Origin of the sequence: Streptomyces griseoruber (assembly GCF_001514205.1) — a bacterium.
In the GTDB taxonomy this organism is placed as follows: domain Bacteria; phylum Actinomycetota; class Actinomycetes; order Streptomycetales; family Streptomycetaceae; genus Streptomyces; species Streptomyces griseoruber.
In genome coordinates, this window is record NZ_KQ948768.1 from 111,482 (window position 1) to 213,603 (window position 102,122).

Here is a 102,122-nt window from a genome sequence, read left to right on the forward strand (position 1 = left end):
GTGGGGTGGCGGGCGAGGGGTGCGGTACGGCCTGCCCGGGATGATCCCCGGGGGCGGTTTCCTCCGGCGGTGGACGTGACGGAACAGCAGGTCCGGCGAGCACGGCGCCTGCGACCGCGGCTACGACGGGACGTCCACCGCCGACTCCGGGCACCTGTCCGGGAACCGGGGGCAGCGGTGGACCGGTCGGCAGCGCACGCAGTCGGTCGGCGTCGACGCGGCCCCGGTCGAGCCCGTCGTACATCGCGCCGAGCCGCCGTCGGTGCTCGGACAGTGGGGGACTCGCCCGAGGGCCTTCGTCGTGCCCACAGGCACCTTGGCCGAAGCACGGTGCGCACCCGGCGCGCCGCCACGATATGCCGTGGGCGGTGCTCATGCTGACGCACACCGAGGTGGCCCGTCGGCAAACGATCACCCTGCACGGACAGCCCGTCGCGGTCGTGATGGCGACCACGCCGGAGACCGCACAGCACGCCGCGAGCCTGGTCGGCGTCTCCTACGACGCCGAGCCTCCCTCGACCGACATGAGCGTGGCCGACCCCGCCGGCGACGGGCAGACCTATGCCCGAGGTGATGCCGAGGGGGCCCTGGGCTCTTCCGCCGTCCGGCTGGAGATGACGTACCAGACGGCCCGCATCATCACAAGCCGATCGAACCGGCCGGCATCGTCGCCCGCTGGGACGGCGACCGGCTGACCGTCTGGGAGAAGACCCCGTGGGTGCAGGGCGCCGTGTCCACCCTGGCCGGCGAACTCGGCATCCCGCCGGACCACATCCGCGTCTTCTCGCCGTTCGTCGGCGGCTCCTTCGGCAGCCTCGGCCGCACCTGGGTGCACTCCGTCATCGCGGCCATGGCCGCCCGGATGGTCGAACGCCCCGTGGAACTCGTCGTCACCCGCAGGCAGTTGTACTTCGGCGTGGGATGCCGGCCCGCGTACGAGTACGGACTGCGGCTGGGCAGCGACCGGCGGGGCCGCCTGACAGCGTCGGCGCACGAGGTCCGAGCCGAGACCTCCCGCTACGAGACGTACACCGAAGCACACACCAACTGGGAAGGCTGAACTCCCCGATCGGCTTGGACCTCGGCGCCCGCACCCCCCAGGAATCGGCGGTGTCCATTACGGCGGAGATCATCGCCCGGGCCAGCCACCACACCGGGCCGCCCCTGTCACAAGGCACCGGCCCCATCCACCGCACGGCCTACGCCGACGGCCGCCGGATCGGCTCGGAGGCCGTTGGAGACTGATTGATTGAGGCTTCCTCAGAAGCCGCGTCTCACGGCCACGGGATGCCGGTTCGACAGGTCCTTCGAAGCCGTCATGACTCCACCGGCCCTCCAGGCCGTATGGCCGAACCTGCCACCCAAACCTGCAGCAGACCCCTGTGGACCCGCGCGGCGAACTCCTGGATCGCACCAGTTTCCCAGCCATGACTCATCGCTCCTCAGTGAGCGTTCCACGTCCGCCGCTCCTGGATGGTGCACATCGGAGCCACCGATATGGGTGTCTTGTTCGTCCAATGAACATGTCCATTGAGCGTGACGGGAGTCACTTCCTACCTTGTCGCTGCTCGCCGGTCGGTGACCGTGTCGAGCGTTCTGAATCAGGTTTGGTTGAAGAGCCACGCGGAGGAACTCCGCGAAGGCCCATGGGGCGGTTCGGCAGCAGTGTTGCCGGAATGGCCGCGACAGAAGCACCCACATCCGGGGCCGGCAGCGGACGTCGGTTCCGACAGCACTTCGTGCGCAAGGAGTCGTCCATGGTTCCGACCGATTCACCCATTGAGGCAAAAGGAGAGGGTGGCAGACCCACCCTGAGCTCAGGCACTCCGGCCGCAGCGGTTGTCGCTGTCCGCCTTGCGCAGACAGCCCTTTCCGTCCCCGGCGGCGTCGAGGAGACCGACCCCGCACGGCGGGGGCGGTAGCCATGGCCGATGAATCCGCCACCCCGCCGGTCCCGCGACTCGAGGTCCGCAATCTCACCAAGACGTTCGCCGGCGTGGCGGTCCTCGAGAACGCCAGCCTGACGATCGCCCCGGGAGAGGTGCACGCCCTCGTCGGGCAGAACGGCTCCGGCAAGTCGACACTCATCAAGCTGATCTCCGGCGTCTACTCGGCGGATCCGGACGGCGAGATCCTCCTCGACGGCGAGCACATCGGTCCGCCGATCAAGGCCAAGGCGCTGCACGGACAGGGTCTCTCGTTCGTGCACCAGGATCTCGGTCTCGTGCCCGACCTCTCGGTGCGCGACAACGTGCGGGTCGGCCGGCACGCGGTCAACCCGATCACCCGTCGGATCCGAACCTCCGAGGACGCCGTCGCCGTCAGCGAGACGCTGGAATACCTCCGCACCGACATCGACCCGTCGGCCAAGGTCCTGAGCCTGCTGCCCAGCGAGCGGGTCGCGGTCGCGGTCGCACGCGCCCTCCAGGACCGGACGCCCGGCACGGGCGTCGTGGTCTTCGACGAGTCCTCGCGCGCCATCCCCCATGAGGCGCTGCCGGCGTTCTACGACATGATCCGCCTGCTCACGAGCCAGGGCACGGCCGTGCTGTTCGTCAGCCACAACCTCAAGGAGGTGCTCGAGATCGCCGACCGGGCGACCGTCCTGCGCAACGGCCGCGTCGTGGAGACGGGCATTCCGACGGCAGGGCTGGACGAGGCCAAGCTGACCAGCCTCGTCCTCGGGCGCGCCGCAGAGCTCGGCGACATCATGGAGAGCCTGCCGCCCGCGCCCCGGCCCGAGACGGTCGAGTTCGTCGACGTCTGCGGCGGACGGGTCGAGGGCGTGAGTGCCGCCATCCGTCGCGGCGAGGTCGTCGGCTTCACGGGGACGGTCGACTCCGGCCTGTCGGACCTCGGGCCGCTTCTCGGCGGCGACCGGCGAGGCGCCGGCAAGGTCAAGCTCGGCGGACGCGTCGTCGACCTGGCCCGGGCCAGGGTCGTCGACCTCCTCGACGCCGGGATCGCCTTCATCCCCGCCGACCGGCACGACAAGGGTGTCGCCCTCGATCTGACGGTCGAGGAGAACGCGACCCTCCCCCACCTGCGCAGCCGGGGAAAGCCCTGGTGGACCGGGTTCAAGTGGCAGCGCGCCGAGACCGAGGGCATCATCGAGCGGTTCGACATCCGGCCGCCGAACCCCACGATGCCCGTCGCCGCGATGTCCGGCGGCAACCAGCAGAAGGTGCTGCTCGGCAAGTGGCTCCTCGGGACGCCCGACCTGCTCGTGCTCGACGACCCCACCCAGGCGGTCGACGTCGGCGCGCGTCACGCGATCCTCACGGCGAGCCGGCAGGCCGCCGCCGACGGATCCGCGGTCATGGTCTGCTCCGCCGAGGTCGAGGACCTCGCGGCGATCTGCGACCGGGTCCTCATCCTCCAGGACGGCCGGATCGTCCGCGAGATGACGCGACCGTTCGACGCGGACGCCGTTCTCTCCGCGGTCTTCGCCGTCGACGACGCGGCGCACGCTCTCCCCTCCGCACCGACTCCTGCAAACGAGGCCTGATGGCAACCACACGGTCACAACCCACGATCGCCGCGGGCGTCACACGTCAGAAGACGGGCATCCCGCTCACCCGGGCGGCCACCTACCTGCTCCAGCGCTACAGCCTCGTGCTGCTCTGGATCATCATGGTGGTGCTCTTCCTGGTGCTGCTCCCGAACAGCGTCGACCTCGGAAACGCCTCGCGCGCGGTCCTGGGCCAGCAGACACCGGTGGTCTTCCTGGGCCTCGCGGTCATCACCACGATCGCCGTCGGCGAGTTCGACCTGTCGTTCGCGTTCATCTACGGCCTGGCGGGAACCACGTTCCCGGCCCTCGTCGTCCTGCACGGCTGGCCGGTCCCGCTGGCGATCCTCGTAGCCCTCGCCGCGGCGGTGCTCGTCGGCCTCATCAACGCGGTACTCGTGGTCATCGTCGGGATCAGCTCGATCGTCGTCACCCTCGGCACGGGGAGCGTCGCGCTGGGGATCGCGCTGTTGATGTCGGACCAGTCGAACGTGAGCGGCCTCGACCCGGCGCTCGCGCAGGTCGCGCTCGGCAGCTTCCTCGGCCTCCCGGCGGTGTTCTGGTACGGCGTCGTGCTCGTCATCGTCACCGCGTACGTCATGACCGCGACCCCGCTCGGCCGGTCGATGCTGTTCGTCGGTTCGAACCCGAACGTCGCGAGGCTCGCCGGCATCCCCGTCCGCCGCATCCGTTTCGGGGGCTACCTGGTGGCCGCCCTGCTCAGCGGCGTCATCGGCATCATCCTCGCGTGCGGCGTCGGCGGGTTCAGCACCGCGACGGCTCAGGTGCAGATGATGCCGGCCCTCGCCGCCGTGTTCCTCGGAACGATCGCGGTGGTCCCCGGGCGCTTCAACGCGATCGGCATGTTCATCGCCGCCTACTTCCTGCTGACGGGCATGTTCGGGCTGCAGTTGCTCGGGCTGTCCGGATGGGTGACGAACGTCTTCTACGGTGCGGCACTGATCATCGCCATCACCGTGTCGCTTCTTCTCCGCCGCCGCGCACGTGCCTGAACGGGCTCCTGCACGGCACCTCCCTCCCGCCAGGAAACGGAGCACAACACGGTGGGTGAAGTCACGCGGCCCGTTACGGACAGGCCGCCCCGCGGCCGTCCTCTTGACCGCCGCCCGCGGCACAGGAGTCCTCGGGCGGCCGGCGGGCTCCTTGTCGGCTTCGAGATCGTCCTGACTGAACTCGCGGCTCTGCTCGACGACGCGGTGCGGTTCGGGACGCGCGATACGCGTCTGCCCGGACGGTAGCGAGGCCGCGAACGCCAACACGCCGCTGTGTTCCGTCTTCCCCGTCGCGTTGTCACGACACACCCGGGCCGGGCCTCTCATGCTCCTCGCCCGCGGACGGCACAGCGCTCTGCTCTCGAAGAGAGGGCCAAGTGATTACGTACTCAAAGAAGAGAGGCAATCTCATGCTGAACGGGCGCAATCGGTCACGCGAACTTCTCGCGGCCTGCACGGTGTTGGCACTCACCCTCGTCGGCTGCGGCAGCACCAAGACGAACTCGGGCTCGTCGGGAGACGCGAAGGGCGCCGTTGCGGCCAGCGTCGCGGAGGCGGTCAAGTCGGCGAGACAGCCGATCGACACGTTCGTCGCGCCGGGTCCGGCCCTCGACACGTCGAAGATCACCGGCGGCAAGGTCTACGTCATCGTGCCGGCGCTCGAGGTGCAGGACTTCTCGGTCGTCGCGAACGAGATCAAGAGCGTGTTCTCGCGCTTCGGCGTCGACGTGGAGGCGTGCGGCACGACCGGCGGCTCGCCGGACGGCGTCGCCAACTGCCTCCAGCAGGCCATCAACGCGAAGGCCATCGGCATCGTCACCGTCGGCATCACGCAGAACACCGCCCCGAGTGCGATCGCCGCGGTCGCGAAGGCCGGTATCCCACTGGTGAACGGCATGACGACGTCCTCCGGCCCCGGCGACCCGAAGCTCGTCAGCTACGTGGCCCCCGACTTCGTGAAGCTCCACTCCTGGCTGACCGATCAGTTCATCGTCGACTCCAAGGGCTCGGCCCATGTGCTCGCGATGCGCACGACCTCGAACGACATCACGCCGGCCTGGGCCAACGACGGTGTCGTCAAGGTGCTGAAGGACGACTGCAGCGGCTGCTCGTCGAAAGTGATCGACGTGAACACGGTCAACCAGGACAAGATCCCCACCGAGGTGTCGACGTCGCTGGTGGCGGACTCCAGCATGAAGTACATCGTGGCCGGTACGAACAACTACGTCCCCGATGTCGTCTCGGGAGCGCAGGCCGCCAGCCGTAGCGCCACGGACACCCAGGTCGGCACCGTCGGCGGCTCCCTGGCCGTGATGCAGCAGCTCGGCAAGTCCCAGTGGACCGCCGCGGTCGCCGCGTTCAGCCTTCCGGCACTCTCCTGGTACCTGTCCGACTCGCTGCTGCGGCTCATGGTCGGTCAGCCGCGCGCGGGCGCGCTGGACTTCCCGTTCCAGCGTCTGTTCACGTCCGCCAACGTCGCCGGCCTCGACCTCACCCAGAAGGGGTGGTCGAGCGGCTCGTGGTACGGCAAGGCCGACTACGTGGACGGGTTCCTCAAGCTCTGGGGCAAGAAGTAGATGACAGGCGACGAAAGCATCGAGCGCAACAAACAGGTTGTCGAGGCGTTCGTCAACGACGTGGCGATCGCCAAGCGACTCGACCGTCTGGACGACCTCGTCGCGGTCGACTACCTCCAGCACAATCCACACGCCGGGCAGGGGCGCGAGGGCGTCCGTGAGTACTTCGCCGGATTCCATCGCGCACGCGAGAAGGACCTCGATCCTTCCGGGACCGTCGAGGTCCACCTGATCGGCGAGGGGGATCTCGTGGTGCGTCACGAGATCCGCGTCAACGGGCTCCACATCGACATCTGGCGGGTTCGGGGCGGCATGCTCCAGGAGCACTGGGACGCGTGGCGTTCGGCGCCGGGCTACGACCCGCCGGCGGGTTCGTGACGGCGGGGGTCGGAGCCGGTGAGGCGGCGGCATCGGAACCCGAGCGGCTCGAACGCAACAAGCGGCTCGTCGAGGACTTCCTGGCGGTCGCCCACGGCGATCTCGCGGGTCTGGACCGGCTCGGCGAGTTCGCGGCGGCCGACTACATCCAGCACAACCCGAACATCGGGCAGGGCCTCGAGGGGCTGCGCACGTTCTTCACCCACATCCTCTCGCTCCCTCCCTCCGAGCGCCTTGACCCCTCCAAGGAGCTCGAGGTGCACCTCATCGCGGAGGGCGACTTCGTCGTCCGGCACGAGATCCGCGAGGACGGGTTGCTCATCAACGTGTTCCGTCTCGAGGACGGCCTCGTCAAGGAGCACTGGGACGCATTCCGCCCGCCACCGGGCGGCACGATCATCCACGGTCTCGAATGAGACATCGACATCCGGAAGGCAGTTCAAGAACCTGGACCGTCTCGACGGTCGCGCGGGCGCCCGCGAGTTCCTCGCGTTCTTTCACAGGGGTGCGCGACGGCGTGCTCCATCAGCGGTGGGACTCCTGGCACCTGCGCCAGGGCACGAGCTTCTTCCGGGATTCTGATCCAGCGAAGGGAATGGGAATGGCTGACGAGACCCACGATCTCGAGCGCAACAAGCAGATCGTCGCCGAGTTCTTCGAGATCGCCCACGGCACTGTGGCGGGACTGGAGCACCTCGACCGGTACGTGGCCGAGGACTACATCCAGCACAACCCGAATATCGAGCAGGGCCGCGAGGGGCTCCGGAAGTTCTTCACCTACATCCTCTCGCTGCCCCCGGAGGAGCGGCTCGACCCGGCGAAGGAGATCGAGGTGAACGTCATCGCCGACGGCGAGTTCATCGCCCGTCAGGCAATCCGCGAGGACGGGATGCTGATCGACGTCTTCCGCGTACGCGAGGGGCTGCTCGTCGAGCACTGGGATGCCTTCCGTCCGCCGCCCGGCGGCAAGGTCATCCACGGACTCGAGTGACCCCACCCGACTTGAGCACCGGCGCCGTCCGGCCCCTGCTGGAACCGGATGGCGCCGGCATCTCCGCGCCGACGACGCGGATCGGCCGTGAGCGTTCCCAGGGCATGGGCAGCACGGGCTTCACCACTCGGCCGGGCACATGGAGCCGGGAACACTTCGGTATCGCTCTTACCCCCGCGGGCGTAAGAGGCAGTGGGACCAGGAGGAGACAGACCATGGGCGATCGAGCGACGGAGATCCGCGAGCTTGCTCCCGATCTCTTCATGATCCGGACGGGCTTCCCGCAGGTCTACCTCTGGCGCGACGGGTCAGAGGTCACGATGATCGACGCAGGGTTTCCCGGGGACGAGCCCGCGCTCGCCGCCGCCTTCGCCGAGCTGGGATTCCGTACCACGGCCCTCCGGCGGCTCGTGCTCACGCATCACCATGAGGACCACACGGGCGCGGCCGCGGACGTGGCGAGCTGGGGCGATGTCGAGGTGGTCGCGCATCGCGCGGACGCTCCGATCATCCGCGGCGAGCGTCAGCCCCCGCGCCGGACGCTCACCGAGGAGGAGCGCGCGGTGTTCGAGCGGCTGTCCGCCGGCATCCCGCCGGCCCCTCCGTGTCGCGTCGACTCCGAGGTGGAGGCGGGAGACGTCGTCGCGATCGGGGGCGGGGCGGCGGTGATCAACGGAGCAGGGCACACGGAGGGCAGCATCGGCCTCCTGGTCAGGGAGTCCCGTGTCCTGTTCACCGGCGACCTCATCGTCACCCTGTCGGGAGGGCCCACGCTGGGCTATTTCAACGACGACGCGGCATCGGCCCGCCGCTCCGCCGCGGCGATGGCCGCCCACGACGTCCTGCTGCTGTGCCCTGGACACGGCGATCCGGTGGCGGACCCGCGGGTGCTGAGCGGGTGGGGAGCGGCGCTGGAGTCCTCCGCACCCGGCAACCTGTAGCGTCTCGCGCAGACGCGGCACCCGGAGACACGGTCTGCGCCGTGATCGTCAGGGGGCCGTCTCGGCTCGCGGGACGCCCGCCGTGTTACGGCTTCGCGGATCCGCTCGGCGGCCCGGCGGGCCCGGTACGCCTTCTGTCGGCAGGCGGCCGGTCGTAGACGGCGTCCCGGCGGTGACCGTGGCCCAGGGCGAACCGGTCCGGCTTCTCGTCGTAGGTCAGGTTCCCGCTCATCGGGGTGAGCGCCCGACGGCGAGCCGACCCGGTGCGTGGGCGCGGGGCCGGCCCCTGGTATCGGGGCCGGCTCCTGGTATCAGTGCGGCGTGACCTTGCCCGCTGGCTGATCACTTCGCCTGGGAGAGCGAGACCGCGTCGGGGCCGGCGGGGAATCGCAGCTGGCCGGTCGTGTCGTGCACGGCTCGCCACACTGTCTCGGCGACGTCGCTCTCCTTGGTGAACAGGTCCTGGCCCGTGAAGTCGCCCATGGCCTTCTTCGCCCATGGTGCGTAGGGCGCCGGGACCAGCTCGTCCAGCGCGGCGCCCTTCGTCGCGTTGGCCGCGAAGTTCGTCGTCAGGCAGGCGCCCGGCTCGACCGTCTTCGCCCGCACACCGAACGGCGCGAGCTCGAGCGCGAGGGATGCGGTGAACCCCTCGATGGCCATCTTGCTCGCCTTGTAGACGGCCGAGAGCGGCATGTGCCCCAGCACCACGCTCGAGGTCACGTTGACCACCACGCCGGAGCCACGCTCGCGGAACTGGGGCAGCACCGCCTGCGTCATCGCCATCACGCCGAACGTGTTGGTCTCGAAGACCTCCCGCACTCGGGCCATGGGGGTGCCCTCGAACACGCTGATCGAGGGCACGCCCGCGTTGTTGACCAGGACATCGATGGGGCCCTCGGCCTCGAACGCGGCGGTGATGCTCTCGGGCCTGGTCACGTCGAGCTCGATGACGCGGAGCCGGTCCGACTCAGGAAGGACGCCTGGACGCGGCGTCCGCATCGTGGCGATGACGTTCCACCCCTGCGAGTGGAAGTAGAGGGCGGTCTCCCGCCCGTACCCGGATGAGGTACCAGTGATCAGAACTGTCTTCATGTTGTGCCCCTTTGCGATGTGGTGGGATCCATACGGGTGGGCAGGCATTTTCCTGCTCCACGGGAGAACCGGTGATCCCATTGAATCGTTCTGACCTGCGGAGATAGTAGAACTATCCTCGCTGCTCCTTGCACGATCCTCCAGTAGGGCCCACCCAGCTCAGGGCAGGAGACCTGCCGGCGCACGCACGGCCTGCCGCAGACGGGCGGCGTCCTGGCTGGGGGGCGCGCCGAACTGGCGGCGGTACTCCCGGCTGAACTGCGACGGGTTGTCGTAGCCGACGCGGTGGCCGACTCCGGTGACGTCTCCGGGGTGGGTGGCGAGCAGCAGCCGGGCCTCCTGGAGCCGGATCTGCTTCTGGAACTGGATGGGGCTCATCGCGGTCACCGCTTGGAAGTTGCGGTAGAAGGCGGAGACGCCCATGCCGGACTGCCGCGCCACGTCCTCGACCCGGAAGGGCTGCGCGTAGTGCTCGCGGATCCAGCGCACGGCCCGCGAGATGTGGCTGAGGCTGCTGTCGGCCAGGCCGAGCTGGCGAACCGTCGCACCCTGCTCGCCGGTGATCAGACGCCACAGGATCTCGCGCTTGACCAGCGGGGCCAGTACGGCCCGGTCGCGGGGCTCGTCGAGCAGGCGCAGCAGCCGGACCACCGCGTCCAGCAGCGCGGACGGAGCGTCACTGACGGCGATCCCCGACGGCGCGCCCCCGCTGCTCCGGGGGCCGTCTCCGGGCCCGGCCTCAAGGAGCAGCTCGGCAACGGCGGACGGTTCCAGGACGAGACCGAACCCCAGCGCCGGCTGCTTGGGGTCGGCCTGGGTGAACTGCCCTGTGACAGGCAGATCGACGGATGCAACCAGGTACTGCCCGGGTCCGTACTCGAACACCCTCTCACCCAGGGCGAGGCGTTTGGCGCCCTGCGCGATGACCGCCAGGAGCGTGCCGGACATCGAAGGCGCCGGCGGATCAGGGCGGTCGACCTTCGAGATGAGGACGCCGTCGACGGCGGTGGTCCAGTCGGGCCGCGCATGGCGGGCCAGCAGGGTGCGGAGTTCTTCGAGGTGCATGCGTCCATTGCAGCACCATTCCGCGCCGAGGTTCCCAAAGCCGCGAGGATCGTGCAAGTACAAACGAGTATCGGTCTAACGTTTTCGCAGTTCAACCCGCTTGAATGGAATCACCGCACTCCATCACCGAAGAGGAAGAGAAAAAATCCATGATTGCCCACTACGGCTTCAGCGCGACCCTGACCGCCAGGCCCGGTATGGGCGACCAGCTCGTCGACCTGCTGCTGACCGGACTGAACGAGGGCAGCCCCGGCGCGAGCGAATACTGCCTCGTCTACCTCGTCTCCCGCTCCGCGTCCGACCCCGACGTCGTCCACGTCGCCGAAGGCTGGACCAGCGAGGAGGACCACCACCGCGTCTTCGCCGGCAGGACCGCCCAGGCCATCGTTGCGCAGATCGACCCGCTGCTCGCCAAGGACTCCGAGTACACCGACTACGTTCCGGTCCGCGGCAGATCCGCCCTCTGACCCGCCGAACACCCCACACCCCAGCCTCTGCCGCCTCGGTGCCCACCGAGGTGGCCCCCGTCCTCGCCCGACCGTCCCGCCACCACCCACGAGAGGCAACGACCATGACCACAGCCCGCCCCTCCCTCGACCCCGAACTGCATGAACTCCTGGCCGACATGCCGCTGATGTCCCAGCTCAGCCCGGAAGTGCTGGCGCAGGTACGCCCCTTCTCCTCGATGCCCGTCGAACTCCTCCTCGAAGGTCGCGCTATCGACCGGCGCGAGGTCACCGTTGCGAGTTCGGACGGCACCCCGATCCCCTTGTCCGTCTTCAGCCCCGCGAACAGCGATCGCACCGCTGCCGCACCCTGCGTCTACTGGATGCACGGCGGCGGGATGGTCATGGGCGACCGCTTCTCACAGATCGACATCCCGCTGGAGTGGCTCGACGAGTTCGGCGCCGTCGTGGTCTCCGTCGACTACCGGCTCGCGCCCGAGTCCACCGGCACCATCCCGGTCGACGACTGCTACCAGGGACTGCTCTGGATCGCCGACCACGCCGCCGAACTGGGCATCGACCCCGCCCGGATCATCGTCGCAGGCGCCAGCGCGGGCGGCGGCCTCGCCGCCGGCGTCACCCTGCTGGCCCGCGACCGCGGCACCCCGCCGATCGCCGCCCAAGTCCTGATCGGCCCCATGCTCGACCACCGCAACACCACCACTTCCAGCCTCCAGTACTCGAACGGGCCCGGCGTCTGGACCCGCGAGATGAACGGATTCGGATGGCGCTGCCTCCTCGGCGACCTCACCGACGACGAGGTACCCGCATACGTCTCACCCGCCCTGGCCGACGACCTCGCGGGCCTGCCGACCACCTACATCGACACCGGCTCCGCCGAAGTCTTCCGCGACGAGGACACCGACTACGCCACCCGCATCTGGGCGGCCGGCGGCCAGGCCGAACTCCACGTCTGGGCAGGCGGCTTCCACGGATTCGACGCCCTGTACCCGCAGGCACACATCTCGGCCACAGCCCGCCGAACCCGCACCGACTGGCTCGCCCGGCTCCTGCCCACGAACCCCGCCGCATAGGTGAAGTCGACGAGTTTCGGTCATACGCTTCAGCCTTGGATAAGACCTCAGCGTCTGCTGTCTCCGGGCGCGAGCAGGCTGGTGACCTCGGCGATCGCCTCCGCCGAGGGGTGGAAGTAGCGCCGTACGTTCTCCTGCTGCTTGTGCCGGGACTTCGCCATCAGCATGGGCAGGCTGGCCCCGGCCTCGCCGAGGTCGGTGAGACCGGAATGGCGGTAGTTCGTGCAGGTCCCAGCCTGTGCCCGGCACCCCGCCGACTGCGGTGTGGGCGTCGAGCAGGGCGCGGGCCTGGCCGTACGACAGCCGGACCAGCCCGGTGTCCGGGCACACGTCACGCGGCGCGAGGAGCTTGCCGGGACCCGGCTTGCGGTGGGTGACGAACACCGGCCCGCGCGGGCGGCCCTTGATCAGCCGGGGCAGCAGGCGGGCGGTGCCGGCGTCCCAGTACACGGGCTCCAAGACGTAGTCCTCGCGCGGGGCACCGCGGCGGCGGGTACGCGGCTTCGAGCCCTTGGCCTTCACCGGGGCCCTGCGGGCGGCAGGGTCCAGCTCCTCGATGTTGACGCCGAGGATCTCCTCCGCCCGCGCGACGGTCACGTACAGCATCCGCCACAGCGTCTTCTCCCGCAGGTGGACCTCGCGCCGGGCGATCAGCCGGTCCACGGCCGTCTTCGAGCGGGCCGGGGTCTCCGAGTCCGGCGGGGGCATCCGCTTCACCCAGGCCGGGACAGCCGGGCCGTCGTATCCGCGCTCGACACACCAGCCCAGCCACGACAGCACCGCCGCCCGCCGGGCGTTCCACGTGTTGACCGCGGCCTCGCCCCACAGTTGTTCGAGGGCGCCGCCGATCTAGTCGTCCGCGACGGTGGCGAGCGGGCGGGCATCACCGAGGTGCTCGGCGGTCTTACCGACGCCAATTCCGTACGACCGGAGCGTGTTCGCGTTGTCGAGCGAGTCGAGGAACACGTCGGCCGCCGCGCGGACGGTCCACGCCTTCCCGACGGGCAGTCGTACGACGGCGGGCACCGCTTCCCCCCTTGCCGCAGATAACGGGGCCGCTTCGTGCACAGCCCAGAGAACGTCGCCGCAGGTCGTGATCAGCGATGCCGCAGATAATAGGGCGTTATCTGTGGGAAGACTTCAGACCGGCCCCGCGACCGATGCTCCGTCAGTCGCCCACCAGGTCTGACGAATCCTCAGCGCACGATCTGACATGGATGTTCCTCAACCCCCTTACCGCCGCGAGGCCATGCTCGTCGCGTTCGGCGGCCGACGCGTCGACGGCTCGTCGCCGCTGAGCCGGCGCGGAGAGCGGACCGGCGGTATGTTCCTCGGGCAGTCCTCGCTCGCCACCTCTGCGGTCGCCCCGGTTCGGAGCGCGGTTGAAGGTCCCGGACGACGTGCCGCTCGCCGAGGACAAGACCTCCAACGTCACGATGCCCACTCCTCATTGGTGGCTGGGAGTGTCGCGCTGGCTGACTGCCGCGCCAGGCGGCACTCCTTCTCGGGCAGGCCGGCTGTGCTCGGCGGTCCGGTCCTCAAGGCATACACCGAGCTGAAGGTCCGTGATCGACACCGGCTGTGCGGTGCGCAGGGATTCGTTGGCGGCGATACCGACGGCCACGGCGCGCACTCCGTCGAGGTAGCCGGCGGCGCGGCCGAGCGGATCGGTGTGCAGGCGCAGGTCGCGACGGAAAATGTCCTTGAGAAGGATGGCGTCGCCACCGCCGTGCCCGCCGATCCCGTCGGGGATGGCAACATCTTCTGCCCGGTTCCAGTGCTTCTGCACGACGAGGCGGTCTTCGACGGGCCGAACCTGATCAACAGCTGAAGCACCCGGTAGTGCGGACGGATCCAGGTCAACGCCGCCGTCATCATCGAGCTGGATGTGTCCCCGCTCGACGACGGACAGTTCCGCACGTCCCTGCGTGCCGTTGACCGAGACCCGATAGCCCTCCCAGGGACTGTGGGCATTCAGGGAGTACGTGAGTGTGGCCCCGCGGCGGTAGTCGACCAGGACGGACATGTTGTCCTCGATGGTGATGCCTGGCGCGAACGGGTCCTGGTCGCGGCGGTATCCGTCGTGGTGCTCGGCTTGCAGGTACAGCGCTTCGAGCCGCGGATCATCACGGAGGTCGAGCGCGAAGGGATCCGCTCCGGCGCCGGTGCCGCGCTCGGGGCGGGGTCCCATTCCGCGGGCCGCTGCGTTCGCGTCACCGTAGAAGCGCAGCCCTGCGGAGGCGTAGACGCGTTCGGGTATGTCGTCGAGCCACCAGTTGACAAGGTCGAAATGGTGGCTCGCCTTGTGGACGAGCAGTCCTCCGGAGTTGTGCTTCTCGCGGTGCCAGCGGCGGAAGTAGTCGGCCCCGTGCATCGTGTCCAGGACCCACTCGAAATGGACGCTGGTGATCTCACCGATGACGCCACTGGCGATGACCTGACGCAGCGTCGAATTGCGGGGCGCATAGCGGTAGTTGAAGGTCATGATGAGGTCGTTGCCGGTATCGGCGACTGCCCGGACGATACGTCGGCACCCTTCGGCGTCAGTGGTGAGCGGTTTCTCGACGACGACGTCCGCCCCCGCGCGCAGGCTGCGGTCGACCATGTCCGCGTGCGTCCGGTCGACGCTGGTGACGATGACGGTCTCGACGCGCTGCTCTGCGATCATCCGCTCGAGCCTGTCGGGGGTATAGCGGGGCAGGCGGGCGGGAGCATCGCCACCACCGGCACGCCCGGCTTCGTTGTCGTAGTAGTCGATGCGGGCCGGGTTGGGGTCAAGCCACGCGACGATCTCTCCGACATCGGCGTGCTCGCCTGTCAGGGCGGCAACGTACATGCCGGCACGATGCCCGGTGCCGGCGACCGCGTAGCGGCGCCGGGGCTGGTCCGCGGGAGGTGGGGCGAACTCCCCCACCACTTGGGGATTCACCGTGGTGCTGGTGCTCGATGCCGGTAGGGGTGCGGTCGGGTTCTGGTCCACGAGGCGGTACTCGGTCATGATTCCCTTAGCTTTCAGCGCCTCTTTGCGCATGGCCGGGTCAGTATGGGTGGTCGCATGGTGAGGACAGGAGGCTGGATCGTTCAGAGCGCCCGAAGTGGGCGACCACGCTGGTCAGGGCCCTGCTGGTCCTGACGAACCGTGAAGTCGCCCGCAGGCCGATGATCTACGCCGGAGTCGTCCGCCCGCGACCAGCCCGAGCACACCGGAACCCGCGGCACACCAGATCCGTGACCTGCGACTTCACCCTGGACCAAGGTGATCACCAGTGCACTCGCCCGGCTCGATGCCCTCCTGAACCCGGCGAACGGCCCTGCCTGCTCGCAGGGTGCCCGACGGCGGTACCGGGACCTGGTGGACGGACGCCCCGAGGCCGGAGTCGGCTTCATGCGGCCGCCGGGCGGCCCTGTCCCGGGCTACCAGGAGGCCAGTGAGCCGTCCGTGTTGCGCCAGACCGGGTTGCGCCAGCGGTGGCCGCGTTCGGCGGCGGCCCGGACCGCGTCCTCGTCGATGGTGATGCCGAGGCCGGGGGCGGTGGGTCGGTCGATGTAGCCGTCGCGGAAGGTGAAGGGCGTGGTGTCGGCGAGGTAGTCCAGCAAGCCGCTGCTGTCGCCGTAGCCGATGCCCAGTGCCTGTTCCTGGATGAGGAAGTTGGGGATCGCGAAGTCGAGTTGCAGGCTGGCCGCGAGGGCGATCGGGCCGAGCGGGCAGTGCGGGGCCACCAGGACGTCGTAGGTCTCGGCCATCGCGGCGATCCGGCGGGTCTCGGAGATGCCGCCGGCGTGGCTGATGTCGGGCTGGGCCACGGCGATGCCGTCGGAGAGCACCGAGCGGAAGTCCCAGCGGGAGTAGAGCCGTTCGCCGGTGGCGATCGGGATGGAGGTGGAGCGCACGACGGCGCCGAGGTCCTGGGAGAACTCCGGCAGTACCGGCTCCTCCACGAACAGCGGCAACAGCGGCTCCAAGAACGGCAGTACGCGGCGGGACATCGCCCCGCTGAAGCGGCCGTGGAAGTCGAGTGCCAGGTCGCGGTCCGGGCCGATGGCCTCGCGGACCGTGGTAACGCCGTCCACGATGGCGTTGATCGCGGCGGGCGTGGCGAGGGGCTCCAGCTGGCCGCAGGGGTTGAACTTGACCGCCGTCATACCCTTGGCGACCTGCGCGGCCGCCGACTCGGCCAGTTCCTCCAGAGTCTCGCCGCCGACCCAGCCGTAGACGCGCACCCGGTCGCGGACGTGGCCACCGAGGAGCTGGTGGACCGGAACGCCGTGGGTCTTGCCCGCGATGTCCCACAGGGCCTGGTCGATGCCGGCCAGGGCGCTGTTGAGGACGACACCGCCGCGGTAGAAGCCGCTCTTGGCGAGCACCTGCCAGTGCTCTTCGATGCGGGCGGGGTCCTGGCCGACCAGGTAGTCGAACATCTCCTCGACGCAGCGGGCGACGGTCTGGGCCTTGCCCTCGACGATGGGTTCGCCCCAGCCGGAAATGCCCTCGTCGGTGTCGACGCGCAGGAAGAGCCAGCGCGGTTCGACGAGGAAGAGCTCATGTCCAGTGATCTTCATGGGGTGGACCTCCGGTCCTGTGCTGTGTACCACCGGGCGGGTGAGCCAGTGTGGTGAGGGCGGGCGAGAGGAACTGCCCGCCCCGGGGGAGACAGGCGAGATGTGAGGAAGGGGCTGCTGTGCGGGACACCCGCGGGCGGAGCCCATCGGGATGCGCAGGCCGGGTCGTTCCTTGAGCGATAGGGGTCCCGCCCGGAACGGGCGAGGGCGGCCTACTCCTGGGAGCTGATGCTGCGGCCACCGTCCACGAGCAGGTTCTGGCCGGTGACGAAGGAGGCGTCCTCGGAGGCGAGGAAGGCGACGGCGGCGGCGATGTCCTCGGGGGCGCCGAGCCGGCCGACGGGGGTGCGTGAGGCGACGAGGGCCTTGTACTCGTCGGGCACCTCGGTCCACAGGGCGGTGGCCACGGCTCCGGGCAGGACGGCGTTGAACCTGATCTGCCCGCCGTACTCGACGGCGAGCTGGCGTACGAGGGCGTCGATCCCCCCCTTGGCCGCCGCGTAGGCAGGGAAGCCCTTGAAGCCGACGACCGCGTGTACGGACGAGGTGATCACCACGGCGCCCCTGGCCGTCCTGAGCAGGGGCACGGCGGCGCGGACACCGTAGAAGACGGCGTCGAGGCAGAGCCGCAGCTGGTGGTGCCAGGTGGCGTCGTCCAGTTCGTGTGCCGCTCCGTGTACGTTCTGGCCGGCGTTGAGGTGGAGCACGTCGAGGCGCCCGGTCCAGGACTCGGCCGCGGTGACGGCCGCGGTCCACTGACTCGGTGCGGTGACGTCGAGGCACTGGTCCTGCGCCCGTCCTCCTGCGGCGCGGATCTCCTCGGCGACGCGATGGGCGCCCTCGGCGTCCACGTCGGTCACGAGGACCGACGCTCCCTCCGCCGCCAGTCGGCGGGCGGTCGCCGCTCCGATGCCGGAAGCGGCCGCGGTCAGCAGGGCCGTGCGGCCGGTGAAACGCGCCGGCGCGGCGACAGTCATGGCGTCCCTCCTGGTTCTGCCGGTCCAGCCGTGGAACTGCGCAGCACCAGCCGCGGCTCGGTGGGTACGACGACGTCTCTGAGCGGCGCGCCCTCGATGGCGGCCACCAGGGCGTCCACGGCCGCGGTTCCCAGCTCGTACAGGGGCATGGCCACGGTGGTCAGCGGGGGGTGGAGGTGTGCGGCGACGGGCAGGTCGTCATTGCCGATCACCGAGACGTCCTCGGGGACGCGCAATCCGAGACTGCGGATCGCGGCCATCGCACCCATCGCCTGCGCAAGGGAGCTGGTGTAGAGCGCGGTGACCGGCGGATGGCCGTCAGCGTCCACGGGGCGGAGCAGTTCCAGTGCCGCGGACCCACCGCCGTCCTCGGTGAAGTCGCCGGACGCCACCGGCGCGGCGGACAGCCCCAGCTCCCCGGCGTGCCGCAGGAACGCTTCCTTTCGGGTGTCGCTGGGAGTGATGCCCGGCGGGCCCGCGATGTGGCCGACCGCGCGGTGACCGAGGCTGTGCAGGTGGTCGAGGGCGGTGACACTGGAACGGGCCACGTCCATGGTGACGTTTCGCTCGGACCCCTCGACCGACCGGTTGACGAAGACGTGCGGGACCGGGCTGGCGCGGAGTGCTTTGAGCAGGGGGTGACCGGGGCGGGCGGAGGCGATGAGCAGCCCGTCGACCCTGCCCTCCTGCACCAGGTCGTTGAAGGACTCGTCGGCTTCCTGCCCGTCGAAGTCCTCGGCCAGCAGGGAGAGATAGCCCAGTTCACGGGATCGCTGGTAGGCGCCGCGGGCGATGGTGACGTACGTGGGGTTGTCCAGGGCGGGGACCAGCAGGGCCAGTGCGTGCGTGCTGGCGCCGGCCAGCGCCCGGGCCCCGGAATGGGGCCGGTAGCCGAGCGCCTCGGCGGCCTCGTGGACGCGTCGGCGTGTCTCCGGCCGCACGTTCAAGTCCTGTCTGCCGTTCAGCACCTTGGACACGGTGGCCTTGGAGACTCCGGCCCGCTCCGCCACGTCCACGAGCCTCGCCCTGACGGGCTGTTCCGACACGCGGGTCCTCCTTCCGGGTGGGCGCCATGGGCCGCTCGGCATCTGCGGCGGTGGCATGTTCTGATCTGTTAACAAGCTCTTGACATCTTCTGACGCTGCAACTTAACGTTCGCCGAAGTTCAAGTCAACCGGTTTCCTCAGACGGAAATACCCGATAAGTCTGGGCAGAGCCCTAGAAACCGGTCCAGGCTAACGCAGCAGTGTCAATGCCGGATACCGGCCATGGGCAGGGTGCGCTACCAGGCGCCCGGGAGTGTCACCGCGCAGGCGACCACCGTCGCCGTCGCGTTCGGACCAAGAGGTGGCGACACACGTGCCGGACAGCCGTGTGCGCCCGGTCCGGGACATCCCGAACCAGGGCCGAGAGAGCACGGTGCCTCCCGCCCGAGCCGTCCCCCACTCCCCTACCTCGTGCCTCTTTCCTCGCCGCTCCTCCCTGCGGCAACTCCGCCTTCCCCATACGTTCCGCACGAAAGGCTGTCCAGCTATGTCCGTCCCGACCACAGAGTCCCTCGACAGACGTCGTTTCCTCACTCTCTCCGGTGCCGCGCTCGGCGCGGCCGCGTTGTCCGGCTGTGCCGCTTCCGTCGACGACGGCTCCGGCGGCAGCTCGAAGGGCGCCAAAACGACGCTCACGGTCATGTGCGAAAAGGACGACATCGACATCAAGGCCGCCCAGCAGGCGCTGGGCATGGAGATCAGGTTCCTCCAGAAGGACCCCACGAAGCTGAACGCCATGCTGGCCGCCAAGACCCCGCCGGACGTGGTGCGCGGGTTCGGAGCCACGGAAGCCCCGTACTTCGCGGCGCGCAAGCTGATGACCGACCTGGACCCGTACTTCGCCAAGAGCACGGTGCTCAAGCCCGCCGACCTCGACCCGGTCAACGACCTGTGGCGTTACGACGGCAGCAAGCAGGGCGCGGGCCCCCGCTACGGCATGGCCAAGGACTACTCGCAGGACCAGATGTTCTGGTACCGCACCGACCTGTTCGAGGCCGCGAAGCTGGACCTGCCCAGCGACACCGAGCCGCTCTCCAGCGAGGAGTGGCTGGACCTCGGCAAGCGCCTGGTCAAGCGCCGGCTGGGCAAGGTGAAGGTATACGGCATGAACATCACGGGACTCGGCTCCTTCTCCCCGCTGATGGCCATGACCGCGTCGGCCGGCGGCAGCCTGTTCACCGAGGACCTGACCTCGGTGGACTTCTCCTCCCCCGAGGCGCTCAAGGCGCTGCAGTGGTACCTGGACTACACGAAGGCCGACATCGGCCCGAGCGTCGTCAACCCGAACCCGGACGGCTGGGACTGGCCGACCTACCAGGCGGGCCGGATGGCGATGGCCGGCGACGGCTACTGGTTCGGCGGGGCCATCGGCGGCGACCCCAAGGTCGCCGAGGTCTCGCGCCTGGCCCCCGCACCCCAGATGGGCAACAGCCGGGTCAGCACCTGCTTCAGCGCCACCGGCTTCTGGATTCCCACGGAGGCCAAGAACAAGGACGCGGCCTGGAAGTTCTTCGAGTGGTACTTCGGCGAGGAGCCCGCCCAGGGCAGGGCCGCCGCCGGCTGGGGCATTCCCACCCTGAAGTCGCTGCGCCCGAAGATGCCGCAGGGCAAGCCCTACCAGAAGCAGGCCTTCAAGGTGCAGGAGGAAGAACTGGCCCACTTCTCCGTCCTGCCGTTCACCCCGTACGCCCAGTTGACGTCCCTGGACGGGGTGATCAGCAAGGTCGTGCCGGGCGCGGTCAAGTCCGGTACCTCCGCGGGCAAGGTCGCGGACGAGCTGAACAAGCAGATGAACGACCTGCTCGCCACGGGCAAGGACGTGCTCGGGTGAGCACTGGACAGCTCACCGAATCCGCTGCCGGGCCTGCTGCGCAGAGCCCGGCCGGGGCGGCGGCCACCCGGCCGCCGCGCCGGCGGCGCTCGCTGGCGAGGCGCCGGGCCTGGTCCTTCTACGTCTTCGCCGGTCCCTGGGTGCTGGGGTTCGCGGCACTGACGGCCTTTCCCCTCGGGTACGCCCTGTGGCTGAGCTTCACCAACTCCGACGGGCTGTCGCAGAACTCCCGCTTCGTGGGGCTGGACAACTACAAGGAGGTGTTCTCCGACTCGGAGACGCTGGCCTCCCTGGCCCGCACGGGAGTGTTCACCGCGACGACCGTGCCGCTGACGATCGTGGCGGGACTGTTCCTGGCCGTGCTGGTGAACCAGCCGATCCGGGGCCGCGGCCTGTTCCGCACGCTGCTGTACCTGCCCGCCGTGGTGCCGCCGGTCGGTGCCGCCCTGACCTTCAGGATGATCTTCGACCGGGACTCCGGGGCGGCCAACGGCCTTCTGGACCTCTTCAACATCAACGGCCTCGCGTGGCTGGCGGACCCCTACGCCCGCTGGGTACTGATCGTCCTGACCATGTGGGGCGTGGGCAACGTCATGATCATCTCGCTGGCGGGACTGCAGGACATCCCCAAGGAACTCGGCGAGGCTGCCCGGGTCGACGGCGCCAGTCCCTGGCAGTCCTTCACCCGGATCACCCTGCCGCTGCTCTCCCCCGTCCTCTTCTTCCAGGTCGTCACCGGGATCATCGCCTCGCTGCAGACCCTCGCACCGCTGCTCATCTCGCTCGACCCCACCCCGAAGGGCATCGGATCGATCCCTGAGAGCAACTCCCTCTTCATGATCCAGGTCCTCGACCAGTACCTCGTCGGCGGCCGTTACGGCTACGCCTCCGCCCTGCTGTGGGTGCTCTTCCTGATCATCGTCGGCGTGACCCTCGTCATCTTCAGACTCAGCAAGGGCGCGGTCTTCTACTCCGTGGAGCCGGAGCGCGCGAGAACCAGGACCCGTACCATCGGAGGCGCCCGATGACACTCTCCCGGCGCAGTGTCGTCTACATGCTCCTGGTGAGCGTCCTCGTCCTCATGCTCAGCCCGTTCGGCTGGCTCGTGATCACCGCGTTCAAGGACTCGTCGGAGCTGAGCGCCGTTCCCATCCACTGGTGGCCGCACCATCCGAGCCCGGGCAACTTCCTGAAGGCGCTGAACGCCTGGGACTACTTCGGCTACGCCCGCAACTCCCTGACGATCGCCACCATCTACTCGGTCCTCGCGACCCTCGCCTCGGCCTGGGCCGGTTACGGCTTCGCCCGGCTCGAAGCACCGGGGAAACGAGTGATCTTCGGCGTGCTGATGGCGACGATGATGCTGCCGCAGATCTTCACCCTTATCCCGACCTACCTGATGTTCGCCAAGGCCGGCCTCCTCAACACGTATATGCCCTGGGTGCTGTGGGGCCTGTGCGGCGCCCCGTATCTGATCTTCCTGTTCCGGCAGTTCTTCAGCAACATGCCGAAGGAACTGGAGGAGGCGGCGATCGTCGACGGCTGCGGGCAGATCCGCATCTTCTGGCGGATCTTCCTGCCCCAGTCATGGCCGGTCATCGCCACCAGCCTGATCCTGTCGTTCTCCTGGACCTGGGGTGACTGGATCGCGCCCGCGCTGCTCCTGGACACCGACCGCACCACCCTCGCCGTCCAGCTCGCCAGCGGCTACCGGAACGCGCACGGCGGTCAGCTCAACAACCTCGTCGCGGCGGGCACCCTGGTGTACGTCGTGCCCGTCCTGGTGCTCTTCCTCATCCTGCAGCGCGGCTTCGTCGCCGGAGTCTCCACCTCCGGACTCAAGTAACGCTGTTTACCAACGCACCACGCTGCAAAGGAACTTCGCATGACCACCACCCAGCGCTTCGGCACGTCGTCCGTGGCGGTCAGGTCGTGACCGGGCGTCCCCCACTCACCCCGCAGCTGGGCCGGACCCGGGTCATGGCCATCCTCCGATCGGCCGACGCAACGGGACTGCCCACCGTGGCCCGGGCCCTCGCGGACGGCGGCATCACCTGCCTGGAGGTCACCCTCACCACACGGGGCGCCCTCGACGCGCTGGCCGCCATCCGCGACGAGCTCGGGCCCGGGGTGTCGGTCGGCGCCGGCACGGTGATCACCACCGGGCAGGCCCGGGATGCGCTCGCGGCCGGGGCAGAGTTCCTGGTCGCCCCCACCGTGGACACCGACGTGATCCGCTGCTCGACCGAAAGGAGCGTCCCCTTCTACCCGGGCGCCTGGACTCCCACCGAGGTGTCCACCGCCTGGCGCGCGGGCGCCGCCGCCGTCAAGCTCTTCCCCGCGGGCACCGGCGGCCCCGCCCACCTGCGGCAGCTTCGGGCCCCGCTGCCGGACATCCCGCTCGTCGCCGTCGGCGGAGTCGGCGTCGACCAGGCGCGCGACTACCTCGACGCGGGCGCCCTCGCCGTCGGCATCGGCTCCCCGCTGCTGCGCGGAGCGGACCTGAACCCGGCGACGAAGACCCTGGAGGCCCTCACGGCGAGGACCCGCACACTGCTCGACGCGATCCGGGACACGTCCGGCCACCAGGAGGTGGGACCGTGAACGACCCTTCCCAGCAACGCTACTTGGTGACCGTCGGCGAGGTCCTCGCGGCCCTGGCCGCGTCGGACACCGGCCCGCTGGCTCTCGGCTCCGACCTGCGTCTCGGACTCGCCGGAGCCGAGTCGAACGTCGCCGTGGGCGTCAGCCGGCTCGGCGGGTCCGCCACCTGGATCGGCCGCGTCAGCGACGACGCACTCGGCGACCTCATCCTTCGCGAGCTGCGCGCGGAAGGCGTCACCACCGTCGCCGCACGCGATCCCGCCCCCACCTCCTTGCTGCTGCGGGAACGCCGTACGACCACCCACAGCCGCACCCGCTACTACCGCACCAACACGGCCGGTTCCCGGCTCTCTCCGGAGGACATCCCGCAGGCCCTCGTCGCCGGAGCGGCAGCTCTGCACATCACGGGCATCACCCCGGCGCTGGGCGAGGGGCCGTCCCGTGCCGTCACCCGGGCGGTGGACATCGCCGTCGCCTCCGGAGTACCGGTCTCCCTGGACATCAACTACCGCTCCCTGCTGTGGAACGAGGCCGAGGCCAGGCACACGCTGCTGCCCCTGCTGCGCAGAAGCGACCTGGTCTTCGCGGGACCGCACGAAGGCAGGCTCATGGCTCCCGACGCCGAGGGGCCGGAGGAGCTCGCCAAGGCCATATGCGACCTCGGCCCCGCCGGGGCCGTGATCAAGCTCGGCGCCGAGGGCGCGTACGCCGTCCTCGACGGACGGTCGTACCGGCAGCCCGCCGTGCCTGTCACCGTGCTCGACTCGGTGGGAGCGGGAGACGCGTTCGCCGCCGGGTATCTCGCCGAACTGCTCGCCGGTGAGCCCCCGGAGCGGCGGCTGCGCACGGCAGCTCTGCTCGGCGCCTTCGCGGTGAGCACCACCGGAGACTGGGAGGGCCTGCCCCGGCGCTCCGAACTGGGGCTGCTGGAGCACTACGACGACATCGTCCGCTGAGCACACCAGCACCGCATCCGCTCAAGCGCCCGCCTGCTCAAGGAACTTCGGGGAACACACCCATGCCCACACATTCCTCCACCGATGAGGTCACTGTCCTCACCGGCTCCTACACACCCGACTCCGGCGGAAACGGCGCCGGGATCGCCGCCCTGGGACTCGCCCCGGGCACCGGCCGCCTGGCGCACGACACCGGAGTGCCGCCCGTGCCCGTCAACGGGGCGTCCTTCCTGGCGGCCCATCCCTCGCTCGACGTCGTCTACAGCACGAACGAGTCCGATCCGGGCACCGTCAGCGCCCTGGTCCGGCACCGTGACGGCCGGCTGTCCCCGTTGGGCGCCCCGTTGAGCAGCGGCGGCGCCAACCCGTGCCACCTCACCGTCCACCCGGGAGGGGGCTGGCTGCTGACCGCGAACTACGGCAGCGACACGTCGCCCGGCAGCGTGGCCGCGCACCGCCTCGACGCGGACGGACGCCTCGTGGAACTGACCGACGTCGCCGTTCACGAAGGGTCGGGCCCGGTCGCCGGACGGCAGGAGGGCAGCCACGCCCACCAGGTGCTCGTCGACCCGGCGGGCCGTTTCGTGCTCGCCACCGACCTGGGCGCGGACGCGGTCTTCACCTACCGGCTCGACACCCCGGGCGGCACCCTGGAGCGGGTCGCGGTGAACCGGCTGCGCCCCGGCTCCGGTCCTCGCCACCTCGCCTTCGCTCCCGGTGGTGGGCTGGTGTTCAGCGCGGACGAACTGTCCTCGACAGTCACCTGCCACTGGTACGACGCCGGTACAGGCACCCTTACGGGCGTCTCCTCGGTGCCCGCCACGGCCGTCCAGGACGCAACCAACCAGCCGGGCGGCATCGTCGCCTCTCCGTGCGGCCGTTTCGTGTGGGTGACCAATCGGGGCGCGGACACGGTGGCCGCGTTCCATGTCACCGGCACGGCACTGGAACCGATCGGCGAGACGTCCGCCGGCGGTACCTGGCCGCGCGGCCTGACCTACGCGGACGGTCATCTGCTGGTCGCCAACCAGCACAGCGGGACGCTCGTCGCGCTGCGTGTCCTGGGCGAGGGGGCGCTGCGGCAGGCGGGGCCTGCGCTGCCCGTTCCGTCGGTGGTCTGCGCGCTAGTCCTCTGACCCGGCCGCTTCGGTCCCTTTTCCGCCCCCACCCCCCTCCCGCCCCCTGACCGACCTCGTCCGCAGAACACCGGCCTGAAACAGCCAACGAAAGGCAGTCATGTCCCACCGCACCACCCCCGCACGCTTCACCCTCGACTCGGCGTTCGGCATCGGCGCCGTAAACCCCCGGCTGTACGGATCGTTCGTCGAACACCTGGGCCGCTGCGTCTACACCGGCATCTACGAACCCGGCCACCCGCAGGCCGACGCCGACGGCCTGCGCCAGGACGTCCTGGACCTGGTCCGGGAACTGGGCGTCACCACCGTGCGCTACCCGGGCGGCAACTTCGTCTCCGGCTACCGCTGGGAGGACAGCGTGGGACCGCGCGAGGAGCGCCCGGTCCGGCTGGACCTCGCCTGGAAGACCACAGAGACCAACGAGTTCGGCCTCGGCGAATTCATGGACTTCTGCACGAAGACCGGCATGGAGCCCATGATGGCCGTCAACCTCGGCACCCGCGGGGTCGAGGACGCCCTGCGACTGCTGGAGTACAGCAACCACCCGGGCGGCACCGAACTGTCCGACCGCCGCGCCGACCACGGAGCCAAGGAGCCCTACGGCATCAAGATGTGGTGCCTCGGCAACGAGATGGACGGAACCTGGCAGATCGGCCACAAGACGGCCGAGGAGTACGGGCGGCTCGCCGCCGAGACCGCCCGCGCCATGAAGATGATCGACCCCGATCTGGAGCTGGTGGCCTGCGGCAGCTCGGGCACCGGCATCAAGACGTTCGCCGCCTGGGAGGCCACCGTCCTGGAGGCCACCTACGACAACGTCGAGCACGTCTCCCTGCACGCCTACTACGAGGAGACCGACGGCGACCGAGACTCCTTCCTGGCGTCCGCCGTCGACATGGAGCACTACATCGAGTCGGTGGTCGCCACCTGCGACCACGTCCGCGCCCGGCTGAAGGCGACCAAGCGCATCAACCTCTCCTTCGACGAGTGGAACGTCTGGTACCAGAAGCGGACCAACCCGCACGCCGTGGAGGACTGGCAGCAGGCCCCGCGCCTGCTGGAGGACGTCTACACCGTCACCGACGCCGTGGTGTTCGGCTCGATGCTCATCGCGCTGCTGCGGCACGCCGACCGGGTGACCGCCGCCTCCCTGGCCCAGCTCGTCAACGTCATCGCGCCGATCATGACCGAGCCGGACGGCCCGGCCTGGCGGCAGACCACGTTCTTCCCCTTCGCCCAGGCCTCGACGTACGGGCGCGGCCGGGTGCTGCGCGTCGACGTGGACAGCCCGACGTACACCACGGCGAAGTTCGGCGAGGTGCCGCTGCTGCACGCCACCGCCGTCATCGACGACGAGACCGGCGACGTCACCGTCTTCGCGGTCAACCGCAGCCAGACGGAGGCCCTGCCGCTGAACATCGACCTGCGCGGCGTCGGCGCCCACACCCTGGTGGAGCACCTGGTCCTGGCCGACGGCGACCCGGAGGCCGTCAACACCGCGGACCGGCCCGACCGGGTCACCCCGCACCCCGCCACCGGCACCACCGTCACCGACGGCGTCCTGCACGCCGAACTCGAACCGCTCTCCTGGAACATGATCCGGCTGACCGGCCGGCAGGACTGACCACTGCGGCATACCGACTGCCCATGGGACGTTGCCACCGCCCCCGTCCACATCGCGGACACCGGCCCATGGGCTTTCACACGGCACCCTCACACTCACGCCCGGGAAGAACCGATGACAACCGTTGCCCGACCCCTGTTCCGAGACCCCATGCACGACGGCGCGACCGACCCCACTGTCATCTGGAACCGGCACGCCGGCGAGTGGTGGATGTTCTACACGAGCCGGCGCGCCGACGCCCCGCCGATGGACGACGCGAGCTGGATCCACGGCACCGACATCGGGATCGCGTCCTCCGCGGACGGCGGAGCCACCTGGCTGTACCGGGGAATCGCCGAAGGGCTGAACATCGAGCCCGGCCGACACACCTACTGGGCCCCCGAGATCGTCGACGACGGAACCGAGTACCACATGTACGTCAGCGTGATCCGCGGTGTTCCGACCCAGTGGCCGGGCCACGCGCGCGTGATCCGCCACTACACGAGCCACGACCTCTTCTCGTGGACCTACCGTTCCACGTTGTCGCTCTCGTCCGACAGAGTGATCGACGCCTGCGTCCTGCGGCTCCCCACGGGCGGCTACCGCATGTGGTACAAGGACGAGGCCGACAACGCGCACACCTACGCGGCGGACAGCGACGACCTGGCCCACTGGACCGTCCGGGGGCCCGTCGTCGAGATCTCGAAGCACGAGGGCCCGAACGTCTTCGAGCTGGACGGCAGTTACTGGATGATCATCGACGAGTGGCACGGCCAGCGGGTCCTCCACTCGACGGACCTGGAGACCTGGGAACCGCGAGGACTCGTCCTCGACCGTCCCGGGCAGGGCCCGGACGACGGGGGGTACGGCTACCACGCCGATGTCGTCACCAGCGAACTCGGCGCGTTCATCTTCTATTTCTCGCACCCCAAGCGACCCGACGACCACCCCGGACCCCACACCAGCCACGAGGACCGCCGGAGTTCGGTCCACGCCGCCCGTCTGCGGGTGAGCGGAGACACCCTCGTGTGCGACCGCGACGAGGTCCTCGAGGCCCCCATCCTCCCGCTCGAAGGGCCTTCGAACGGAGGAGACGAGCACTGATGCAGCCACTGCCCCGCAGCGCGGTACGCCTTCTTCCCGGCCCGTTCCTGGACGCGCAGGCCACCGCCCTCGACTACCTGCTGTCCCTCGACACCGACCGGCTCCTCGCGCCCCTGCGGCGCGAGGCCGGCCTGCCACCGATCGCCGAGTCCTACGGCAACTGGGAGAGCTCCGGCCTCGACGGCCACACCGTCGGGCACGCGTTGTCGGGCGCCGCGCTCATGTGCGCGGCGACGGACGATCCCCGGCCGAGAGCCATGGTCGAACGTCTGGTCAAGGGCATCGTCGAGTGCCAGGACGCCCTGGGCACCGGCTACGTCGGAGGCATCCCCGACGGCGTACGACTGTGGCAGCGGGTGGCCGCGGGGCAGGTGGAGCGGGACTCGTTCGAGCTCGGTGGTGCCTGGGTCCCGTGGTACAACCTGCACAAGCTCTTCGCAGGACTGCTCGACGCCCACCGGCACGCCGGTTCGGACCTGGCGCTGACCGCCGTCCGACGCCTGGCCGACTGGTGGGACCAGGCCGCGGCGGGGATGGACGACGACCCCCACGAAGCCATGCTCCGCACGGAGTTCGGGGGGATGTGCGAGGTTCTGGCAGACCTCGCCGACGTCACCGGCACGGACCGGTACGCCGCCCTGGCCCGGCGGTTCCTCGACCAGTCCCTGCTCCGCCCGCTGCGCGAACACCGCGACGTCCTCGACGGCATGCACGCCAACACACAGATCGCGAAGGTCGTCGGTTACCAAAGGCTCGGCGAGGTTGCCCGCGACCCCGGCCTGCGGGACGCCGCCCGGTTCTTCTGGCAGACCATGACCCGGCACCGGACGCTCTCCTTCGGCGGCAACTCCGTACGCGAGCACCTGCACCCCCGCGACGACTTCAGCGCCGCGCTCCAGTCGCCGGAAGGCCCCGAGACCTGCAACACCTACAACATGCTCAAGTTGAGCCGCGCACTGTTCCTCGAACAGCCGGACGCCGAGGTGCTCGACCACTACGAGCGTGCGACGGTCAACCACATCCTCTCGTCCCTGCACCCGAAGGGCGGGCTGGTGTACTTCACCCCGGTCCGGCCGGACCACTACCGCGTGGTGTCGACGCCCCAGAACTGCTTCTGGTGCTGCGTCGGCACCGGGCTGGAGAACCACGCGAAGTACGCCGAGCTGGTGTACACGACCGAGGGCGACGACCTGTTCGTCAATCTCTTCATCGCCTCCCGGCTCAGCCGGCCCGAACACGACCTGGTGCTGGAACAGACCGGTACGGCCCCCTACGACGACGAGGTGCGACTCGTCGTGCGCGACGCTCCCGCCACCCCTGTGGCGATCCACATCCGCGTGCCCGGCTGGCACGAGGGGACACCGCAGGTCCGCTTCAACGGCGCGCCGCCCGAGGAGGGACCGGCCCCGCTCACGACGCGCCACGGGACAGGCGGACAGCCCCTGACATACGTGCGTCTGGAGCGGCAGTGGCGCGAAGGGGACACGGTCACCATGTGCCTTCGCCCACGCATCAGCGCCGAGCTGCTCCCCGACGGCTCGCCGTGGGTGTCGTTCCGCTACGGTCCCAGTGTCCTCGCGGCCGAAGGCGACCGGAACGACCTGGTCGGCCTCTTCGCCGACGACTCCAGGATGGGGCATGTCGCCAGGGGCCCCTTGCGTCCTCTGGAAAACCTGCCCGTCGTGCTCACCCGGAGCACCTCCGATGCGCCGGCCAACGTGCGTCGGCTCGCCCCGGACCGGTTGGCGTTCGCCCTGGATCACGTGGACGCGCGACCGGGTCGGCCTGTCGTCCTCGTCCCGTTCGCCGGCATCCACGAATCCCGCTACGTCCTCTACTTCCCACTGGCGGAACCGGAGCGGCTCCAGGAGCGGCGGGAGGAGCTTCGCGCGGCCGACGAGGCGGCACTCTCGCTGCACGACCGAACCGTCGACTCCGTCTCCGCCGGCGAGCAACAGCCCGAAAGCGACCACTGGTTCGAGGGGCACGACACATGGTCGGGCCTCACCGACGGGCTGAGGTGGCGGGCCGCGGCCGGATGGTGGTCCTACCGCCTGACAGACCGGGACGGTGCCGCCACCGGCCTGCAGGTGACCCACCTCTCGGACGCAAGCGCCGGGCCGACCCACGTGCTGGTCGACGGACAGGCGCTGGGCACGATCGCGCCCTCGCCGGATCGCGAGGGCAGGGAAATCTCCCAGGTGTTCCCCCTCGACACGGACCGTCCCGCCGGACCCGTCAAGGTGCGGTTCGAAGCGGCCGGCGCGGCAACCGCCACCATCCGGCTGCGCGAAGTGCGCCTGGTGCGCTGACGTGACTACGACCCAGAAGGCCGGGCCGAAGGCACGCCGGCCGCACGCGCACCACCCTCGCCGCCCGCCCGGGACGGCACCAGCCGTTTCGATCCACTCCTTCACCGTCCTCCACACCCGCACAGGAAACGATCCATCATGACCCGATACCCCCGTCCGATCCCCGACCGGCACCTGCGTCCGCCGATGGGCTGGAACAGCTGGGACTGCTACGGCACGACCGTCACCGAGGACGAGGTCCTCGCCAACGCGATGTTCATGCACGAGCACCTGCTGGCCCACGGCTGGGACACCGTCGTCGTCGACATCCAGTGGTACGAGCCCACAGCCCGCGCCCACGGTTACAACCCGGACGCCCCGCTGGTCCTCGACGGCCACGGCCGCCAACTGCCCGCCGTGAACCGGTTCCCCTCGGCAGCGGACGGCGCGGGATTCGCGCCGCTGGCCGACCGCGTGCACCAGCTCGGCCTGCGTTTCGGCCTGCACATCATGCGCGGCATCCCGCGCCGTGCCGTGGCAGCCCGACTGCCCGTAATGGGCACCGACTTCACAGCCGACGAGATCGCCGACACCGACTCCGTCTGCCCCTGGAACTCCGACAACTACGGCCTCAACCACGACCACCCGGGTGCCCAGGCCTACTACGACACACAGGTCGCCCAATTCGCCATGTGGGGCGTCGACTTCATCAAGGCCGACGACATGCTCTTCCCGTACCACGAGCGGGAGATCGCCGCCTACGCCCGGGCCATCGCCCGCAGCGGCCGGCCCATCGAGCTCAGCCTGTCCCCCGGCACCGACGTGTCTGTCGCCCACCTCGACCACTTGCGGGAGAACGCCACCATGTGGCGCGTCTGCGACGACCTGTGGGACCGGTGGGAGGACGTGGAGGCCCAGTTCGCCCGCATGGCCCGGTGGGCTCCGTGGCAGGGCGCCGCTGCGACGGGCGGCTCCGCCGCGGTCGGCTGGGCGGACGCCGACATGCTGCCCCTCGGCCGCATCGGCATCCGGGCCGAGAGGGGTGACGACCGCCTCTGCTCCCTCACCCGCCCCGAGCAGATCAGCCTGCTCACGCTGTGGCTGATCTCCCGCTCCCCGCTGATGATGGGCGGCGACCTGCCCACCAGCCCGCCGGAGACGATCGAACTGCTCACCAACGACGAAGCTCTCACCCTCCTGTGGCACAGCACCGACAACCGTGAGGTTCTCCGCGAGAAGGACCTCATCCTGTGGACCGCCCAGGACACCGACGGACGCACCCGCTACGCCGCCGTGTTCTCCCTCGCCGACGCCCCTCGGCGCGTCACTGTCCCGCTCGGCTCCCTCGGCGCCCGTCCCCATGACCAGGTCCGCGAGCTGTGGACCCGCACCGACACTCCGCACGACGGTCGCAGCCTGGTCACCGACCTGCCCGCCCATGGCGCGGTACTCCTCCGTCTCGGCCAGGACGTGAGGTAGGGGGCTCGTGCCGCGACCGCGACCGGTCCGTGCATCACGACCTCCTCGTGACGCAGTACGACCGGGATCTCCTTGGCGATCGGATCGGCCAGTTCCCTCTCGCGGTCCGACGCGATCAGCATCACCTTGGAACCGCCGAGTGCCTCGGCCTCCGCGGCCACGGCGGCGGGCGACTCCCCGGCCGCGAACACCATCCGCTGGGATGCCCTGGACGATGTAGCTGTCGGTGGGGAAGTGTGGCGGTCGGTGACGATCTCGTCGCGCCCGGGGCGCAGGGCGAGAGCGCCTCGGAGCAGCTTGTAGAGGCAGACGCTGGTGGAGTCGGGGACGACCACCTGGCTGGGAGCCGCGCCCAGGGCGGCTTCGCCGAGGGCGTCGCCGACTCGCTCGGGCAGTTCCATCCAGCCTTCGGACCAGGAGCGGATGAGCCGGGTGCCCCACTCCCGGGTGAGCAGTGAGTTCAGGCGCTCCTGGGTGGTCTTCGGCGGGCGGCCCAGGAATGCTTCGATGGAAACGCACGATCTCCACTCACTTCTTCGTCCCGACGGCCGCGGAGGCCGGTCACGATGTGGAAAGACCCGATCCCGCGCAAGGGACCTGGCATGACGGACCGTCGGTGTTGGTCGACGTGCCGTGCCCTGGTCACGAATCCGGTACCGACCACCCTCGTCGCAGCCGGCCGCCACGGCCAAGGAATCACGCCGAAGACGGCGGAAAGAGGAGGAGACGGCGGATCCGCGCATGCGCCAGGCCGCCGCCGCGGTCACCCACTCATGGACGACGCGCTGCGGGACTGCCGCCGGAGTTCCGCCGGGGGGACGCCGAAACCCCTGGCGAACTTCTGGGAGAAGTGGGACGGGGAGGCGAATCCGCACCGATGAGCCACCTCGGCCACCGTGAGGGTCGCGCCCTCCGGGGAGGTGATCAGGCGACGGGCCCGCTCGAGCCGCAGCCCGAGGATGTACTGCGGCACGCCGGTCTCCCGGGCCGCGAAGACGCGGGAGAGCCGGCGCTCGCTGATCCCGATCCGCGCCGCAATGTATCCGGCCCCAAGCGCAGGGTCGGCCAGGTGGCGTTCGATGACGCCGCAGGCCGCTTCGTAGTGGCTGCGGCCGGTGGACCGGGAATCCCCGCCGGAGGACAAGGCGCCGAGGAGTTCGAGGACGGCGAGCTCGTCAGGTTTCGGCGACGATTGGGAACGGGTGGCCTTCTCCAGCAGGCGGCCCAGAGCGGCGACGTACGGGCCGAGCACGCCGTCGGCGCCGATCACCCGCGGTTTCGCGGGGATCGGACCCACCGCTTCCTCGTACAGGGCCCGTGGCAGGGCGACCGACACCTCGAGCGTACCCATGGTGGAGCCGGCCAGCGAGGGCTGGCCGGCTGGCGTGAACGCGGAACGGCCCTCGCCCAGGCGTGACGCCCTCTGTCTGACTGCGCGAGCCTCGCCATCGGTGTTTCCCGCCCCCTGACCAGGCTGTGCTGGATGCTGCGCGCGGGCGGTCGAGATGGTCCAATCTTCTTGTTCATCTGAGAGCCGTCAGGCCGAGTTACGTGGACGGGCACAGTATCGTCGCAGGACGGCCGGGACGGGAGGCGGGGTTGGGCGAGCACGTCGGGGTATGGGTGAGGCGGTTGCGCCCGGCCGCAGACCCTGGAGAGGCCACCTGCACGCGCGAAACAGTACGCCGTGCGACCGACCAGGTCGGTGACCTTCCGGTCGCGTGGGCGGTCGGGGTGGCGGCCGACATCGTCCAGGGCAACGCATTCCCGGATCTGACCCGCGTCGGTCTGAAAGGCCCGCAGGTCCTGCGCTCCGCCATCGAGGCGATCGTCATCTCGACGCTCCTCGCCATCGAGGCCGACGGACACCCACCGGCCCAGCTCCCGCCCGAGGCGGAGGCGCAGATCGTGGACCTGGTCCACCGCCGGGTTCCTCTGGACCCCCTTCTCACCCATCAGCGCAGGATCCACTCGCAGTTGGCCGATCACTTCATGGGCGGCTGCCGCTCCCTGGTACCGCTCCCCGATCTCGCGGCGTCACTTGAGCACGTGTCTCATGTGCTCTTCGAGTTCGCCGACACATTCGCCACCATGACCGCCGAGTCGTACGCCGCCGAGAACGAGCGGTTCCTGAGGAGCACCGCGGCTGCCAGGTACGAGACGGTTCTGGCGCTGCTGGCGGGAGAGGGTTCCGTCGACGCGATGTCCCGACAGCTGGCCTACCCGCTGGCGAACGCGTACCACATCGGTCTGGTGCTGCATCCCGCGACCTCGCCGAGCCACACCGGGGATCATTTGCACCAGGTGGCCCGGTCCCTCCTGCGCGGCCTCGGCGCGGACGCTCACCTGGTGGTGCCGGTGGACCGGACCGAGGCATGGGCGTGGGGAGCGTTCCGGGCGCGGCCACCGCGTGAGAAGCCGTTGCTGCCCGCCGGGTCCGACGTGATGGTGGGCATGGCGTCACCTCACCGAGGCGTCCAGGGGTTCCGGCGCGCCCACGAGGAGGCCCTCGACGCGGCGCGGGTGGGGGCTTTGGGCATGCCCTCGACGGCGGACGCGAGTGTCGTCCGGTACGACGAGGTCCGGTTGCTCTCGGTGCTGATCGCGGACCCCGACAAGGCCGCTCGCTTCGTGCGGGACGAGCTCGGCGCACTGGGATCGAGCGCGGGTTCCACACGGGTTCTCCGCCGGACGGTGCGGGCCTACCTCGACTGCCACGGCAGTCCGCAGGAGGCCGCCAGAGAGCTGCAGGTCGCGAAGAACACGGTCATCTACCGGGTCAAGCGGGCCGAGGAACTCCTGGGCCGCTCCGTCAGGGACTCCCAGCTCGAGCTGCACGCGGCACTCCGCCTCGCGGAGCTGTTCCCCGATCTCGACGACACCGGTCACTGACGGGCATACGTCACACATCCCGCACGCCGCCATGATCGTCTGACTCTTCGCCGCGCCACCGTTTTGGACCCTGGGTCCAACCGGCGTCGAAACCTTGGCCGGTCAGGCATAGGGGCCTGCGTCACGCCCGGACTTCAATCAACAGCAGGACGACAGCACCGGCCACCGCTTCGGCAGGTGAGCCGCCGAGGCAAGGAGGCCTCATGACGACTCTCGATGACGTCACGACGTCGGGACCGCAGGGACAGGGCGAGGTTCGCGAACGTCTCCTGCAGACCGCTCGCGGCCTGCGGCCGCTCCTGCGTGAGCACGCCGACGAGTCCGAGCGCAACCGCCGTCTGGCCGAGAAGACGGAGCGGGCCCTGCGCGAGTCCGGGTTGTTCCAGGCCACGGCGCCCCGTCGGTCGGGCGGGGCCGGCGGAGACGTCCGGACCCTCATCGAGCTGTCGGCCGAGCTCTCTCGGGGGGACTCGTCCGCGGGCTGGGTCGCCTTCATCGCCAACACGACCGCGTTCGGCATGGGCCTCTTCCCCGACGACGTGCGCGAACTCGTGTACGGCCCGGACCCCCGCAGTGTCGCGATCAGCCAGTTCGCACCCAACGGGACCGCCGAGAAGGTCGACGGTGGTTACCGCATCAACGGCAAGTGGGGTTTCGCCTCGGGTTGCTACCAGGCCCAGTGGACGCTGAACGCGTTCCTGGTCCTCGACACGGAGGGGCAGCCCGCTGAGGTGCGCTGGGCGCTGATGCCGCTGGCCGACATGCGGATCGAGGACACGTGGTACGTCGTCGGCATGGCGGGGACCGGCAGCAACACCCTCGTGGCCGAGGACCTCTTCGTCGAGGACCGGTGCACCCTGGACCTCGAGACGTTCATGGGCACGGCTGTCTTCCCGATCTGGCACGAGGACGAGAGCAGCTACCGGGCGTCACTGAACAGTCTCGCGTGTCTCGGCCTGTGCGGTCCGCTGCTGGGCATGGCGGAGGCCGCCTGGGACTTCACGACGGAGAACCTCGGCAAGGGCCGCCCCATCAGCTACTGGACCTACTCGGACCGTCGGGACGCCCCCAGCTACCGCCTCGCCCTTGCCGACGCGCGGGTCGCGATCGACGCGGGCAGGATGCACCTGCTCCGGTCCGCCGACGAGATGGACGACGCCGCCCGCGAGGGCCGGGTGCTCGACACGGCGGCCCGGGCGCGGATCCGCGGCGACTCCGAGATCGCGACGCGCAACTTCCGCCACGCCGTCACGCTCATGCTCGACATCGTCGGCACGAGCAGCTTCGCCCAGTCCAACCCGCTGCAGCGCGTCTGGCGTGACCTGACCGTCGCCAGCGGTCACGGCCTGAACAACCCCCTGCTGAACCGGGAGATCTACGGCCAGAGCCTCGTCGGTCGCGACACCGCGGAGATCGGTTCGCTGTGAGGTCGTCACGGCCGGGCCCTCGTGGCCCGGCCCTCGGGCCTCCACGGCGCGACCCGACACGTCGAAAGGAACTTCCGCCATGACGACATGCGCCATGCCTTCGCCCGCTCACCCCCCGATCCACCTGACCGCGGCGGAACGGGCGGAGTCACTGCCGGCCGAGACCTTCAGGTCGGCGTTCCGGATGCACCCCTCCGGCGTCGCCGTCGTCACCGCCGACCTGGGCGGGCGACCGGTCGCGATCACGGTCAGCTCGCTGGCCTCCGTCAGCGCCGAACCGCCGCTGATCGTCTTCTCCGTCTCCTCGAAGGCCTCCAGCAGCTCGGTCCTGCGGCAAGCCGACAGCGTCGTCATCCACATGGTGGGCAGCGACCAGCTCTGGCTCGCGCGGCTGGGGGCCACCAGCGGCGTCGACCGCTTCGCCGATACGAGTGCCTGGACGCGGCTGGCCACGGGCGAACCGGTCTTCACAGCGGCCCCGGCGTGGGTGCGGGGGAAGGTGGTCTCCCGTATCGAGGCGGGAGAGGCCTCGATCTTCGTCGTCCACGCGGTGTCGGCGGCCGTACCCGAGGGCGCCGCCGAGCCCGCGTCGGCTCCGCTCGTCTACCACTCCCGGACCTGGCACCGGCTCGACGAACGCTCGAAGCTGGCGTGACCCGGGCTGCGGTTCCCGTGCCAGATCCGACGGACCCACTCGGTCCCGCCTCGGCGGTTCACGGCGTGCCGGTGAGGCTGCGCATCACCTCGTGCACCTGCAGCGGGGCGGCCCGGGAGCGACCGGGCGGGCTTCGATGCGCAGGCCGTCGAGGGTCAGGCCGTCACCCCGGCGCCAGGCCTCGTGGGCCGCGTCCGTGAAGGCTCGGGCCGGCAAGCCATTGGCGCGAGGGGAAGCATCCCGGAGTACCGGGCGGCCATTCTCCACAAACACCGAGGGCACACACTCCATCCACCACACCCGGTCCTCCCGGACCGCCCAACCTTCCTAAGGAACTTACATGTCCAAGGTGATCGCCGTTTTCGGTGCCGGTACCGGCCTGGGCCTGTCCGTCGCCCGCCGCTTCGGCCGGGAAGGCTTCCGCGTCGCCCTGGTGGCCCGCCGCAAGGAGCGGCTCGACGCCCTCGTGGCACGGCTCGCCGACGAGGGCGTCGAGGCCGCCGCCTTCCCGGCCGATCTGTCCGACCCCGCGCGGGTTCCCGCCCTGGTGGACGCCATCCGCGACCACTTCGGCCGGATCGATGTCGTCGAGTACGGGCCGATCGGCGCCGACCAGGCCTTCACCCCGGCCACCCGGCTGGACGCGGCCACTCTGGAAAGGATCTCCCGGGTGCTCCTCCTGACCCCGGTGGAGGTGTTCCGCGCCGTACTGCCGGAGATGACCGAACGCGGCGACGGCGCCCTCCTGATGACCACCGGCTACTCGGCCGTGCAGGGCGTGCCTCACCTCAGCGGCCCGGGTCCGGTGATGTCCGCCGCCCGCAACTACGTGTACTCACTCAACGGCGAACTCGCCGGTACGGGCATCTACGCCGGCACGCTCACCATCGCCGCCCTGATCACCGGCAGCGAGTCGGCCGAGGCAGCCACCACGGATGAGTTCGAGATGCCGGACACCGGCGTGGAGTTCCCGGTCGTCCACCCGGACGAACTCGCTGGGCACTACTGGGACATGTACACCCGGCGTGACCGCGTCGAGCAGGCCCACCCGGTGGAGTTGACCCCGTAGGCCGGTGCCCCCGGGTTCACCCGGCAGCGCCGCTGAGGGTGATCCATGCCTCGCGCAGCATCAGGGCGGCGGAGTCCAGGTCGCCCACGGTGCGCATACGCTGCTCGGCGGCCAGGTGCGCGGGGGCGCGGGCCAGGTCGGACATCAGCATGGCGAAGACCTCGATCGCCTCGTCCGCGGAGCGGGTGCGCATCGCGGCGGCGAACGCCACCAGGGTGGCCATCCGCCGCGGCTCGGCGAGGTCGGCGACCGCCTTGGCACGCACCGAGGAGGCGTAGCGCGACAGCGCGTGCAGGCGGTCGGCGGGAATGGCGGACAGGTCCCAGGCGCTCGCGCCGAGTTTGTTGAGCTCGATGGAACCTGTCGATGGCCTTGCCCGCGCCGGGGCCGGTGATGTCACGCGGGGAGCGGCGCAGCCGGTCCCACTTGGAGGTACGGCGGCTGTCCTCGACCGGCAGCTGCGCGGCCAGGGCGGCGCGCTGCCAGGCGGTGGTCTTGACAGGCGGTGGTCTTGACAGCCAGAGTCCGCCAGGTCTTGCGGTTGGTGTGCTCACGGATGGAGGTGACCATGCCGTTCGAGGACGGTGGCGCCGGGCACCAGCACCTTGTTCTCGGCCAGGTGCAGGGTGGCGAGGTCGATCAGGGCGATGGGGCGCTCGTTGCCCGACCAGCCGCGGTCCCACAGCCAGCGGGCCGGCTTCCACCACGCGTCGCCCTTGAGATCCCGGCAGTCGTAGGCGTCCTCGCGGCCGGAGCCGCTCGACGTCAGGACTCCGACACCATCGGAGCTTGAGTTCGACTGCCCAGCGCAAGGTCCGGCGCGAGTACGCGAACCGCGTCAGCACCCTCGCGGGCGACACCATGGAGCGAGCCGTCCGGGTTCCAAGGTCAACAACTGGCGGCTTCTGGCCTCGGCGACACCCCGTCCTCAGCCGATCCCCCACGGACCGCAGGTCTGAGCCGCGTGGAGCGGCACGGCCAGGGTCAGCACAACGGTGGCGGCAACCGTGGCGAGCCATACTGCGTACAGCGTTACGGGCCGCGCCCGGCGACGCGAGATCACCCAAGCGATCCACCCGGCCAGCGATCCGGCGGCCGGCGCCGCCACGAGGCACAGGGCCACCGCATTCCACGAGACCGGATCCACGGGTGCATTCCCCGTGCAGTAGTCGGCGTCGTTCGTCAGCGAGGTTTCCAGCATCACCCAGAAGATCGCGAGCGCCGACATCGTCCAGGCTACGGCGGCCAGCACCCGGTACGGCCACCTGGGCCAGGACCGCAGGGCGCCCGCCAGCACGGCGCACATCAGCAGGAGCGGCACCGCCATCCACCCAAACGGCGCCACCATCGCCCGCGCCAGCCCGCCCAGGCCCTCGCGGTACTGGCTGACCTGGGGGTCGTCAGACCAGTAGAAGCCTTTGAACGCCGCACACACCGAGGTGACGACCACCAGTGCGGCCAGCGCATGCGCATGGACCCGGGCCCGGGGCGCGTCCGGGAAGGACGCGGGCCAGACGATGTCCTGGAACCGGCCTGCCACCCCTGGGCCAACGGCGGTTCTGCGGCGATCTGCGAGCACCGGTCTCACGTCCCACTCCCCCTTCTCCCCCTTGGTGCGCTGTCTGCTCACCACGGGCACACATCGCGAGGGCCGGAAGCGTTCCTCCGGGGCCAGAGGACTCGTTCGAAGCCGGCGGTCCCGAGGATCGCCGCGACCACCGGACCGCCCGACCTCAGCACGTCCGCCACGAAACGTCCTCGCCCGACCCCGAGCCTGCGCAGTGCCCGCCCGTGGTCGGCGGCTACGACCAGAACCGCGCCGAGGAGCATCACCCGCCAGCCCGCCAGCAGCGGCCGCCGGGCTGCGCGCGGCAGCTCCGCGACCGACGCGCGCAGCCGCGCGCAGTGGAACGGGACGTGCCGCTCCTCGTCTGCCAGGATGCGGCCGGCGACCTCCGACGTCAGCGGATCGTCGGTGCCGTCACGCAGCGCCCGGTAGTAGCGCAGGGCCACCACCTCCGCGACCATCAGGAGCAGCAGCTCCGTCCGTAGCCCCGGCACGCGACGCAGTCGCGCGAATGCCGTGTCGCTCCAGTGCCCGGCCTGCGTCGTCGCCCCGCCCGCCTTGAGCAGCAGAGCGAGGAGCCTCGCGTGGTTCTTCTCCTCGGCGACGAACAACCGCAGCGCTGCCGAGTAGTCCGGATCGCCCGCCGCGTCCGCCTTGGCGAACAGGGCCGAGCTGTCGCCGTCCTCCCCGGCCTGGAATCGCTGGACGCTCGCCCGCACCGCCGGGGGCAGTGAGGCACCCGACTCCCAGAGTGGGTCGGGCCGGGCTGCGCGGCGGTCCCGTTCGGTCTCGAAGTGACGGGCCCATTCGGCGAATCCCGATGCACTCATGCCGCTCTCTCCCATCCCCCGCCCCGCCTGGACGGGGCGGGGTCTCCTCGGTCGTGGGGACGCGGCGGGGGCTGGCGCAGTTCCCGTCCCGAACCCGTCACCCGAGGTGGCGGGCGGAGATCCCGGTGGTCGTCCTACCTGCGGGACCGGCAGCGCGGGGGCCACCGGCGCCCCTGCCCGCTCCCCGGTGCGCCTCCGGCGGGTCGGGTCGCCCGCTCCCCGCCCGCTCCCCGCCCGCACTCCGGTTTCGAGAGGACATTCGGCCCATCGCGACCCGCGGGAACGCGGTCGCCCCGGCCTGTCGCGGGACTCCCGCATCCGCGTTCATGTGCGAGAGGCGACGGCCCGGCCCACCGGACCGAGAGCCGGCAGCTCGGCGCGGCCGGTTTCGTCGAGCCGGACTCCGAACGCGGCAACGCGCGAGAGCGCGGGTGGCGTTCGGTGCGCCGGACGGCCCGGTTCCATCGCACTGCCTTGTGACCGGGAGTGGCGGCGGGGTCCCGGAGAGGCCGAACTCACCTACAGTGCACACGAGTTCAACCACAGCTCCCCAGCACCGCTTCTCCTATCGCGGACGACGGCGCGGACGGCGCGCGGCGGCCTCGGCACCCTCCACCCAGTGGAGGTACCAGCGTGCGAATCCGACCGGCGTCGGTGGCTCGCCGAGGGGGCGGAACTCACCGCCCCCCGGGCGGTCGTCCGCCCACATACGGCCACTCTCCGGGCCGGTCAGGACGAGCCAGTCGCAGTAACCGCAGCCCTCGTGACTGAGCTTCAACGCACCGCACGTGACCCAGTCGGAGAGTTCGTCACCCGCTGTCATCCAGGCGCTGTATGCCGCGAAGTACGCCTCTTCGTCGTCGAAGCCGGACAGAAGCGGCTGCCTGTCATCGTGCTCGGCCAGAACGCGCCATCGTTCCTCCCCCGTCGGGAACGGAAGCCGCAGGTAGTCGTGGCGCAGGCAGCGGTCCACATTGCTCCACAGCCATCCCGCGTCCGTCCGGCGCAGGATGCTGAGCCCGTAGCCCGGCCCCGCACCGCCGGCCCCGACCTCGAGAAGGAAACCCCGGTACTCCGCCGGCAACGAGACACCCCACTGCGCCTCCGCCTCGGCGACCTCCGGCTCCGACAGCGGATCCGCGAACCGGAAGTGATGACCCGATCCCCCGGCCAGGTCCCAGGCCCCGAAAACCTGCTGTGCCTCGTCCACCTGGGCCAGCGCCTCCACCCGCTCGCGGACCCCACTCCACATCGTCTCCCCCATGAACCGAACTGTAAGACAGGGGAACGGCGTTCTCACCCGTTGAAGTTGCCCCGGTTGCGCTGCCGTTCCTCGGCGGCCTCGTACCGTTCGCGTTCGTCGGTGCCTTCGTCGACCGCGGCGGAGAAACCGGGCGTGTGTGCGGCGAGTACCGAACTGTGCCAGTGACGGATCGGCCTTCCTTCCGGATCGGTGGACAACGCGGCGCGGCCGACCGCTCCGACCTCCACCCGGCTCCCGCGAACTCGCGCGGACCGGGGAAGGGTTCCCGATCGGTCGCTGTCGACCGGGTCGAGAACGACCGGCGGACGCATTCGAGGGTCCCCCCGGTTCCGAGCCTCTGCGTGACCATCGCCGGCAGTGGCCCGCGGGCCTTCCGTGCCCCCGCAGACGTACACCACGATCGACGTCGACAGGTACGCGTTCCCCGTCGCCGCGAGAGCGACGAAGGCGGGGATCGACGCCGGTCCGGGACACGCGGCGCCTTCCTCACCTCCGACTGCGAGACAAGTTGACCCACAGATCTCTGAGACAACTTGACTCACAACTCCATTTCGATACATACCGTCTCACAGATGCAGCGCAAGAGTCCCAAGGAGGCAGCACATGTCCATGAACGAGAACGCAGTCGCCCTTCGCTTCGCCGACCGCGCCACCGCCTACCAGGCCCTCAGCGACCTCAGGCACCTCCACTCGGCCACCGTCGAGGTCCGCGGCGCCGTCTTGATCGAGCGCCTGGAGGACGGCACGGTCCGTGTCCCCGAGGGCCTGGAGACCGCAGCCGGACGCCACACCGCCGTCGGCGGGCTGGTCGGTTCGCTGGTCGGCATCCTCGGCGGCCCCCTCGGCGTACTGACGGGCTGGGGCATCGGAGCGGTGATCGGCAGCGGCTACGACTACAAGCGGGCCGAGGAGGCCACCGGCACCGTCACCCTCTTCACCCAGCACATGCCGCCCGGCGGCACCGCCATCCTGGCCGAGGTCCGCGAGTCGGATCCCCAGCCACTGGACCTGCTGGCCATGCGCTACGACGCCGTCCTGGAGCGTCGCCCGTCCGACTCGGTACGCGCCGAACTCAAGGCCATGGAGGAAGCCGCCGACGCCATCCGCAAAGAGGAGACGAAGGAGCGGCGCGACCGCAAGCGCACCGAGACCGAGCAGAAGATCAAGGACGGGGTCGCGCAGTTGAAGCAGAAGATCGCCGGTTAGCGGTCTCCACGAGCGCGGGGTGACACCCCCCTGCCCCGCATGGCGGGGGCGGGCCCATCCGGACCGCCCCCGCCGCCGCCAACGCCCGGTTCCGGAACAGTCGATATGCCGGAACCCGTCGGCCTCACTGTCGCCATGGCCGTCGGAGACTCTCTTCCCCCCGTATACGCCGGCTCCGTATCGAGGGCGAGGCGCTCGCCGGGCTGACGGTGGCGGCCTGGGTGAGCGGCGTCTGCCCGGAGGACTTCAGCACCACGGTGTTGCCCCATACAGCGGCCACACCACGGCGCGCACGCCGAGGATCAGCGGCGCGTTCCACGGTGCGATGCCGACGACGACGCCGACCGGCTGACGCACGCCGAGGGCGGTGAGGCCGGGCACGTCCGACGCGATGACCTCGCCGACGGCCGCGTAGGCCTGGGCCGCCGCCTCGACGAGCATGCCCTTCGCGACATGCACGTTGAAGCCGCACCAGGGCAGGGTGGCACCCATCTCGCGGCTCATCGTGGCGACGATGTCACCGGTGCGCTCGCCGAGCAGGACAGCCGCGCGCTCCAGCACCGCCCGCCGTACAGCCGGCGGCGGGCTCGACCACTCCGCGAGGGCGGCCGCCGCCGCGTCCACCGCGAGGTTCACGTCGTCGGCGGAGGCTGCGGCAACCCGTGCGATCGGTTCGCCGGTCAGGGCCTCGGTCGTCGCGTAGTAGCGGCCGTCCTTGGCCGCGACGTGCTCGCCCGCGATGAGGAGGTCGCTGGTCCGGACCGCGCCGGACATGGGTGCCTCGGTCTCAGTGGCTGACATGGTGTTGCCTCACCTCCACAGCGGCGGCGATCGTCATGCGGTCGGCCCTTCCCAGGCGCCAGGCCGGCGGCATGCGCTTGGCCTCGCACAGGTGCGCCTGGCGCCTGGCCACCGTCGTCTCCGCCCGGACCGGGGTCACCGCCTCCTGGACCGGACGGCTGGAGGTGCTCGTCGAAGACGCTGTGCATCTCCTCGAGGCACGTGGAGATCGCGGTGTTGCCGTGCACCTGTCGTTGCAACAAGCCCCGCCACTCGGCTCGTTGTACCGTGCCCGCTCCACGGCCCAGGGTCGCGCGGATAATTTCGACGTGTCCGGGACGAACGGCAAACACCTCAACACTCCCGGGATACGCGCCCCTCGCCGGGAGCGGAGCCAGCGGTCCTTCGACCTCGACGGGGTCGATCTGTACCCGTGTCGAAAACCGCGGCCGCGGGCGAGGAGCACCTCGCCGAGCATGTACTCGGAGACGGACAGGGTTGTCGTACACGAAGGACAACCTGAAGCCGATCGGCCTCGGTGCGCTCGGCGTCAGCAGGGCGAAGAGCAGCAGCCCCGCGGACACCACGAGGCCGGCGCCGAGCCGGGCCCGCGCTCTCCGTCGTCCCCGCAGGCCGGTGGCCCCGCTCAGGGCGGCGAAGGTAAGGGTCCCGGAGACGATCGAACGCGGCGACGGCGCCCTCCGGATGGCCTCTGGCCGACCGACCGGCCCAGCCACGGAGTGGGTGCCGCCGTCGTCCCGGCCGGCGTGCGGCGATCGGCGTCGTCGCGAACGCGTTCTCCACCACCGCCCCGGAGCCGGCCGAACGGGCCTTGCCCTGGCGATCGCACGCCGGGAGGCGCACACCTGATCCACCGGTCGGCCTTGCCCGGTCGGGGCTCGGTCAATGGATGTGGGATCCGCCGTTGACGTCGTACGTCACGCCGGTGAGGTAGCCGGAGGCGGGCCGGGCCAGGAAGGCGATGACGTCGGCCACGTCCTCGACCGCGCCGATGCGGCCTACCGGAACATCCGCGATCATGGCTGCCCTACGGTGCTCGTCCAGCTTGCCCTGGGTGATGTCGGTGTCGATCAGGCCCGGGGCGACGGAGTTGACGGTGACTCCGGACGGACCGAGTTCGCGGGCGAGAGCGCGGGCGAAGCCCAGCAGGGCGGCCTTGGCCGCCGAGTAGGCCACGCCCCCGAACACCCCGCCCCCGCGCTCGGCCGAGACGGACGACAGGAAGACGATGCGGCCGAACCCGCGCTCGGCCATCCCGGCAGCCACGCGGTGGGTGACCAGGAAGCTGCCGCGGACGTTGACATCGAGGATCCGGTCCCACTCGGTGGGCGTGACGTCGAGGAAGCGGGTCGGTGACGTGATCCCCGCGTTGTTGACCAGGGCACCGACGGGCGGGAGCGCCGCTTCGACCGCCCCGATGGCGGCGTCGACGGCGTCGGCGTCGGTTACGTCCGCCGGAAGGCCCAGGGTTTCCACGCCGTACCGGGCCGCGACTTCCCGGGCGGTGTCCTCGGCGGCCTCCTTGTCCAGGTCGAGGACGGCGATGTGATAGCCGGCGGCGGCCAGGGCGTGCGCGGTCGCGCGGCCGATGCCGCGGCGGGAGCCGGCGCCGGTGATGACGGCGGTGCGAGGGGTGGGGTCGGTGGCCATGCGGTGCTCCTGAGAAGGGGGAAGAGGAGTGGACGGGATCAGAGTGCGCGGCGGACGCGCTCCTTGATCGCCGCGACGGAGAGGCCGTAGCGGTCGTGGAGCGTGGGCAGCGCACCCGCGGCGAGGAACTCGTCCGGGAGCCCGATCGGGACGATGTGAGCCGTTTGCCGGGCGAAGGCAAGGCAGGAAGCCACGGACTCGGCGAGGCCTCCGACGACGCTGTGGTTCTCCAGCGTCACCACGAGGCGTCCCTTCGCCGCCTCCCGCAGCACCGCCTCGCGGTCGAACGGCTTGATCGTCGGTACGTGGAGGACGGCGACATCGACGTGGTCGTGGGCGAGTTCCTGGGCCGCGGTCAGGGCGCGTACCGTCATCAGACCGGTGGAGATGAACAACACGTCCCGACCGTCGCGTAGTTGCGCGGCTTTGCCGAGTTCGAACCGGTAGTCGTACTCGTCCAGGACGGTGGGGACGGCTCCGCGCAGCAGCCGCATGTAGGTGGGGCCGGGGTGGGCGGCCAGGGCCGGGACGGCCTGTTCGATGTCGACGGAGTCCGCGGGGTCCACGATCGTCAGGCCGGGCATGCCGCGCAGGATGGCCAGGTCCTCGGTGGCCTGATGGCTGGGTCCGTAGCCGGTGGTCAGGCCGGGCAGGGCGCCGACGACGTTGACGTTCAGCCGCGGCTCGGCGATGTCGAGGCACAGGAAGTCGTAGGCCCGGCGGGTGGCGAAGACGGAATAGGTGGAGGCGAACGGCGTCAGGCCCACCTCGGCCAGCCCCGCGGCCGCGCCCAGCATCACCTGTTCCGCCATGCCCATCTGGAAGAAGCGGTCGGGGTGGGCGTCCCGGAAGACGTGCATGTCGGTGTACTTGGCGAGGTCCGCGGAGAGTCCGACGATGTCGGGGCGTTCCTCGGCGAGCCGGGCCAGCGCGTGCCCGAAGGGCGCCTTGGTGGTGCGCTGCCCCTCCTCGGCGATGGAGGCGATCATCGCGGAGGTGGTGAGTTTGCGCTGCGGCGCCTGGGTCGGCGCGGAGGTGCTCATCGGGCGGTTCCCTCTTCCTGGACGGCGATCTGGTGACGCTCCGTCAACTGGTCGCGGGCGAGCTGCCATTCGGGCTCCTCGACCCGCATGAAATGGGCCTTCTCACGCGTCTCCAGCATCGGTACGCCGCATCCGATCCGGGTGTCGCAGATGACCACGGCCGGCGAACCGCGGTGCTCGCGCAGGCTGTCGAAGGCCTCGACGAGTGCCTCGATGTCGTTGCCGTCCACGCGGATGGCGTGCCAGCCGAAGGCCTCCCACTTGGCCGTGACCGGCTCGGTGCGCAGTACGCCCTTGGTGGGGCCGTCGGCCTGCAGGGCGTTGACGTCGACGATGGCGGTGACGTTGTCCAGGCCGTGGTGGGCGCAGGCAAGTGCCGCCTCCCAGGTGGAGCCCTCGTCGAGTTCGCCGTCGGAGAGCAGGTTGTAGACGCGTGCGTCGCTGCCCTGGTGGCGCAGGCCAAGGGCCATGCCGGTGGCGACGCCGAGGCCGTGGCCCAGGGAGCCGCCGGAGATCTCCATGCCGGGCGTGTAGGAGGCCATGCCCGACATGGGCAGACGCGAGTCGTCACTGCCGTAGGTGGCGAGTTCGGCGACGTCGAGCACACCGGCCTCGGCGAGCGCCGCGTACAGCGCGATGGCGTAGTGGCCGATCGAGAGCAGGAACCGGTCGCGCTGCGGCCAGTCCGGTTCGGCCGGGCGGTGGTTGAGAACATCCTGGTAGACGACGGCCAGGATGTCGGCCACGCCCAGTGCCTGTCCGATGTAGCCCTGGCCCTGGGTCTCCCCCATGTCCAGCGCGTGCATACGGATGCGGTACGCGGACTCCTTCAGGGCGCTGATGCGCGGGGTCGCCGACACCACTGTCCTGGGTGCCTGAGTGGACATCACGTTGATCCTCGTCTCTGTCAGGGGGCGGCGGGGAGCGCGGCTTCGACGGATGGGTTCACGGCACGGTCGGCTGCCCGGCGCTCGTCGGCACCCCACGTCTCGCGCGTCACCAGCGTCGCGACGAGGCCCAGCAGTCCGTAACCGCTGAAGAGAATCGCCGGTCCGGTCCAACCGGTGGCGGAGTAGAGCGCGGTGGCGATCAACGGCGTGAACCCGGAGACCACAGCGGACAGTTGGTAGGCCAGGGAGGTTCCTGCGGTACGGGTCCTGGTCGCGAACAGCTCGCAGAACCAGGCTCCTTGGACGCCCGCGAGGGAGTTCTGGCAGACGGCGTAGCTGATCAGGAAGGCGATCAGGACGAGTGCCGCGGCTTCGGTGTTGACGGACAGGAAGAGCGGGAAGCCCCAGGCGACGCTCACCGCGCAGCCCAGCAGATAGACCGGGCGGCGGCCGATCCGGTCCGACAGGCGGCCCCAGAGCGTGGTGGCCGCGATGCCGACGGCGGCGGCGGTCACCAGGGCGGTGAGGGTGGTGGTGCTCGAGACGTCGGGGGCGTCGCCGTCGTCCAGGTAGGACAGCACGAAGGTGACCGAGACGGCGTACCCGGCGGTCTCCGTGATCCGCAGGCAGAAGGCCCTCAGGACGTTGCGCCAGTCCTCCCGGATGACCTCCAGCAGCGGGTTCTTGACGACCTCGCCGGACTCCTTGAGCGCCTCGAACTGGGGCGACTCGTCGATCTTGAGCCGGATGAAGATACCGACAGCGATCAGGACGGCGCTGAGCAGGAACGGCACGCGCCAGGCCCAGGTGTCGTTGAGGGTGTGCCGGCTGAACAGGAAGGCGAGGTTGGCGAGCAGCAGGCCGACCGGGAAGCCTGCCTGGGTGATGCCCGTGTACAGGCCGCGCCGCCGCCAGGGTGCGTGCTCGAAGGTCATCAGGATGGCGCCGCCCCATTCCGCGCCGAAGGCGAGCCCCTGGATCACACGGACGACCACCAGCAGGATCGGCGCCCATACCCCGACCATCTGGTACGTGGGCAGGCAGCCGATCAGTACGGTCGCGATGCCCATCAGCAGCAGGGATCCGACCAACACGGGTTTGCGGCCGACGCGGTCGCCGAGGTGTCCGGCGATCACGCCGCCGAGCGGCCGTGCGGCGAAGCCGATCCCGAGCGTCGCGAAGGACAGCAGGGTGGCCGAGAGCGGATCGGAGTCCGGGAAGAACACATCACCGAAATAGAGGGCTGCGGCCGTCCCGAAGCCGATGAAGTCGTACGTCTCGATGGTCGCGCCGACCCCGCACCCGACGGCGACTCTCAGACGTTCGGGCGACCCGTGCACCGCCAGCTGCGGCGCCGTGGACTCAGCCATGCCGATCCTCCTTGATCGTGTGCGAGCGAGCCGTCCCGGGCTCGCTGTTGGCTGTCGACTGTTAACAGTCGAGAGATGATGCTGGGCCCGATGAAGAGACCTGTCAACCCTCCCGGGCGGCCGAACTGCCGACTGTCAACAGATGACAGCTGGGCTACAATCATCGCTCGCGGCGTGGAAAGGGGTTTCGACCGTGTCCGGTCAGGCTTTGTCCAGTCTCACCCGTTCGACGACGCTCCGGGAGCGGGCGCTCGTGGCTCTGCGGACGGCCATCACCACAGGTCAGTACCGCCCCGGCGACCACCTCGGAGAAGTGGAGATCGCCGAGCGCCTGTCGGTGAGCCGCGGCACGGTACGCGAAGCTCTGCGCCACCTCCAGCAGGAGGGGCTCGTCACGGCGGGAGCCCGCGGGATGCTGCGCGTGTCCCAGCTGACCCCGACCGAGGTGCGGGAACTGTTCCAGGTCCGGGAAGCGCTCGAAGGCCTCGCGGTGGCGCAGATCATCGCGTCACCCCGCAGACAGGACGCGGCCGAAGCACTGCGGGGCGCCCTGGCAAAGCTCCGCGACGCCTTCGAGTCGGGAGCGGATCTGGCCGCGAAGGTCGAGGCCGATCTCGGCTTCCACCTCCGGTTGTGCGAGCTCTCCGGCAACTCGATCCTTCTCAGGACCTGGCGACAGCTGGAGGGGCCGATGCGCGTGGTGATCATGAGCGCAGCCGGCGAGCGCCGCGATGTGGCCATGTCCGCGACATCCCACTCCCCCATCGCCGACGCGATCGCGCGCGGGGACGCGGCTGCGGCCCAAGAGATCCTGCACAGGCACATGACCTCGGCGATCGAACAACTGGGCATCGGGCCGGAAGCCACCCCCGATACTGCCTGACCAACGACCTGGGGGCGCTCCGCTCCGGACGAGCCCTCCGAGCTGCGCGGGCACCTCGAGGTGCCCGAGGCTCCGGGATGGCGTGGCTCGTCCACCGGCAACGCAACACGCACGAGGTCGGTACCGACAAAGGCCGCGGCCCCCTCACTCGGGCGTGAGGGGGCCGCGGATGACGGGATGATCGTTGCCGAAGTCGTTGCCGTGGCGGGTGCGGACGATGGAATGGATGTGTGCGGGCTCCGTGTCAGCCGCCTGACGGCGCTCGGCGACCCGGAGCAGCTGAATCGCTGCGGCCTGCCGGGTCAATTCCCTGCCCTCGGACCTGTCCAAGACACGGATCTGGAGGCCGCGGCCCCATCGACGCCTCCTCCTGGCGGCCGCCTGGAAACGTGCCCGCCGGCGCCCTCATCGCCATCCATGTGTCATGCCGCCGGTCGTACCAGGCCGGACTCGTAGGCGTAGGTCACCACCTGGACGCGGGAGCGGGCGTGGATCTTGGCGAGGATGTGGGTGATGTGGGACTTGACGGTGGTCGGGGCGATGGAGAGCCGGGCGGCGATCTCGGCATTGGACCAGCCCGAGGCGACGGCGAGGAGGACGTCGCGTTCGCGTCCGGTGAAGGCGTCCGGCCTGGTGTGCTGCTCAAGGGGGCGGGGGGTGCGTTGCTGGCGGACGGAGTCGATGAGTTCGCGGGTCAGGTCGGGGGTGATGACGGCGTCTCCGGCGGCGACGATGCGGATGGCGGCGATGAGTTGGTCCGGGCCGGCGCTGTCGCGGAGGAATCCGCCGGCTCCGGCGCGCAGGGCGGCGTAGACGTGTCCCTCGTGGCTGGTTGAGGCCAGCACCAGGACACGGGGCGGGAGCCGGTCTGCTCTGGCGGAGTCGGAGGCGTCGGGGAGAAGGCGTACGGGTCGGGTGATGCGTCGGACGGCCTCGATGCCGGCCGCGTCGCGAGGAGGGGTGGCCATCAGGACGACGTCGGGACGGAGTGCGGCGCTCAGGCGGACCGCCTCGGCTCCTGTGGCTGCTTCGCCGACGACGGTCAGGTCGGGCTCGGCGGTCAGGAGCATACGGAGGCCGAGTCGCTGCAGGGACTGGTCGTTGACGATGAGGATGGAGGCCATGCCGGTCGTTCTCCTTGCCGGATGTGAGGGATGCGACGTCATCGAGAGGTTGTTCGGGGAGCCGGGCCGAGACGGCCCGCCGGGTTTGCGGCGGGCCGTCGCAGAGAGTGGGAGCGGGCACGGGCCCGGTCGGGGTCCTACATGTGGACGACGGGTGCGGCGTCGGGGTCCTGGGTGGGTGCGCCGCGGCGGTACAGGACGATGGTGATGACCAGGCCGACGGCGAAGAAGGCGGCCGACCACCAGTAGGCGGTGGAGTAGCCCTCCAGGCCGGCCTGGGCCTGGACGGCCGGGTCAGCTGCGTTCTTGCCGTCGAGGTAGTCGGTGACGGCGCTGGAGAAGAGGGTGTTGAGCAGGGCGGTGCCGAGGGAGCCGCCGACCTGCTGCATGGTGTTGACGGCGGCGGAGGCGACGCCGGCGTCCTCGGCGCCCACGCCCGCGGTGGCCAGACTCATGGCCGGGGCCATCACCAGCCCCAGGCCCAGGCCCGCCACGACCAGCTGGGGCATGATGTCGGCGGCATAGCTGCTGTTCAGGTCGAGGGCGGTCAGCCAGGCCATGCCTGCGGCTGCCAGGCCCATGCCCAGCGGCACGACCGCCTTGGGGCCGATGCGGGGGATCAGCACGCTGGTGGCGAGAGTGGAGGAGACCATCAGTGCGGCGACCATGGGCAGGAAGGCCAGCCCGGTCTTGACGGGCGTGTAGCCCAGGCTCTGCTGCAGGTAGTAGGTCAGGAACAGGAAGACGCCGAACATGCCCGCGCCGGTGATCAGAACGGAGATGAAGGAGGCGCCGCGGTTGCGGTCGAGCAGGACCCGCAGCGGCAGCAGGGGGTGGGCGGCGCGCGTCTGCCACCAGGTGAAGACCGCGAGCAGGACGGCTCCGGCGAGGAGGAAGCCCCAGGTCTGCGGGGAGCTCCAGTCGTGGCTCTCGGCATTGGAGAAGCCGTAGACCACGCAGAACAGGCCGCCGCCGACCAGGACGGCGCCAGGGATGTCGATGGTGGCGGACTTGTCGCGGGTGGTGCGCTGCAGCAGCAGCACGCCGCCGACGAAGGCGACCACGGCGAAGGCGAGGTTGACGTACAGGGTCCAGCGCCAGTCGAGGTACTCGGTCAGCACGCCGCCCAGCAGCAGCCCGATGGCTCCGCCGGCGCCGGCGATGGCGCCGTACACGCCGAAGGCCTTGGCGCGTTCCTTGGCATCGGTGAACGTCGTGGTCAGCAGGGACAGGGCCGCCGGAGCGAGCAGGGCACCGAAGACGCCCTGTGCGGCACGCGCGGCGACGAGCACCTCGAAGCTGCCCGCGGCGCCGCCCAGGGCGGAGGCACCGGCGAAGCCGACCAGCCCGACCAGGAAGGTCATCTTGCGGCCGAACAGGTCGGCTGTCCGGCCGCCGAGCAGGAGCAGGCTGCCGAAGGCGAGGGCGTAGGCGGTGACGATCCACTGCCGGTCGCCGTCGGAGAAGCCCAGGTCCTTCTGGGCCGAGGGAAGGGCGATGTTCACGATCGTCGCGTCCAGCACCACCATGAGCTGGGCCACGCCGATGACGGCGAGGATCCACCAGCGATGGCGAGGCGGTGCGTCGGCCGACGGCAGGGCGGACACGGTGGCCGCACCCCTCGTGTCGACGGGGGTTCGAGGCATGAAGACTCCAGAGCCGGAAGAAGGGAGAGGGCGGTGGGACAGTGCGCGGCACGGGCGGGTGGGTTTGGTGGCGGGTGGTGGTGCGGGGGCCGTTGCGTGGACGGTTACTGTCCGCCGGTGAGTTCGACGTAGGTGGTGCCGGTGACCGGGTGGTGGTCGTAGGTGCCGGTGACGGCGGCGCCGCCTTCGTAGCGGGGTCCGGGGACGGTCAGTTCCTGGTCGTTGGCGTAGACCTTGACGTTGAGCGTGGCGTGCTCGCCCGGGATGGTGATCTTCCAGCGGGTGGGGTACTTCTTGCCGGTGTGGGGGCTGGTCCACAGGGTGGACCGGTCCGGTGCGAGGGTCGCCTCGGCGAGGGTGTGCGTGCCGTCGGGCTGCAGGACGAGGCGATGAGCGCGGCGGCGACGACTGCCGCCCCGACCGTGGTCTTGCGCATGATGACTCCTGGTGAGGTGTCGCCCTACAGGAACGCAGGTGGCGATCGAGTGAACGAAACTGTTTCGTACTCTCGCCACATATGGCGACAACCGAGTGGGAACTGTCGCACTGGGAGAGGATGCGTGACGATCGCCCGGTCGAGGCACACGGCAGCCCGACCGGCAAACTGGAGAACTTATCTCCGGTTGCGCATTCACTGTAGCACTAAAACTGGAGAAGCCATCTCCGGATACGGGATACTGTGGATCCATGAGCCGCAGGACCGATCCCACACCGTCCCCGGAACCACGCCCGAGCCCCCTTCGGGCCGACGCGGAACGCAACCGGCTGCGCATCCTCGCCGCTGCCCGGGAAGTCTTCGCCGAACGTGGACTCGATGTCACGATCGACGACATCGCGCGTCACGCAGGCGTCGGCGTCGGCACCGCCTACCGCCGCTTCACCAACCGCGAACAACTCGTCGAGGCCGTTTTCGAAGAGGGCGCGGGGCATCTCATCGCACTGGCCGAACGGGCACTCACCCACGAAGACCCCTGGGACGGATTCGTCCAGTTCTTCCTTGCTACCGCCGAGGACTTCGCCGAAGACCGCGGGCTGAGGGAAGCCTTCCTGGAGGGCTTGCACGGCAAGATCCGTGTGGCCGCGGCCCGGGACCGCCTCATCCCCGCGGTCAGCGCCCTCATCGCACGCGCCCAGCAGGCCGGTCAGCTCCGCGGCGACCTCGAACCCACCGACATCCCCCTCCTCCAGCTCATGCTCGGAGCCGTCACCGAGCACAGCCGAACCGTCGCCCCCGCCGTGTGGAGGCGCTACCTCGTCCTCCTCCTGGACGGTCTGCGCCACGACCGGGACCATCCGACTCCTCTGCCGCACCGCGCACTCGACAAGGACGAGTTCGACCAGACCGTGGCGTGAGCTCCGACAGGCGAAAGCCGGCACCGGCTCCCCGGTATGCGGCTCCCCGTCGCGTGTCGACACGTCGTTGGCCACCACGAATCCGGCGACGGCCTTTTCCACCCGCGTCTCGGCTCCCACGACCAGGCCGAGTTCGGCCTCGCAGTCCATCCGCTCCACCACGTCCGGGAGTTGGATGTCGTCGAGGGCGCCGATCAGCGCGGACGCGAACTGGGCGAACAGGGTCGGCAACTCGATGAACGGCGAGGGGCGCGGCACCAGCTGCGCATCGTCCAGCGCCGCCATGCCGTGCCGTGCCGTGCCGGGCCGGCGGCCGGCAGGGTCTCGGCCCCGCCACCCCCACGGATTCGGCATGAGCCGAGACCTATGCCCGATGACCGCCCCGCGCCGACCTCACGGATTCAGCGTAAGATCGACCCACTATACGGTCAACTGAACCATGATACGGACCGAAGAGTTGATCCCACAGCTACGATCAGAAGTACTCCGCAGAGCGCCCTCACTACGATGACGGGGTTCACCACCGAAGGAGAGAGCGTGAGTGAGTCGTCGGGCACACGGCAGGGGATGCAGTCGGTACTGCGATCTCTCGATGTCCTCGAGGCCGTCGCCCGGTCCCAGCCCGTAGGCATCAGCGCCCTCGCAAGGTCGCTGGGAATCCCGAAGGCGACGGTCCACAGGATCTTGCGCACTCTCGGCGAGGCCGGCTGGCTGGCCCCGCAGGGAGCACCGGGAGAACAGCGCTGGGTCCTGACCGCCCGCGCGCTCGCGGTGGGAGCGAGGGTCATGACTCAGGACGACCTCCGAGAACGGGCCCGCCCCGTCCTCGAAGAGCTCGGCCGACGAACCGACGAGAACATCCACCTGTCCGTCCCGGACGGCGAGTCGCTGGTCCTGATCGACAAGGTGCCGTCCACCCGGCCCGTTCAAACGGTCGCGCAGGTCGGCGAGCGGGTTCCCATGATCCTTACGGCGTCGGGCTGGGCCTACCTCTCCCGCCTCCCGGTTTCTGAGCGGACCCCCCGAATCCCGCCCGTCGTCGATCTGGCCACCGGCGCACGCCTTACCCGCAAGGAGGTTCTCGCCGAACTGGAGGCCGTCGCAGGACGGGGTTTTGCCGTCAACCCCGGGCGGTGGCGGCCGGACGTCTCCGCGGTCGGTTCGGCCATCAGCGATCGCCAGGGGCAACCCGTGGCCGCCCTGTCGATCTCGTTGCCCAGCTACCGACTCACCGACGATCTGCATGAGCCTTATGGACAGTTGGTGATGGAGGCGACTGAACGGATCTCGGCGGAACTCGCGCGCCGCTGACGAACGCCCGACGACCGGCAGGACTACCTGCCGCTCGGGCTTCCGGCCGGTGGCACCGCGGCCGCGGCAGCAGGCCGACGACGCGATACCGCGCCCTGACACCTCGCATGTCCGTCCGTACCAGCAATGCGGCCACGGAGCAGACGTCGGCACCGGCAGCCGCGATGTCCTCCTTGCCCGCCGGCACTGCTGGTCCGTGCTCCTCGCAGCGATCACGGACCACCTCGATCCGCATCAGGCCGCCGTCCCCGCGACGAGCCGGACCGGGATCTCGGCATACGTGTTCACCATCGCGTTCTGCGCGATCACCGGATCGCCGGTGAGCTCGATAGGCTGCCGACCTCCCCCTTTCCTTGGGTGGACCGCAACGCCTGGCGGAACGGGCCGACCCGGTACCGGCGCAGGAGCCCGTCCGCGCGCAGGCGCGCTACCCGGCCGGCATCCTCGAGCGCGGGATCATGCTCAACCAGGTCGCCACCGAAGACCTGGTCACCCTTGGGAAAGGCCCCACTCGGGGCCACCGACCTGAGGACGAACTCCGTCAGTCATCGTCCGTCTGCGCGGAGGGTGTGGTTGCTGTGACGCTCGAAGAGGCTTCACCGATTGCCCGTGGCAGAACCGACCCGGTCGGTGACGAAGGTCTCGACGAGATCGACGAATTCCTCTGGTGTGGTGTTCTGCAGGTCGTGCCACCCGCCGGGAATCAGCCGGAACTCCCCGTCGGGCAGGACGGTGCGGAAGGTCTCCTCCTGGGAAGGCTTCATGATCTCGTCGTCGGTACCGAGCAGCCCCAGCACCGGGATCCCACGCTCACGCACGACGGCGATCGCCTCGGTGGCGTCCGTGTCCGGGGGCGTCTGCTGGATCATTCGCATCCGGTTGGCCATCTGGTGGGTGACGTAGCCCGGGGTGGCCCAGGGCTTGTTGGGATGGATCACAGGAGCGCCTGTCGGCAGGGAGCGCAGGTCCTCAGGTCGGCTCGGCGCCATGGACGCTTCGAGGATGATGCCCTGCACCCGGTCCGGGATCCTCGCGGCCAGGTGCAGCGCGTTGGCGCCGCCCATGGAGGTCGCCAGCAGGACGAACGGCCCGTCGACGAGGTGCGCGACCGCCTCGGCCAGCAACGCGCCGATCTCGCTCTGGGACATCGGCCGGGACACGTCCGTCTGGTCGCCCCAGCCCGGAGGGTTGATCTCCACGACCCGGTACCGCTCGGCCAGGCGGTCCTTGGCGGTGGACATTTCCAGGCCGGCGGAACCGGGCAGTGACACGATGGTCCCCAGGGCGGCCGTGGGGGCGGCTTCGGCGTAGTGCAGGGTGAATTCGGCGGCCGGGACCGTTGCCCGAGTGAAGGCGGCTCCGGGCCGCGGGACGGGTGGCCGCGTGGCGGAAGAGGCAGGGAGTTCGGTCCCGGTCAGCGCGGCGGCCAGGGCGTCGACGAGCGCGGGGAGGTCCTCGACGGTCACCGCTGTGCCGAAGAGGTAGAAGTCCGGGCGGCTGAGGTAGGCGACCAGGCCGTTCTCGTCCAGGAAGCCTCGGTAGGTGCCGTCGACATCCTCGACGTGGTCCGGACCGAGGACGACGACATGAACGCCCAGTCGCTCCAGCAGGTCGGTGTGGGCCGGCGTGAGCAACTCCGCGACCGGGACCCGGCTGACCAGTTGGAAACCGAAGCCGACGAGGTCGTCGAGCAGCCCGCCGCGCTCACCGACACGGACGCGTCCCTGCGGACTCAGCGAGCCGGCCCCCGGAGCCGGGCTGCCCTCGGCCGCGCCTTGCAGGAATCCGGTCGTGAGCGTCGGCATCGGCGGGAGTGGCACCTCGCCGGAGCGCAGGAAGGCGTCGCGGGCGGCGGCCTTGTCCGGGTCGGATTCCGCGGTCAGGGCCCACGTCGCCAGCGAGCCCTGGATGAGCGGGGCGACGTGGGCGAGCCGCTCCGGGCCGTAGCTGTCGAGAACCGAGTCGGAGGCCCTGCCGTCGAGCACGAGGTCGAGACGCCACGCGAGGTTGATGGCATCCCGCATCGCGCTGCACGATCCCTGCGCCATACCGGGGGTCATGAGATGGGCCGCGTCACCGCCGATGAAGACGTTGCCCACCCGCATCCGGTCGGCGATCTCGGAGCGGAACCGGTAGGTGACATGCCGCGTGACGCGCACCGACTGCGGGCCGATGCCGGTCTTGTCGTGCAGGAAGCCCAGTGCGTGCTCCTGGGTGCGGACCTCGGCGGGGTCGTCGGGGAGCAGCCTCATGTCGATGCGGCATCGCCGGTCGCCGTTCGGGCCCCAGTAGTAGGCGCGGGGGCAGTCCAGGTGGATCTCGGTCGACGGGGTGGGGACCTCGGGATCGATGATGTCGAAGTCGGTCAGCAGCCACTCGTCGTCATGACGGTGGATCACGTCCATGCTGATGCCGACCGCCTGCCGGACGAAGCTCGAGCCCCCGTCCATGCCGACGGCGTAGCGGGCGTTCACGCGGATCTGCTCACCGTCCGCGTCCCTGGCGGCGGTGACGACGACCCGGTCACCGAGGTCCTCGACACCGGTGACGGGCGCCCCCCAGTGGACCTGCACCGAGGGGCAGTCGTCGACGCGGGCGTGCATGGCGGTTTCGATGTTGGGCTGGTGGAGGCTGAGGTGGAGAGGGTGGCCGCACACCGTCCTGCTCCAGTCGTCCACGAGGGCCGGCTTGCCGTCGGCACCGTAGATGCTGCCGGTCGCCTGGGGCAGGGAGTCCTTGAGCGCTTCGGCGGGATCGGCGGCGTGTTGCAGAACACGGGCGATCTCGCCGTCGAGCGTGCTCATCCGGGGCAGGTTGTAGGGGGCCGGGAACTTCTCCAGCACGGCCACCCTGTGGCCTCGCTGTCCCAGGAGGGAAGCCAGCACGGCACCTCCCGGACCGTACCCGACGATGGCGACATCGACATTGATGTCCATTGCGGCTCCTGATGTGGCATGGGGGGTCACTGGATCCCCGCGACCCCGGGGGGCGTGACCTGCGGCTCGATGACCGCCGACGCCGGCCGGGTCCGGATGGGTGCGGACGGCAGGCGGTCGGCGAGGGTTGGGGTGGGAGGCGGTCTCCTCAGGTGCGGGGCTTCCACAGCAGACGGCCGTAGTCGTTGCCGTTGGGCAACCGCAGGATGGTGTGGATGTGGAAGCGGGCCGGGACCGGATTGGTCAGAAACATGCCGGCGTGGTGGTCGAACTCGATGAGCACCACCGGGCTCTGCACCCGGTAGTAGAACGGCTGCTCGTCGTCAATGCCGCCGATCCAGGTCAGGTACGTCTCCGGGAGGTGCGCACGCACCTCGCGCATGCGGGCCGCCCGTGGGCCTTCGGGCAGCAGGCCGCTGTACTGCTCGATGACGGCCAGCAGCAACTGCTGCTGCTCGCCGTCCAGTTCGGTGGCGCGGATCCCCTCCACGGGGATCACCCGGTTGTCCTGGAACGCGCCCGCGAGGAACCGCTCCTCCACCGGGTGCACCCGTCCTTCCGGCATCCGTGGATCGCGCACCTCCGGGTAGCTGCGGGCCACGGAGAGCTGTCGCGGAGTCAGGCTGTTGACGAACGACAGCCCGACCCGTTCACGGACACCCAGCGGCCGGAGACCGGCATCCGGCCCGATGTCGGCGCTGTCCGGCTCGGCACCGAGGAAGACCGGGCCGATCGTCATCCGGTCCCCGGCCACCAGGGCGTTGACGCACACATGGTGCCCGTACAGGTGCCATCCCCACGGCTGGTCCAGCGACGGTTCGCCGAAGACGGCGAACTGGTAGCTGCCGGTGTTCATGACCCCGGGCATGCCGGTGAGCTCACCGAGGAAGCCGTTGAGCCGCATCAGATGGCGCACCACGGTGTAGCCGTCCTCGCTGAGGGTCGCCTTCACCAGCCCCAGCAGGGCATCCGCGGTCCGGTCCGGCACTTCCTCCAGGCGAAGGCCGTTGTCGTACAGCAGCACCTCGGGGTTGCTCCAGGTCCGCCACTGCGGTGCCTCCAGCGGATAGGTCAGTCGCTGCCACTGCTCGCGCGTGGTGCGGCGGCGGATCTCCTCGACCGCGCGGAGCATCGCCTCGGTGGGCGGGCGTTCGGCGTCGGGGACCGCCCCGAGTTCGTAGACGCCGTGGCGGACGCGGCCGTCGGTGGTGATACCGGCGTACGGTTCTTCCGCGCTCTCGCGCCACTGGCGTACCACCTCGGCGAGCACGGGAATGCTCAGCCGGGCGTCGGCGTACGTCCGAGCCGTGTGTTCTTGCAGGCCGGCGACGCGCGGGTCGTCGGGGGTGGGAACGTAGCGACGGAACCGCGTGGCGTGTCGCACGTCGGTCTCAGGCGGTTTCGGCATGGTGCCTCCTTCCGGCGGCGCCCAGGTCGGCGAGGTCGTCGACGGCGTCGTGGTCCGGCCCGAGGCCGGCCGGCAGCGACCCGGTAGCCATGCCGGGTACGTCGCTGCGTCGCGTCAGGGAGCGCGCGATGTCGGCGCCGGCGGGGGACTTCATGCCGAACGCGAGGCTGCGCAGGAGGGCCGGGCCGGGCTCGGCGGACTCCGTTGTCGCTGTCATGGTGCCCTTCGTTTCCCCTTCGGTCCATACCGTGGACCAGTGGACCGTTCTAAGGACCTTCGGCAAACTTAAGCCCGGCGTTCCGGAAGCGTCAAGCAGGAGGGGAGGAGCGCTGACCGGCGAGCGAGGAACCTGCGCCGTGGGTCGCGCCCGGATCGCGCGGCCACGCGTCAGAAATCGAGCACGGCGGTGAGTTCGTGGGAGCGGTCCGCCAACGCCGGAGCGGCCTTGTCCACCGCGTACTTCGTGAAGTGCGGGTAGTCGCCGTGCGCCTTGAGCGCGTCCTCGTCGTCATAGATCTCGAAGAACCTCAAGACCATGGGCTGCTCGGGGTCCTGGTGGACGACGTATGCCTGGCACCCGAGGTTGCCCGGGTGAGCGCGCCTGACGGCGTGATCGTGCGGCACACGGCAGACCCTCGCGAGCCAGGCGGGAGGCATGGTTCCCCGGCCGGCGTGCCGACGGCCCGACCGGCGCCGCCGTAACCGCACCCCCGCACCCCTGTACCGGGAAACGCTGAGGAGTACCTCCCATGGCCATCGTCATCTCCGCCACCTGGACGGCCCACCCCGGCCAGGAGGGCGTCGTCCGTGACGCCCTCGCCAAGCTGGTCCCCGCCACTCGCGCCGAACCCTGGCTGGGGAACCCTCTCGAAGACCGCCCCGGGGCGACAACTGCGAGGTGAGCATCCCCATGCATCCGTGCTCCCGACCTTTGCGGGGCGGCCGGCGGATGCGTGTCCGACGGCCGCGCGGCGTCCGAACGCAGGGAGGCGTTCGAGAAACCGTCCCCGCACCCCCATGTAAGGCCAGCAGGTCCCCTGGTTCGGCATGTGGGCCACGTCGGATTCCTGGGCGCCGTTCATCGACCGCTTCCGACGAGCGTGACGATGTGGCGTTCGCGACTCCGCAGCCACCACATGCCTCCGGGGTCGACCCTCGGCACGGAGGCGGTCACCGCAGCGAGGTCGCCCGGATCCCAGCACCACTCGGCGCGAGCGGGGCACAACGTGATCATGCTCATGACGACGTCGCTTTCGGCTTCGGCGGATTCGACCGCCCGGGATCGCCGACTTCCGCCTGGCGGCGAGCCCGAGGTGCCGTTGCATCGAGGCTCGCGGACCGCAGAGGCAACTCCCCACCTGCTTGACGCTTCCGGAATGCCAAGCCTAAGTTTGCTGGAGGTCCTTATTACGGTCCATCGGTCCACTGAATGGACCGGAAGCGAAGCGAAGGGCGCCATGACAGCGACATCGGAGTCCGCCGAGCCCGGCCCGGCCTTCCTACGAGGCGTACGCGTCCTGGATGTGACCGGGGCCCTGGCCGGCCCCTACTGCACGACCATCCTGTCCGACCTGGGCGCGGACGTCCTCAAGATCGAACCGGTCAGGGGTGACGGCATGCGCGCCCGGCGGATGGGCCGGGATCGCAGGTCGATCCCCTTCGACCTGACCCACCGCGACAAGCAGAGCCTCGCGGTCGACATGAAGTCCCCCGCCGGCGCCGACATCGTGCGCTCCCTGGCACGACGCAGCGACGTCCTGGTGGAGAACTTCCGGGTGGGCGCGATGTCGCGGCTCGGACTGGGTTACGAGGATCTGCGGGCGGAGTGCCCCGACCTCGTCTACTGCTCCATCTCCGGCTTCGGGCAGTTCGGCCCGATGCGCGACGCGAAGGGCATCGACCTGATCGCGCAGGCCTACAGCGGGCTCATGTCCGTGACCGGGTCGGTCGACGGGCAACTGGCCAAGGCGGGCTTTCCCATATCCGACGTGGGCACCGGCATGTGGGGAGCGATCGGCGTCCTGGCCGCACTGCTGCGCGCACGCGCCGGTGGCGGCGGCGCGTACATCGACGTCGCGCTCGCGGACTCGGTGGCCGCATGGTCGCTGTGGGAGGTCGCCGACTACGTGGCGACCGGGGTGGAACCGGCCCCGCTGGGCACGGCTCACCGACTGGCCGCCCCCTACGAGGCGTTCACCTGCCAGGACGGTGGCACCCTCGTGCTCGGCGCGGTCGACCGGGCATGGGAGGCGCTGTGCGCTGTCCTGGAGCTCGATCTGCGCGACGATCCGCGCTTCGCCACCGAGTACGAACGCTTCCTGCACCGGGCGCCCCTCGCGGAGATCATCCAGGCACGTTTCGCCACGGCTCCCCGGGATCACTGGATGGGCGCGCTGCGTGCGGCAGGGGTCCCCTGCGGTCCGGTCAACGGCATCAGCGACATCCTCACCGACGAACAGTTCGCCGCGCGCGGCCTGTTCGTGCACGACGAGGAGCGCTTCGCGGAGCCGACGATCGTGAACACCCCCATCGTCGCCGACGGCGCGCCGCGCGCCCGTGGCCGCGCACCCGAACTGGGCGGGGACACGATCGCGGTCCTGGCCGAACTGGGATACGACGACGACCGGATCGCCGCCCTGGTCAAGGACGGTGTCGTCGGCGTGCACGATACCGACGAGACCACGGCCGGCCGTGCTCACACGAAGACGAAAGCGGCCACCCCTGCCGCCAGTAGCGCCGAGGCGCAGCAATGAATCAGGAGGGCATCTTCATGACCATTCCGACGCCCGCTTCCCCAGCGGACTGGACGGACGGACTCGGCCTCGCCCGTGTCCTGCATGGCGGTGGCCCCGTGGTCGCGCTGCGGCGGGACGGGGTGGCGAAGGCGCGCCTCGCCCTGGTGGACGGCCAGGTCTTCGACGACCTGCCCGCGCTGTTGGAGGCGGCCGAGGGCGACCCGGCGGCCATCGAGGGCGGCGCCGTGATCGACGCGCCGGACCATCGGCTGCTGAGCCCGGTCGGACGCCCGGGCAAGGTCATCTGCATCGGCCAGAACTACCTCGCGCACGTGCACGAGGGCGGCCGCGCCACAGGACCGGCTCACCCCGATCTCTTTCCGAAATGGCACACCTCACTGGCCGCGCCCTACGCCGACGTGGCACTGCCACCGGAATCGGACCAGATCGACTACGAGAGCGAACTCGCCGTGGTCATCGGTGCCCGTGCGCGTCGGATCGCGGCCGAGGACGCGGAGAGCGTCATCTTCGGGTACACCGCGGCCAACGACGTCTCCGTGCGTGACTTCCAGTTCCACACCACGCAGCGGGTCGCCGGCAAGGCCTGGGACGGTCTCACCCCCGTCGGTCCGGTCGTCGTGCCCGCCACGCGGCTCGGCGGCGCACGGCCCGACCTCACCATCAAGGGCACGCTCGACGGTGAGGTTCTCCAGGACGACCGCACCTCCTCACTCCTTTTCGGCGTACCGGAGTTGCTGGCCTACATCACCACCGTGATGACCCTGGAGCCCGGGGACCTGATCCTCACCGGCACCCCCTCCGGGGTGGGCTTCGTACGCGAGCCGAAGGTGCTCCTGCGCGACGGCTCGGAGTTCGAAGTGCGCATCGAGGGGATCGGCGCGCTGCGCAACCGCTTCGTGGCCGAGAAGGCCGTATGACCTCGGTGACCGTGACCTCCTCGCCACGGATCCGCACCGAGGTACGGAACGCGGTCGGCACCGTGGAGATCAGCAACCCGGCCCGGCGCAACGCGTTGTCCGTGGCGATGATGACCGAACTCGCCGCCGCCCTGCGGGCGATGAACGAAGACCAAGACGTACGTGTGGTCGTCGTCCGCGGCGCCGGCGAGCAGGCCTTCGTCTCCGGCGCTGACATCAGCGAGTTCCCTGGCCGCCAGGACGAGGCCGCAAGACAGGCGGCGGACAACGCGGCCACGACACTGTTCACACAGCTCTCGGCGCTCTCGGTCCCCGTCATCGCCCGCATCCACGGCTACTGCCTGGGCGCGGGCATGGCCCTCGCCCTGGGCGCCGACCTGCGCTACGCGGACACCCGCAGCGTCCTGGCCATCCCGGCCGCCCGCCTGGGCGTCGGCTACCCCTTGGCCCAGACCGCCGCGCTCGTCCAGACCGTCGGGCCGTCGGCCGCGAGCGACCTGCTGTTCACCGGACGCCGGCTGCCGGCCGCCGAGGCGCACGCCCTGGGCCTGGTGGACCGGGTCGTCGAACCCGACGAGCTGGGCAAGGTCGTCGACGAACTCGCGGCCACCATCGCGGCGAACGCGCCCCTGTCCGTCCGCGCCGCCAAGGCGTCCGTACAAGCCGTCCGCCGCCTGAGCGAGGGCGACGAAGCGGCGGGCAGCGCCGCGCTGAGGCACGCGATCGAGGCCGTCGCCCGCTGCCGCACCTCCGACGACCTCCGCGAAGGCGCCCTCGCCTTCCTGGAGAAGCGGCCCCCGCGCTTCACCGGCCGCTGACACCCAATGCACGATCGACGACAGGAGCACCCCGGCATGGGGACATCACTGAAGGGCCGGACCATCGTGATGTCCGGCGGCAGCCGTGGCATCGGGCTGGCCATCCTCACCGCAGCGGCCCGCGAAGGCGCCAACGCGGTGTTCCTGGCCAAAACCGACACGCCCGACCCGAGACTGCCGGGGACCGTGCACACGGCGGTCGCCGCGATCGAGGCCGCCGGCGGATCCGCCGTCGCGGTGGTCGGCGACGTCCGTGAGGAGGCCGACGTCGAACGCGCGGTCGCCACCGCGGTCGACCGGTTCGGGGGCGTCGACGTCTGCGTCAACAACGCCAGCGCCCTCGATGTGCGGGGCACCGAGGAACTGCCCGTCAAGCGCTTCGACCTGATGCAGTCGATCAACAGCAGGGGCACCTTTCTGCTGACCCGGGCCTGCCTGCCGTACCTGAAGCAGTCCGACCACGCCCACATCCTGACCCTGTCGCCGCCGCTCAACCTCGCCCCGCGCTGGCTCGGCGCCCACCCCGCCTACACCCTGTCGAAGTACGGCATGACCCTGCTCACCCTCGGCTGGGCGGCCGAGTTCGCGGAGCACGGCATCGCCGCGAACTGCCTCTGGCCGCAGACCCTGATCGCGACCGCCGCCGTAGCCAACGTCCTGGACGGCGAGAACCTCACCTCACGGTCACGCGGCCCCGAGATCATGGCGGACGCGGCCCTCACCGTGCTCTCCCGCCCGCCGCGTGAACGGACCGGCCGGACCCTCCTCGACGCCGACGTTCTGATCGAAGCCGGTCACACGGATCTCTCCGGGTACGGCGGGGGCCGGGAGCCGGAGCTCGACTTCTTCGTGGATCCGCCGCAGGTGGGATGACCGTTCGGGTGTGAGGGCGGAGCCGGGAACCGGGCCGCGCCCGGCGGGATCGCCGATCGGCCGCGCCCCGCTCGTACACCGCGACCGACGTCCGCGCCGAGTGCGTCCGTGTACCGCGGTGGCCAGGCCGGGGCAGGCGCTGTTCCGGAGCGCGGGCTGCCGCGCCAGGAGCCAGGGCGCTGCCCCCCGACGCCTGCGCCGGCCCGCGCAGGTCGTCGGTGGAGCAGAGGGCACCGGACACCGCCGGAACGGCGTCGTCCGCGGCCCGCACACCGTCGTGGACCGCCGTCGCGACCAGCCGCTTGGTCGCCGCGTGGGCGCAAGTGGGGCCGGCGGCTTAGCGGCGCGCGCACTCCCGCGCGGCTTCGGCGAAGCCTTCGCCGGGAAGAACGCGGTTCACCACGTTCCAGCGCTCCAGGGTTGCCGCCGCACAGCGCTCCCCTGTGTAGATCACTTCACGGGCTCTGGCCGACCCGGCGCGCTCGGCCAGGCGCTGGGGCCCTCCCATCGAAGGTGCAGCCCTACGACGGTCTCCACCAGCCCGAAGGACGCGGACTCCGCGGCCAGCAGGATGTCGCAGGCCAGAGCGATCTCGAACGCCGCGGTGCGCAATGACGCGGACGCGATGGTGCCGCGGTACCACCCACGGCGGCACCTCCGTACCGGCCCCCGTCCATCCCGAGCGCGGAACGGCGGCGGGGCGAATCCCGCCACGCGGTCGCCGGAGAGGGGCCGCCCCGGACGGCCGCACTGTGCGAGCCCGTCGGACAGTCCCGAACCGCAACCGGGCTCCGCGTACCGGCCAGCTCTCGTGTACGGCCCTTCGTTGCACCACGCGACCGCGCTCTCCTGAGTCATGGCCCACCGCCGCACCGGCGCCGACCGCTGTCCTCGTTTCCCCCGCGCCCCGGGGACCGGTCCCCTCGTGGCTCGTCGGGAACGACCCCGCAGCGCCCTGTCGTCACTCCAGCCCGCGCTTGCCCGGCGCCCAGAACGGCTTGGTGAGGACCGACCGACGGTCCCAGCCGGCCTCTCGCACGAGCACCTGCTTCACCGCTTGCACGGTTCGCGCCTCCCCGGCGACGTAGGCGATGCCGCCGGGCGCAGGAGCGAGCCGTCGTACCGAGGCAGGCAGCGGAGTATCGCCTCTGACCAGCCAGTCGAGGCGGTCGCCGTGGGTCAGCGGCAGCTGGTCCGCCTCCGTCGCCGTCTCCACGCAGCCGGAGACCCGCGCGCCCTCGGTCAGCGCGGCCAGCATCGCCCCGAAAGCGACGGCCGCGGTCTCGTCCCCGACGAAGAAATGGTGCGAGGCGTCCGGGCGCAGCACGAAGGATCCCTCCGGCCTGCTCAGTCGCACCTGGTCCCCCACCTCGGCGGTCCGCCCCCACCGGGCGCCGGGCCCAGCGCCCGGATGGTCCAGCACGCACAACTCGACAGCGCCGGCGGGTTCGTAACGCCACACCGAGTACGTACGCCGGGTCAGCCCGTTGCCCACCATCACCCGCACCTGCTGTCCGGGCCGCACCGTCAACCCGGCGAGTACGTCGCCCTCGATACGGAGCCGGCGCATACGGGCGGCGATCGCTTCGGTGGCCGTGACGGTTCCACGCAGCATCAGGAGGTCGAGGACGGGATCCAGCAGGGCGGGCATGGCGGACTCCAGGCGGGAGAAGGACAATCGGGCGACGAAAGAGGGGAGTTCGGGGGCTATCGGGCGGAGGCGGGCCTTGGCACAGGTGGCCGCGCGGCCTGCCCGGCGGGACGGACGTGGCCGGGCCGACGCGTGATCACCGCACCGAGCTCAGTGGCATGACCCTGCGGTACGCCGACACCGCGATCACAGCGACCGCGACGTGCATCAGGAGCAGTGCCACCACACCGGTCACCTCGCCATCGCCGAACTGGAAGAAGTCCGGAACGAAGGAGACCACGACGACCGAAGGGACGAGCCGCCGGAGCAGCCGTTCGGGATCGCGGGAGAACCTGCGGACTACGGCCCATCCGACGGTTCCTCCCAGCACTCCCAGCGTGGTCAGGAAGATGTACGACGCCGGCTCCAACGGGTCGAAGTCATCCGGTGCACCCAGCGTGTGCGCCAGCACGGCGATCAACGCGTTGGCCAAGGAGGACAGCAGGATGGCGCCGAAGACGCCTCCCGCCACCACGAGCGGACCCCGACGTGAGAGTAGCGCCTCAGAGACAGAGGACATGGCAACTCCGGATGGTGAGAGGGAACATGGTCATTTCGGGGCTACCCGTGACACGCACTTGCTGGAGGATGTGGTGGGCCTCGCCCACCCACAGGTACTCGATCCAGAAGCGACCGACGGTGTACGCGGCGGCGTGCAACGCGAACCCCCGGCCTGCTGGAACAGCGGGCCGTCGGTCGCGGGCCGATCGTCGCCGCCCGCGCCCCTTTCGCACATCGACCGACCGACGCGCTCTTCGTCCACCGATCGGTGGACCCGCCCCCACTGGCCGGCTGATTCTGCCGCCACGCGGCTGCGCCTACGCTGAGGCCCATGGCACTGCAACAGGCGTGGGAGTGGGAGCGGTGGAAGGTCATGGGGCAGCACGCCTTCTTCGCCATCGTGCTCGCCCTGTCCATGTCGGGTGCGCTTTCCGGGGCGGACATGACGACCGGCGCGGCGCTGTCACGGATCGGCCCGGGGGTGGGGCTCGCCCTGTGGTACGTGTACTGGATCGCGCTGCGCGGCGGCGCCGATCGCCCGCCGCTGCCCTACCTCGTCGGGGCCTTGGCAGGGTGGGCGGTCATGGCCGTGGTGGACCCCGCGTTCCTCCCGGTCGCCGTGGCGGTGCTGAGCCCGTACTGGCTGCGGCGGCCCTGGTGGTCGGCCGGCGGGGTACTGGTGCTGGGCGCCGCCTGGTCGTTGAAGAGCTTCGCCACGCACGGCTCCGTCGACGTGCGGGAGCTCACGGGCTGCGTGCTCGGCACCGCGGTGGCGGTCACCATCACCTGCTACGTCGCCACCCTCGACCACGAGAGTCACAAGCGGCAGCGGCTCCTGGACGAGCTCACCGCCACCCAGGCCGAACGAGCGGCAGCGGAACGCCAGGCGGGCACCCTGGCCGAACGCCAGCGCCTGGCCCGGGAGGTCCACGACACCCTGACCCAGGGGTTCGCGTCCATCGCCATGCTGCTGGACGCCGTGGGTGAGGACCTGCCGCCCGACTCCCCCGCGGCCCGCCGCGTCGGGCAGGCCATGCGGACGGCTCGGGACAACCTCGTCGAGAGCCGCCGCCTCGTGCACGCCCTTCGCCCGGCGCCGCTGGACCGCACGCACCTGGCGGACGCGGTCCGCGAGCTCACCACCCGGTTGACGGAGGAGACCGGCATCGAGGCCTGCACGGTCGTGACCGGCCGACCGGTCGCCCTGCCTCCCGCTACCGAGGGCGAGTTGCTGCGCGTCGTGCAGGAGGCACTGACCAACGCCCGGCGCCACGCCCGCCCGGTGAGCGTGTCGGTCACGCTCTCGTACCTCGGCGATGTCCTGGCCATCGACGTCCAGGACGACGGCACCGGTTTCGCACCCGCTGCCCGGCACACCGGTATCGGGCTGATCACCATGCGGGAGCGCATCGCCGCCCTGGACGGCACCTTCGCGGTGGAAAGCACCCCGGGCGAGGGTACGACCATCGCCGTCACGGTGCCGCTCCCCGTCGACTCCCCGGCCTCCGAAGCCCCGGCCGCCGTGTCGGGCACCGAACGTCTGGCCCCGGTGTCATGAGGCCTTCGACCGGTCCGGGGATCCGGGTCCTCCTCGCCGACGACCACCCCGTGGTCCGCGACGGGCTCGCCGCCATGCTCTCCACCCAGCCCGACCTCACGGTTGTCGGCGAAGCCTCCACCGGTGCCGAGGCACTGCGCCAGACCGCCGCACTCGCACCCGACGTCGTGCTGATGGACCTGCAGATGCCCGGCATGGACGGCACCGCCGCGACCGCCGCGATCCGCGCCGCCCACCCCCAGGTGCGGGTAGTCGTCCTGACGACCTATGACACGGACGCCGACATCACCGCCGCGATCGACGCCGGCGCGGTCGGCTACCTGCTCAAGGACACCGCACGACACGAGCTCTGCGAGGCCGTCCGTACCGCCGCCCGGGGAGGTGCGGCACTGTCACCCACGGTGGCCGCCAAGGTCCTCGCCCATGTGCGCGGCGACCGGGGCGGCGGCTTGTCCGGCAGGGAACTCGAAGTCCTGTCCGCCGTGGCCCGGGGACAGAGCAACAAGCAGATCGCCCGCGCCCTGCGCCTGTCCGAGGCCACGGTCAAGACCCATCTGCTGCACATCTACGCCAAGCTCGACGTCGGCGACCGGACCGCCGCCGTCACTGCGGCGCTGGGCCGGGGAATCATCCGCATGGACTGACGGCCCGAGACGTCGTCGCGCCGGTCGCCGTTGCCGCTCCGCGAACGTCGCCTGCTGACGGGCGTGTTCGCCGCATCGGAACCGCCGGGCCTGCGACTCGACCAGCACCGCGCTGTCGGCGAGCGGACGTGCGTACCGCTGTGCGCCCGAGCGGACAGCGTCCCGCCCGCCGATCACGCTGCCGTGCCATGGCCGTCCGGCCCCGGACGGCCACCACCAACTCGCCTTCCCACACGACGTTTTCACCGCGACACCGACGGCCGTTCATGATCGCTGTGTGTCGTTCAGCCATACGGTGACAAGGACGCGGCCCTTGTCGCCTCGCTGGGCCAAAACCGCCTTCAGCTGGGTCGAGGAGTACTCCGACACCTTTGTGAAGCTCATTGGGCTGCTCGACGTACTGGCGCATCGCCTTGCTGGTCGCGGTCGCGTGGGGCCGTTTCGGGCCGTACCCGTTCTGACCGCATCCGCCCGGTTCCATGGTCGCGTTCCATGGTCGGCGCTCAGCAGCGGGATGACGGACGACTGCTTGCGCAGCTATGGCAAGGGGCGGTCGGGGTGGGCGGACCAGGATTCTCCGAAGGAGGCTGCGGGACACCCGGGCCGCCCCGACCGCGAGGCGCTTCGTCGAGAACACCCGACGAGACCCGCACAGTTGGCAACTTCCGGTGTCACGCCGACCGCTCCGGCCCGCTGGGCCCCCTGTGATGCCGGCCGCCGTGGCACCGGTGTATGAGGCAAGGACGCGTACGGCACACAGGAAGGCCTGGCCGGGCTCGGCGGACTCCGTTGTCGCTGTCATGACGCCCCCAGTCCATCGGTCCATAATGTGAACCAGTAGACCGCTCAGAGGACCTGTGGCAATGTTGCTCCCGGCACGAACGCCGAACGGCAACGACCACGGAGCAGGACTCGTCGCCGCCATCCGCCCCGGGCACGGCTGACGGGTCACCTCCCTGTCGATCTCGGGCCCGGAAAGCCGTATGACACCCGACCCGCTCCTGCCACGCCCAATGACGGGCAGCTACGGCGGCGGCAACTTGGCGTCAACCCGCCTCCGCCAGGCGCGGCCGCCGAGCGCGCGATCGAGACGACAGGACGGAACAGCCATGGACTTCACGGAGACCGAGAGGATCCGCGATCTCAAGCTACGAGCCACCCGGTTCCTGGACGAGTTCGTCATCCCCGCGGAACCGGTCTACGCGCAGCAGAAGACCGAGATCGGGCCGTGGGAGACCCCGCCGGTCATGGCGGAGCTCAAGAAGGCCGCCCGTGATCGTGGTCTGTGGAACCTCTTCCTTCCCGGAGAGCGGGGCGCGGGCCTGACCAACCTCGAATACGCACATGTCGCCGAGATAACCGGTCGAAGCCCGTGGATCATGCCGGAAGCGCTGAACTGCTCGGCGCCCGACACGGGCAACATGGAGATCCTCGCGCACTTCGCCACGCCGCCGGTGCAGAAGCGGTGGCTCCAGCCCCTGCTCGACGGCGAGATCCGCTCCGTCTACTCGATGACCGAGCCCCTGGTCGCCAGCTCCGACGCGAACAACATCGACACCCTGATCACCGAGGACGCGGACGGCTTGCGGATCAACGGCCGCAAGTGGTGGTCCAGCGGCGCGATGAGCCCCGCCTGCAAGGTGGCCGTCGTGATGGGCCGTTCGAATCCGGACGGAGAGCACCACCGCACCCACAGCATGGTCGTGGTCCCGCTCGACACCCCCGGGGTGAACGTCCTGCGATCGACCAGTGTGTTCGGGTACTCCGACAGCGGTCACGGCGGTCACGCCGAGATCCTGTACGACGACGTCCGGGTCCCTCGCGAGAACCTCCTGGGCGAGTTGCACGGCGGCTTCGCCATCGCGCAGGCACGCCTCGGTCCCGGCCGGATCCACCACGCCATGCGCCTGGTCGGCATGGCGGAGCGCGCCTTCGACCTGATGTGCTCCCGAGCCCACGAGCGCACTCCCTTCGGTAGACCGCTCGCCGAACAGGGCGTCTTCCAGGACTGGGTGGCGGAAGCACGCATACGCATCGAGACGACCCGCCTCCTGGTGCTGAAGACGGCATGGCTGATGGACACCGTCGGCAACCGCGGTGCGGCGATCGAGATCTCGGGCATCAAGGTGGCCGCACCGCGGATGGCCACCTGGGTCATCGACCATGCGATCCAGGCCCACGGCGGTGGCGGCGTGAGCCAGGACTTTCCCCTGGCCGAGCTGTACGCCCAGGCCCGCATGCTGCGTATCGCCGACGGACCGGACGAAGTCCACAAGATGTCCCTCGCGCGCCGTGAGCTCCGCCGGTTCGCATAAATATTCTCTAACTCCAGCTATGACACTTCAGGGCCTCCTCGTAGCATGACGCTTGTCAGGCCACACCGGTGTGGCACGCTGCACCGGTTGCGCAACGTTCGGCCGAGAGGCGGGACCATGGCGGACACCCGTGCGTGGGCGACGGAAGCCCGGTCGTCCGAGGCCGTTTACCGCATGCTGCGGAACCGGATCATGACCTGCGAGCTGGTTCCCGGCCAGCTGCTCACCGAGCGCACCAGTGCCGTTCAATGGGGACTGGGGCTGCCGCCGGTCCGCGACGCGTTGACGCGCCTCGTGGGTGACGGTCTGGTCCAGGTGGTCTCGCCCAACGCGTACCGGATCATCACCCCACTCACCCTGAAGTCGGTCAACGATCTGTTCACCGTCTGGGCATTGTTCGGCCCGGAGATGGCCGCGCTGGGCACCAGCCGGGCCGACCCGGAGCAGGCTGGCCGGCTGCGACAGCTGATGGTGGACGGGAACGCGGTGCTCGCTGGCCCACTGGACCGGGATCAGGTCCTCCGGTTCATCCACATCACCGAACGGACCTTCGACCTGGTCGCAAGCGCCTCCCTCAACGACCGGCTGCTCATCGAGGTCTACCGGTCGCTCTCCGGCGAGTTGTGGCGTGTTCTGGCCTTGGTCCTCATCTCGGCAGACCGCGTCGACACGTTCCTGGCCGCTGGCATGACCTGGCACTCGGTGATCGACCGGCGGGACGCGCTCGGGGTCACGCGGCTGACCAGCCAAGCCGCGGCGGCAAGCCGCGCGTCGGCTGTGCGCTTGTTGACGGACCGGACGAAGAATGGCGACGGCGTAGTACTTCCGCTGCGGCGCTGAGGCCACGCCACCCATGTCGCCGGACGAGGCACAGGGCCGCTCGGTGTTCACCGGTGAGCGCTATCATCGCTTTGCTGGTATATCACCGAGCGTCTCGATCGCGGGAGCTAGCAACGTGTCAGTGCCCTCGTCCGAACCCCTGTCTCTTGGCGACGCCGCCTACCGACAGCTACGGGCCGACATCGTGTCCTGCCGGATCGTCCCAGGCCAGCGCCTCACCGAACGCTCACTCGCCGAGACCACCGGCTTCGGTATCTCCCCGATCCGCGACGCGCTCACCCGCCTCAGCCACGAGGGTCTCGTGCGGACGTCGCCCCGCAAGGGCTACCAGGTGACCCCGCTCACCCTGAAGTCCGTCGACGATCTGTTCACACTCTGGCGGATCGTGGGACCCGAGACCGTCCGGCTAGGCGTGCAGGACGCCACCGCCGAACGGCGCCGGCAGATCATCGCCGCGCTCTCCACGGCGATACGCGGCAGCGACGAGGTCGACGAGCAGCCCATGCGGCGCGTCGAGGCGGTCGCCGCAGGCTTCGCATGCCTTGCCGCGGCGACCGACAACGACTACCTGATCAGGATCCACGACCGGCTCCAGAACGACATCACCCGCGTCATGGCGCTCATCATCACCGAGTCCGACACTTCGATGGCCGGCCCCTCGATCGACGCAGAGTTGGTCGAGTGCGTCGAACGCCGCGACGGCGAGGCCGCCGCCGCGCGTGTCCGCGACTACATCGGCGACCTGCACGCGCGTGTCCTGAGGATCCTGACCCGCTGGCCGTCCGTCGTCGCCAGCGAGATCACCACGGTGCGCGACTGACCCGCAGTCAGGCACAACTGACATACGGATGGCGCGGTCTGACCACGCGCGCTCTGGCTGGCTGGCTGGCTGGCTGGCTGGCTGGCTGGCTGGCTGGAGAGCGAACCGCTGGTTCCGACTCACTGGGTGCTCGTAACGGCGGCTCGTAAGGCCACTTGCCTTACACGGCCAGCGCGGTTCCCTCGACGGGTGCCATCCCCTGCAGGAGTCCTCCGATCACTGCGGAGATGACGGGAGCAGGGCGGTCAGCCTCCCGCGTTCCAGACGACCGGCGCTGTGTGGACTCGTGATCACCGGACCCCGCTACGAAGGCGGCGCCGCTGTCACCGGCACCTACGACCACCGCCCGGTCAAGGGCACCATCTACATCGAGGTCGCCCCCTCGAAGCAACAGTGACCTACACCTGACCGCACGAGCCACATCGTCGGTGTTCTCGGCGCCGCCTCTCAGGGGCGGCGCCGGGATTCTTCGGGTGGGCCGCGCGGACCCCTGGTCGATGACCAGGTCCGCGCAAGGAGTCGGCGTCGAGACGGGGCAGCAGCCCGCCTGTGCGCGCGACGAGGTCACGCTCCCCTGGTTCGCCGGGCGCGTGATCCGTGCGCGAAGAGTCGCGTCTGGATGTGGCCGACCGCGCGTCCCACGGCGTCGGCCACATCCCGGACCCGGGCGGGCGGCATGCGACTGATCGGTGCCGCGACTCCCACGCTGCCGACCGGTTGTCCGAACAGGTCGCGGATCGGCATGCCCACCCCGGCGACGCCGGCCGTGATCTGGTTCTCGATGTGGGCGAAGCCCTGGCGTCGGGTCCGGCCGATGAGCTCGTCGAGAGTCTGTTCGGTGATTCCCCAGTCGTGCTCGATCGGCTCCACGACGTCGCGCAGCACGTCATCGCGTTCCGGTTGCTCGATGGCCGCGAGGATGGCGAGACCGGCGGCGCCCACACCGAGCGGACGGCGGCTACCGATGCGCAGGGTGACGACCTGAATGGGCGCCGGGCCGCTTTCGACTTCAAGACAGACCGCTTCCGATCCGCTGCGCATCATGAGGAAGACGGTGTCCCCCAGTTCGGTCGCGAGGGTGATCAGCGCGGGACGACTCCGGCCCCGGATGTCGAACTGCTGGGCGGCGGCGACACCGAGTTCGAAGGCGAGCGGTCCGAGGGAGTACATGCCGTCGGGTGAGTCCTGGTGCACCAGATGAGTTTCGCGGAGCTGGCTCAGGACTCGGTGGGCGGACGAGTGGGGCAGGCCGCAGCGCTCGGCGATCTGGGTCAGCGCGAGACCGCCCGGCCCGGCGCTCGCGAGAGCCTTCAGTACGACGACTCCACGTTTGAGCGAGCCCACGGCTCCTGTCTGCGGCATGGTCCGGATAGTGGACCCGATGGACAGGTGAAGTCAAGGACAGCCCCTGCCTCAGCCCGGTAGCCACGACAATGTAAAAGAATTGCCATTCCGATAACCGGAAATCCGCCATGACAGCGAATGCGAGCGGACTCTTCAATGGGCCCACACCCGACCGACTGGGGAAGGACCACACAGTGAAGCTGGGCAGTTTGGTTGAAGGAGGCCGTGACGGCACTCTCGTCGTCCTCGATCGCACACTGACCCGTGCCGTACCGGCGACGGGGATCGCATCGACGCTCCAGGCCGCGCTCGAGAACTGGACCGCAGCGGAGGAGCCGCTGCGGAAGCTGAGCGAGGCCCTCGACGGGGACGGTGTGACCGACGCCCTGCGCGTCGCCGACCTGGAGATGGCGAGTCCGCTTCCCAGGAGCCACCAGTTCCTCGACGGCTCCGGCTACCTCGACCACATGCGCAAGGCGCGGGCCGCTCGAGGGGCGGAAATGCCGCCGAACTGGGAGACGGAGCCCCTGATGTACCAGGGCCTGTCCGACCGTTTCCTCAAGGCCCGGGACGAGATGGTGATCCCCGACGAGGACCTCGGTCTCGACTACGAGGCCGAGATCGCGGTCGTGCTCGACGACGTCCCGATGGGCACCACCGTCGAGGAGGCGGCAGCCCACATCAAGCTGTTCGTCCTGCTCAACGACTACACGCTGCGGACCCTGACGCAGAGCGAGCTTCCCAAGGGCTTCGGGTTCCTCCAGGCGAAGCCGACCAACGGGTTCGCCGTCGCGGCGGTGACCCCTGACGAACTCGGCAGCCGGTGGGACGGTGAGCGCGTCCACCTGCGGGTGCGGACCAGCCGCAACGGATCGGTCGTCGGCGAACCCGACTCGGGCACCGGCATGTACTTCACGTACCCGCAGTTCATCGCCCACGCCGCCCGTACGCGCGACCTCGCCGCCGGCACCATCCTCGGCGCGGGCGCGGTCTCCAACGAGGGCGGCGAGAACGGGCACGGATGTCTCGCCGAGGTGCGCATCTGGGAGACGGCGACCTACGGCGCCGTACGCACCCCCTGGCTCCTTCATGGCGACGTGCTCGAAATGGAGGCCTTCTCCGACGGAGAGTCGGTCTTCGGCCCGCTCGAGCATCGCATCACGGCGCTGAACAAGCTGAACAAGCTGAACAAGCTGAACAAGACGGGCGAGCCCGCGGGCGACCAGCGATGAAGCGTTACGACGCGGTGATCGCGGGCATGGGCCCGACCGGAGTCACTCTCGCCAACCTCCTCGCGCGCAGAGGATGGAGGGTCCTGATCGCGGACCCCGCACACGAGGTCTATCCGCTGCCCCGGGCGATCACCGCCGATCACGAGGTGATGAGAACCTTCCAGGCCATCGGCATCGCCGATGAGGTCGCCCAGGAGTGCATCCCTCACCCGGGATCGGACTACCTCGGTGTCGACGGCGGGCTCATCAAGACGTTCTACCCGGCTCCGCCTCCGAACCCGCTCGGCTGGGAAGCCAACTTCCTCTTCTACCAGCCGAGGCTCGAAGCCCGGTTGAGGCGGGAGCTGGAGCGCTACCCGAACGTCGAACAACGACCGGGGACCTCGCTGGTCGACGCGGCCGAGAACGCGGACTCCGTCGTGGTCGTCCTGGATCGCGACGGAGAGACGGAACAGGTCGAGGCGGAGTTCCTGGTCGGCTGCGACGGCGCGAGAAGCCGGACCCGCTCACTCGTCCAACCCACGATCACCGATCTCGACTTCGACGAGTGGTGGGTGATCGTCGACACCAACCTCGTCGCCGGCACCGCCCTTCCCTCCAGGGCCACGCAGTACTGCCAGCCCTCCCGGCCGGGCACCTTCATCATCGGACCCGGCTCGCTCCGGCGCTGGGAGATCAAGGTGCTTCCGTCGGAGGACCCCCAGGACTTCAAAGACCATGCCGTGCTGAGAAGGGTCCTGTCCCACTTCGTCGATGTCGACGCGCTCGAGATCGCACGGGTCGCCGTCTACAGGTTCCACGCCCTGGTCGTCGACAACTGGCGACGCGGACGCATCCTGCTCGCGGGCGACGCGGCTCATCAGATGCCGCCCTTTCTCGGGCAGGGAATGTGCGCCGGAATCCGGGATGCCGCCGGGCTCGCCTGGAAACTCGACGCCGTCGCCAAGCGCGGCTGGCCCGAACACGTGCTGGACACCTACGAGGCCGAAATGCGTCCGCATGTGGCTGAGGTCGTCGGCCTCGCGAAGTCGTTCGGCGAGATCATCGGAGAGCTCGATCCGGACCGCGCGAGGGCTCGGGACGCCCGGCTCCGTGAGGCACGCCGACTGCGTCCGGACCCCACACGGCAGCAGGTCATACCGCCGCTGTCGGCGGGGCTGATCGCGTCGCCACCGAACGTGGCGGCCGGCACCCAGTTCCCCCAGCCGTGGGTGAGGGACACCAACGGTGACCGGGTCCGCCTCGACGAGGTACTGGGCGACTGGTTCGCCGTCGTGAGCATCGAGAACGACGGCGAGTCCGGGGCTGGCCCGAGCGACGACTCCGGGCGGTTCTTCGAGAGCGCGTGCCGAGCACTCGGTGCCCGACACGTGGCCGTCAGGACATCGACCGGCGGCGAGAACGGCCGTACGGCGACCAGGGCGGCGGACGCGGAGGTGGTCGACCTCGACGGCACCCTCGCGGACTGGGCCTCTCGTCATGGGATCTCCTGGGCGATCGTCCGGCCGGATCGTTACGTCTATGGCACGGCCACCTCTCAAGGCGCCGCCCTCGGGCTCGTGGAGGAGCTGTGCCTGCGGGGAGAGGCGCTCGCGTCCGAGCCGGTCGTCGAACGGCACTGAACGCTCCGCGGACTGCGGCGCCTTGGTTCCCGCCAGGACATCTCCTGATCCCCACTCCCCCGTTCCCCCGCTGTGCCGACGAACCGGCCGTGAAAGGAACCGACATGGCTGTCATTCACTCCACCGCCACCGAGGCGCTGCACGATCTGCTGTCCGACGGGATGACCCTGGCTGTAGGCGGGTTCGGCCTCAGCGGCATCCCGGACGACCTGATCGCGGCCGTCCGCGCGTCGGGCGTCCGGGATCTCACCGTCATCTCCAACAACATGGGGGTGGACGGGATCGGCCTCGGCGTCCTCATCGAGGGCGGTCAGGTCCGCAAGGTCATCGCCTCCTACGTGGGTGAGAACAAGCTCTTCGCCCAGCAGTACCTCGACGGAGTGCTCGAGGTGGAGTTCAACCCCCAGGGCACCCTGGCCGAACGGCTCCGTGCGGGCGGCGCCGGGATCCCCGCCTTCTACACCCGCACCGGGGTCGGCACCGAGGTCGCGGCGGGCAAGAAGACAGAGGTCTTCGACGGTGCCGAGTACGTGCTGGAACGGGGCCTCGTCGCCGACCTCGCGCTCGTGCGCGCCCACCGCGCGGACACCGCCGGCAACCTCGTCTACCGCTACACGGCCCGCAACTTCAACCCCGTCGTCGCGACGGCCGGCCGGGTCACCGTGGCCGAGGTCGACGAGGTCGTCGACGAGGGCGAGATCCATCCCGACCACGTGGTCACACCGAGCATCTACGTGCAGCGCGTCGTACGGACGTCGAGCGGGGTCAAGCACATCGAGCAACGCACCACGCGGCAGCGCAGCGAGACGTCCGCGTGAGCGCATACCGCGCATACCGCGCAAGCCGCGCAAGCCGCGCAAGAAGAAGAGCCGCGTGCGAAGAAGAGGAGCTGTCATGACATGGTCCCGCGACGAGATGGCCGCCATCGCCGCCTCCGAACTGAGAGACGGCGCCTACGTCAACCTCGGCATCGGCATCCCCACCCTGGTCGCCAACCACCTCCCCGAGGGCGTGAAGGTCACCCTGCAGAGCGAGAACGGCCTCCTGGGCATGGGCCCGTTCCCCTACGAGGGGGACGAGGACGCCGACTTGATCAACGCGGGCAAGCAGACGGTCACCGTGCTTCCCGGCGGCAGCATCTTCGACTCGGCCGCCTCCTTCGCGATGATCCGCGGCGGGCACGTCGACCTCACGATCCTCGGAGCCATGCAGGTGTCGGGCGCCGGAGACCTCGCCAACTGGAGCATCCCGGGATCAGTCGTCAAGGGCATGGGCGGCGCCATGGACCTGGTCGCGGGAGCGCGCCGCGTGATCGCTCTGACGACCCACCTCGCCAAGGACGGATCCCCCAAGATCGTCCGCAGGTGCACCCTCCCGCTGACCGGTGTCGGCGTCGTGGACCGTGTCATCACCGACCTCGCCGTCTTCGACGTCGTCGAGGGCGGTCTGGTGCTGGCCCGGACCGCCCCGGGGGTGACGGTCGACGAGCTCCGTGCCGCCACCGAGGCCGAGTTCACCGTCGGCTCCGCGTACGAGGCGGCTGCCCGATGACTCTCGCCCAGACCTTCGGAACCGACATCGTCATCTCCGGTTGGGGGCACACGCGCTTCGGCCCACTGCGTGACCAGTCCCTGGAGGACCTCGTCGTCACCGCCGCCCGCGACGCGATCACCGCCGCGGGGATCGGCGCCGGGGACGTCGACGAGATCTGGCTCGGCCAGTTCAACTCGGGCCTGTGGCCACTGGCCTTCGCCTCTTCCCTGGCTCTCCAGATCTCCGACGACCTGTTCGGCGTACCCGCCACCCGGGTCGAGAACGCCTGCGCCTCCGGCTCGGCGGCCGTCCACGGCGGTATCAAGTCCCTCCTCGCGGGCACCGCCCGGACCGTCCTGGTCATCGGCGCCGAGAAGATGTCCCACGCCCCGGCGGAGCAGGTCGGCGCCGCCCTGCTCGGGGCCGACTACGAGCTCGCCGGCCAGGAGTCCCGCACCGGTTTCGCCGGGCTGTTCGCCAGGGTCGCCGAGGCATATCAGCAGCGGTACGGCGACTTGGGCGACGTTCTCGGTCAGATCGCTGCCAAGAACCATCGCAACGGCCTGGCCAATCCGTGGGCCCACCTCCACAAGGAGCTCACCCCTGAGTTCTGCGCCACGACGTCACCCAAGAACCCCGTCGTCGCCGGTCCACTGCGGCGCACCGACTGCTCACCGGTCTCCGACGGCGCGGCGGCCCTCGTCCTCACGACCAGCCCGAGCGGCAGCGCGACCCAGAGCCCGGTCCGGTTGATCGGCTTCGGCCAGGCGAACGACTTCCTGCCCTCCGACAAACGTGACCCGGTCGAGTTCGCCGGCTCCGCCGCCGCCTGGAACCGTGCGAAAGGCATGGCCGGCGTGGAACTCGGTGATCTCGACCTGATCGAGCTGCACGACTGCTTCACGATCGCCGAGTTGGTGATGTACGAGGTGCTCGGGATCGCACCTCGGGGGAAGGGGCGGGTCGCGCTCGACGAGGGCACCGTCTTCCGGGGCGGCAGTCTGCCGGTGAACCTCTCCGGGGGGTTGAAGAGCAAGGGCCACCCGGTCGGCGCCACCGGAGTCTCCCAGCACGTGATGGCGGCGATGCAACTGTCCGGCACCGCCGGTGACATGCAGTTGCCGGGAGCGCGTCGCGCCGCCGTGCACAACATGGGCGGACTCGCGGTGGCCAACTACGTCAGCGTCCTGGAGGCGACCTGAGCCCGTCCCAGGTCCCCACACCCAACGGAGGTACTCATGACCACAGTTGACAGGTCAGTCACCGACATCACCGGACCGGCTTGCGCGCGCGACCTCGCGTATCTCTCGGGTTTCGGCAACCAGCACGTCACCGAAGCCGTCCCGGGGGCCCTTCCGCAGGGGCGCAACAGCCCGCAGAAGGCACCGCTGGGGCTCTACGCCGAGCAGCTGAGCGGCACCTCGTTCACGGCACCGCGCCAGGACAACCTGCGTACGTGGGTCTACCGCATCCGGCCGTCCGCGAAGCACTCCCCGTTCCGGCAGGTCGAGGCCGGCGGCCTGGCCGCGAGCCCGATCGCGAACGCCGCTCCCTCCCCCAACCGCCTGCGGTGGGATCCTTACGCATTCCCCGCCGAGCCGAAGACGTTCGTCGAGTCGCTGTTCACCATCGGCGGCAACGGCGATGTGCGCGCGCAGTCGGGCGTCGCCATCCACATGTACGCCGCGGCCAGGTCGATGGACCGCGAGTACTTCGTCAACAGCGACGGCGAGATGCTGGTCGTCCCGCAGCAGGGCGGTCTGCGTGTCGCCACGGAACTCGGCGTCCTCGCGGTCTCCCCCGGCGAGATCCTCGTCCTCCCCCGCGGCCTCCGCTTCAAGGTGGAGCTGCCCGACGGTGTGGCCCGCGGGTACGTCCTGGAGAACTACGGCCAGATCTTCAGGCTGCCCGAGCTCGGCCCGATCGGTGCCAACGGCCTGGCCAACCACCGGGACTTCCTGTACCCGACGGCGGCCTTCGAGGACCGGGACGAGGAGGTGCGGGTCTTCAACAAGTACCTCGGCAACCTGTGGGTCTCCGACTACGACCACTCCCCCCTCGACGTCGTCGGATGGCACGGCAGCCTCGCGCCCTACAAGTACGACCTGAGCAACTTCATGGTGATCGGCACCATCTCGTTCGACCACCCGGACCCGTCCATCTACACCGTGCTGACCTCGCCCAGCGGAATCCCCGGGACGGCGAACGCCGACTTCGCGATCTTCCCGGACCGCTGGCTCGTCGCCGAGAACACCTTCCGTCCGCCGTGGTTCCACCGCAATGTCATGAGCGAGTTCGTGGGGCTCGTGCACGGCACCTACGACGCGAAGGCCGAAGGCTTCCTCCCCGGCGGCGCCAGCCTGCACAACTGCTTCGCCTCGCACGGCCCCGACCGTGAGACCTACGAGACCGCGAGCACGGCGGAGCTCGAGCCGCGCAAGATCGACAACGGGCTCACGTTCCTGTTCGAGACCCGGCTGCCCGTCATCCCGACCGCCGCCGCCCTCGCGCTGCCGACGCTTCAGGAGGACTACGACGCGGTCTGGGACGGCCTCCAGCGCCACTTCCAGGGCTGACACCGCCGTACGACACATCTTCCGGCCCGCGATGGAGTGCGGGCCGGAAGCGCGTGGCGTACGGCATCGTCAGTGACTCTCGCGCCACCTGTCGAACTCCTCTTTCCAGCGACCCGTAGGAGGGAACAGCCCCTCGACGGGATTCCCCTCCGCGATCCGCTGCGCCACCCAGGCGTCCTGTTTCTCCTGGTCGGCCGCGGCGTCGGCCACCTCTTCGACGAGGTGTGCCGGGATGACAACGACACCGTCGTCGTCTCCGACCACGATGTCCCCGGGCTGGACGGCCACTCCCCCGCACGTGATCGTGGTGTCGGTCTCCCAGGGGACATGACGGCGGCCGAGGACCGCGGGGTGAACGGACTGGGTGAAGGTCGGCAGGCCGATGCCGGCGACAGCAGCCGAGTCCCGGACGCCTCCGTCGCTGACGATTCCGGCAGCGCCGAGCACCTTGGCACGCAGGGCGAGAACATCGCCGAACGTCCCCGTGGAGGGATCCCGGCGCGCCTCGATCACCAGCACGTCGCCGGCCCGGAGATCGTCGAAGGCTTGTTTCTGGGCGTGGTAACCGGATCCGTACTCATGGGAGAGGTCGGGCCGGTAGGCGACGAAGCGCAGCGTTCGCGCAGGGCCGACGAGCTTGCTGCCCGGCAAGCGGGAGTGAACGCCGTCGATCGACATGTCCGGGTAGCCCCGTCGGCGCAGTTCCGCGCTGATCGTGGCAACGGCCGTGTGCCTCAACCTGTCCCGCACTTCGGCGTCCAACGTGGCTCGGGTGCCCTTCGTGACTCGGTTGCCCCCGTTCACGACGTGCCTCCTCCCGTGTAGGCGGACCTCAACCGCTCACTGCCCCGCGCCAGCAGGTCGACGTCGGCGCCGACGAGGATGAAGTCGGCGCCCGCTTCGACATAGCGCTGTGCGAGGGCGGGGGCGAACGCGTTCACCCCCGCCTTCCTTCCGGCACGTCTCGCAGCCGTGATGCAGGTGGTGACGGCGTGGATGACATCGGGGTGATCCTGTTGGCCCAACAACCCCATGGATGCCGCCAGATCGGACGGGCCGACGAAGATGCCGTCGATGCCGGGTGTGGTGGCGATCTCCGCGATGTTCTTCACCGCGGTGTGGGACTCGACCTGCACGTACAACGAGAGCGTTTCTCGGGCCTGTCCCAAGTAGTTCGGCACCCGGTTCCAGCGCGACCCGCGGGCCAGCGCACTGCCGACGCCGCGGATCCCGTCCGGTGGATAGGTGACGGCTCTCGCCACTTCCCTGGCCTGTGCGCCGTCATCGATCATCGGAATCAGCAGGTTCTGGACGCCGAGGTCGAGATACTGCTTGATCGTGACCGGGTCGGCGCTGGGGGGCCGTACCACCGAGGTGATCGGGTAGGCGCGGGCGGCTTGCAGCTGGCCCAGCAGCGTCATGAGGTCGCTGGGACTGTGCTCTGTGTCGATGAGCAGCCAGTCGAGGCCACTGCCGGCGCAGATCTCGGCGACAAGGGGACTGCCGCTGCATACCCACATCCCGATCAGTGTCCGGTCCGCCTCGGCGAGCACCGAAGCGAATGCCGGATCTAGACGAAGCGGCATGTGACCGCCCCCAGGTTCCCGTAGTCGGCATGGATCGTGTCACCGCGCTCGGCCCACAGCGGACGGGTGAAGGATCCCGAGAGCACGATGTGGCCGACGCTGAGCGTGGTGCCGTGTCGGAAGAGCTTGTTCGCCAGCCACGCGACTCCGTTGGCAGGGTTGCCCAGCACGCCGGCGGCGAGGCCGGTCTCCTCGATGGTCTGGTTGCGGTAGAGGAGCGCGCCGACGCGCCGCAGGTCGATGTCGCCGACGGGCACGGGACGACCACCGATCACCATGACTCCCATGGCCGCGTTGTCGCTGATCGTGTCGACAATGGTTCGTCCGGTGAGCTCGATGTGGGAGTTGAGGATCTCGATCGCCGGTACGACGTACTGGGTCGCGGCGAGAACGTCGAAGACCGTGCAGCGCGGTCCCGTGAGGGGCCGGCTCAGCACGAAGGCCAGTTCGACTTCGACTCTCACATTGGAGAAAGCGTCGTGCGGGATGTCGGCACCGCTGGCTCCCGCCGACTACGTCACCCGGCAGGTGCCTCGCATCGGCCGCGTCGAGCTGCCCGACCACGTCGACCTGGGCATCCCGAGCTACCGCATCTCGGACGCGGACCGGGAGGCGCTCAAGTTCGAGGCCGACCGGCCGCGCGGGGTGGCCGCAAGCGACCTGGACAGCCGGGGAGCCACGTTGGTCAAGGACCTCATCCGGACGTACGTCGGCCGCATCCCCGACGAACTGGCCGACACCTATCTGCGCACGCTCGACGGCACCGACGACGACAAGATCTTCTTCTGCTGGGCGGGCGGGACCGCGCACGGAACGTCGCACTACTACCGGATCCAGACCGACACGTTGCTCATCGAGTTCGACAACGCGATCGACAGCGGCCATCACATCCACTCCGTCTGGCGGGACTATCGCAACGACCTGGGACACGCATTGCTGATCGACCATTACGAACAGTCGAAGAACAGCGATCACCATCTGTCCCGCCGGACTCGGTCCACCGTGCCCGCAGAGGGATGACATGCTGAGGAATGCCGGTGCCCGCCCAGCCGGCCGTGCCCCCTGTACGTTCCAGACCCACCGGCGAGGATGAACCGATGCCTTCCCCCGATGCACAAACGACCCGCCTGTCGAAGTCACAGCTGGTCTACCGTGCACTTCGCGAGCGCATCATGGACGGCACCTACAGCCCGGGGTACCGCCTGGTCCTCGAACAACTGGCTCGTGAGTTCTCGGTCAGCGCCGTCCCGGTACGCGAGGCGGTACGGCTCCTGGAAGCCGAGGGCCACGTCACCTTCGAGCGGAACGTCGGCGCCCGGGTCGCCATCGACGAGACGAAGTACGAGACGGCGGCGGAAGCGCTGGCGGTGGTCGACGGTGCCGCCGTCGGGCTCAGTGCTCCGCACCTCACCGAGGACGACCTCGAAGCGGCCCGCGAGGTGAACGAAAGGATGCGCCGGAGCCGCGAATCCTTCGACCCGGTCGGCTTCGCCAGGCTGAACGGCGAGTTCCACGCCATCCTGCGCAGCCGGTGCCCGAACACCGACCTGCTGAACATGGTCGACAAGCAGCTGCAACTCCTCGACCGGATCAGAAGGTCCGCCTTCGACTTCGTACCGGCACGCTCGCTCCAATCGGTCGAGGAGCACGAGGAGTTGCTGTCGCTCATCGAACGGGGTGCGGAACCCGACAAAATCGAGCGCTACGTGCGCCAACACAGGCTGAACACCTTGCAGGCGTTCGTCGAGCAGCGCAGGCAGAGCGCCGAGTGAGCGCACGCCCTACGCGCGGGCGGCGAGTGCCAGGAGGCGCCGTGCGCGTTCCAGAACAGGCCTGTCGACCATCTGGCCGCCGACAGTCGTGACGGAGTCACCGGCCTGGAGTACGGCGCGGGCCCAGTGCAGTTCGTCCGCGGTGGGGGCGAATCCGCCGGTCACATACGGGAGTTGGTACGGGTGGACGCAGAGCTTGCCTGTGAAGCCCAGGCGTCGGGCGTGGGCGATGTCCGAGCCGAGGGCCTCCCCGTCCCGTACAGCGGTGGTGACGCCGTCGATCGGCGGGCTGATGCCCGCGGCTGCCGAGGAGAGGACCAGGCTGGAGCGGGCGTACGTCAGTGCCGCGTGGTCGTCGTGGGCGACGCCGAGCTGGGCGGCGAGGTCGACGTTGCCGAAGGCCGCCCGGACGACCCCGGGTGTGGCACACACCTCGCGGGCCCGCCCGACGCCGAGGGCGGTCTCGATGAGCGGCACGAGGGCGCACCGGCCCACCGTACGGGCGGTGAGTTCCGTGAGTACCTTCGGATCCTCGGCCTTGGGCACCATCACCGGGCAGCCGTGGTCGGCGGCCACGGCGAGGTCGCTCTCGGACCAGGGGGTGCCGGGCGGGTTGATGCGTACGACCGCCTGGTTGCCGAGGGCGAGCCAGGCGGCGGCGTTATCGCGGGCGCGGTCCTTGTCCTCGGGGGCGACGGCGTCCTCCAGGTCGATGACGACCAGGTCGGCACCGGAGGAAGCCGCCTTGTCGAAGCGGACGGGCCGGTGTCCCGGGACGAACAGCAGGGTGGTCGCGGTGGCGATCCGGTCGTGGGGCGCGGTCATGCGAAGGTCACCTCGGCCGTGGCGTGCCGGTCTTCCCGGTGGGTGGCGACGTGCAGCTCGGCGGCGCCGCCCGCGGGAGTGCCGCAGGCGACGAGGTGTTCGCCGGCGAACACCGGCCGCCGGAGCCGGTAGGACAGCGAGCGCACGGGCCGGTCGGGGGCATGGCGTCGGGGCAGTTCGAGCATGAGCAGGGCGAGCAGGGGGCCGTGGACGACGACGCCGGGGTACCCCTCCTCGTCCCGGCAGTACGGGGCGTCGTAGTGGATGCGGTGGGCGTTCGCGGTCAGGGCGCTGAACCGGAACAGCAGGGCGGGATCCGGGTGCAGCGGAAGCTGCCACGGGCTGTCGGGGCGGGGGAAGGCGGATGCGTCGAGGACGGCCGGGTACTGTCCCGCCGTGCGCCCGGACCGGTAGACGATGTCCTGTTCCTCCACCAGGCAGACACGGCCGCGCTGGCGGAACTCACGGCGTTCGGTGACGAACAGCATCTCTCCGGTGCGGCCCCGCTTGGCGGCCACCGCGCCGAGGCTGCTGATCCGCTCGGCCGGCTCGCCCAGGCGCAGCGGCCGGGCGATCTCGCAGCGGCCACCCGCCCACATGCGCTGCCGCTGCGGGACAGGCGGCAGGAAGTGGCCGTCGAGGGGGTGGCCGTCGGCGCCGAGATCCCGCCCGGCGTGCCAGCCGAGGAAGTACAGCCAGTGCCACAGCGGGGGGAGCGGATCCCCGGCCTTCGCTACCGGGCCGGGCAGGTCCAGGACCGCCGAAAGGGCGGCCACCGGCCCGGTGGGCAGGGGGTCTTCGTCGGTGACCGGCCCGGGAGTCCAGGACTCCACGTAGGAGTCGAGTGGGGGCGGAGTGGGCTGCATCGGCCTTCTGTCCTTCTGTCTTCGTGTCCTTCTGCCCTTGCCGGCCTCTGCGGTTCTCTCAGCGCAGGACGAAGGGGTTGCTGGTGGGGGCGCCGGTGTTGATCCAGACGGTCTTGTCCTCCAGGTAGGAGGTGAGGGCGGCGATGCCGTTCTCGCGGCCGATGCCGGAGTCCTTGAAGCCGCCGAAAGGAGCCAGGTAGCTGACCGCGCGGTAGGTGTTGACCCAGACGGTGCCGGAGCGGATGCGCTCGGCCATGCGGAAGGCGCGGCCGATGTCGCTCGTCCACACTCCGGCGCCGAGGCCGTAGCGGCTGTCGTTGGCGATCTCCACCGCCTCGTCCTCGTCCTTGAAAGGGATGACGGACAGGACGGGGCCGAAGACCTCTTCCTGGGCGATGCGCATGCCGTTGCTCACGCCGGTGAACACGGTGGGTTCGACGAACCAGCCGCCGCAGTCGGCGGCCTTGCCGCCGAGGACGAGTCGGGCGCCCTCCTGCCGGGCGATGTCGATGTAGTCGAGGACCTTGGCGTACTGGGTGGGGGTGGTGATGGGGCCGACCTGGGTGGCCTCGTCCATGGGATCGCCCATGCGCGCGGTACGCGCCAACTCCACGAGCCTGTCGACGACTTCGTCGTGCACATCTTCCTGCACCAAGAGCCGGGAGCCGGCGATGCAGGTCTGCCCGGTGGCGGCGAAGATGCCGGAGACGGCGCCGTTGACCGCGGCATCGAGGTCGGCGTCGGCGAAGACGATGTTGGGGGACTTGCCGCCGAGTTCGAGGCTGACGTGCTTGAAGTCGCGGGCGGCGGCCTCGTTGATACGACGGCCCGTGGCGTCCGAGCCGGTGAAGCTGATCTTGCGGACCAGCGGGTGCTCGACGAGTGCGGCGCCGATGTCGTGGCCGAAACCGGTGACGACGTTGAACACGCCCGGCGGCAGCCCCGCATCGTGGAAGAGCCGGGCCAGTTCGAGAGTGGAGGCGGAGGTGAACTCCGACGGTTTCACCACCACCGTGCAGCCCGCGGCGAGGGCCGGAGCGATCTTCCAGGCCAGGAGCAGGAGCGGTGAGTTCCAGGGAGTGATGACGGCGACGACCCCGACCGGCTCCTTTTTCGTGAAGGCGAAGTAGCCCTTCTTGTCCAGCGGCGGGACGGTGCCCTCGACCTTGTCGGCGAGCCCGCCGTAGTAGTGGAACCACTGTGGGACGTAGGCGACCTGCCCGTGCATCTCCGTGAACAGCTTGCCGTTGTCACGGACTTCAAGTTCGGCCAGGTGTCTGGCGTTCGCGCCGATGGCGTCGCCGAGCCGGCGCAGCAGGGCGCCGCGGGCGCTGGCGGTCAGCTCGGCCCAGGGGCCGGTGTGCAGGGCGTGATGGGCGGCGCGGACCGCGTCGTCAACGTCCTGGGATGTGGCCTTGGCGATCTCGGCCCATGGCGTGCCCAGGTAGGGGTTGTCGGTGGGGAACCATTCACCGCCGGCGGCCTCGCGGCTCTCCCCGTCGATGAACAACTCGTAGCGCTGCATGGAAGGGGGATCCCGTCGGCTAGAGGTCGACTCACGTCACTCAGCATCGTGAGTGCTGATGGCCCAGTTTGAACAATAGAAAGATGTGATGCCCGCATGTGTCGCGCGCATGTGTTCCGAGCGGACTGCAACCTCCATCGTCTCCCTGGTCCTGGGCCTGGGCTGGGCCGAGGGTCATCTGCCCTGAGCCACCGCGGAGTTGATCTGGCGGACGACGGAGCGCGTGCCCCGAGGTGGGCATGACGAGCCGGTGCTTCGCCGCTCCCGGAAACGGCACGGGCCGGTCGGCCCTGAGGCAGGCCGACCGGGGCGCGACCGGCCCACAACCGCTCCCGCAGATGATGAAGGGCCTGGAGACCGGCCGCCTCCAGGTCGCCTCCCGCGCGCTCGGGTCGGCCGTGCGGCGCTGGGGGGACGCCCTCGCCTACGCCCAGGAACGCAAGTCACTCGGCAAGCGGATCCGGCAACACCAGTCCATCGGCAACTATCTGGCCGGCATGGCGATTTCACTGACCGCGGCCCGCCAACTCACCCTGCACGCGGCACGGGAGGCGGACGAGGCCGCGGTGTGGACATGGAGGCGGGCATGGCCAAGCTCTTCGCCTCCGTTCGACATCGAACAGTACGTCCGCGACGCCCCGCTGATGATCGTCGGCGAGGCTGAAGCAGCAGGTCTCCAAGGGAACAGACCTGTGATCCACCGCCGCAGCCCGTCAGATGCTTGACACTTTAGAGTGCAATTGAAATATTTACGTAAGGCTATTTAAACATGTCTCAATGCGCCTGCGAGGCCTCTGAGGCGGTCTACTCCACGGCACCCGTCGCCCGAAGACGGCCGGCTCCGAGGATTCACGAGCAGGATCACCCAGCTTCCATGTGATCGAAAGTTGGCCCCATGACATCCGCATCCGCAAAGTACGGTTCCGCTTTCACCGAAGGCGTCGCCCAAGCCGACGGTCACCCCATCCGATACTTCCGCGCCGGCACCGGCGACACCCTCGTCGTCATCCACAGCGCCGTCGGCATCCGCTTCTCCCCCATGCTCGACCGTCTCGCCGAGCAGTACGACGTCATCCTGTTCGCGCTGCCCGGCTGGGGCGACGAGCCCGACGACGGCCGCGACCTGACACTCACGGAACTGGCCGACACCGTCCACCAGGCGACCCAGGACCTCGGGCTCAAGAGCTTCCACCTGCTCGGAAGCACGCTGGGCGGCGACGTCGCCCTCAACATCGCCCTCGATCACCCGGAACGGGTGGCCTCTCTCGTCCTCGACACACCGGGCACGTTCCGCGAAGGGGCCGACCCCTCACCGGGGAACATCACACCCGAGGAAGCCCTTGCCAAGGTTCGCGTCCACCCCGAGCGGGAGCCGGTCTTCGTACCGCCTCACCCCGACGCCCAGGCTCGGATGTTCGCGTTGATCTCCAGGCTCGAGGGAGCGAACCCCGACTACTCGAAGCAGATCACCGAACGTCTGCCTGAACTTTCTGTTCGCACGCTGGTGGTGTTCGGCGAGAAGGACGGCCTGATCCCACCCCGGAACGGACGCACTTTCGCCCGTCTCATGCCCGACTGCAGCTTCGTCCTCCTTCACGATGCCGCACACGACGTGCAGGGCGACCGCGCCGAGGACCTGGGTGCCCTCGTGGCGGACTTCCTCGCTCACGGACCGGACTTCCAGCTTCCCCCGGACGCCACCCTCGTCACCCCGTGAGTCACGCCATAGCGCCGTGAAAATGGGCGGTCAGCTCGGGATCCCGAACCGACCGCCCACTTCGCTGCCTGGCCCCGGGCGCTCCAGTGGCAAAGGCGACGCCCGCACCTCGAGTGCGGACGTCGCCAGTCCTGTCACTGATCAGGCCGTCACTTCATGGACGGGCGCGGTCACAGACCGGGAGGCACCACAAGTGCCGTTCCCATCCACTGCAGCTCCGGCGGCGCGCCGACGAGCTCATGACCGATGTCCGCCAGCTGACTGCGGCTGATCACCGCGTGCTGACAGCCGGAGATGGCGTCGCGGATGACGCGCTGAAGCGTTCCAGCGCGTAGTGCGGTGCCTCCGCCCTTGTTGAACGCCCACAGGGCGACATCCCGACAGATGTCGTGCATGTGCACGCTGGCGCCGGCGAGCAGACTGGTCTGCCGACGGCTGAGGGGCTCCCCGCCTGCCGCCGAGGCGTCGAACTCGGCGAAGACTTCGGCCCCGAACGCGCGAGCGGAGCGGTAGGCGAGTTCGAAGTCCGCGTACTCGGTGCGGAAGACCGGGTTGTCCGCGAGCCGGGTCGCTCCGGGCTTGGGGTCACGGCTCGCGAAGGCGGCGATCTCGTCGAGGAGTCGACGGGTGGTGCCGGACGCCCACGTCTGGCGCCCGAGATGCACCACTGCCAGCAAGCCGGCGGCGGTGTCGGGGAACAGCGGGACCGCGTGGTGATCCGGAACGAAGTAGTCGGTCACGGTGAAGTCGACGGAGCCGGTGCCGCGGAGCCCGATCGTGTCCCAGTTGCCCCGGAGGGTGGTCTCCGAGGCCGGTACGAGAAACATGAACGGCGGGCCCGGGACGGGCTGGTCGCCGTCGAAGACCAGGGAGTTGCACAGCACATAGTCCGCGTTCGGAAGCCCGCTGCAGTACGAGTAGGACGCGGTGAGCCGGTAGCCGCCCTCGACCCGGACCGCACGTCCACTGGGGTAGGCGGTCGCGGAGAAGTTCGGCACCCCGTCGGCCAGAAGTGATTTCTCGACGGCTTTGTCGAAGAACGCCGTGAGGAAGCCGACGCCCGCGAAGATTCCTCCCGTCCAGCTGATCGACCCGTCGATGTAGGCGAAGCGTTCGAGGACCTCGGCCGAGTCGCTGGGAGACAACGCCAGGCCACCCAGGTCCTTGCTGACATACATCCAGCTCAGGCCGCTGTCTCGCAGCAGCTCCATCGTGCGTTCCGTGAGCTTGCCTGCGTCGTCACAGGCCGGGCCTTCCGCCTGGAGGTCGTCGGCCATCGCGTCCAGGGCGGCGAGCAGCCGGTCGCGGCCGGTGGCGGAGTCGGTGCCTGCCACATCGGCCAGGTCGGTAGTGGTGGTCATGGGAACCTCGATCCGTGAGAACGGCGCTGTCAGGGGGAGGGCCGCGGGAGCGGTCCTCCTGTGTTCGGCTCGGCCGAACCTTTCTGTGATGCGAGCGTTACGAGGGCAGCAGCACCAACCGCCCCCGCACCCCGCCCTCCGCGAGCCGGGCGTGCGCCTTGGCCGCGTCCTCCAGGGCGTAGGTCCCGGCCACCCGGGGGGTCAGCACCCCCTCGTCCGCGAGCCGGACCAGCTCGGCCAGGCTCGCCCCGTCGGCGTTCACCTCGATGGCATGGGTCCGCACGCCACGCTCCGCCGGCGGCACCAGGGGCGGCAGGAGGCCGACGTAGGCGCCGCCGTCCCGCACCCACGCGAGGGCCTTTTCGCCGAGGATCGCCGCGTCGAGGACCGCGTCGACGCTCTTCGGCTCCCCGCTCGTGACGTGCGCCGCCCCCAGCGACCGTACGAACTCCTCGTCGCCTTCCCGTGCCTGTCCCGTCACCACGAGCCCGCGTCGGGCGGCGAGCTGCACGGCGTACGCGCCGACCGCGCCCGCGGCGCCGGTCACCAGGACCGACTGTCCCTCCGTCAACTCCAGGAGGTCCAGGGCCTGGAGCGCGGTCAGCGTGTTCAGCGGCAGCGTCGCGGCGTGCGCCGAGTCCACCGTCGTGGGCGCCTTCGCGACGGCGTCCGCGGGTACGACGACGTATTCGGCATGGGTGCCCAGCGGCTTGACCAGGCCGAAGAGGAGCGCGACGACGTTGTCTCCGACCTTCCAGTCACTCTGCCCGCCGACCGCGTCGATCGTCCCGGCGACGTCCCAGCCGAGCCCTATCTGCTGTCCCTCTCCCCCGTAGACCCCGGACCGCGCCGCGACGTCGCACGGGTTCAGCGCGGCCGCGGCCACCTTGATCCGCACCTCCCCCGCCGCCGGCTCGGGCACCTCGGTGTCCACGACCTCCACGACCTCGGGTCCGCCGAAGCTGTTCACTACTGCAGCACGCATGGCATGTCTCCTGAACTCATTGATCACTTGTCTGAAGCGGCGGTGGTTGTGGGGTGCTGCCAGGCCCGGAGTTCGGGCATGACGTGTTCGGCGAACAGGTCCATGGAGTGGCGGACCGCGGCCGTGTCCATGAACACCTGGCGGAAGGAAAGGGCGAGGTTCGTGTTGCGTGCCGACCGGACCCGCCGGAGCAGTGACTCGGCCACCTGGTCCGGTGTGCCGACGTGGTAGGGGATCGGTGAGTCGGCGGCCCAGTCGCGCAGGTGGGCGGGTTCGGGCACGTCGAGTCTGCCGCCGGTGAACTCGAGCCCGACCCATTCGTGGCCGGCGAGGAGCGTGAGCCAGTGGTGGACTCCGCGGGCGGCCTCGGCCCATGCCCGGTCCTCGTCGTCGGCGACGTGCACCATGGACAGGAGCCCTGAGCCGTGGTCAGCGGGGTTGTGCCCATGGGCGCGCAGCTCGCTGTCGAACAGCTCCATGAGCTGCGGACCGAACGCGGAGGCGCCGGCGACGTTCAGTCCTCGGCGCGCGACGCGCTTCACTCCTACGGGACCGCTGGCGGCGACCCAGACCGGCAGTCTCTCCTGCAGCGGTTTGGTGGTCATCCGCACGTGGGGGAAGGTGAAGTACTTGCCTTGGTGGCTGAACTCGTCCTCGGTGAAACACTTGAGGACGATGTCCAGCCCTTCGTAGAGCCGGCCGAAGCGCTCGGCGGCGTCGATGTCGTAGGAGCGGAACTCCTCGTAGAACGACCCGGCGCCCACGGTGAGTTCGAATCGGCCCCCGGAGAGGAGGTCGAGCACCGCGGCGTCCTCGGCCACCCGGAGCGGATGGTGGCAGGGCAGCACGGTCACATGGGTGCCGATACGGATCCTGCTGGTCCGTTGCGCCACCGCGGCCAGTACCGGGAACAGTCCGGGCGTCGCCTGGTCCCAGGCGAAGTGGTGTTCGCCGGCCCAGGCGTGGGTGAATCCGAGTCGCTCGGCGTGGACGACGTCGTCGATGTGGTCCTGGTAGACCTGCCGCAGGCTGCGCTGCTCCTCGGGGTGACGGCGGATGTTGAACAGGAAACCGACGTCCATGGCGGTTCTCCTTCCGTAACGCGTTACTCCGTCACGTGTGCGGGTGCTGGTGTGCGTAGTGCTGACGCAGCAGGTCCTTGCCGTAGTCGCCGCCGTTGGGGGTGCGCACGATGGTGTGCACGTGGTACGGCTCCGGTTCGTCGTTGTCGAGGAAGATGCCGGCGTGGTTGTCGTACTCGATCAGCACGACCGGACTGTGCACCCGGTAGTAGAAGGGCGCGCGGGGGTCCCACGTCCCGATCCACCCCAGGTGGGTGTCGTCGAGGAAGCGCTCGATCTGGTTGCGGCGGTGCGCGCGAGGCTCTGGGGGCAGGGTCTCCAGATAGGGGTCGGTGAGCGACAGGAGCAGCTCTCGCTGGCCCGGTGTCAGCCGGTCGCCCGCCAACCCGACGTAGGGGAGCACACGGTTGTCCCGGCCGGCTGCCGCGCGGTGGCGGCCGTCGACGATGCCGGACAGCTCGGGGGGAAGGTCTGCGGACAGCATCGAGCCGTACAGCAGCGCCTGGTCGCGCTGCGGCGCGCTCAGGGAGTCCATGAACTCCCGGGCGCGTTCGCGATGGTCGCCGAACACGGCCTCGCCGCCGAACTCCACGCCGAGGAAGGTCGGTGTGAGCACCAACTGGCCGCCGATGAAGACCGCGTGGAGATCGATGTGGTGACCCGCCAGCTGCCAGCCCCACGGCTGCCGGAGTGACGGCTCGCCGAACAGGGTGAACCGGTAGCAGTACTCGGTGAGCGTGTCCGGGTACTTGCCGACCAGCTTGCCCAGGTCGGCGTTGAGACGCATCGCTTCGCGCAGCAGCTCGTAGCCTTCGGGGCTGACGGTGGCTTCGATCACGGACAGCGCCGCCTCGCGCGCGGGCCGGGGCAACTCCTGCAACAGCAGGCCGTGTTCGGGGAACGTCAGAAACGCGTTGGACCACACCCGCCATTCGGTGGCGTCGACCGGCAGCACGGCAATCGCCTGTTGCGCCGCCGTGAGCAGACCCAGATATCCCAGTGCGTTGTGCACCGCCTGCTCGGTCGGGGCACCCTCGTCGGTCAGGGTGAAGAGGTCGGTCACGGGCTGCCCGTCGGTCGTGATCCCGACGAAGGGCTCGCCGGCGGTCTCCGCCACCGGCGGCAGCTCCGCGTCCCCGACGAGCTTCATGATCGCCGCCACACCGGGGTCGTCGGAGAAGTCGACCGTGCCCCGTTTCAGCGCCAGTCGCTCCGTGCGCGGCCGGTACCCACCCTGCAGATCGGTCATGACCGCCCCGCTCCGATCCCCTCGAAGACGGACTGCGGGCCGGTGACATCGTCGCCGTTGGCGCTGAATTCCACACCGCTGTCCCAGGGCTGCGCCGCCTCCGGCGCGGGTGAGAGAACCGAGATGTGCTTCTCCGTCACCGTGCCCGCGTTGTACTGCCGGTGCGGTACTCCGGCGGGCAGCACCACCAGGGTGCGGGGGCCGACCACGTGCTTCTCCAGAGCGACCTCGACGGTCAGTTCCCCCTCCAGCACCAGGTAGTACTGGTCGAAGGCATGGATGTGGGTGCCCGGACCGGCCCCGCCGGGAGCGACTTCCATGTAGTTGACGACCGTGTGCCGCGCGCCGGTCGCCGGACTGGCCAGCGCCAGCATCTTGAGACCCGGCATCGGTTCGTCCAGGGCGTCGGGATCGACGCGCCGGGTGTATCCGGGGTGGTCGGTGCGGTGGGAGGCCGGTACGTCCTCGGGAGAGTCCACCATGTACGCCAGCTGGGCCATCGGCCCGGGAGCGGGGATCAGCATCTCGAAGTGGGTCTCGGCGCCCGGCCCGTCGTTCCAGTTGCGGTGCGCCAGCCCCGCCGGGATGAACACGAGGGTGCCGGCACTGATGTGCTGGACCTCGTACCCCAGTTGCACGTTCATGGTGCCCTCGACCAGGTAGTACAGCTGGTCGACGTGGTGGTAGTGCAGGCCGGGGCCGCAACCGCCTTCCTCGATGTGGCTGTTGATCAGGATCGCGCTCTCCAGATGGGAGAGGAACTGCGCGCGGTAGCCGGGGAACCCCGTGTCGATGGCCTGGTCCGGATCGAAGGGGCGGACGTACTGCATGCGGGTCCGCGGTGTGATGGGCGGCATCGGCCTACTCCTGCGTCGTGGTGTGGGTCTCGTGGTGTGCGCGGCTCAGCGGGAGAAGGCGGCCTCGACGTCCTGGGTGGTGACGATCTCGCCCAGCAGCGTGAAGGTGTCCAGAGCGGCTTTGTGCGTCTCGTCGTTGGCCGCCGAGCACGCGTCGGCGGCGATGAGGGTGCGGTAGCCGTGGTTGACCGCCTCGCGGGCGGTGCCCTGGACGGAGTGGTCGGTGGCGACGCCGGAGAGGACGACGGTGTCGATGCCCTTGCCGCGCAGGATGCCGTTGAGGTCGGTGCCGTGGAAGCCGGTGAGGCGGGTGTGGGTGATGGTCAACTCGCCGGGCTCGGGGGTGAGTTCCTCGATGAGATCAGCGCCGCGCGTTCCGTCGAGGAGAGCCTTGCGCTCTTCCACCAGGGCCAGCAGAGGGCAGTTGATGACCAGATCGGTGTAGCCGGGCCGGAAGGCCGTCCGGATGTGGATCACGGAGGCCCCTGCGGCTCGGGCGGCCCGGGTGAGCAGCTGGTTCTTGGCGATGACCCCGTGCCGCTGCACGCCCTCGGCGAAGAACGGTCCGAAGGCACCCTCGGGTTTCACGATGTCGTACTGCCAGTGGATGTTGATCACGGCGGTACGGGCTGGTTCGAACTCGGTCATGTTGTCCTCCGACTGGCAGGCTCGCGGGCGTCCGGTTGACCGCTGAGCAACCATGTTTCAGATCGCAACACGACAGATCACAGCTGTCAATAGACATGTTTATTTTCAAGTCAGACATGTCTGTGTTACGTTCACCTTGGCTCTCCAAGGGCGTCACCGGACGGTTCGCGCATGGCCGCGGGTACCGGTGGTCCGGCGGCGAGAGCCGATCCCAGGAGGTTGTACAGCGTGGTGATAACCCCCGGCCCCGTCCCTGATGACTTCACCGAGAACCTCGCCGAGGCCGAGGCCTGCCGTATCCGATACGGCAGGCCTCGGTCGGTGAATCCGAGTGGATCTCGGCCGCATGCGACGTACACACAGCCCTACCTCTGCGGAACTCCCGCCACTGTGATCGAGCGGCTCAGGGAGTTCCACCAGGCCGAGATCGGCCGCCCGGACCTGAGTTTCAGCGGGCTGGGGCTCCCGCTCGTATCGAACCGCCGCGACATGGAGCTGTTCGCCGCCGAGGTGCTGCCTGCCGTGCGCGCCTTGAGCGACGACGTGGTCCCCGCCTGACCGGAAAAGGACTGCAACAATGGCATGGACATCACCACCGGCCTCACCGAGCGGCTCTGCCGGGAGTGGGGCGACCCTGGAAGCCGCCCGTTTCCGCGAGGTCCTCTCCGCGGTGCCCACCAGCGTTGTCGTGGTGACCGCCCTGGACCGCGGCGAGCCGGTCGGGCTGGCCGTCGGCACCTTCCTCTCGGTGTCGATGAATCCACCACTGGTCGGGTTTCTGCCCGCGGCGACGTCGAGCAGCTTCCCGCGGATACGACAGGCCGGCGCCTTCTGCGCGAACGTGCTGACCGTGAACCAGCAGCACGTTTCCCAGGCGTTCGCCACCAGTGGCGCCGACAAGTTCGCCGGCCTGTCCTGGCGTCCGGCACCGGTGACCGGCTCGCCGGTGCTGGAGGGAGTGGCGGCATGGATCGACTGCCGCATCACGACCCTGCACGAGGCCGGGGACCACTTCATCGTCATCGGTGAGGTCGCCGACCTCGATGCCGCACCAGAGGAGACACCTCTGGTGTTCCACCGTCGCCGCTACACGGGCGCCGCCGGGCCGACCGCGGCCTGAACGCCGTACACCTCGCCGGAATGTTCCGCGGGGTGCACCGGTCGCGGCCGACAGCGCGTCGCGACTCACAGCGCGAGGAGAAGCGCAGATGTTCGTCCGCATCGCCGATGCCCCCGAACGGACGCTCTCACGGGTGAACTCCGACGACTTCGGGCGGTCCCGCATCGAAGTCGCCGGCCTCGGCACCGCACGGCTGCTGCCACGAGCGAGGAGCGCGGGCTCCGGAGGACGCCCGACGCGGATCACGTCGGTCTCCGGCCGGCCGCGTTGCCGCGCTCGCCGGACCCCGCGACGCGCAGTGACGACCAAGCTCGATTCGACGCGGCGCCTCGCGGAATCGAGCGGCTGGACGCCGGACGCGGATCACGTCCGCGCGCACTGCAAGAGCGCCTGATCAGGCCGCGACTCGACGTGACTCGTCCCGCTCGCTTCCGGCCAGGAATCCATGAGGAGAAGCACCGATGAAGCTGCTCACATACCGCATCGGCGACAAGGTGTCGTTCGGCGTCCTCACGGCCGACGGCGTCATCGACGGCGCCGAGACACTCGGCGGAGAGGCCACCTCGATCCGAGAGCTCCTGGAACGCGATCTCACGGGGCGACTGGAGCGGCTCAGCGCGGGCCGCGCGGCCACCTACTCGCCGGCCGAGATCGAGTTCCTCCCGCCGGTCCCGGATCCGGCGAAGATCCTGTGCGTAGGCGTCAACTACGTCGACCACCGCGAGGAGACAGGGCACGTCGACAAGCCCGAACACCCCACCGTCTTCAGCCGGTTCGCCGACACCCAGGTCGGACACGAACAGCCCGTCGTCCATCCGCCGAACACGAGGCAGCTGGACTACGAGGGAGAGGTCGCGATCGTCATCGGCCGTCATGTGTCGGTGATCGAGACGGGCGCCGACGCACGGGCGGCGATCGCGGGACTGTCCTGCTACAACGACCTGAGCGCACGGGACTGGCAGTTGCACAACAGCCAGTGGCTGCCCGGAAAGAACTTCCACGGCGTCGGTTCCTTCGGTCCCTACCTGGTCACGCTGGACGAGTTCGACGACCTCGGATCGGTACGGCTCACCACCCGGGTCAACGGCGAGCTGCGGCAGGACGCCACGCTGGACCAGCTCGTCTTCGACTTCACGGCGATTCTGGGGTACATCACCGGGTTCACCTCCCTGGCTCCCGGCGACGTGATCGCCACCGGAACACCTGGCGGTGTCGGACTGGCCGCGAAGCCGCCTCGATTCCTCGCCCCCGGCGACGTGACCGAGATCGAGGTGTCGGGCGTGGGGGTCCTCCGGAACGAAGTCGTGGCGGCACCGGAGGGCGCGCGGTGAACCGGCGTCCCTGGCTGAACACGTACCCCGGTGATCTTTCGAGGCGGACCACCCCCGGGTCCGAGTCGATGCTCGAACTGTTCGCGACCACAGTCTCCAAGTTCCCCGACAGAACCGCGATCGCCTATTTCGACGGCGCCGTGTCCTTCCGAGACCTAGACCAGCGCTCGGACGCCCTGGCGATCGCCCTGACGGAGGGCGGCTTCGCCGCCGGCGACCGGCTCGCGCTCTACACCCAGAACAACCCGGCCTTCGTGGTCGGCCTCCTCGCGGCCTGGAAGGCCGGTGGCATCGCGGTTCTCATCAACCCCATGAACAAGGCTCGCGAACTGTCCCACCTGCTCGGGGACTCGGGCGCGACGGCCCTGCTGAGCCTTGACGATCTGTACGTATCGGTCGCGCGTGAGGTGCTCGACGGCGGGCAGACCGAGGTGCGGCAGGTCTTCGTGGCCTCCGCTCGCGACGACCAGAAGCGCGACGACGAGCGCGTCATCCCCGTCGCGGAGCAGCCGGCGGTCTCCGGGGCCCTCCGGCTGACGGACGTGTTCGCCCGACACAGTGACCGCAGGCCGGCACCGGTCAGCGGGAAACCCGAGAAGGCGGCGGTCCTGACCTACACCTCCGGCACGACCGGCGTGCCGAAGGGGGCCATCAACACGCACGGCAACCTGGCGTTCAACACCCACACCTACCGCGAGTGGATGAAGCTGGACCAGGACGACGTCGTCCTCGGTATCGCTCCGCTGTTCCACATCACCGGGCTCGTCGGGCACGTCTGCGTCTCGTTGGTGGTCGGCTCGAAACTCGTGCTCGCTCACCGTTTCAACGGCAGGGTCGTCCTGGACGCGATCCGCGAGCACCGGCCGACGTTCACCGTCGGCGCCATCACCGCCTTCAACCATCTCTCCGGGCTCCCCGGGGCGACGAAGGACGACTTCGCGTCGCTGCGGGCGGTCTACTCCGGCGGCGCACCGATCGCACCTCGGCTGCGCGACAAGATCCGGGCCCGCACCGGCATGGACATCCACAACTGCTACGGGATGACCGAGACCACCTCGCCGACACATGCCGTGCCGCTGGGTGTGGCGGCGCCCGTCGATCCCGACACGGGCGCTCTGTCGATCGGCGTGCCCGTCTTCAACACGTCCGTGCGTGTCATCGACGACGACGGCACGGATCTGCCGCCGGGAGAGGCCGGCGAACTCGTCGTCTCCGGTCCGCAGATCACCCCCGGCTACTGGAACAAACCGGCGGAGACGGCGGAGAAGCTCGTCGACGGCGAGCTCCACACCGGTGACATAGGCCTGATGGACGAGGACGGCTGGTTCTACCTGGTCGGCCGGAAGAGCGACATGATCATCGCTTCCGGCTACAAGGTGTGGCCCCGGGAGGTGGAGGACGTCCTCCTCGGCCACCCCGCAGTCCGTGAGGCCGCGGTGATCGGCGTCCCCCACGAATACCGCGGCCAGACGGTCAAGGCGTTCGTGTCCCTCCAGCCCGGTCGGACGACCAGTCCGGACGCCCTCATCGTGTTCTGCAAGGACCGGTTGGCAGCGTACAAGTACCCCCGTGTCGTCGAGATCGTCGACGAACTGCCCAGGAGCCCGGCGGGCAAGATCCTGCGGCGCGAGCTGCGGTGAGGATCGAGCGGCAATGAGCAGATCATGAACGGCGCCGTCATCGTCGGTGCCGTGCGCACCCCGGTGGGAGAGCGCGGCGATGCGCTCTCGTCCAGCTACCCGGCCGCCTGTCCGCCCATGCACTCGACATCCTCGTCGAACGAACGGGAATCCACCCGGCGCTCGTCGACGACGTCGTCGTGGAGGTGTGTCAGTCAGGTCGGGGAGCAGCAGGCCGTGCGCTTCGGAGCCGCAGGACTCATTTCCGGACCGGTCATGCGCACTACGCCACCGCCAAGGCGGGGATCCTCGGGTTCACCAGGACCGCGGCCAGGGAACCGGCCCGGTTCGGGGTCACAGTCAACGCGATCTCACCCGGCGCGGAGACCCGGTTGGTCGCCTCCGTCCCGGAGGGCAAGAGGGCCGAACCGGCGGTGGGGATCCCGCTGGGCAGGTTCGGCGCCGCTTGCGGGATGTGCGCCGCGGTGGGCTTCCTCGCCTCCCGCGAAGCGGGATACGTCACCGGCGTCGTCCTGCCCGTCGAGGGTGGGATCTCGATCTGGTCAGGAGGCGCGTTCGACGTTCAGGGGAACCGACCGGATGGACTCCGCGCCCTGAAGAATCCGGTGGAGCTCCGCCGCACCGACGTGAATCACTTTGAGGAGCGCTTCGCGTGCACGTTTCTCATCACGGGCCGCCAAAGCTTCAAGGAAGGCGCTGCGCCAGCGGACGTGAACGCGGTCCAGGAAATTGTCATGCAGCAGTCCGAACCTGAAAACTCGTTCCACATGCGTCGCCAGCGGAAGTGCCATTTCCGTCATCACCGGATTGCCGCACATCTGGACGAGGTAACGGATCGGGGCTGCCTTCATCAGGTCAGGACTGAGTGCAGACGCGGAACGGTCGGCCGGTGACGACGCCGTCACCAATTCCGCGAACGTGGCGATCTGCTCGTCAGTGGCGTTGCGGATGATCAGCACCACCAGCGACGGGGCGGTCAACTCGAAGGCTTCGAGGATGTCATGGACGTTCTGCAGCGTCATCGGCGTGACCTGCCAGCCCTTGCGCTTCACCGGGCGGGCGAACCCGGCCGCCTCCAGTCGCTGCAGCGCCTGCATCGTCGGCGTCCGGCCCAGGCCGAGCGACTCCGAGAGCTCGGCAGCCTTGATCCATGTCCCCGGCGCCAGTTCGCAGCTCACGATGGCGTCGCGGAGCGTCTCATAGGCCTTGTCGCTCATCGGCCGCGCCTTGCTCTGGCTGCCGTCCCCCATCGTCGTCATAGCTGTACTATAAACGAAGATCCGTGTGTACCGGACGGCTCCGCAGCCTATTTTTCGGCACTGCAATTCGTTCTGACTATTCGACTTGTTTGGCGCCGACCACACCGTGATCTCGCTCCGCGTTTCCACGTGGCACTACCGGTATCTTCCGGCACGCGTGGCGACGATATGGCACGGTCGGTCAACGCTGGCCTCTGGTGAATGGGCGGGGTTGACCTTGCCGGGCAAGACCGACGAACCGGCCTGCAAGGTCACGAGACCCGGGCAGGCCGGTGACTTCGCCGACTCGCCGGCAGATCGAACGCGGCCTCCCATCACCCGCACCCCTCCGGATGAAGGCGACCTCTACGACGTCGTCCCTCATCGAGGACGTCGTCCCTCATCGAGCTGAGCGAGAACCGGTGTGCCGGGAAGACCGCGCAGACGTCAGCCGAGTCCGTCGGCCCCCACCGGGGCGGACGACTCGTCCGGCAGGGAGCCGCTCACCGGCTGCAGCCTCCCGTCGAGGTCGAGGACCGGGGTCGTCTCCTTGTGCCAGGACTCGACCACCGCGTTGCCCCAGAAGTCGCGGTGGCGGTCGTCGTGGACGTTCCACCGGTACGTCTCGCGTCCGGGTCGTACAGATGGGGGCTTGGCTTCAGGGCCTCCCGCAGGAGCGCGTTGTCGGCGACGGTTCACGCTTACGGCTCCTCGCCGTGTCGGTGTCGGCGGCGGCCTTGTGAGGACGGGCACACGGTCGGTGGGGATGGGGCCGCCGCTGGGGGCGACGGGTATCGCGGTGTACGACTCCGGGGTTTCCGCTCAGCACGGTCCCGCTCATCAGGGTTCTGCGGGACGGATACCGACGCGTCGGACGGTTCTTCGTCGTCGGGTCTCTCCTTTGAGGTTGGGGGGAGTGAGACACCGTTGCCCTCAAGCTTGTCTCGAGTCCCGTGCGGGCCCGGTGCCGGGTACCGCCGTGACGCGGCGTGCCGGCCCAGCCGTACGAAGGGGAGAGGGACGGGGGTTCCGGCCGTGAGGTGTCGTCGAGCCTTGGATGTCGGGCGAGGGCCATCGTCGCCAACGCGCTTCCGGTGTGCCGACAGTGACGGCGAATCAGGTGTTGGCCTCCTGGCGGCCTGTCCCCCGTTCGGCAGGGGCCAGGGCGTTGTCCACCTCGGCCGCCACGATGTCGCCGTCGAGCCGTTCGCCGAGAAGGGAGCGCCGGAAGAACAAGGGGCCGATGATGCGGGCGACGAGA

The 102,122-nt window shown here is 69.7% G+C and carries 99 protein-coding genes and 6 pseudogenes; 58 read left to right on the forward strand and 47 right to left on the reverse strand.

The genetic code is table 11. The features are described 5' to 3' along the window. Window positions 1–374 precede the first annotated feature (374 nt). The 10 genes from AQJ64_RS52325 to AQJ64_RS17425 all read left to right on the forward strand — a co-directional run bounded on the left by AQJ64_RS52325 (window position 375) and on the right by AQJ64_RS17425 (window position 8,411). A complete protein-coding gene (locus AQJ64_RS52325) occupies window positions 375–695 on the forward strand; it encodes a hypothetical protein (RefSeq protein ID WP_420876554.1) in 321 nt (106 codons plus the stop codon). After that, on the forward strand, window positions 692–1,060 hold the full coding sequence (locus AQJ64_RS52330) for a molybdopterin cofactor-binding domain-containing protein (RefSeq protein WP_425315612.1): 369 nt from the start codon (window positions 692–694) through the stop codon (window positions 1,058–1,060). The genes AQJ64_RS52325 and AQJ64_RS52330 overlap by 4 nt, the downstream gene beginning before the upstream one ends. A gap of 50 nt (window positions 1,061–1,110) precedes the next feature. Further along, window positions 1,111–1,245, forward strand: a complete 135-nt coding sequence (locus AQJ64_RS50900; protein WP_398686784.1) for a hypothetical protein — start codon at window positions 1,111–1,113, stop codon at window positions 1,243–1,245. 679 nt (window positions 1,246–1,924) lie between these two features. Then, window positions 1,925–3,508 carry a sugar ABC transporter ATP-binding protein gene (locus tag AQJ64_RS17395; RefSeq protein ID WP_055636334.1) on the forward strand — a complete coding sequence of 528 codons (1,584 nt, stop codon included), beginning with the start codon at window positions 1,925–1,927 and terminating at the stop codon, window positions 3,506–3,508. After that, window positions 3,508–4,524: an ABC transporter permease gene (locus tag AQJ64_RS17400; RefSeq protein ID WP_055636333.1), complete on the forward strand. Its 1,017-nt coding sequence runs from the start codon at window positions 3,508–3,510 to the stop codon at window positions 4,522–4,524. The genes AQJ64_RS17395 and AQJ64_RS17400 overlap by 1 nt, the downstream gene beginning before the upstream one ends. 410 nt (window positions 4,525–4,934) lie before the next feature. After that, the gene (locus AQJ64_RS17405) at window positions 4,935–6,101 is read left to right on the forward strand and encodes a sugar ABC transporter substrate-binding protein (protein WP_055636332.1); all 1,167 of its coding nucleotides are present in this window, start codon (window positions 4,935–4,937) and stop codon (window positions 6,099–6,101) included. Next, window positions 6,102–6,479, forward strand: coding sequence for a nuclear transport factor 2 family protein (locus tag AQJ64_RS17410; protein ID WP_055636331.1), 378 nt, complete (start codon window positions 6,102–6,104; stop codon window positions 6,477–6,479). Further along, window positions 6,437–6,895: a nuclear transport factor 2 family protein gene (locus AQJ64_RS17415; RefSeq protein ID WP_055636330.1), complete on the forward strand. Its 459-nt coding sequence runs from the start codon at window positions 6,437–6,439 to the stop codon at window positions 6,893–6,895. Before AQJ64_RS17410 ends, AQJ64_RS17415 begins: the two co-directional genes overlap by 43 nt. A 185-nt stretch (window positions 6,896–7,080) precedes the next feature. Further along, window positions 7,081–7,470: a nuclear transport factor 2 family protein gene (locus tag AQJ64_RS17420; RefSeq protein WP_055636329.1), complete on the forward strand. Its 390-nt coding sequence runs from the start codon at window positions 7,081–7,083 to the stop codon at window positions 7,468–7,470. Window positions 7,471–7,685: 215 nt separating this feature from the next. Next, window positions 7,686–8,411 carry an MBL fold metallo-hydrolase gene (locus AQJ64_RS17425; protein ID WP_055636328.1) on the forward strand — a complete coding sequence of 242 codons (726 nt, stop codon included), beginning with the start codon at window positions 7,686–7,688 and terminating at the stop codon, window positions 8,409–8,411. Window positions 8,412–8,496: 85 nt separating this feature from the next. Here the strand turns inward: AQJ64_RS17425 and AQJ64_RS49110 are convergent, their stop codons facing one another. From AQJ64_RS49110 to AQJ64_RS17435, 3 genes are all read right to left on the reverse strand, one after another. Next, window positions 8,497–8,643, reverse strand: a complete 147-nt coding sequence (locus AQJ64_RS49110) for a hypothetical protein (protein WP_157881045.1) — start codon at window positions 8,641–8,643, stop codon at window positions 8,497–8,499. 110 nt (window positions 8,644–8,753) lie between these two features. Then, complete coding sequence (locus AQJ64_RS17430; protein WP_055636327.1) at window positions 8,754–9,503, reverse strand: SDR family oxidoreductase; 750 nt, start codon at window positions 9,501–9,503, stop codon at window positions 8,754–8,756. Between the two features lie 159 nt (window positions 9,504–9,662). Then, window positions 9,663–10,568 carry an AraC family transcriptional regulator gene (locus AQJ64_RS17435; RefSeq protein WP_055636326.1) on the reverse strand — a complete coding sequence of 302 codons (906 nt, stop codon included), beginning with the start codon at window positions 10,566–10,568 and terminating at the stop codon, window positions 9,663–9,665. Window positions 10,569–10,717: 149 nt separating this feature from the next. Here AQJ64_RS17435 and AQJ64_RS17440 point away from each other — a divergent pair, with 149 nt between their 5' ends. Beyond that, complete coding sequence (locus AQJ64_RS17440; RefSeq protein ID WP_055636325.1) at window positions 10,718–11,035, forward strand: putative quinol monooxygenase; 318 nt, start codon at window positions 10,718–10,720, stop codon at window positions 11,033–11,035. A 104-nt stretch (window positions 11,036–11,139) separates the two neighbouring features. After that, a complete protein-coding gene (locus tag AQJ64_RS17445; RefSeq protein WP_055636324.1) occupies window positions 11,140–12,108 on the forward strand; it encodes an alpha/beta hydrolase in 969 nt (322 codons plus the stop codon). Between the two features lie 47 nt (window positions 12,109–12,155). Here AQJ64_RS17445 and AQJ64_RS50135 read toward each other — a convergent pair. The 5 genes and pseudogenes from AQJ64_RS50135 to AQJ64_RS17470 form a co-directional block, all read right to left on the reverse strand. Further along, window positions 12,156–13,134: pseudogene (locus tag AQJ64_RS50135) on the reverse strand (tyrosine-type recombinase/integrase). A 421-nt stretch (window positions 13,135–13,555) separates the two neighbouring features. Beyond that, entirely contained in the window at window positions 13,556–15,139 is a 1,584-nt protein-coding gene (locus tag AQJ64_RS17455) for a Gfo/Idh/MocA family protein (RefSeq protein ID WP_240512783.1), read from the reverse strand. A 383-nt stretch (window positions 15,140–15,522) separates the two neighbouring features. Then, window positions 15,523–16,815: a galactonate dehydratase gene (dgoD, locus tag AQJ64_RS17460; protein WP_157881044.1), complete on the reverse strand. Its 1,293-nt coding sequence runs from the start codon at window positions 16,813–16,815 to the stop codon at window positions 15,523–15,525. A 65-nt stretch (window positions 16,816–16,880) separates the two neighbouring features. Then, window positions 16,881–17,645, reverse strand: a complete 765-nt coding sequence (locus AQJ64_RS17465; protein ID WP_055636321.1) for an SDR family NAD(P)-dependent oxidoreductase — start codon at window positions 17,643–17,645, stop codon at window positions 16,881–16,883. Further along, window positions 17,642–18,691 (reverse strand): LacI family DNA-binding transcriptional regulator, encoded by a 1,050-nt coding sequence (locus tag AQJ64_RS17470; protein ID WP_055636320.1) that lies wholly within the window; start codon window positions 18,689–18,691, stop codon window positions 17,642–17,644. Before AQJ64_RS17470 ends, AQJ64_RS17465 begins: the two co-directional genes overlap by 4 nt. A gap of 487 nt (window positions 18,692–19,178) precedes the next feature. On the opposite strand from AQJ64_RS17470, the gene AQJ64_RS17475 reads away from it, so the two are divergent. From AQJ64_RS17475 to AQJ64_RS17520, 10 genes are all read left to right on the forward strand, one after another. After that, complete coding sequence (locus AQJ64_RS17475) at window positions 19,179–20,522, forward strand: extracellular solute-binding protein (protein WP_055636319.1); 1,344 nt, start codon at window positions 19,179–19,181, stop codon at window positions 20,520–20,522. Continuing rightward, window positions 20,519–21,550 (forward strand): carbohydrate ABC transporter permease, encoded by a 1,032-nt coding sequence (locus tag AQJ64_RS17480; protein ID WP_055636318.1) that lies wholly within the window; start codon window positions 20,519–20,521, stop codon window positions 21,548–21,550. The genes AQJ64_RS17475 and AQJ64_RS17480 overlap by 4 nt, the downstream gene beginning before the upstream one ends. Next, window positions 21,547–22,368 (forward strand): carbohydrate ABC transporter permease, encoded by an 822-nt coding sequence (locus AQJ64_RS17485; RefSeq protein ID WP_055636317.1) that lies wholly within the window; start codon window positions 21,547–21,549, stop codon window positions 22,366–22,368. The genes AQJ64_RS17480 and AQJ64_RS17485 overlap by 4 nt, the downstream gene beginning before the upstream one ends. A gap of 86 nt (window positions 22,369–22,454) precedes the next feature. Continuing rightward, the gene (locus tag AQJ64_RS17490; protein ID WP_055636316.1) at window positions 22,455–23,126 is read left to right on the forward strand and encodes a bifunctional 4-hydroxy-2-oxoglutarate aldolase/2-dehydro-3-deoxy-phosphogluconate aldolase; all 672 of its coding nucleotides are present in this window, start codon (window positions 22,455–22,457) and stop codon (window positions 23,124–23,126) included. Further along, window positions 23,123–24,082, forward strand: coding sequence for a sugar kinase (locus AQJ64_RS17495; protein WP_079061744.1), 960 nt, complete (start codon window positions 23,123–23,125; stop codon window positions 24,080–24,082). Before AQJ64_RS17490 ends, AQJ64_RS17495 begins: the two co-directional genes overlap by 4 nt. Before the next feature lie 62 nt (window positions 24,083–24,144). After that, on the forward strand, window positions 24,145–25,218 hold the full coding sequence (locus AQJ64_RS17500; protein WP_055636315.1) for a lactonase family protein: 1,074 nt from the start codon (window positions 24,145–24,147) through the stop codon (window positions 25,216–25,218). Between the two features lie 100 nt (window positions 25,219–25,318). Further along, window positions 25,319–26,842 carry an arabinosylfuranosidase ArfA gene (gene arfA, locus AQJ64_RS17505; protein ID WP_059202758.1) on the forward strand — a complete coding sequence of 508 codons (1,524 nt, stop codon included), beginning with the start codon at window positions 25,319–25,321 and terminating at the stop codon, window positions 26,840–26,842. Window positions 26,843–26,992: 150 nt separating this feature from the next. Further along, window positions 26,993–27,925 carry a glycoside hydrolase family protein gene (locus AQJ64_RS17510; RefSeq protein ID WP_240512543.1) on the forward strand — a complete coding sequence of 311 codons (933 nt, stop codon included), beginning with the start codon at window positions 26,993–26,995 and terminating at the stop codon, window positions 27,923–27,925. Beyond that, window positions 27,925–30,237, forward strand: coding sequence for a beta-L-arabinofuranosidase domain-containing protein (locus tag AQJ64_RS17515; RefSeq protein WP_055632838.1), 2,313 nt, complete (start codon window positions 27,925–27,927; stop codon window positions 30,235–30,237). The genes AQJ64_RS17510 and AQJ64_RS17515 overlap by 1 nt, the downstream gene beginning before the upstream one ends. Before the next feature lie 138 nt (window positions 30,238–30,375). Next, window positions 30,376–31,695 (forward strand): glycoside hydrolase family 27 protein, encoded by a 1,320-nt coding sequence (locus tag AQJ64_RS17520; protein WP_240512544.1) that lies wholly within the window; start codon window positions 30,376–30,378, stop codon window positions 31,693–31,695. 763 nt (window positions 31,696–32,458) lie between these two features. Here AQJ64_RS17520 and AQJ64_RS17530 read toward each other — a convergent pair. Further along, window positions 32,459–33,046, reverse strand: a complete 588-nt coding sequence (locus tag AQJ64_RS17530) for a helix-turn-helix domain-containing protein (protein WP_059202759.1) — start codon at window positions 33,044–33,046, stop codon at window positions 32,459–32,461. 383 nt (window positions 33,047–33,429) lie between these two features. Between AQJ64_RS17530 and AQJ64_RS17535 the strand changes: the two genes are divergently transcribed. From AQJ64_RS17535 to AQJ64_RS17550, 4 genes are all read left to right on the forward strand, one after another. Beyond that, complete coding sequence (locus AQJ64_RS17535) at window positions 33,430–34,587, forward strand: PucR family transcriptional regulator (protein ID WP_055632841.1); 1,158 nt, start codon at window positions 33,430–33,432, stop codon at window positions 34,585–34,587. Between the two features lie 203 nt (window positions 34,588–34,790). Further along, complete coding sequence (locus AQJ64_RS17540; RefSeq protein ID WP_055632842.1) at window positions 34,791–36,014, forward strand: acyl-CoA dehydrogenase family protein; 1,224 nt, start codon at window positions 34,791–34,793, stop codon at window positions 36,012–36,014. Between the two features lie 94 nt (window positions 36,015–36,108). Beyond that, window positions 36,109–36,669 (forward strand): flavin reductase family protein, encoded by a 561-nt coding sequence (locus tag AQJ64_RS17545; RefSeq protein WP_055632843.1) that lies wholly within the window; start codon window positions 36,109–36,111, stop codon window positions 36,667–36,669. A gap of 340 nt (window positions 36,670–37,009) precedes the next feature. Then, the gene (locus AQJ64_RS17550) at window positions 37,010–37,738 is read left to right on the forward strand and encodes an SDR family NAD(P)-dependent oxidoreductase (RefSeq protein WP_055632844.1); all 729 of its coding nucleotides are present in this window, start codon (window positions 37,010–37,012) and stop codon (window positions 37,736–37,738) included. A 16-nt stretch (window positions 37,739–37,754) separates the two neighbouring features. Here AQJ64_RS17550 and AQJ64_RS17555 read toward each other — a convergent pair whose 3' ends face one another. The 4 genes from AQJ64_RS17555 to AQJ64_RS17565 all read right to left on the reverse strand — a co-directional run bounded on the left by AQJ64_RS17555 (window position 37,755) and on the right by AQJ64_RS17565 (window position 40,135). Then, window positions 37,755–38,138: a hypothetical protein gene (locus tag AQJ64_RS17555; protein ID WP_055632845.1), complete on the reverse strand. Its 384-nt coding sequence runs from the start codon at window positions 38,136–38,138 to the stop codon at window positions 37,755–37,757. A gap of 150 nt (window positions 38,139–38,288) precedes the next feature. Beyond that, on the reverse strand, window positions 38,289–38,507 hold the full coding sequence (locus AQJ64_RS52335) for a DUF4158 domain-containing protein (RefSeq protein WP_079061769.1): 219 nt from the start codon (window positions 38,505–38,507) through the stop codon (window positions 38,289–38,291). 159 nt (window positions 38,508–38,666) lie between these two features. Beyond that, window positions 38,667–39,326, reverse strand: coding sequence for a hypothetical protein (locus tag AQJ64_RS50140; protein ID WP_206189650.1), 660 nt, complete (start codon window positions 39,324–39,326; stop codon window positions 38,667–38,669). Window positions 39,327–39,364: 38 nt separating this feature from the next. Further along, window positions 39,365–40,135: a ferritin-like domain-containing protein gene (locus AQJ64_RS17565; protein WP_244902664.1), complete on the reverse strand. Its 771-nt coding sequence runs from the start codon at window positions 40,133–40,135 to the stop codon at window positions 39,365–39,367. A 366-nt stretch (window positions 40,136–40,501) separates the two neighbouring features. Here AQJ64_RS17565 and AQJ64_RS50905 point away from each other — a divergent pair. Beyond that, window positions 40,502–40,600: pseudogene (locus AQJ64_RS50905) on the forward strand (ArsR family transcriptional regulator); the annotation flags it as partial. 100 nt (window positions 40,601–40,700) lie between these two features. Here AQJ64_RS50905 and AQJ64_RS48160 read toward each other — a convergent pair. Together AQJ64_RS48160 and AQJ64_RS17575 are read right to left on the reverse strand one after the other, a co-directional pair. Beyond that, complete coding sequence (locus AQJ64_RS48160; RefSeq protein ID WP_055631634.1) at window positions 40,701–41,399, reverse strand: SMI1/KNR4 family protein; 699 nt, start codon at window positions 41,397–41,399, stop codon at window positions 40,701–40,703. Window positions 41,400–41,431: 32 nt separating this feature from the next. Continuing rightward, the gene (locus AQJ64_RS17575; protein WP_055631635.1) at window positions 41,432–41,626 is read right to left on the reverse strand and encodes a hypothetical protein; all 195 of its coding nucleotides are present in this window, start codon (window positions 41,624–41,626) and stop codon (window positions 41,432–41,434) included. Window positions 41,627–42,008: 382 nt separating this feature from the next. Here AQJ64_RS17575 and AQJ64_RS17580 point away from each other — a divergent pair, with 382 nt between their 5' ends. Next, window positions 42,009–42,605, forward strand: coding sequence for a DUF1269 domain-containing protein (locus tag AQJ64_RS17580; protein ID WP_159060297.1), 597 nt, complete (start codon window positions 42,009–42,011; stop codon window positions 42,603–42,605). Between the two features lie 246 nt (window positions 42,606–42,851). Here AQJ64_RS17580 and AQJ64_RS17585 read toward each other — a convergent pair whose 3' ends face one another. From AQJ64_RS17585 to AQJ64_RS17605, 5 genes are all read right to left on the reverse strand, one after another. Continuing rightward, window positions 42,852–43,406 carry an aldehyde dehydrogenase family protein gene (locus AQJ64_RS17585; protein ID WP_240512441.1) on the reverse strand — a complete coding sequence of 185 codons (555 nt, stop codon included), beginning with the start codon at window positions 43,404–43,406 and terminating at the stop codon, window positions 42,852–42,854. A gap of 882 nt (window positions 43,407–44,288) precedes the next feature. Then, on the reverse strand, window positions 44,289–45,056 hold the full coding sequence (locus tag AQJ64_RS17590) for an SDR family NAD(P)-dependent oxidoreductase (protein ID WP_055631637.1): 768 nt from the start codon (window positions 45,054–45,056) through the stop codon (window positions 44,289–44,291). A 38-nt stretch (window positions 45,057–45,094) separates the two neighbouring features. Further along, complete coding sequence (locus tag AQJ64_RS17595; protein ID WP_055631638.1) at window positions 45,095–46,099, reverse strand: transketolase family protein; 1,005 nt, start codon at window positions 46,097–46,099, stop codon at window positions 45,095–45,097. After that, window positions 46,096–46,986: a transketolase gene (locus tag AQJ64_RS17600; protein WP_055631639.1), complete on the reverse strand. Its 891-nt coding sequence runs from the start codon at window positions 46,984–46,986 to the stop codon at window positions 46,096–46,098. Before AQJ64_RS17600 ends, AQJ64_RS17595 begins: the two co-directional genes overlap by 4 nt. Window positions 46,987–47,006: 20 nt before the next feature. Next, window positions 47,007–48,359 carry an MFS transporter gene (locus AQJ64_RS17605; protein WP_055631640.1) on the reverse strand — a complete coding sequence of 451 codons (1,353 nt, stop codon included), beginning with the start codon at window positions 48,357–48,359 and terminating at the stop codon, window positions 47,007–47,009. A gap of 193 nt (window positions 48,360–48,552) precedes the next feature. Here AQJ64_RS17605 and AQJ64_RS17610 point away from each other — a divergent pair, with 193 nt between their 5' ends. Next, window positions 48,553–49,242: a GntR family transcriptional regulator gene (locus tag AQJ64_RS17610; RefSeq protein WP_206189603.1), complete on the forward strand. Its 690-nt coding sequence runs from the start codon at window positions 48,553–48,555 to the stop codon at window positions 49,240–49,242. Window positions 49,243–49,386: 144 nt separating this feature from the next. On the opposite strand, the gene AQJ64_RS49115 is transcribed toward AQJ64_RS17610, so the two are convergent. The 4 genes from AQJ64_RS49115 to AQJ64_RS17625 all read right to left on the reverse strand — a co-directional run bounded on the left by AQJ64_RS49115 (window position 49,387) and on the right by AQJ64_RS17625 (window position 52,527). After that, window positions 49,387–49,572, reverse strand: coding sequence for a hypothetical protein (locus tag AQJ64_RS49115; RefSeq protein ID WP_157880805.1), 186 nt, complete (start codon window positions 49,570–49,572; stop codon window positions 49,387–49,389). Between the two features lie 92 nt (window positions 49,573–49,664). Continuing rightward, window positions 49,665–50,366 (reverse strand): LuxR C-terminal-related transcriptional regulator, encoded by a 702-nt coding sequence (locus tag AQJ64_RS17615; protein WP_055631641.1) that lies wholly within the window; start codon window positions 50,364–50,366, stop codon window positions 49,665–49,667. Between the two features lie 137 nt (window positions 50,367–50,503). Beyond that, window positions 50,504–52,012 (reverse strand): MFS transporter, encoded by a 1,509-nt coding sequence (locus AQJ64_RS17620; RefSeq protein WP_055631642.1) that lies wholly within the window; start codon window positions 52,010–52,012, stop codon window positions 50,504–50,506. 104 nt (window positions 52,013–52,116) lie between these two features. Then, window positions 52,117–52,527: a lipocalin family protein gene (locus AQJ64_RS17625; RefSeq protein ID WP_055631643.1), complete on the reverse strand. Its 411-nt coding sequence runs from the start codon at window positions 52,525–52,527 to the stop codon at window positions 52,117–52,119. A gap of 172 nt (window positions 52,528–52,699) precedes the next feature. On the opposite strand from AQJ64_RS17625, the gene AQJ64_RS17630 reads away from it, so the two are divergent. Then, window positions 52,700–53,365, forward strand: coding sequence for a TetR/AcrR family transcriptional regulator (locus AQJ64_RS17630; protein ID WP_055631644.1), 666 nt, complete (start codon window positions 52,700–52,702; stop codon window positions 53,363–53,365). 54 nt (window positions 53,366–53,419) lie between these two features. On the opposite strand, the pseudogene AQJ64_RS52340 reads toward AQJ64_RS17630, so the two are convergent. Further along, window positions 53,420–53,719 (reverse strand): annotated as a pseudogene (locus tag AQJ64_RS52340) (fumarylacetoacetate hydrolase family protein); the annotation flags it as partial. Between the two features lie 213 nt (window positions 53,720–53,932). Here AQJ64_RS52340 and AQJ64_RS52345 point away from each other — a divergent pair. Both AQJ64_RS52345 and AQJ64_RS17635 read left to right on the forward strand, forming a co-directional pair. Next, window positions 53,933–54,097 (forward strand): annotated as a pseudogene (locus tag AQJ64_RS52345) (helix-turn-helix domain-containing protein); the annotation flags it as partial. Between the two features lie 54 nt (window positions 54,098–54,151). Beyond that, window positions 54,152–54,676 (forward strand): IclR family transcriptional regulator, encoded by a 525-nt coding sequence (locus AQJ64_RS17635; RefSeq protein WP_240512443.1) that lies wholly within the window; start codon window positions 54,152–54,154, stop codon window positions 54,674–54,676. Window positions 54,677–55,272: 596 nt separating this feature from the next. Here AQJ64_RS17635 and AQJ64_RS17645 read toward each other — a convergent pair. The 4 genes from AQJ64_RS17645 to AQJ64_RS17660 form a co-directional block, all read right to left on the reverse strand. Next, window positions 55,273–57,612, reverse strand: a complete 2,340-nt coding sequence (locus AQJ64_RS17645; protein ID WP_055631647.1) for a bifunctional 3-(3-hydroxy-phenyl)propionate/3-hydroxycinnamic acid hydroxylase — start codon at window positions 57,610–57,612, stop codon at window positions 55,273–55,275. A gap of 148 nt (window positions 57,613–57,760) precedes the next feature. Further along, a complete protein-coding gene (locus AQJ64_RS17650; RefSeq protein WP_055631648.1) occupies window positions 57,761–59,020 on the reverse strand; it encodes a DUF3500 domain-containing protein in 1,260 nt (419 codons plus the stop codon). Beyond that, entirely contained in the window at window positions 59,004–59,237 is a 234-nt protein-coding gene (locus tag AQJ64_RS17655; RefSeq protein ID WP_055631649.1) for a hypothetical protein, read from the reverse strand. Before AQJ64_RS17655 ends, AQJ64_RS17650 begins: the two co-directional genes overlap by 17 nt. A 170-nt stretch (window positions 59,238–59,407) precedes the next feature. Then, window positions 59,408–59,644, reverse strand: coding sequence for a putative quinol monooxygenase (locus tag AQJ64_RS17660; RefSeq protein WP_157880807.1), 237 nt, complete (start codon window positions 59,642–59,644; stop codon window positions 59,408–59,410). 125 nt (window positions 59,645–59,769) lie between these two features. On the opposite strand from AQJ64_RS17660, the gene AQJ64_RS49120 reads away from it, so the two are divergent. The 5 genes from AQJ64_RS49120 (at window position 59,770) to AQJ64_RS17680 (ending at window position 64,384) form a co-directional block, all read left to right on the forward strand. Continuing rightward, window positions 59,770–59,922: a putative quinol monooxygenase gene (locus AQJ64_RS49120; RefSeq protein ID WP_157880808.1), complete on the forward strand. Its 153-nt coding sequence runs from the start codon at window positions 59,770–59,772 to the stop codon at window positions 59,920–59,922. A 555-nt stretch (window positions 59,923–60,477) separates the two neighbouring features. Beyond that, a complete protein-coding gene (locus AQJ64_RS17665; protein ID WP_063788634.1) occupies window positions 60,478–61,773 on the forward strand; it encodes a CaiB/BaiF CoA transferase family protein in 1,296 nt (431 codons plus the stop codon). Between the two features lie 17 nt (window positions 61,774–61,790). Beyond that, window positions 61,791–62,693 (forward strand): fumarylacetoacetate hydrolase family protein, encoded by a 903-nt coding sequence (locus AQJ64_RS17670; RefSeq protein WP_063788639.1) that lies wholly within the window; start codon window positions 61,791–61,793, stop codon window positions 62,691–62,693. Further along, the gene (locus AQJ64_RS17675) at window positions 62,690–63,511 is read left to right on the forward strand and encodes an enoyl-CoA hydratase-related protein (RefSeq protein WP_055631652.1); all 822 of its coding nucleotides are present in this window, start codon (window positions 62,690–62,692) and stop codon (window positions 63,509–63,511) included. The genes AQJ64_RS17670 and AQJ64_RS17675 overlap by 4 nt, the downstream gene beginning before the upstream one ends. 36 nt (window positions 63,512–63,547) lie before the next feature. Next, complete coding sequence (locus AQJ64_RS17680; RefSeq protein ID WP_055631653.1) at window positions 63,548–64,384, forward strand: SDR family oxidoreductase; 837 nt, start codon at window positions 63,548–63,550, stop codon at window positions 64,382–64,384. 337 nt (window positions 64,385–64,721) lie between these two features. On the opposite strand, the gene AQJ64_RS52350 is transcribed toward AQJ64_RS17680, so the two are convergent. The 3 genes from AQJ64_RS52350 to AQJ64_RS17695 all read right to left on the reverse strand — a co-directional run bounded on the left by AQJ64_RS52350 (window position 64,722) and on the right by AQJ64_RS17695 (window position 66,594). Further along, entirely contained in the window at window positions 64,722–64,892 is a 171-nt protein-coding gene (locus AQJ64_RS52350) for an enoyl-CoA hydratase-related protein (RefSeq protein WP_206189602.1), read from the reverse strand. A gap of 453 nt (window positions 64,893–65,345) precedes the next feature. Continuing rightward, window positions 65,346–66,035: a siderophore-interacting protein gene (locus tag AQJ64_RS17690; RefSeq protein ID WP_055631654.1), complete on the reverse strand. Its 690-nt coding sequence runs from the start codon at window positions 66,033–66,035 to the stop codon at window positions 65,346–65,348. 136 nt (window positions 66,036–66,171) lie between these two features. After that, the gene (locus tag AQJ64_RS17695) at window positions 66,172–66,594 is read right to left on the reverse strand and encodes a DUF6069 family protein (RefSeq protein ID WP_055631655.1); all 423 of its coding nucleotides are present in this window, start codon (window positions 66,592–66,594) and stop codon (window positions 66,172–66,174) included. A gap of 312 nt (window positions 66,595–66,906) precedes the next feature. Between AQJ64_RS17695 and AQJ64_RS17700 the strand changes: the two genes are divergently transcribed. From AQJ64_RS17700 to AQJ64_RS17720, 5 genes are all read left to right on the forward strand, one after another. After that, a complete protein-coding gene (locus AQJ64_RS17700; protein WP_055631656.1) occupies window positions 66,907–68,133 on the forward strand; it encodes a sensor histidine kinase in 1,227 nt (408 codons plus the stop codon). Then, a complete protein-coding gene (locus AQJ64_RS17705; RefSeq protein ID WP_055631657.1) occupies window positions 68,130–68,777 on the forward strand; it encodes a response regulator in 648 nt (215 codons plus the stop codon). The genes AQJ64_RS17700 and AQJ64_RS17705 overlap by 4 nt, the downstream gene beginning before the upstream one ends. Before the next feature lie 1,109 nt (window positions 68,778–69,886). Then, window positions 69,887–71,092 carry an acyl-CoA dehydrogenase family protein gene (locus AQJ64_RS17710; RefSeq protein ID WP_055631658.1) on the forward strand — a complete coding sequence of 402 codons (1,206 nt, stop codon included), beginning with the start codon at window positions 69,887–69,889 and terminating at the stop codon, window positions 71,090–71,092. 117 nt (window positions 71,093–71,209) lie between these two features. Then, window positions 71,210–71,932: a GntR family transcriptional regulator gene (locus tag AQJ64_RS17715; RefSeq protein WP_059202761.1), complete on the forward strand. Its 723-nt coding sequence runs from the start codon at window positions 71,210–71,212 to the stop codon at window positions 71,930–71,932. A 115-nt stretch (window positions 71,933–72,047) separates the two neighbouring features. Next, the gene (locus AQJ64_RS17720; RefSeq protein ID WP_159060299.1) at window positions 72,048–72,752 is read left to right on the forward strand and encodes a GntR family transcriptional regulator; all 705 of its coding nucleotides are present in this window, start codon (window positions 72,048–72,050) and stop codon (window positions 72,750–72,752) included. Between the two features lie 564 nt (window positions 72,753–73,316). On the opposite strand, the gene AQJ64_RS17725 is transcribed toward AQJ64_RS17720, so the two are convergent. After that, complete coding sequence (locus AQJ64_RS17725; RefSeq protein ID WP_063788635.1) at window positions 73,317–74,114, reverse strand: IclR family transcriptional regulator; 798 nt, start codon at window positions 74,112–74,114, stop codon at window positions 73,317–73,319. A gap of 176 nt (window positions 74,115–74,290) precedes the next feature. Here AQJ64_RS17725 and AQJ64_RS17730 point away from each other — a divergent pair, with 176 nt between their 5' ends. The 6 genes from AQJ64_RS17730 to hmgA all read left to right on the forward strand — a co-directional run bounded on the left by AQJ64_RS17730 (window position 74,291) and on the right by hmgA (window position 81,059). Then, window positions 74,291–75,328: a fumarylacetoacetate hydrolase family protein gene (locus AQJ64_RS17730; RefSeq protein WP_063788636.1), complete on the forward strand. Its 1,038-nt coding sequence runs from the start codon at window positions 74,291–74,293 to the stop codon at window positions 75,326–75,328. Further along, window positions 75,325–76,950 carry a bifunctional 3-(3-hydroxy-phenyl)propionate/3-hydroxycinnamic acid hydroxylase gene (locus AQJ64_RS17735; RefSeq protein WP_055631662.1) on the forward strand — a complete coding sequence of 542 codons (1,626 nt, stop codon included), beginning with the start codon at window positions 75,325–75,327 and terminating at the stop codon, window positions 76,948–76,950. The genes AQJ64_RS17730 and AQJ64_RS17735 overlap by 4 nt, the downstream gene beginning before the upstream one ends. A gap of 104 nt (window positions 76,951–77,054) precedes the next feature. Continuing rightward, on the forward strand, window positions 77,055–77,768 hold the full coding sequence (locus AQJ64_RS17740) for a CoA transferase subunit A (protein ID WP_055631663.1): 714 nt from the start codon (window positions 77,055–77,057) through the stop codon (window positions 77,766–77,768). A gap of 76 nt (window positions 77,769–77,844) precedes the next feature. Continuing rightward, a complete protein-coding gene (locus AQJ64_RS17745) occupies window positions 77,845–78,501 on the forward strand; it encodes a CoA transferase subunit B (protein ID WP_055631664.1) in 657 nt (218 codons plus the stop codon). Then, the gene (locus AQJ64_RS17750) at window positions 78,498–79,685 is read left to right on the forward strand and encodes an acetyl-CoA acetyltransferase (RefSeq protein WP_055631665.1); all 1,188 of its coding nucleotides are present in this window, start codon (window positions 78,498–78,500) and stop codon (window positions 79,683–79,685) included. The genes AQJ64_RS17745 and AQJ64_RS17750 overlap by 4 nt, the downstream gene beginning before the upstream one ends. A gap of 36 nt (window positions 79,686–79,721) precedes the next feature. Beyond that, a complete protein-coding gene (hmgA, locus tag AQJ64_RS17755; RefSeq protein WP_055631666.1) occupies window positions 79,722–81,059 on the forward strand; it encodes a homogentisate 1,2-dioxygenase in 1,338 nt (445 codons plus the stop codon). A 69-nt stretch (window positions 81,060–81,128) separates the two neighbouring features. On the opposite strand, the gene AQJ64_RS17760 is transcribed toward hmgA, so the two are convergent. Genes AQJ64_RS17760 through AQJ64_RS17770 form a run of 3 tightly spaced genes read right to left on the reverse strand, consistent with a single transcriptional unit; the run spans window position 81,129 to window position 83,109 of the window. Continuing rightward, entirely contained in the window at window positions 81,129–81,863 is a 735-nt protein-coding gene (locus AQJ64_RS17760) for an RraA family protein (RefSeq protein WP_055631667.1), read from the reverse strand. Next, the gene (locus tag AQJ64_RS17765; protein ID WP_063788637.1) at window positions 81,860–82,645 is read right to left on the reverse strand and encodes an HpcH/HpaI aldolase family protein; all 786 of its coding nucleotides are present in this window, start codon (window positions 82,643–82,645) and stop codon (window positions 81,860–81,862) included. The genes AQJ64_RS17760 and AQJ64_RS17765 overlap by 4 nt, the downstream gene beginning before the upstream one ends. After that, window positions 82,630–83,109 (reverse strand): fumarylacetoacetate hydrolase family protein, encoded by a 480-nt coding sequence (locus tag AQJ64_RS17770; RefSeq protein WP_240512445.1) that lies wholly within the window; start codon window positions 83,107–83,109, stop codon window positions 82,630–82,632. The genes AQJ64_RS17765 and AQJ64_RS17770 overlap by 16 nt, the downstream gene beginning before the upstream one ends. Before the next feature lie 22 nt (window positions 83,110–83,131). Between AQJ64_RS17770 and AQJ64_RS17775 the strand changes: the two genes are divergently transcribed. Both AQJ64_RS17775 and AQJ64_RS17780 read left to right on the forward strand, forming a co-directional pair. Continuing rightward, window positions 83,132–83,665: a DUF3500 domain-containing protein gene (locus AQJ64_RS17775; protein ID WP_055631668.1), complete on the forward strand. Its 534-nt coding sequence runs from the start codon at window positions 83,132–83,134 to the stop codon at window positions 83,663–83,665. Window positions 83,666–83,682: 17 nt separating this feature from the next. Then, the gene (locus AQJ64_RS17780; RefSeq protein ID WP_240512446.1) at window positions 83,683–84,417 is read left to right on the forward strand and encodes a GntR family transcriptional regulator; all 735 of its coding nucleotides are present in this window, start codon (window positions 83,683–83,685) and stop codon (window positions 84,415–84,417) included. Between the two features lie 9 nt (window positions 84,418–84,426). On the opposite strand, the gene AQJ64_RS17785 is transcribed toward AQJ64_RS17780, so the two are convergent. From AQJ64_RS17785 to AQJ64_RS17795, 3 genes are read right to left on the reverse strand one after another with little or no spacing between them, the layout of a single operon-like run. After that, window positions 84,427–85,242, reverse strand: coding sequence for an HpcH/HpaI aldolase/citrate lyase family protein (locus AQJ64_RS17785; protein ID WP_055631670.1), 816 nt, complete (start codon window positions 85,240–85,242; stop codon window positions 84,427–84,429). Further along, entirely contained in the window at window positions 85,239–86,108 is an 870-nt protein-coding gene (locus tag AQJ64_RS17790) for an HTD2 family dehydratase (RefSeq protein ID WP_055631671.1), read from the reverse strand. Before AQJ64_RS17790 ends, AQJ64_RS17785 begins: the two co-directional genes overlap by 4 nt. A 58-nt stretch (window positions 86,109–86,166) precedes the next feature. Beyond that, entirely contained in the window at window positions 86,167–87,633 is a 1,467-nt protein-coding gene (locus tag AQJ64_RS17795) for an aldehyde dehydrogenase (protein ID WP_055631672.1), read from the reverse strand. A gap of 335 nt (window positions 87,634–87,968) precedes the next feature. Between AQJ64_RS17795 and AQJ64_RS17800 the strand changes: the two are divergent. After that, window positions 87,969–88,358 (forward strand): annotated as a pseudogene (locus tag AQJ64_RS17800) (acyl-CoA dehydrogenase family protein); the annotation flags it as partial. 170 nt (window positions 88,359–88,528) lie between these two features. Next, window positions 88,529–89,350 (forward strand): alpha/beta fold hydrolase, encoded by an 822-nt coding sequence (locus AQJ64_RS17805; protein WP_055631674.1) that lies wholly within the window; start codon window positions 88,529–88,531, stop codon window positions 89,348–89,350. A 170-nt stretch (window positions 89,351–89,520) separates the two neighbouring features. Here AQJ64_RS17805 and AQJ64_RS17810 read toward each other — a convergent pair whose 3' ends face one another. The 6 genes from AQJ64_RS17810 to AQJ64_RS17835 form a co-directional block, all read right to left on the reverse strand. Continuing rightward, entirely contained in the window at window positions 89,521–90,711 is a 1,191-nt protein-coding gene (locus AQJ64_RS17810) for an acyl-CoA dehydrogenase family protein (protein ID WP_055631675.1), read from the reverse strand. Between the two features lie 97 nt (window positions 90,712–90,808). After that, window positions 90,809–91,696, reverse strand: a complete 888-nt coding sequence (locus tag AQJ64_RS17815) for an NADP-dependent oxidoreductase (RefSeq protein WP_055631676.1) — start codon at window positions 91,694–91,696, stop codon at window positions 90,809–90,811. 23 nt (window positions 91,697–91,719) lie between these two features. Continuing rightward, window positions 91,720–92,778 (reverse strand): LLM class flavin-dependent oxidoreductase, encoded by a 1,059-nt coding sequence (locus tag AQJ64_RS17820; protein WP_055631677.1) that lies wholly within the window; start codon window positions 92,776–92,778, stop codon window positions 91,720–91,722. A gap of 31 nt (window positions 92,779–92,809) precedes the next feature. Beyond that, the gene (locus AQJ64_RS17825; RefSeq protein WP_055631678.1) at window positions 92,810–94,027 is read right to left on the reverse strand and encodes a DUF3500 domain-containing protein; all 1,218 of its coding nucleotides are present in this window, start codon (window positions 94,025–94,027) and stop codon (window positions 92,810–92,812) included. Then, window positions 94,024–94,884, reverse strand: coding sequence for a cupin domain-containing protein (locus tag AQJ64_RS17830; protein WP_055631679.1), 861 nt, complete (start codon window positions 94,882–94,884; stop codon window positions 94,024–94,026). Before AQJ64_RS17830 ends, AQJ64_RS17825 begins: the two co-directional genes overlap by 4 nt. Window positions 94,885–94,929: 45 nt before the next feature. Beyond that, a complete protein-coding gene (locus AQJ64_RS17835; RefSeq protein WP_055631680.1) occupies window positions 94,930–95,532 on the reverse strand; it encodes a cysteine hydrolase family protein in 603 nt (200 codons plus the stop codon). 171 nt (window positions 95,533–95,703) lie between these two features. Between AQJ64_RS17835 and AQJ64_RS49125 the strand changes: the two genes are divergently transcribed. The 6 genes and pseudogenes from AQJ64_RS49125 to AQJ64_RS52355 all read left to right on the forward strand — a co-directional run. Then, on the forward strand, window positions 95,704–96,090 hold the full coding sequence (locus AQJ64_RS49125; RefSeq protein WP_157880809.1) for a hypothetical protein: 387 nt from the start codon (window positions 95,704–95,706) through the stop codon (window positions 96,088–96,090). Between the two features lie 112 nt (window positions 96,091–96,202). Continuing rightward, window positions 96,203–96,652 (forward strand): flavin reductase family protein, encoded by a 450-nt coding sequence (locus AQJ64_RS17840; RefSeq protein WP_240512447.1) that lies wholly within the window; start codon window positions 96,203–96,205, stop codon window positions 96,650–96,652. Window positions 96,653–96,740: 88 nt separating this feature from the next. After that, window positions 96,741–97,046: a hypothetical protein gene (locus AQJ64_RS17845; RefSeq protein WP_055631682.1), complete on the forward strand. Its 306-nt coding sequence runs from the start codon at window positions 96,741–96,743 to the stop codon at window positions 97,044–97,046. A 67-nt stretch (window positions 97,047–97,113) separates the two neighbouring features. Further along, a complete protein-coding gene (locus tag AQJ64_RS17850; RefSeq protein WP_055631683.1) occupies window positions 97,114–97,983 on the forward strand; it encodes a fumarylacetoacetate hydrolase family protein in 870 nt (289 codons plus the stop codon). Beyond that, window positions 97,980–99,623: a class I adenylate-forming enzyme family protein gene (locus tag AQJ64_RS17855; protein ID WP_055631684.1), complete on the forward strand. Its 1,644-nt coding sequence runs from the start codon at window positions 97,980–97,982 to the stop codon at window positions 99,621–99,623. Before AQJ64_RS17850 ends, AQJ64_RS17855 begins: the two co-directional genes overlap by 4 nt. A 185-nt stretch (window positions 99,624–99,808) precedes the next feature. Further along, window positions 99,809–100,096, forward strand: a pseudogene (locus AQJ64_RS52355) (SDR family oxidoreductase); the annotation flags it as partial. A gap of 69 nt (window positions 100,097–100,165) precedes the next feature. Here AQJ64_RS52355 and AQJ64_RS17865 read toward each other — a convergent pair. Continuing rightward, a complete protein-coding gene (locus tag AQJ64_RS17865) occupies window positions 100,166–100,882 on the reverse strand; it encodes a GntR family transcriptional regulator (RefSeq protein ID WP_055631686.1) in 717 nt (238 codons plus the stop codon). A gap of 426 nt (window positions 100,883–101,308) precedes the next feature. Then, on the reverse strand, window positions 101,309–101,560 hold the full coding sequence (locus AQJ64_RS46020) for a VOC family protein (RefSeq protein WP_240512448.1): 252 nt from the start codon (window positions 101,558–101,560) through the stop codon (window positions 101,309–101,311). Window positions 101,561–102,122: the final 562 nt, after the last annotated feature.

What these genes read in the sequence shown, in the direction of transcription:
- AQJ64_RS52325 (WP_420876554.1), top strand. Translation starts at nt 375, where the DNA reads ATGCTGACGCACACCGAGGTGGCCCGTCGGCAAACGATCACCCTGCAC.
- AQJ64_RS17395 (WP_055636334.1), top strand. Translation starts at nt 1,925, where the DNA reads ATGGCCGATGAATCCGCCACCCCGCCGGTCCCGCGACTCGAGGTCCGC.
- AQJ64_RS17400 (WP_055636333.1), top strand. Translation starts at nt 3,508, where the DNA reads ATGGCAACCACACGGTCACAACCCACGATCGCCGCGGGCGTCACACGT.
- AQJ64_RS17405 (WP_055636332.1), top strand. Translation starts at nt 4,935, where the DNA reads ATGCTGAACGGGCGCAATCGGTCACGCGAACTTCTCGCGGCCTGCACG.
- AQJ64_RS17410 (WP_055636331.1), top strand. Translation starts at nt 6,102, where the DNA reads ATGACAGGCGACGAAAGCATCGAGCGCAACAAACAGGTTGTCGAGGCG.
- AQJ64_RS17420 (WP_055636329.1), top strand. Translation starts at nt 7,081, where the DNA reads ATGGCTGACGAGACCCACGATCTCGAGCGCAACAAGCAGATCGTCGCC.
- AQJ64_RS17425 (WP_055636328.1), top strand. Translation starts at nt 7,686, where the DNA reads ATGGGCGATCGAGCGACGGAGATCCGCGAGCTTGCTCCCGATCTCTTC.
- AQJ64_RS49110 (WP_157881045.1), bottom strand. Translation starts at nt 8,643, where the DNA reads ATGAGCGGGAACCTGACCTACGACGAGAAGCCGGACCGGTTCGCCCTG.
- AQJ64_RS17430 (WP_055636327.1), bottom strand. Translation starts at nt 9,503, where the DNA reads ATGAAGACAGTTCTGATCACTGGTACCTCATCCGGGTACGGGCGGGAG.
- AQJ64_RS17435 (WP_055636326.1), bottom strand. Translation starts at nt 10,568, where the DNA reads ATGCACCTCGAAGAACTCCGCACCCTGCTGGCCCGCCATGCGCGGCCC.
- AQJ64_RS17440 (WP_055636325.1), top strand. Translation starts at nt 10,718, where the DNA reads ATGATTGCCCACTACGGCTTCAGCGCGACCCTGACCGCCAGGCCCGGT.
- AQJ64_RS17445 (WP_055636324.1), top strand. Translation starts at nt 11,140, where the DNA reads ATGACCACAGCCCGCCCCTCCCTCGACCCCGAACTGCATGAACTCCTG.
- AQJ64_RS17455 (WP_240512783.1), bottom strand. Translation starts at nt 15,139, where the DNA reads ATGCGCAAAGAGGCGCTGAAAGCTAAGGGAATCATGACCGAGTACCGC.
- dgoD (WP_157881044.1), bottom strand. Translation starts at nt 16,815, where the DNA reads ATGGGCTCCGCCCGCGGGTGTCCCGCACAGCAGCCCCTTCCTCACATC.
- AQJ64_RS17465 (WP_055636321.1), bottom strand. Translation starts at nt 17,645, where the DNA reads ATGACTGTCGCCGCGCCGGCGCGTTTCACCGGCCGCACGGCCCTGCTG.
- AQJ64_RS17475 (WP_055636319.1), top strand. Translation starts at nt 19,179, where the DNA reads ATGTCCGTCCCGACCACAGAGTCCCTCGACAGACGTCGTTTCCTCACT.
- AQJ64_RS17485 (WP_055636317.1), top strand. Translation starts at nt 21,547, where the DNA reads ATGACACTCTCCCGGCGCAGTGTCGTCTACATGCTCCTGGTGAGCGTC.
- AQJ64_RS17500 (WP_055636315.1), top strand. Translation starts at nt 24,145, where the DNA reads ATGCCCACACATTCCTCCACCGATGAGGTCACTGTCCTCACCGGCTCC.
- arfA (WP_059202758.1), top strand. Translation starts at nt 25,319, where the DNA reads ATGTCCCACCGCACCACCCCCGCACGCTTCACCCTCGACTCGGCGTTC.
- AQJ64_RS17510 (WP_240512543.1), top strand. Translation starts at nt 26,993, where the DNA reads ATGCACGACGGCGCGACCGACCCCACTGTCATCTGGAACCGGCACGCC.
- AQJ64_RS17515 (WP_055632838.1), top strand. Translation starts at nt 27,925, where the DNA reads ATGCAGCCACTGCCCCGCAGCGCGGTACGCCTTCTTCCCGGCCCGTTC.
- AQJ64_RS17520 (WP_240512544.1), top strand. Translation starts at nt 30,376, where the DNA reads ATGACCCGATACCCCCGTCCGATCCCCGACCGGCACCTGCGTCCGCCG.
- AQJ64_RS17530 (WP_059202759.1), bottom strand. Translation starts at nt 33,046, where the DNA reads ATGGGTACGCTCGAGGTGTCGGTCGCCCTGCCACGGGCCCTGTACGAG.
- AQJ64_RS17540 (WP_055632842.1), top strand. Translation starts at nt 34,791, where the DNA reads ATGACGACTCTCGATGACGTCACGACGTCGGGACCGCAGGGACAGGGC.
- AQJ64_RS17545 (WP_055632843.1), top strand. Translation starts at nt 36,109, where the DNA reads ATGCCTTCGCCCGCTCACCCCCCGATCCACCTGACCGCGGCGGAACGG.
- AQJ64_RS17550 (WP_055632844.1), top strand. Translation starts at nt 37,010, where the DNA reads ATGTCCAAGGTGATCGCCGTTTTCGGTGCCGGTACCGGCCTGGGCCTG.
- AQJ64_RS17565 (WP_244902664.1), bottom strand. Translation starts at nt 40,135, where the DNA reads ATGAGTGCATCGGGATTCGCCGAATGGGCCCGTCACTTCGAGACCGAA.
- AQJ64_RS48160 (WP_055631634.1), bottom strand. Translation starts at nt 41,399, where the DNA reads ATGGGGGAGACGATGTGGAGTGGGGTCCGCGAGCGGGTGGAGGCGCTG.
- AQJ64_RS17580 (WP_159060297.1), top strand. Translation starts at nt 42,009, where the DNA reads ATGAACGAGAACGCAGTCGCCCTTCGCTTCGCCGACCGCGCCACCGCC.
- AQJ64_RS17585 (WP_240512441.1), bottom strand. Translation starts at nt 43,406, where the DNA reads ATGTCAGCCACTGAGACCGAGGCACCCATGTCCGGCGCGGTCCGGACC.
- AQJ64_RS17590 (WP_055631637.1), bottom strand. Translation starts at nt 45,056, where the DNA reads ATGGCCACCGACCCCACCCCTCGCACCGCCGTCATCACCGGCGCCGGC.
- AQJ64_RS17595 (WP_055631638.1), bottom strand. Translation starts at nt 46,099, where the DNA reads ATGAGCACCTCCGCGCCGACCCAGGCGCCGCAGCGCAAACTCACCACC.
- AQJ64_RS17600 (WP_055631639.1), bottom strand. Translation starts at nt 46,986, where the DNA reads ATGTCCACTCAGGCACCCAGGACAGTGGTGTCGGCGACCCCGCGCATC.
- AQJ64_RS17605 (WP_055631640.1), bottom strand. Translation starts at nt 48,359, where the DNA reads ATGGCTGAGTCCACGGCGCCGCAGCTGGCGGTGCACGGGTCGCCCGAA.
- AQJ64_RS17615 (WP_055631641.1), bottom strand. Translation starts at nt 50,366, where the DNA reads ATGGCCTCCATCCTCATCGTCAACGACCAGTCCCTGCAGCGACTCGGC.
- AQJ64_RS17620 (WP_055631642.1), bottom strand. Translation starts at nt 52,012, where the DNA reads ATGCCTCGAACCCCCGTCGACACGAGGGGTGCGGCCACCGTGTCCGCC.
- AQJ64_RS17630 (WP_055631644.1), top strand. Translation starts at nt 52,700, where the DNA reads ATGAGCCGCAGGACCGATCCCACACCGTCCCCGGAACCACGCCCGAGC.
- AQJ64_RS17635 (WP_240512443.1), top strand. Translation starts at nt 54,152, where the DNA reads ATGACTCAGGACGACCTCCGAGAACGGGCCCGCCCCGTCCTCGAAGAG.
- AQJ64_RS17645 (WP_055631647.1), bottom strand. Translation starts at nt 57,612, where the DNA reads ATGGACATCAATGTCGATGTCGCCATCGTCGGGTACGGTCCGGGAGGT.
- AQJ64_RS17650 (WP_055631648.1), bottom strand. Translation starts at nt 59,020, where the DNA reads ATGCCGAAACCGCCTGAGACCGACGTGCGACACGCCACGCGGTTCCGT.
- AQJ64_RS17655 (WP_055631649.1), bottom strand. Translation starts at nt 59,237, where the DNA reads ATGACAGCGACAACGGAGTCCGCCGAGCCCGGCCCGGCCCTCCTGCGC.
- AQJ64_RS49120 (WP_157880808.1), top strand. Translation starts at nt 59,770, where the DNA reads ATGGCCATCGTCATCTCCGCCACCTGGACGGCCCACCCCGGCCAGGAG.
- AQJ64_RS17665 (WP_063788634.1), top strand. Translation starts at nt 60,478, where the DNA reads ATGACAGCGACATCGGAGTCCGCCGAGCCCGGCCCGGCCTTCCTACGA.
- AQJ64_RS17670 (WP_063788639.1), top strand. Translation starts at nt 61,791, where the DNA reads ATGACCATTCCGACGCCCGCTTCCCCAGCGGACTGGACGGACGGACTC.
- AQJ64_RS17675 (WP_055631652.1), top strand. Translation starts at nt 62,690, where the DNA reads ATGACCTCGGTGACCGTGACCTCCTCGCCACGGATCCGCACCGAGGTA.
- AQJ64_RS17680 (WP_055631653.1), top strand. Translation starts at nt 63,548, where the DNA reads ATGGGGACATCACTGAAGGGCCGGACCATCGTGATGTCCGGCGGCAGC.
- AQJ64_RS52350 (WP_206189602.1), bottom strand. Translation starts at nt 64,892, where the DNA reads ATGGGAGGGCCCCAGCGCCTGGCCGAGCGCGCCGGGTCGGCCAGAGCC.
- AQJ64_RS17690 (WP_055631654.1), bottom strand. Translation starts at nt 66,035, where the DNA reads ATGCCCGCCCTGCTGGATCCCGTCCTCGACCTCCTGATGCTGCGTGGA.
- AQJ64_RS17695 (WP_055631655.1), bottom strand. Translation starts at nt 66,594, where the DNA reads ATGTCCTCTGTCTCTGAGGCGCTACTCTCACGTCGGGGTCCGCTCGTG.
- AQJ64_RS17700 (WP_055631656.1), top strand. Translation starts at nt 66,907, where the DNA reads ATGGCACTGCAACAGGCGTGGGAGTGGGAGCGGTGGAAGGTCATGGGG.
- AQJ64_RS17705 (WP_055631657.1), top strand. Translation starts at nt 68,130, where the DNA reads ATGAGGCCTTCGACCGGTCCGGGGATCCGGGTCCTCCTCGCCGACGAC.
- AQJ64_RS17710 (WP_055631658.1), top strand. Translation starts at nt 69,887, where the DNA reads ATGGACTTCACGGAGACCGAGAGGATCCGCGATCTCAAGCTACGAGCC.
- AQJ64_RS17715 (WP_059202761.1), top strand. Translation starts at nt 71,210, where the DNA reads ATGGCGGACACCCGTGCGTGGGCGACGGAAGCCCGGTCGTCCGAGGCC.
- AQJ64_RS17725 (WP_063788635.1), bottom strand. Translation starts at nt 74,114, where the DNA reads ATGCCGCAGACAGGAGCCGTGGGCTCGCTCAAACGTGGAGTCGTCGTA.
- AQJ64_RS17735 (WP_055631662.1), top strand. Translation starts at nt 75,325, where the DNA reads ATGAAGCGTTACGACGCGGTGATCGCGGGCATGGGCCCGACCGGAGTC.
- AQJ64_RS17740 (WP_055631663.1), top strand. Translation starts at nt 77,055, where the DNA reads ATGGCTGTCATTCACTCCACCGCCACCGAGGCGCTGCACGATCTGCTG.
- AQJ64_RS17745 (WP_055631664.1), top strand. Translation starts at nt 77,845, where the DNA reads ATGACATGGTCCCGCGACGAGATGGCCGCCATCGCCGCCTCCGAACTG.
- AQJ64_RS17750 (WP_055631665.1), top strand. Translation starts at nt 78,498, where the DNA reads ATGACTCTCGCCCAGACCTTCGGAACCGACATCGTCATCTCCGGTTGG.
- hmgA (WP_055631666.1), top strand. Translation starts at nt 79,722, where the DNA reads ATGACCACAGTTGACAGGTCAGTCACCGACATCACCGGACCGGCTTGC.
- AQJ64_RS17765 (WP_063788637.1), bottom strand. Translation starts at nt 82,645, where the DNA reads ATGCCGCTTCGTCTAGATCCGGCATTCGCTTCGGTGCTCGCCGAGGCG.
- AQJ64_RS17775 (WP_055631668.1), top strand. Translation starts at nt 83,132, where the DNA reads ATGTCGGCACCGCTGGCTCCCGCCGACTACGTCACCCGGCAGGTGCCT.
- AQJ64_RS17785 (WP_055631670.1), bottom strand. Translation starts at nt 85,242, where the DNA reads ATGACCGCGCCCCACGACCGGATCGCCACCGCGACCACCCTGCTGTTC.
- AQJ64_RS17790 (WP_055631671.1), bottom strand. Translation starts at nt 86,108, where the DNA reads ATGCAGCCCACTCCGCCCCCACTCGACTCCTACGTGGAGTCCTGGACT.
- AQJ64_RS17795 (WP_055631672.1), bottom strand. Translation starts at nt 87,633, where the DNA reads ATGCAGCGCTACGAGTTGTTCATCGACGGGGAGAGCCGCGAGGCCGCC.
- AQJ64_RS17805 (WP_055631674.1), top strand. Translation starts at nt 88,529, where the DNA reads ATGACATCCGCATCCGCAAAGTACGGTTCCGCTTTCACCGAAGGCGTC.
- AQJ64_RS17810 (WP_055631675.1), bottom strand. Translation starts at nt 90,711, where the DNA reads ATGACCACCACTACCGACCTGGCCGATGTGGCAGGCACCGACTCCGCC.
- AQJ64_RS17815 (WP_055631676.1), bottom strand. Translation starts at nt 91,696, where the DNA reads ATGCGTGCTGCAGTAGTGAACAGCTTCGGCGGACCCGAGGTCGTGGAG.
- AQJ64_RS17820 (WP_055631677.1), bottom strand. Translation starts at nt 92,778, where the DNA reads ATGGACGTCGGTTTCCTGTTCAACATCCGCCGTCACCCCGAGGAGCAG.
- AQJ64_RS17825 (WP_055631678.1), bottom strand. Translation starts at nt 94,027, where the DNA reads ATGACCGATCTGCAGGGTGGGTACCGGCCGCGCACGGAGCGACTGGCG.
- AQJ64_RS17830 (WP_055631679.1), bottom strand. Translation starts at nt 94,884, where the DNA reads ATGCCGCCCATCACACCGCGGACCCGCATGCAGTACGTCCGCCCCTTC.
- AQJ64_RS17835 (WP_055631680.1), bottom strand. Translation starts at nt 95,532, where the DNA reads ATGACCGAGTTCGAACCAGCCCGTACCGCCGTGATCAACATCCACTGG.
- AQJ64_RS49125 (WP_157880809.1), top strand. Translation starts at nt 95,704, where the DNA reads ATGGCCGCGGGTACCGGTGGTCCGGCGGCGAGAGCCGATCCCAGGAGG.
- AQJ64_RS17845 (WP_055631682.1), top strand. Translation starts at nt 96,741, where the DNA reads ATGTTCGTCCGCATCGCCGATGCCCCCGAACGGACGCTCTCACGGGTG.
- AQJ64_RS17850 (WP_055631683.1), top strand. Translation starts at nt 97,114, where the DNA reads ATGAAGCTGCTCACATACCGCATCGGCGACAAGGTGTCGTTCGGCGTC.
- AQJ64_RS17865 (WP_055631686.1), bottom strand. Translation starts at nt 100,882, where the DNA reads ATGACGACGATGGGGGACGGCAGCCAGAGCAAGGCGCGGCCGATGAGC.